This is a genomic window from Blastococcus saxobsidens, assembly GCF_010682065.1.
In the GTDB taxonomy this organism is placed as follows: domain Bacteria; phylum Actinomycetota; class Actinomycetes; order Mycobacteriales; family Geodermatophilaceae; genus Blastococcus; species Blastococcus saxobsidens_B.
Genome location: NZ_JAAGWG010000024.1, coordinates 1 through 92,805, shown reverse-complemented (window position 1 = coordinate 92,805; position 92,805 = coordinate 1). Strand labels below are relative to the sequence as shown.

At 73.4% G+C, this 92,805-nt stretch carries 99 protein-coding genes and 2 tRNA genes; 44 read left to right on the top strand and 57 right to left on the bottom strand.

All coding sequences use genetic code 11. The features are described from left to right. Positions 1–67: 67 nt before the first annotated feature. The 4 genes from GCU60_RS15180 to GCU60_RS15165 all read right to left on the bottom strand — a co-directional run bounded on the left by GCU60_RS15180 (position 68) and on the right by GCU60_RS15165 (position 5,357). Positions 68–622 (bottom strand): TetR family transcriptional regulator, encoded by a 555-nt coding sequence (locus tag GCU60_RS15180; protein ID WP_163206682.1) that lies wholly within the window; start codon positions 620–622, stop codon positions 68–70. 80 nt (positions 623–702) lie between these two features. Next, on the bottom strand, positions 703–2,880 hold the full coding sequence (locus tag GCU60_RS15175) for a 3-hydroxyacyl-CoA dehydrogenase NAD-binding domain-containing protein (protein ID WP_163206679.1): 2,178 nt from the start codon (positions 2,878–2,880) through the stop codon (positions 703–705). 11 nt (positions 2,881–2,891) lie between these two features. Beyond that, a complete protein-coding gene (locus tag GCU60_RS15170) occupies positions 2,892–4,106 on the bottom strand; it encodes an acetyl-CoA C-acetyltransferase (RefSeq protein WP_163206677.1) in 1,215 nt (404 codons plus the stop codon). 108 nt (positions 4,107–4,214) lie between these two features. Continuing rightward, entirely contained in the window at positions 4,215–5,357 is a 1,143-nt protein-coding gene (locus GCU60_RS15165) for an acyl-CoA dehydrogenase family protein (RefSeq protein ID WP_163206675.1), read from the bottom strand. Between the two features lie 124 nt (positions 5,358–5,481). On the opposite strand from GCU60_RS15165, the gene GCU60_RS15160 reads away from it, so the two are divergent. The 3 genes from GCU60_RS15160 to GCU60_RS15155 all read left to right on the top strand — a co-directional run bounded on the left by GCU60_RS15160 (position 5,482) and on the right by GCU60_RS15155 (position 7,668). Beyond that, a complete protein-coding gene (locus GCU60_RS15160; RefSeq protein ID WP_345770623.1) occupies positions 5,482–6,792 on the top strand; it encodes an AMP-dependent synthetase/ligase in 1,311 nt (436 codons plus the stop codon). 42 nt (positions 6,793–6,834) lie between these two features. Then, complete coding sequence (locus GCU60_RS20455) at positions 6,835–7,272, top strand: hypothetical protein (protein ID WP_239521240.1); 438 nt, start codon at positions 6,835–6,837, stop codon at positions 7,270–7,272. A 153-nt stretch (positions 7,273–7,425) separates the two neighbouring features. Beyond that, positions 7,426–7,668, top strand: a complete 243-nt coding sequence (locus tag GCU60_RS15155; protein WP_163206673.1) for a hypothetical protein — start codon at positions 7,426–7,428, stop codon at positions 7,666–7,668. A gap of 7 nt (positions 7,669–7,675) precedes the next feature. On the opposite strand, the gene GCU60_RS15150 is transcribed toward GCU60_RS15155, so the two are convergent. From GCU60_RS15150 to GCU60_RS15135, 4 genes are read right to left on the bottom strand one after another with little or no spacing between them, the layout of a single operon-like run. Beyond that, positions 7,676–7,957 carry a ubiquitin-like small modifier protein 1 gene (locus GCU60_RS15150; RefSeq protein ID WP_163206671.1) on the bottom strand — a complete coding sequence of 94 codons (282 nt, stop codon included), beginning with the start codon at positions 7,955–7,957 and terminating at the stop codon, positions 7,676–7,678. Then, the gene (locus GCU60_RS15145; protein ID WP_163206669.1) at positions 7,954–9,033 is read right to left on the bottom strand and encodes a sialidase family protein; all 1,080 of its coding nucleotides are present in this window, start codon (positions 9,031–9,033) and stop codon (positions 7,954–7,956) included. Before GCU60_RS15145 ends, GCU60_RS15150 begins: the two co-directional genes overlap by 4 nt. Positions 9,034–9,088: 55 nt before the next feature. Then, the gene (locus GCU60_RS15140) at positions 9,089–9,499 is read right to left on the bottom strand and encodes a hypothetical protein (RefSeq protein WP_163206667.1); all 411 of its coding nucleotides are present in this window, start codon (positions 9,497–9,499) and stop codon (positions 9,089–9,091) included. A 51-nt stretch (positions 9,500–9,550) separates the two neighbouring features. Continuing rightward, positions 9,551–10,735 carry an Ig-like domain-containing protein gene (locus GCU60_RS15135; RefSeq protein ID WP_345770622.1) on the bottom strand — a complete coding sequence of 395 codons (1,185 nt, stop codon included), beginning with the start codon at positions 10,733–10,735 and terminating at the stop codon, positions 9,551–9,553. 168 nt (positions 10,736–10,903) lie between these two features. Between GCU60_RS15135 and GCU60_RS15130 the strand changes: the two genes are divergently transcribed. Further along, a tRNA-Lys gene (locus tag GCU60_RS15130) sits at positions 10,904–10,979 on the top strand. A 320-nt stretch (positions 10,980–11,299) separates the two neighbouring features. On the opposite strand, the gene GCU60_RS15125 is transcribed toward GCU60_RS15130, so the two are convergent. Both GCU60_RS15125 and GCU60_RS15120 read right to left on the bottom strand, forming a co-directional pair. Next, positions 11,300–11,749: a DUF4396 domain-containing protein gene (locus GCU60_RS15125; RefSeq protein ID WP_163206701.1), complete on the bottom strand. Its 450-nt coding sequence runs from the start codon at positions 11,747–11,749 to the stop codon at positions 11,300–11,302. A gap of 37 nt (positions 11,750–11,786) precedes the next feature. Beyond that, positions 11,787–13,097 carry an ATP-grasp domain-containing protein gene (locus GCU60_RS15120; RefSeq protein ID WP_163206665.1) on the bottom strand — a complete coding sequence of 437 codons (1,311 nt, stop codon included), beginning with the start codon at positions 13,095–13,097 and terminating at the stop codon, positions 11,787–11,789. 185 nt (positions 13,098–13,282) lie between these two features. Between GCU60_RS15120 and GCU60_RS15115 the strand changes: the two genes are divergently transcribed. The 4 genes from GCU60_RS15115 to GCU60_RS15100 all read left to right on the top strand — a co-directional run bounded on the left by GCU60_RS15115 (position 13,283) and on the right by GCU60_RS15100 (position 16,725). Beyond that, a complete protein-coding gene (locus tag GCU60_RS15115) occupies positions 13,283–14,389 on the top strand; it encodes an NAD(P)-binding domain-containing protein (protein WP_163206663.1) in 1,107 nt (368 codons plus the stop codon). A gap of 108 nt (positions 14,390–14,497) precedes the next feature. Further along, a complete protein-coding gene (locus tag GCU60_RS15110; RefSeq protein ID WP_163206661.1) occupies positions 14,498–15,424 on the top strand; it encodes an ABC transporter ATP-binding protein in 927 nt (308 codons plus the stop codon). Next, positions 15,421–16,239, top strand: a complete 819-nt coding sequence (locus tag GCU60_RS15105) for an ABC transporter permease (RefSeq protein WP_163206659.1) — start codon at positions 15,421–15,423, stop codon at positions 16,237–16,239. Before GCU60_RS15110 ends, GCU60_RS15105 begins: the two co-directional genes overlap by 4 nt. A gap of 141 nt (positions 16,240–16,380) precedes the next feature. After that, the gene (locus GCU60_RS15100; RefSeq protein WP_163206657.1) at positions 16,381–16,725 is read left to right on the top strand and encodes a hypothetical protein; all 345 of its coding nucleotides are present in this window, start codon (positions 16,381–16,383) and stop codon (positions 16,723–16,725) included. Positions 16,726–16,747: 22 nt separating this feature from the next. Here GCU60_RS15100 and GCU60_RS15095 read toward each other — a convergent pair whose 3' ends face one another. Next, complete coding sequence (locus GCU60_RS15095) at positions 16,748–17,920, bottom strand: MFS transporter (RefSeq protein WP_163206655.1); 1,173 nt, start codon at positions 17,918–17,920, stop codon at positions 16,748–16,750. Between the two features lie 110 nt (positions 17,921–18,030). Here GCU60_RS15095 and GCU60_RS15090 point away from each other — a divergent pair, with 110 nt between their 5' ends. Together GCU60_RS15090 and GCU60_RS15085 are read left to right on the top strand one after the other, a co-directional pair. Beyond that, the gene (locus GCU60_RS15090) at positions 18,031–18,543 is read left to right on the top strand and encodes a DUF488 family protein (protein ID WP_345770621.1); all 513 of its coding nucleotides are present in this window, start codon (positions 18,031–18,033) and stop codon (positions 18,541–18,543) included. Between the two features lie 13 nt (positions 18,544–18,556). After that, on the top strand, positions 18,557–19,096 hold the full coding sequence (locus tag GCU60_RS15085; protein WP_163206651.1) for a gluconokinase: 540 nt from the start codon (positions 18,557–18,559) through the stop codon (positions 19,094–19,096). Between the two features lie 11 nt (positions 19,097–19,107). Here GCU60_RS15085 and pruA read toward each other — a convergent pair whose 3' ends face one another. Next, positions 19,108–20,733: an L-glutamate gamma-semialdehyde dehydrogenase gene (gene pruA / locus GCU60_RS15080; protein ID WP_163206648.1), complete on the bottom strand. Its 1,626-nt coding sequence runs from the start codon at positions 20,731–20,733 to the stop codon at positions 19,108–19,110. Positions 20,734–20,791: 58 nt separating this feature from the next. Beyond that, on the bottom strand, positions 20,792–21,724 hold the full coding sequence (locus GCU60_RS15075; RefSeq protein WP_345770620.1) for a proline dehydrogenase family protein: 933 nt from the start codon (positions 21,722–21,724) through the stop codon (positions 20,792–20,794). A 200-nt stretch (positions 21,725–21,924) separates the two neighbouring features. Here GCU60_RS15075 and GCU60_RS15070 point away from each other — a divergent pair, with 200 nt between their 5' ends. From GCU60_RS15070 to GCU60_RS15060, 3 genes are read left to right on the top strand one after another with little or no spacing between them, the layout of a single operon-like run. Next, positions 21,925–23,058, top strand: coding sequence for a PucR family transcriptional regulator (locus GCU60_RS15070; RefSeq protein WP_345770619.1), 1,134 nt, complete (start codon positions 21,925–21,927; stop codon positions 23,056–23,058). Positions 23,059–23,086: 28 nt separating this feature from the next. Then, entirely contained in the window at positions 23,087–23,722 is a 636-nt protein-coding gene (locus tag GCU60_RS15065) for a biliverdin-producing heme oxygenase (protein ID WP_163206643.1), read from the top strand. Next, positions 23,719–26,094, top strand: a complete 2,376-nt coding sequence (locus GCU60_RS15060; RefSeq protein ID WP_163206640.1) for a SpoIIE family protein phosphatase — start codon at positions 23,719–23,721, stop codon at positions 26,092–26,094. The genes GCU60_RS15065 and GCU60_RS15060 overlap by 4 nt, the downstream gene beginning before the upstream one ends. A 3-nt stretch (positions 26,095–26,097) precedes the next feature. Here the strand turns inward: GCU60_RS15060 and GCU60_RS15055 are convergent, their stop codons facing one another. The 3 genes from GCU60_RS15055 to GCU60_RS15045 form a co-directional block, all read right to left on the bottom strand. Further along, on the bottom strand, positions 26,098–26,373 hold the full coding sequence (locus GCU60_RS15055) for a hypothetical protein (protein WP_163206638.1): 276 nt from the start codon (positions 26,371–26,373) through the stop codon (positions 26,098–26,100). Positions 26,374–26,394: 21 nt separating this feature from the next. After that, positions 26,395–27,168, bottom strand: coding sequence for an SDR family NAD(P)-dependent oxidoreductase (locus GCU60_RS15050; protein WP_163206636.1), 774 nt, complete (start codon positions 27,166–27,168; stop codon positions 26,395–26,397). Between the two features lie 85 nt (positions 27,169–27,253). Beyond that, positions 27,254–28,096 carry a polysaccharide deacetylase family protein gene (locus GCU60_RS15045; RefSeq protein WP_163206634.1) on the bottom strand — a complete coding sequence of 281 codons (843 nt, stop codon included), beginning with the start codon at positions 28,094–28,096 and terminating at the stop codon, positions 27,254–27,256. Positions 28,097–28,359: 263 nt separating this feature from the next. On the opposite strand from GCU60_RS15045, the gene GCU60_RS15040 reads away from it, so the two are divergent. Both GCU60_RS15040 and GCU60_RS15035 read left to right on the top strand, forming a co-directional pair. Beyond that, on the top strand, positions 28,360–30,342 hold the full coding sequence (locus tag GCU60_RS15040; protein WP_163206632.1) for a S8 family serine peptidase: 1,983 nt from the start codon (positions 28,360–28,362) through the stop codon (positions 30,340–30,342). A gap of 13 nt (positions 30,343–30,355) precedes the next feature. Further along, complete coding sequence (locus tag GCU60_RS15035; RefSeq protein WP_163206630.1) at positions 30,356–32,977, top strand: putative bifunctional diguanylate cyclase/phosphodiesterase; 2,622 nt, start codon at positions 30,356–30,358, stop codon at positions 32,975–32,977. Positions 32,978–32,980: 3 nt separating this feature from the next. Here the strand turns inward: GCU60_RS15035 and idi are convergent, their stop codons facing one another. Beyond that, positions 32,981–33,505, bottom strand: coding sequence for an isopentenyl-diphosphate Delta-isomerase (gene idi / locus GCU60_RS15030; protein WP_163206627.1), 525 nt, complete (start codon positions 33,503–33,505; stop codon positions 32,981–32,983). A gap of 213 nt (positions 33,506–33,718) precedes the next feature. On the opposite strand from idi, the gene GCU60_RS15025 reads away from it, so the two are divergent. From GCU60_RS15025 to GCU60_RS15015, 3 genes are all read left to right on the top strand, one after another. Further along, positions 33,719–34,546: an alpha/beta fold hydrolase gene (locus GCU60_RS15025; protein WP_163206625.1), complete on the top strand. Its 828-nt coding sequence runs from the start codon at positions 33,719–33,721 to the stop codon at positions 34,544–34,546. 26 nt (positions 34,547–34,572) lie between these two features. Further along, entirely contained in the window at positions 34,573–35,937 is a 1,365-nt protein-coding gene (locus GCU60_RS15020) for an MFS transporter (protein WP_163206623.1), read from the top strand. Positions 35,938–36,031: 94 nt separating this feature from the next. Then, a complete protein-coding gene (locus tag GCU60_RS15015) occupies positions 36,032–37,150 on the top strand; it encodes an NAD-dependent epimerase/dehydratase family protein (RefSeq protein ID WP_163206621.1) in 1,119 nt (372 codons plus the stop codon). Between the two features lie 62 nt (positions 37,151–37,212). Here the strand turns inward: GCU60_RS15015 and GCU60_RS15010 are convergent, their stop codons facing one another. Continuing rightward, positions 37,213–37,560, bottom strand: a complete 348-nt coding sequence (locus GCU60_RS15010) for a DUF3024 domain-containing protein (RefSeq protein WP_163206619.1) — start codon at positions 37,558–37,560, stop codon at positions 37,213–37,215. 95 nt (positions 37,561–37,655) lie between these two features. Here GCU60_RS15010 and GCU60_RS15005 point away from each other — a divergent pair, with 95 nt between their 5' ends. Beyond that, positions 37,656–38,306, top strand: a complete 651-nt coding sequence (locus GCU60_RS15005; protein WP_239521256.1) for a JAB domain-containing protein — start codon at positions 37,656–37,658, stop codon at positions 38,304–38,306. Positions 38,307–38,312: 6 nt separating this feature from the next. Here GCU60_RS15005 and GCU60_RS15000 read toward each other — a convergent pair whose 3' ends face one another. The 8 genes from GCU60_RS15000 to GCU60_RS14965 form a co-directional block, all read right to left on the bottom strand. Continuing rightward, positions 38,313–38,873 carry a hypothetical protein gene (locus tag GCU60_RS15000; RefSeq protein ID WP_345770618.1) on the bottom strand — a complete coding sequence of 187 codons (561 nt, stop codon included), beginning with the start codon at positions 38,871–38,873 and terminating at the stop codon, positions 38,313–38,315. Positions 38,874–38,890: 17 nt separating this feature from the next. After that, a complete protein-coding gene (locus GCU60_RS14995; RefSeq protein WP_163206613.1) occupies positions 38,891–40,375 on the bottom strand; it encodes an HsdM family class I SAM-dependent methyltransferase in 1,485 nt (494 codons plus the stop codon). Between the two features lie 39 nt (positions 40,376–40,414). Next, positions 40,415–41,263 carry a nucleotidyl transferase AbiEii/AbiGii toxin family protein gene (locus tag GCU60_RS14990; protein ID WP_163206611.1) on the bottom strand — a complete coding sequence of 283 codons (849 nt, stop codon included), beginning with the start codon at positions 41,261–41,263 and terminating at the stop codon, positions 40,415–40,417. After that, entirely contained in the window at positions 41,260–41,856 is a 597-nt protein-coding gene (locus GCU60_RS14985; RefSeq protein ID WP_163206609.1) for a type IV toxin-antitoxin system AbiEi family antitoxin domain-containing protein, read from the bottom strand. The genes GCU60_RS14990 and GCU60_RS14985 overlap by 4 nt, the downstream gene beginning before the upstream one ends. Positions 41,857–41,941: 85 nt before the next feature. Further along, entirely contained in the window at positions 41,942–44,416 is a 2,475-nt protein-coding gene (gene hsdR, locus GCU60_RS21675) for an EcoAI/FtnUII family type I restriction enzme subunit R (protein WP_163206607.1), read from the bottom strand. Positions 44,417–44,442: 26 nt separating this feature from the next. Further along, positions 44,443–45,138 carry a hotdog domain-containing protein gene (locus GCU60_RS21670; RefSeq protein WP_163206605.1) on the bottom strand — a complete coding sequence of 232 codons (696 nt, stop codon included), beginning with the start codon at positions 45,136–45,138 and terminating at the stop codon, positions 44,443–44,445. Then, entirely contained in the window at positions 45,131–46,285 is a 1,155-nt protein-coding gene (locus tag GCU60_RS14970) for an acyl-CoA dehydrogenase family protein (RefSeq protein ID WP_163206603.1), read from the bottom strand. The genes GCU60_RS21670 and GCU60_RS14970 overlap by 8 nt, the downstream gene beginning before the upstream one ends. Before the next feature lie 105 nt (positions 46,286–46,390). Continuing rightward, entirely contained in the window at positions 46,391–47,245 is an 855-nt protein-coding gene (locus GCU60_RS14965; RefSeq protein WP_163206602.1) for an aldo/keto reductase, read from the bottom strand. Positions 47,246–47,303: 58 nt separating this feature from the next. Here GCU60_RS14965 and GCU60_RS14960 point away from each other — a divergent pair, with 58 nt between their 5' ends. Continuing rightward, positions 47,304–47,885, top strand: a complete 582-nt coding sequence (locus GCU60_RS14960; RefSeq protein ID WP_163206600.1) for a histidine phosphatase family protein — start codon at positions 47,304–47,306, stop codon at positions 47,883–47,885. Between the two features lie 6 nt (positions 47,886–47,891). On the opposite strand, the gene GCU60_RS20445 is transcribed toward GCU60_RS14960, so the two are convergent. Then, complete coding sequence (locus tag GCU60_RS20445) at positions 47,892–49,001, bottom strand: EAL domain-containing protein (protein WP_163206598.1); 1,110 nt, start codon at positions 48,999–49,001, stop codon at positions 47,892–47,894. Between the two features lie 125 nt (positions 49,002–49,126). Here GCU60_RS20445 and GCU60_RS14950 point away from each other — a divergent pair, with 125 nt between their 5' ends. Then, positions 49,127–49,741 (top strand): TetR/AcrR family transcriptional regulator, encoded by a 615-nt coding sequence (locus GCU60_RS14950; protein WP_163206596.1) that lies wholly within the window; start codon positions 49,127–49,129, stop codon positions 49,739–49,741. A 72-nt stretch (positions 49,742–49,813) separates the two neighbouring features. Here the strand turns inward: GCU60_RS14950 and GCU60_RS21665 are convergent, their stop codons facing one another. Then, positions 49,814–50,044, bottom strand: a complete 231-nt coding sequence (locus GCU60_RS21665) for a DUF3618 domain-containing protein (protein WP_163206594.1) — start codon at positions 50,042–50,044, stop codon at positions 49,814–49,816. 123 nt (positions 50,045–50,167) lie between these two features. On the opposite strand from GCU60_RS21665, the gene GCU60_RS14940 reads away from it, so the two are divergent. Next, a tRNA-Leu gene (locus GCU60_RS14940) sits at positions 50,168–50,248 on the top strand. A 108-nt stretch (positions 50,249–50,356) separates the two neighbouring features. Here GCU60_RS14940 and GCU60_RS14935 read toward each other — a convergent pair. The 5 genes from GCU60_RS14935 to GCU60_RS14915 form a co-directional block, all read right to left on the bottom strand. Next, the gene (locus tag GCU60_RS14935) at positions 50,357–50,854 is read right to left on the bottom strand and encodes a DUF427 domain-containing protein (RefSeq protein ID WP_163206592.1); all 498 of its coding nucleotides are present in this window, start codon (positions 50,852–50,854) and stop codon (positions 50,357–50,359) included. Positions 50,855–50,895: 41 nt separating this feature from the next. Next, complete coding sequence (locus GCU60_RS14930; protein ID WP_163206590.1) at positions 50,896–51,540, bottom strand: dihydrofolate reductase family protein; 645 nt, start codon at positions 51,538–51,540, stop codon at positions 50,896–50,898. Positions 51,541–51,689: 149 nt separating this feature from the next. After that, a complete protein-coding gene (locus tag GCU60_RS14925; protein ID WP_345770617.1) occupies positions 51,690–52,598 on the bottom strand; it encodes a DUF6910 family protein in 909 nt (302 codons plus the stop codon). A 54-nt stretch (positions 52,599–52,652) separates the two neighbouring features. Then, the gene (locus GCU60_RS14920) at positions 52,653–53,168 is read right to left on the bottom strand and encodes a DUF664 domain-containing protein (RefSeq protein WP_163206586.1); all 516 of its coding nucleotides are present in this window, start codon (positions 53,166–53,168) and stop codon (positions 52,653–52,655) included. 43 nt (positions 53,169–53,211) lie between these two features. After that, on the bottom strand, positions 53,212–53,586 hold the full coding sequence (locus tag GCU60_RS14915) for a hypothetical protein (protein WP_163206584.1): 375 nt from the start codon (positions 53,584–53,586) through the stop codon (positions 53,212–53,214). A gap of 125 nt (positions 53,587–53,711) precedes the next feature. On the opposite strand from GCU60_RS14915, the gene GCU60_RS14910 reads away from it, so the two are divergent. Beyond that, complete coding sequence (locus GCU60_RS14910; protein ID WP_163206582.1) at positions 53,712–53,930, top strand: hypothetical protein; 219 nt, start codon at positions 53,712–53,714, stop codon at positions 53,928–53,930. 9 nt (positions 53,931–53,939) lie between these two features. Here the strand turns inward: GCU60_RS14910 and rdgB are convergent, their stop codons facing one another. After that, entirely contained in the window at positions 53,940–54,551 is a 612-nt protein-coding gene (gene rdgB, locus GCU60_RS14905) for an RdgB/HAM1 family non-canonical purine NTP pyrophosphatase (RefSeq protein WP_163206580.1), read from the bottom strand. After that, positions 54,548–55,285, bottom strand: coding sequence for a ribonuclease PH (rph, locus tag GCU60_RS14900; RefSeq protein ID WP_163206577.1), 738 nt, complete (start codon positions 55,283–55,285; stop codon positions 54,548–54,550). The genes rdgB and rph overlap by 4 nt, the downstream gene beginning before the upstream one ends. A gap of 72 nt (positions 55,286–55,357) precedes the next feature. Here rph and GCU60_RS14895 point away from each other — a divergent pair, with 72 nt between their 5' ends. From GCU60_RS14895 to bcp, 3 genes are all read left to right on the top strand, one after another. Continuing rightward, positions 55,358–56,125 carry a potassium channel family protein gene (locus GCU60_RS14895; protein ID WP_163206575.1) on the top strand — a complete coding sequence of 256 codons (768 nt, stop codon included), beginning with the start codon at positions 55,358–55,360 and terminating at the stop codon, positions 56,123–56,125. 70 nt (positions 56,126–56,195) lie between these two features. Further along, positions 56,196–56,600, top strand: a complete 405-nt coding sequence (locus GCU60_RS14890; protein ID WP_163206573.1) for a YjbQ family protein — start codon at positions 56,196–56,198, stop codon at positions 56,598–56,600. Positions 56,601–56,683: 83 nt separating this feature from the next. Then, positions 56,684–57,172, top strand: a complete 489-nt coding sequence (gene bcp, locus GCU60_RS14885) for a thioredoxin-dependent thiol peroxidase (protein WP_163206571.1) — start codon at positions 56,684–56,686, stop codon at positions 57,170–57,172. A 2-nt stretch (positions 57,173–57,174) separates the two neighbouring features. On the opposite strand, the gene GCU60_RS14880 is transcribed toward bcp, so the two are convergent. The 7 genes from GCU60_RS14880 to GCU60_RS14850 all read right to left on the bottom strand — a co-directional run bounded on the left by GCU60_RS14880 (position 57,175) and on the right by GCU60_RS14850 (position 62,458). After that, entirely contained in the window at positions 57,175–57,657 is a 483-nt protein-coding gene (locus GCU60_RS14880; RefSeq protein WP_163206569.1) for a DUF4262 domain-containing protein, read from the bottom strand. Between the two features lie 156 nt (positions 57,658–57,813). After that, positions 57,814–58,767: a DNA polymerase domain-containing protein gene (locus GCU60_RS14875; protein WP_345770616.1), complete on the bottom strand. Its 954-nt coding sequence runs from the start codon at positions 58,765–58,767 to the stop codon at positions 57,814–57,816. Positions 58,768–58,838: 71 nt separating this feature from the next. After that, positions 58,839–59,582 carry an MBL fold metallo-hydrolase gene (locus tag GCU60_RS14870; protein WP_163206566.1) on the bottom strand — a complete coding sequence of 248 codons (744 nt, stop codon included), beginning with the start codon at positions 59,580–59,582 and terminating at the stop codon, positions 58,839–58,841. Further along, positions 59,579–60,412 (bottom strand): glutamate racemase, encoded by an 834-nt coding sequence (gene murI, locus GCU60_RS14865; RefSeq protein WP_163206564.1) that lies wholly within the window; start codon positions 60,410–60,412, stop codon positions 59,579–59,581. Before murI ends, GCU60_RS14870 begins: the two co-directional genes overlap by 4 nt. 114 nt (positions 60,413–60,526) lie before the next feature. After that, complete coding sequence (locus GCU60_RS14860; protein WP_163206562.1) at positions 60,527–61,477, bottom strand: PLP-dependent cysteine synthase family protein; 951 nt, start codon at positions 61,475–61,477, stop codon at positions 60,527–60,529. A 49-nt stretch (positions 61,478–61,526) separates the two neighbouring features. Further along, entirely contained in the window at positions 61,527–61,805 is a 279-nt protein-coding gene (locus tag GCU60_RS14855; RefSeq protein ID WP_104528681.1) for a MoaD/ThiS family protein, read from the bottom strand. Positions 61,806–61,972: 167 nt separating this feature from the next. After that, positions 61,973–62,458, bottom strand: a complete 486-nt coding sequence (locus GCU60_RS14850; RefSeq protein WP_163206560.1) for a Mov34/MPN/PAD-1 family protein — start codon at positions 62,456–62,458, stop codon at positions 61,973–61,975. A 105-nt stretch (positions 62,459–62,563) separates the two neighbouring features. Between GCU60_RS14850 and GCU60_RS14845 the strand changes: the two genes are divergently transcribed. After that, positions 62,564–62,917 (top strand): hypothetical protein, encoded by a 354-nt coding sequence (locus GCU60_RS14845; protein ID WP_163206558.1) that lies wholly within the window; start codon positions 62,564–62,566, stop codon positions 62,915–62,917. Here the strand turns inward: GCU60_RS14845 and GCU60_RS14840 are convergent. Together GCU60_RS14840 and clpS are read right to left on the bottom strand one after the other, a co-directional pair. Next, entirely contained in the window at positions 62,856–63,353 is a 498-nt protein-coding gene (locus tag GCU60_RS14840; RefSeq protein ID WP_163206556.1) for a DUF2017 family protein, read from the bottom strand. The genes GCU60_RS14845 and GCU60_RS14840 overlap by 62 nt on opposite strands. Positions 63,354–63,414: 61 nt before the next feature. After that, on the bottom strand, positions 63,415–63,711 hold the full coding sequence (gene clpS, locus GCU60_RS14835; protein WP_163206554.1) for an ATP-dependent Clp protease adapter ClpS: 297 nt from the start codon (positions 63,709–63,711) through the stop codon (positions 63,415–63,417). Positions 63,712–63,770: 59 nt separating this feature from the next. On the opposite strand from clpS, the gene GCU60_RS14830 reads away from it, so the two are divergent. Together GCU60_RS14830 and GCU60_RS14825 are read left to right on the top strand one after the other, a co-directional pair. Continuing rightward, complete coding sequence (locus GCU60_RS14830) at positions 63,771–65,054, top strand: nicotinate phosphoribosyltransferase (RefSeq protein WP_163206552.1); 1,284 nt, start codon at positions 63,771–63,773, stop codon at positions 65,052–65,054. 14 nt (positions 65,055–65,068) lie between these two features. Next, positions 65,069–65,641: an isochorismatase family protein gene (locus GCU60_RS14825; RefSeq protein ID WP_163206550.1), complete on the top strand. Its 573-nt coding sequence runs from the start codon at positions 65,069–65,071 to the stop codon at positions 65,639–65,641. A 113-nt stretch (positions 65,642–65,754) separates the two neighbouring features. Here GCU60_RS14825 and serB read toward each other — a convergent pair whose 3' ends face one another. The 4 genes from serB to GCU60_RS14805 all read right to left on the bottom strand — a co-directional run bounded on the left by serB (position 65,755) and on the right by GCU60_RS14805 (position 70,306). After that, positions 65,755–67,020: a phosphoserine phosphatase SerB gene (serB, locus tag GCU60_RS14820; RefSeq protein WP_163206548.1), complete on the bottom strand. Its 1,266-nt coding sequence runs from the start codon at positions 67,018–67,020 to the stop codon at positions 65,755–65,757. Between the two features lie 94 nt (positions 67,021–67,114). After that, the gene (gene ctaD / locus GCU60_RS14815) at positions 67,115–68,872 is read right to left on the bottom strand and encodes an aa3-type cytochrome oxidase subunit I (protein ID WP_163206546.1); all 1,758 of its coding nucleotides are present in this window, start codon (positions 68,870–68,872) and stop codon (positions 67,115–67,117) included. Positions 68,873–68,936: 64 nt separating this feature from the next. Next, entirely contained in the window at positions 68,937–69,800 is an 864-nt protein-coding gene (locus tag GCU60_RS14810) for a methyltransferase domain-containing protein (RefSeq protein WP_345770615.1), read from the bottom strand. After that, positions 69,797–70,306, bottom strand: coding sequence for a metallophosphoesterase family protein (locus GCU60_RS14805; RefSeq protein WP_345770614.1), 510 nt, complete (start codon positions 70,304–70,306; stop codon positions 69,797–69,799). Before GCU60_RS14805 ends, GCU60_RS14810 begins: the two co-directional genes overlap by 4 nt. Positions 70,307–70,384: 78 nt before the next feature. Between GCU60_RS14805 and GCU60_RS14800 the strand changes: the two genes are divergently transcribed. Beyond that, on the top strand, positions 70,385–71,971 hold the full coding sequence (locus GCU60_RS14800) for an MFS transporter (protein ID WP_345770613.1): 1,587 nt from the start codon (positions 70,385–70,387) through the stop codon (positions 71,969–71,971). 61 nt (positions 71,972–72,032) lie between these two features. On the opposite strand, the gene GCU60_RS14795 is transcribed toward GCU60_RS14800, so the two are convergent. From GCU60_RS14795 to GCU60_RS21130, 3 genes are all read right to left on the bottom strand, one after another. Continuing rightward, positions 72,033–72,992 (bottom strand): cytochrome c oxidase assembly protein, encoded by a 960-nt coding sequence (locus GCU60_RS14795; RefSeq protein WP_345770612.1) that lies wholly within the window; start codon positions 72,990–72,992, stop codon positions 72,033–72,035. Positions 72,993–73,116: 124 nt separating this feature from the next. Beyond that, positions 73,117–74,034, bottom strand: coding sequence for a cation diffusion facilitator family transporter (locus GCU60_RS14790; RefSeq protein ID WP_163206543.1), 918 nt, complete (start codon positions 74,032–74,034; stop codon positions 73,117–73,119). Positions 74,035–74,141: 107 nt separating this feature from the next. Further along, the gene (locus GCU60_RS21130; RefSeq protein WP_345770611.1) at positions 74,142–75,143 is read right to left on the bottom strand and encodes a M23 family metallopeptidase; all 1,002 of its coding nucleotides are present in this window, start codon (positions 75,141–75,143) and stop codon (positions 74,142–74,144) included. A 70-nt stretch (positions 75,144–75,213) separates the two neighbouring features. On the opposite strand from GCU60_RS21130, the gene GCU60_RS14780 reads away from it, so the two are divergent. The 4 genes from GCU60_RS14780 (at position 75,214) to GCU60_RS14765 (ending at position 78,414) form a co-directional block, all read left to right on the top strand. Then, entirely contained in the window at positions 75,214–75,756 is a 543-nt protein-coding gene (locus GCU60_RS14780) for a hypothetical protein (RefSeq protein WP_163206541.1), read from the top strand. Positions 75,757–75,759: 3 nt separating this feature from the next. After that, a complete protein-coding gene (locus GCU60_RS14775; RefSeq protein WP_163206539.1) occupies positions 75,760–75,936 on the top strand; it encodes a hypothetical protein in 177 nt (58 codons plus the stop codon). A 329-nt stretch (positions 75,937–76,265) separates the two neighbouring features. After that, positions 76,266–77,447, top strand: coding sequence for an alcohol dehydrogenase catalytic domain-containing protein (locus tag GCU60_RS14770; protein WP_163206536.1), 1,182 nt, complete (start codon positions 76,266–76,268; stop codon positions 77,445–77,447). A gap of 73 nt (positions 77,448–77,520) precedes the next feature. Continuing rightward, complete coding sequence (locus GCU60_RS14765) at positions 77,521–78,414, top strand: oxidoreductase (RefSeq protein WP_163206534.1); 894 nt, start codon at positions 77,521–77,523, stop codon at positions 78,412–78,414. A gap of 21 nt (positions 78,415–78,435) precedes the next feature. Here GCU60_RS14765 and GCU60_RS14760 read toward each other — a convergent pair whose 3' ends face one another. Further along, on the bottom strand, positions 78,436–79,764 hold the full coding sequence (locus GCU60_RS14760; protein WP_345770610.1) for a D-arabinono-1,4-lactone oxidase: 1,329 nt from the start codon (positions 79,762–79,764) through the stop codon (positions 78,436–78,438). A 105-nt stretch (positions 79,765–79,869) separates the two neighbouring features. Between GCU60_RS14760 and GCU60_RS14755 the strand changes: the two genes are divergently transcribed. Continuing rightward, positions 79,870–81,090 (top strand): amino acid deaminase/aldolase, encoded by a 1,221-nt coding sequence (locus GCU60_RS14755; RefSeq protein ID WP_163206532.1) that lies wholly within the window; start codon positions 79,870–79,872, stop codon positions 81,088–81,090. Here the strand turns inward: GCU60_RS14755 and GCU60_RS14750 are convergent. The 4 genes from GCU60_RS14750 to GCU60_RS21125 form a co-directional block, all read right to left on the bottom strand. Beyond that, positions 81,060–81,389, bottom strand: coding sequence for a PASTA domain-containing protein (locus GCU60_RS14750; protein WP_204262087.1), 330 nt, complete (start codon positions 81,387–81,389; stop codon positions 81,060–81,062). The genes GCU60_RS14755 and GCU60_RS14750 overlap by 31 nt on opposite strands. A gap of 40 nt (positions 81,390–81,429) precedes the next feature. Continuing rightward, complete coding sequence (locus GCU60_RS14745; protein WP_163206530.1) at positions 81,430–83,049, bottom strand: ATP-binding cassette domain-containing protein; 1,620 nt, start codon at positions 83,047–83,049, stop codon at positions 81,430–81,432. A gap of 37 nt (positions 83,050–83,086) precedes the next feature. After that, positions 83,087–83,374, bottom strand: coding sequence for a hypothetical protein (locus GCU60_RS14740; RefSeq protein WP_163206528.1), 288 nt, complete (start codon positions 83,372–83,374; stop codon positions 83,087–83,089). Between the two features lie 114 nt (positions 83,375–83,488). Next, positions 83,489–83,614, bottom strand: a complete 126-nt coding sequence (locus GCU60_RS21125; protein ID WP_275585559.1) for a hypothetical protein — start codon at positions 83,612–83,614, stop codon at positions 83,489–83,491. A 106-nt stretch (positions 83,615–83,720) separates the two neighbouring features. Here GCU60_RS21125 and GCU60_RS14735 point away from each other — a divergent pair, with 106 nt between their 5' ends. Both GCU60_RS14735 and GCU60_RS14730 read left to right on the top strand, forming a co-directional pair. Beyond that, complete coding sequence (locus GCU60_RS14735; RefSeq protein ID WP_163206526.1) at positions 83,721–84,485, top strand: TrkA C-terminal domain-containing protein; 765 nt, start codon at positions 83,721–83,723, stop codon at positions 84,483–84,485. A gap of 43 nt (positions 84,486–84,528) precedes the next feature. Beyond that, positions 84,529–85,590, top strand: a complete 1,062-nt coding sequence (locus GCU60_RS14730; RefSeq protein ID WP_163206524.1) for a DNA glycosylase AlkZ-like family protein — start codon at positions 84,529–84,531, stop codon at positions 85,588–85,590. A gap of 9 nt (positions 85,591–85,599) precedes the next feature. On the opposite strand, the gene GCU60_RS14725 is transcribed toward GCU60_RS14730, so the two are convergent. Beyond that, positions 85,600–86,046: a nitroreductase family deazaflavin-dependent oxidoreductase gene (locus GCU60_RS14725; protein ID WP_163206522.1), complete on the bottom strand. Its 447-nt coding sequence runs from the start codon at positions 86,044–86,046 to the stop codon at positions 85,600–85,602. Between the two features lie 109 nt (positions 86,047–86,155). Here GCU60_RS14725 and ypfJ point away from each other — a divergent pair, with 109 nt between their 5' ends. The 7 genes from ypfJ to GCU60_RS14690 all read left to right on the top strand — a co-directional run bounded on the left by ypfJ (position 86,156) and on the right by GCU60_RS14690 (position 92,539). Next, positions 86,156–87,082 carry a KPN_02809 family neutral zinc metallopeptidase gene (gene ypfJ / locus GCU60_RS14720; protein ID WP_163206520.1) on the top strand — a complete coding sequence of 309 codons (927 nt, stop codon included), beginning with the start codon at positions 86,156–86,158 and terminating at the stop codon, positions 87,080–87,082. Further along, positions 87,082–87,861: an enoyl-CoA hydratase/isomerase family protein gene (locus GCU60_RS14715; RefSeq protein ID WP_163206518.1), complete on the top strand. Its 780-nt coding sequence runs from the start codon at positions 87,082–87,084 to the stop codon at positions 87,859–87,861. Before ypfJ ends, GCU60_RS14715 begins: the two co-directional genes overlap by 1 nt. A 301-nt stretch (positions 87,862–88,162) precedes the next feature. Continuing rightward, a complete protein-coding gene (locus GCU60_RS14710) occupies positions 88,163–88,939 on the top strand; it encodes a hypothetical protein (RefSeq protein ID WP_163206516.1) in 777 nt (258 codons plus the stop codon). A gap of 1 nt (position 88,940) precedes the next feature. Further along, positions 88,941–89,462 carry a phage holin family protein gene (locus tag GCU60_RS14705; protein ID WP_345770609.1) on the top strand — a complete coding sequence of 174 codons (522 nt, stop codon included), beginning with the start codon at positions 88,941–88,943 and terminating at the stop codon, positions 89,460–89,462. Positions 89,463–89,487: 25 nt separating this feature from the next. Beyond that, positions 89,488–90,153 (top strand): DUF3618 domain-containing protein, encoded by a 666-nt coding sequence (locus tag GCU60_RS14700; RefSeq protein WP_163206514.1) that lies wholly within the window; start codon positions 89,488–89,490, stop codon positions 90,151–90,153. Positions 90,154–90,362: 209 nt separating this feature from the next. Beyond that, the gene (locus GCU60_RS14695; RefSeq protein ID WP_345770608.1) at positions 90,363–90,767 is read left to right on the top strand and encodes a response regulator transcription factor; all 405 of its coding nucleotides are present in this window, start codon (positions 90,363–90,365) and stop codon (positions 90,765–90,767) included. Continuing rightward, positions 90,764–92,539 (top strand): sensor histidine kinase, encoded by a 1,776-nt coding sequence (locus GCU60_RS14690; protein WP_163206512.1) that lies wholly within the window; start codon positions 90,764–90,766, stop codon positions 92,537–92,539. Before GCU60_RS14695 ends, GCU60_RS14690 begins: the two co-directional genes overlap by 4 nt. Positions 92,540–92,805: the final 266 nt, after the last annotated feature.

Genomic DNA, 92,805 nt, shown 5'->3' with positions numbered 1-92,805 from the left:
AAGACCCGAGGTCAGTCAGTCGCTGAGTCAGGAACGACCGCTGCGGGGCTCGCCTACATCCTCACTGTCAGTCGGCGGCGCGGGTGAAGGCCTCGACGATGGTCATCCAGTGCTGCACGTGCGCGCCGGTGCGCGGGGCGTCGGGCTGGAGCGCGTAGGTGAGCGCCTGACCCCGCATCGAGGTGAGCAGCACCTGGTAGACCGCCTCGGCGCTCGGGTGCAGGGCCACCCGCTCGCCGAAGACCTCCATCGCCAGCCCCCGGAGCTGCACACCCAGCCGGCGCTCGTGCGGCAGCAGCGCCGCACGCAGCTCCTCGTCCCGGCGCGCGGCACCCCACAGCTCCATGGCCGCCACGAACAGCGGCCCGTGGAACCTCTCCCACACCAGCTCGACCCCGAGCCGGATGCGCGCCCCGGACTCGGCGGGCAGGTCGGCCGCCGCCTGCCGCACGCTGGCGCTGAACTCCTCGTACAGGTGGTCCACCGCGGCGAGCAGCAGCTCGGCCTTCGACGTGAAGTGGTGGGTGAGGGCGCCGCGGGAGACCCCGGCCCGCCGCTGCACCTCCTGGGTGGTGGTGTGCGCGTGGCCGAGCTCGACCAGCGACTCGACCGTGGCGCGCACCAGCGCGTCGCGGGTCGCCGCCCGCCGCTCCGCCTGGGTTCGGCGCAGCGGCGGGCGGGACTCGCGTTCCCGGACCTCGGTCAGCTCGACGCCCGACCGGCCAGTGAGGCGCGCAGGCTGCCGGCGGGCACGGCCCGCTCCAGCAGGATCGCCGGCGGGCGGAACCGCTCGCCGTAGGCGTCGGCCAGCTGGTCGGCTCGCGCCACGAAGCCCGCGACGCCGCCCTCGTACTGGTCGACGTACTGCAGGACGCCGCCGTAGAGGGGCGGGAAGCCGATGCCCATGATCGAGCCGATGTTGGCGTCCTCGACCGAGTTGAGCACCTTCTCCTCCACGCAGCGCGCCGTCTCCACCGCCATCACGAACAGCAGGCGTTCCTGCGCGTCGGCGAACGGCACGGCGGCGCCGTCCCCGGTGTCACGAGTCGGGAAGAGCTCGGTCAGCCCGCTCCACACCCGCTTCTCCGGCTGCCAGTCGAAGAAGCCCTTCCCGGCGGACTTGCCGGTGCGGCCCTGCTCGACCAGCGTTCGCAGCACGCCGATGCCCGGGTGGTCGTCGGTGGCGCCGGCCTTCGCCGCCTCGTCGCGGATCTTCAGCGGCAGGGTCAGCGTCACCTCGTCGAGCAGGGTGAGCGGCCCGGCGGGGAAGCCGGCCTGCAGCGCGGCCCGCTCGATGCTCATCGGCGCCAGCCCCTCGGCCAGCAGCGCGGCCCCCTCGAGGACGAGCGTCCCGAACACCCGGCTGGTGAAGAAGCCGCGGCTGTCCTGCACCACGATCGGCGTCTTGCCGATCTGCCGGACGACGTCGTAGGCGCGGGCGAGCGCGGTGTCGGACGTCTGCTCCCCCACGATCAACTCGACCAGCGGCATCTTGTCCACCGGCGAGAAGAAGTGCATGCCCACGACGTCGGCCGGTCGCGAGACGCCCTCGGCCAGCCCGGTGATCGGCAGCGTCGAGGTGTTGGACGCCAGCAGGGCGTCCGGCACCGCGTGGGCCTCGGCCTCGCTGAGCACGCGGTGCTTGAGCGAGGTGTCCTCGAACACGGCCTCCACGATCACGTCGCAGCCGGCGAGGTCGGCGGCGTCGCCGGTCGGGGTGATCCGGGCCAGGAAGGCGTCGGCCGACTCCTGCGTCATCCGGCCGCGGGACACCTGCTTGCCCACCAGGCCCTCGACGTGTGCCTTGCCCTTCTGCGCCGCCTCGGTGCTCACGTCCTTGAGCACGACGTCGACACCGACCTTGGCGAAGGCGTGCGCGATGCCCGCGCCCATCATCCCGGCGCCGAGCACGCCCACCTTGCTCGCCGCGTACTTCTCGGGGCCGGCGGGACGCGAGGCCCCGCCGTTGATGGCGTTCAGGTCGAACCACAGCGCCTGGATCATGTTGGTCGAGATCTGGCCCACGACCAGGTCGACGAAGTACCGGCCCTCGACGGTGAACGCGGTGTCGATGTCGACCTGCAGGCTCTCCACCGCGGCGGAGAGGATCGCGTAGGGCGCCGGGTAAGGGGCGCCCTTGAGCTGCTTGGTCAGGTTGGCCGGGAAGGCCGGCAGGGTCGCCGCGAGCGACGGGGTGGACGGCGTGCCGCCGGGCACCTTGTAGCCCTTGGTGTCCCACGGCTGCGCGGCGTCGGGGTTGGCCAGCACCCAGGCGCGGGCCTTGGCGACCAGCTCGTCGGGGTCGGCGGCGAGCTCGTGCACGAGGCCCAGCTTCAGCGCCTTCTCCGGCCGCAGCTGCTGGCCCTGCAGGAGCAGCTCGAGCAGCGCCGTCGTCAGGCCGAGCAGCCGGACTGTGCGGACGACGCCGCCACCACCGGGCAGCAGGCCCAGCGTCACCTCGGGCAGGCCGAGCTTGACCTTCGAGTCGTCGAGGACGACGCGGTGGTGGCAGGCCAGGGCGATCTCCAGGCCACCGCCGAGCGCTGCGCCGTTGATCGCCGCGGCGACCGGGATCCCGAGGGTCTCCAGCCGGCGCAGCTGGCTCTTCACCAGGGTGACCTGGGCGAGCACGGCGTCCTTGGTCCCGGGGCCGGCCTGGATCAGGCTGCCGAGGTTGCCGCCGGCGAAGAAGGTCTTCTTCGCACTGGTGACGACGACGCCGCGGACCGAGTCCTTCTCGGCCTCGAGCCGGTCGATCGTCTCGGCCATCGAGCGCACGTAGGCGTCGTTCATGGTGTTGGCCGACGACGACGGGTCGTCGAGGGTGAGGACGACGACGCCGTCGGCGTCGGACTCCCAGCGGATGGTGCTCTCACTCATGGGGACGCTCCTCAGACTCGCTCGACGACGGTGGCGATGCCCATGCCGCCGCCGACGCACAGGGTGGCCAGGCCGCGGTGCAGGTCGCGACGCTCGAGCTCGTCGACGAGCGAGCCCAGGATCATCGCGCCGGTGGCGCCCAGCGGGTGCCCCATGGAGATGGCCCCGCCGTTGACGTTGACCTGGTCGTGGTCGAAGCCGGTGTCGGCCATGAAGCGGAGCACGACGGCGGCGAACGCCTCGTTCATCTCCACCAGGTCGATGTCGTCGACGGTGAGCCCGGCCTTGGCCAGCGCCTTGTGCGTGGCCGGCGCGGGGCCGGTCAGCATGATGATCGGGTCGGCGCCGGAGACCGCGGTGCTCACGATGCGGGCCCGCGGGGTCAGCCCGTTGCGCCGTCCCGCCTCCTCGCTGCCGATGACCACGAGCGAGGCGCCGTCGACGATGCCCGAGGAGTTGCCGGCGGTGTGCACGTGGTCGATCCGCTCGACCCAGTGGTAGGTGTTCAGCGCGACGGCGTCGAAGCCGCCCATGTCACCGATGCCGGCGAACGCCGAGGGCAGCGCGGCCAGCGACTCGACGGTGGTGCCGGGGCGCACCAGCTCGTCGGTCTCGGCGACCACGGTGCCGTTCCGGTCGACGACGGGGACGACCGAGCGGTCGAAGTAGCCGTTGGACCAGGCCTTGGCGGCGCGGGCGTGCGACTCGGCGGCGTAGGCGTCGACGTCCTCGCGCGACCACCCGGCCAGGGTGGCGATCAGGTCGGCGCCGATGCCCTGGGGCACGAAGCCGGTGGCCGCCGCGGTCTCGGGGTCCATCGGCCACGCACCGCCGTCGGACCCCATGGGCACGCGCGACATCGACTCGACGCCACCGGCGAGCACCAGGTCCTCGAAGCCGGAGCGCACCTTCTGCGCGGCGAGGTTGACCGCCTCCAGGCCCGAGGCGCAGAACCGGTTGATCTGCACGCCGGCCACCGTGTCGGGCAGCCCGGCGGCCAGCGCCGCGGTGCGCGCGATGACGGCGCCCTGCTCCCCCACCGGGGAGACGACGCCGAGCACGACGTCGTCGACCAGCGCCGGATCCAGCTGCGGGTTGCGCTGCCGGACTGCGTCGATGAGCCCGGTGGTCAGGCTGATCGGCTTGACCGAGTGCATCGCACCGGTCTTCTTGCCCTTGCCGCGCGGGGTGCGCACGGCGTCGTAGATGAACGCCTCTGCGCTCATGCTCGTGCCTCGGTGGTCATGCGGGTCCTCTCGTGTGGTCGCAGAGCAGCGTGCGTTTCCGCGGAAAAGCGACGGTGCTTTTCCGCGGGAAAGCAGGGGTCGGGGTGGTCAGACGCCGAGCGAGCGGCCGACGATCTCCTTCATGATCTCGGTCGTGCCGCCGTAGATCGTCTGGATGCGGGAGTCGATGAAGGCCTTGGCGACCGGGTACTCGAGCATGTAGCCGTAGCCGCCGTGCAGCTGGAGGCAGCGGTCGATGACGCGCTTCTGCAGCTCCGTCGTCCACCACTTCGCCATCGCGGCGTCCTCGGCGGTGAACCGGCCGGCGTTGTGCTCGACGATCGCCTTCTCCAGGTAGGTCTCGGCGATCGAGACCTCGGTGTGCATCTCGGCCAGCTCGAACCGGGTGTTCTGGAACTTCCCGATCGGCTTGCCGAACGCGGTGCGCTCCTTGCAGTACTCGACCGTCAGGTCGAGCACGATGCGGGCGGAGGAGACGGCCCCCGCGGCGATGGAGAGGCGCTCCTGCGGCAGGTTCTCCATGAGGTGGAAGAAGCCGTGCCCCTCGGTGCCGAGCAGGTTGGCCGCCGGCACCCGCACGTCCTCGAAGAACAGCTCGGCGGTGTCCTGAGCCTTGAGCCCGACCTTGTCCAGGTTCCGGCCGCGCTCGAAGCCGGCCATGCCGCGCTCCACGACGAGCAGGGAGAAGCCCCGGGCACCGGCATCGGGGTCGGTGCGGGCCACGACGATGACCAGGTCGGCGTTGATGCCGTTGGTGATGAACGTCTTGCTGCCGGTGAGCACCCAGTCGTCGCCGTCGCGCCGGGCCGTCGTCCGCAGGCCCTGGAGGTCGGAGCCCGCGCCGGGCTCGGTCATGGCGATCGCGGTGATGATCTCGCCGCTGACGACGCCGGGCAGCCAGCGCCGCTTCTGCTCCTCGGTGGTCAGCGCGGTCAGGTAGGGGGCGACGACGTCGTTCTGCAGGGTGAAGCCCAGACCGCTGGCGCCCACCCGGCTGACCTCGGCGGAGAGGATCGCGTTGTAGCGGAAGTCCTTGATCCCCCCGCCGCCGTACTCCTCCGGCACGTCCATGCCCAGCAGGCCCTGCTCCCCGGCCTTGAGCCAGACCGACCGGTCGACGACGCCGGCCTCCTCCCACGCGGCGTGGTGCGGGACGACCTCCTTGGCGAGGAAGTCGCGCAGCATCGCGCGGAACGCCTCGTGGTCGGCCTCGTAGAGAGCGGACTGCATGGGGCCCCTCCGGGAGCTTGATCGTTCGGTCGGATGACGGTGCGCAGATCCGAACATACAGACCGCTCGTTCTGTTAGTTTGCGGCGAACGTCACATCGTCGTGCCACGTCGAGGAGCCCGCCCGTGCAGGAGTACTCCAGCCCCGCCACGTTCCAGATCCCGCCGACCGCGGCGCTCCCGGATGCGGTCACCGAGCACGCCCGGACCAGCCCGGACACGGTTCGCTTCAGCCGGAAGATCGGCGGCAGCTGGCAGTCGGTGACCAGCCGGCAGTTCGCCGAGCAGGTCGAGGCACTGGCCCGGGGCATGGTCGCCTCCGGCGTCCAGGTCGGCGACCGGGTCGGCATCCTGAGCAAGACCCGCTACGAGTGGACCCTCGCCGACTACGCGATCTGGACCGCGGGCGGCGTGGCCGTCCCCATCTACGAGACCTCCTCGGCCGAGCAGGCGCAGTGGATCCTGTCCGACTCCGGCGCCGTCGCCGTGGTCGTCGAGACCGCCGCCCACCAGGCGCTGGTGGAGTCGGTGCGCGACCGCGTGCCGGACCTGCGCGACGTCTGGCAGATCGAGTCCGGCGGCCTGGACGCCCTCGCCGCCCGTGGTGCGGACGTGCCCGCCGACGAGCTGACCACCCGCCGGGCGGGCCTGTCCGCCGACAGCCTGGCGACGGTCATCTACACCTCCGGCACCACCGGACGCCCCAAGGGCTGCGAGCTCACGCACGGCAACTTCCTCTACGTCGCCGAGCTGGCACAGCAGCTGCTGCCCGACATGCGCTCCGCCGACGGCAGCAACCTGCTCTTCCTCCCCCTCGCCCACGTGTTCGCCAGGATCATCGAGGTGGCCTGCGTGCAGGCCGGCGTCCGCCTCGGGCACACCGGCGACCTCGCCGAGCTGCTCGGCGACCTGGGCACCTTCCAGCCGACGTCGCTGGTGGCCGTGCCCCGGGTGTTCGAGAAGGTCTACAACGGCGCGCGGCAGAAGGCGCACGCCGGCGGCAAGGGCGCGATCTTCGACCGGGCCGAGCGGGTGGCCGTCGCCTGGTCCCGCGCGCAGGACACCGGCGGCCCGGGCCTCGGCCTCAACCTGCAGCACGCGCTGTTCGACAAGCTGGTCTACGGCAAGCTGCGGGCGGCCATGGGCGGCAACGTCTCGACCGCGCTGTCGGGCGGCGCGGCGCTGGGTGAACGGCTCGGCCACTTCTTCCGCGGCATCGGTGTCACCATCCTCGAGGGCTACGGCCTCACCGAGACGACCGGCCCGGCGACGGTCAGCGGCCCGGACAGCCTGAAGATCGGCACCGTCGGCCGTCCCGCCCCCGACTCCGCCGTCCGGATCGCCGACCTCGGCGAGATCCAGGTCAGGGGCCCGCAGGTGTTCCGCGGCTACTGGAAGAACCCCGACGCCACCGCCGAGGTCATGCGCGACGGCTGATTCGCCACCGGCGACGTCGGCACGATCGACGACGAGGGCTACGTGACGATCACCGGGCGGATCAAGGAGCTCATCGTCACCTCCGGCGGGAAGAACGTCGCCCCGATCGTGCTCGAGGACCGGCTGCGCGCCCACCCGCTGGTCAGCCAGTGCATGGTCGTCGGCGACTCGCGCCCGTACGTGGGCTGCCTGGTCACCCTCGACGTGGAGGCCCTCCCGGCGTGGCTGGAGAGCAAGGGCCGCCCGGCCGGCACCCCGATCGCCGACCTGGTCGACGACCCGGACATCCGCGCCGAGATCCAGGCCGGGGTCGACGCGGCCAACGCGCAGGTCTCCAAGGCCGAGTCGATCCGCTCCTTCGCCATCCTGCCGGTGGAGTGGACCGTCGAGGGAGGCCAGCTGACGCCGTCGCTGAAGATGAAGCGGTCGGTGCTGATGAAGGAGTTCGCCGGCGAGGTGGAGAAGATCTACGCCGACTGACGGCCGCACGAGCAGGCGAGGAAGGGCGTCTCCCGTCGCGGGAGGCGTCCTTTCTCGCGCCACGGGCACACGGCTGGGGCTGGTGTGACGCCTGCGCCGGACACGCGCCCGGCGGTGCTGGCCCCGGACGGCACCGCCTCGGACTCTGGTGGCATGACCAGCGTCTACGCGTACGGCACAGCACACGCGGTCGTGATGGTCGGCTCCTTCGGCGCGGAGGGCCTCAAGCCCCGCCAGATCGGCCCCGCGCACGCCACGATCGGCCGGGTCAACGGGCAGAGCCGCAAGGCACTGTGCGGCGCCTACGTCTCCATCGACGAGCAGCTGCCCTGGCCGCCCGAGGGCTACGACGGCGAGCAGCTGTGCCCCAGCTGCGCGGAGCTCGCCTCCCTCTGAACCCGTCTCAGCCGCCGGCCACCGACGGCAGGACGTGCACCTCCGCGCCGCTGCGCACCGGGGTCGCCAGCCCGCCCCCGAAGCGGACGTCGTCGCCGTCGACGTAGACGTTCACGAAGCGCCGCACCTGACCGGTCTCGTCCCGGATCCGCCGCGTGAGCATCGGGTGCTCCGCCGCCAGGGCGTCGAGGACGTCGGCCAGCGTCCCGCCGCGGGGGTCGACATGCAGGTGCCGGGCGCCGCCGGCCAGCGGGGCGAGCGCCCCCGGCAGCAGGACCTGGACGCTCATGGCAACCGCGCGGCGCGCACGACCAGCACGTCGGGCAGGTGCTCGGCGACCACGCCGAAGCTGTCGCCCTCGTCGGCGCTGGCGTAGACGCAGCCGTCCCGGGTGCCGAGGTGGAGGCCCGCCGGGTCGACGTCGTCGGTGCAGAACGCGTCGCGGAGCACCGCCGTCCAGACACCGTCGGGCAGCCCGGCCCCGACCTCGGTCCAGGTGTCGCCGGCGTCCCGGGTGCGGTGCACGCGCAGCCGCCCGTCCGGTGGCATCCGCTGCACGTCGGCGACCAGCGGCACCACCCACGCCGTCCCCGGTACGGACGGCGAGGCGGCGATCGGGAAGCCGAAGTCGGCCGGCAGCCCGTCGGCGATCGAGATCCACGAGGCGCCGCCGTCGTCGGTCCGGAAGACGCCGAAGTGGTTCTGCGCGTACATCCGGCGCGGATCGCCGGCGTCGGCGGCGACCTTGTGCACGCACTGGCCGTACTCCGGCGGCTCCGGCAGGAACACCGCGCTGATCCCGCGGTTGTGCGGTCGCCACCCGGTCGCGCCGTCGTCGCTGACGTAGACCCCGCCGGTGCTCATGGCCACGGTGACCCGCCGGGTGTCCGGGTCGGGGAGCACGGTGTGCACCGCGCCCCCGCCGGCGCCGGGCTCCCAGGTGGGCCGGTGCGGGTGGTCCCACAGCCCGCGCACGAGCGAGAAGCTGCAGCCACCGTCGGTGCTGCGCCACAGCGAGTGCGGCTCGCACCCGGCCCAGACGACGTCCGGCCGGGCCGCGGTGTCGGGCCGCAGCTGCCAGACCCGACCCAGCGCGGCGCCGGTGTCCGCCGGGAAGCGGATCGCGCCGGAGTCGGTCTCGTGCCAGGTCCCGCCCAGGTCGTCGGACCAGGTGACCGTCGGGCCCCAGTGCCCGTACTGGACGCCGGCCAGCACCCGCGGCGCCGGGCGCCGGGTGTCGATGGAGACGGCGGCAACCTCCTGACCGACCAGGTGCGGCCCGTCCAGCGCCCAGGTGCGGCGCCCGTCATCGCTGCGGGCCAGCCACAGCCCCTTGCGCGTCCCGATGGCCAGCAGATCGGTCATGACACCCCTCCGAGTCGACGTCCTCGGGGGGTAGGACCGGCGCGGGTGCGGAAACTCAGCGGCGGGTGGCACCGCCCTCGGGATGACCGTGCGGGGAGGGGTGCCCCTCGGGATCCAGGTCCGGGGCCAGGCGCTGGGCCTCCGCCCGGAGGTGCTCGGCCGCCGTCCGGTCCTCACCGGCGCGGGCGGCCCGCTCGCGGGCCTCCCGCTCGGCCACTGCGGCGCGCTCCTGCACCTCGGCCATCTCGCGGCGGGCCCGGGCGGCCTGCTCCTCGGCGAGGGCCTGCTCCTTGTCCGCGCGCGCGGCCCGGATCTGGGCCTCCTGCAGGTTCTCCCGCGCCTGCTCCCGGTGCTGCGCCTCCCGGCGCGCACGACCCGCACGGGAGCGCTTCATCAGCGCCAGCGCCGCGAGTGCCAGCAGCACCAGCACGACGACGACGATCAGCACGATCACCCAGGTGTCCACGGCGCGTGGTTGCCCTGGGTTACGAGCCGGGAAACGCCGGGGCGCGGCGGGTCAGGAGAGGGCGCTGCCGGCCTTCCACTCCTCCCACGGGATCGCCCAGTCGTAGATGTCGCCGTCGGCGGCCGACAGCGTGGGCCCGATCGAGCCCTTGATCTCCACGACGTCGCCGGGCTGGGAGAAGTCGAAGAACCACTTGGCGCGGTCGGTGGAGAGGTTGATGCAGCCGTGGGACACGTTCTCCCGGCCCTGCTGGGCCACCGACCAGGGCGCCGCGTGCACGAACTCGCCGTTGTTGGACAGCCGGACGGCGTACTCCACCGGGGTGCGGTAGCCGTTGGGGCTGTCGACCGGGGTGCCGTAGGTGCTGGAGTCCATGATCCGGTCGCGGTTGAGCTCGGTGACCACGTGCGGCCCGTTCCGGCTGGGGAACTCCGGCCCACCGGCGCTCATCGGGAAGGTCTGCACCAGCTGGTCGCCGTCGTAGACCTCCATGGTGTGCGTGCTGGCGTCGGCGACCGAGACGTGCCGCTCACCGATGGAGAAGCTGACCGTGCGGTCCTTCTCCCCCCACACGCCCTCGCCGAAGTCCACGCCGTAGAGGTCGGCGTCCAGGGTCACCTCGATGTTCTCCGGCCAGTACTCCGAGGGGCGGAAGTGCACCTCCGTGTCGCTGAACCAGTTCCACACACCGTCGGTGGGCGTCGTGCTGGTGACCTGCAGGTGGCTCTCGACGGCGGCCTTGTCGGCCACGGGCTCCTCGAAGTAGACGCGGATCGGCATGCCGACCCCGACGGTCTGACCGTCGAGCGGGCCGATGCCGGGGGTGGTGAGCGTCTCCGGGTCAACGGTCGTGAACGTCGACGTCTGCGTCGTCGCCTCGTCGTCGGCGTTCGTGGCGGTCGCCGTCAGCGTGTAGCTCGCGCCGTACGCCAGGGGCGTCTCGGGACTCCAGACCTGGGCGGCGTCCTCGGCCTCCCCGGCCGCGTCGGCAAGCGCGCCCGGGACGGGCGCTCCGGTGCCGTCGGTGACGGTCACCTCGGTGAGCTCGCCGCCGTCGACGTCGACCTCGAGGGGGACCACCGGGGAGACGTCGACCGACCCGTCGGCCACGGCCAGCTCGACCGTCGCCGGCTCGGCGGCGGGCGCATCCCGACCGGCCGGCGTCGCATCGTCCCCGCTGCACCCCGCCAGGAGCACCATCGCCCCCGTGGCGACCATCGCGGCTGTCCGTCGCACCTGCACCGAGCTCCTCTTCCCCGCCTCGCCCTCCCCTGGGCACGGCAACCTCTCCAGTGTCCACGGCGGGACGACATCGTGTGGCGAAGCACGCACGGGGTGCTCGGCGCCGAGCGCGCCGGCGCTGGTATCGTTCTCCCTCGTTGCCCGGCCCGGCCGGACGGCACCGCGCCATTAGCTCAATTGGCAGAGCAGCTGACTCTTAATCAGCGGGTTCGGGGTTCGAGTCCCTGATGGCGCACCAGATCCGACGAAGCGGCCTCCTCCTCCGGGACGGGGCCGCTTCGTCGTTCCCGACACCCGGTCCGGTGACCGGACGGCCGCGCGCTTGCGCGCTCCGCCGTCCGTCGGAAAGGTCACACCGGACCGCGCCGCAGCCCCTCGCGGTCGAGCGGAGCCCTGGGCGACGGAGGTCACGACCGATGGAGGCGCTGCTCGCCGTCGGGGTGGGGCTCCTCGTCCTCGTGCTGATCGTCGTCAGGTACGGCCTGATCGCGAAGGCGGCCGAGCGCCGGGACCGCCGGCGCCGCTGACCGCGGGGCCGGCCCCGGCCGGTCGCGCGCCTCAGGAGTGCGCGTGCGCGTGCACGACCGCGTGCCCCTTGCCCCGGCTCATCAGCCGGCGGTTGATCGGCAGGGTGACCACGAAGGCCAGCGCGAGCGCACCGGCGAGCAACAGCCAGAAGACCGGGCTGCTGATGCCGGCCTCCATCGCGCCGGGGATCGCGAGCATGGCGGCGTTGTCGACGGTCTCCATCACGGTGATCGAGAGGGTGTCGGCCGCCAGTGCCACGCCCAGCGCCACCGTGGCGAGGTCGTGCAGCCCCAGCGAGGTCCCGATGACCATGCCGAGGATCTCGCCGATGGCGCAGCCGGTGAGGCAGTGCAGCGTCGCCTGAGCCGCCGACGCCCAGGTGACCGGGCGGCCGAGTCGTGCTGCCCGCCGGACCCGTGGGGGCCCGCCGTCGAGGTGGTGCTGTGCATGTCCATGGGAGCCCCTTCCTTCCGCGGCCAGTAATGCCCCTAAGGGGTACCGGACGCAACGGCTCCCGTCAGACCGTCTGCAACTCCTCCACGTCCACGCGGATCCCGTCGAGGGCGTACGCCGCCCGCCGTCGCGCCTGCTCCGGCGTGCAGCCGACGGTGACCACGTGCCCGAGGTCCTCGCCCGTCGGCGCACCCGTCTCACCCCCGACGTCGGTGAAGACCTCGGCCACGACCAGGCCGGGGATGGAGGCCACCTCGCGGAGGCCGCCGACCGCGCGCACCCTGCCGGCCGCGTGCGCCATCACGCACATGCGGGTGCTCGCCGCGGCGGGGGCCGGGCAGGCATCCGGCGCCGCCTCGCCGAGCAGCAGCGCCACGGCCAGGTCCGCCGTGTCCACCCCGCTCACCAGGTCCACGCACTGCTGCGCACCGGCGCCGGCCGGTCGCGGGTGCAGCGCGGTGAGCAACGGACCGGTCGGCCCGAGCACGAACTCCAGGTGGAAGGGGCCGAAGTCGTACCCCGCGGCCGCCAGCACCGCCTCGACGAACGCCGTCGCGCTCCCGGCGGGCGGCTGCCGAGTGGCCGTGAGCGCCATCTCGGTGAAGTCGGGCGGCAGGCTCATCAGCTGGTCCGACCACGCCAGGATCACCGGCTCCCCCGCGGCGACGACGCCGTCGGCGCAGTACCGCGGCCCCTCGACGTACTGCTCGACGAGGAGCCGGCGCCGCGGCCGGACCCCGCGGCCGTACGCAGCCCGCGCCGCGTGCCGGGCGGCCAGGGCCCGCAGCTCCCGGCCGTCGGCGACCAGGCCGACGTCGCGGGTGCGGCCGGCGTCGACCGGCGCGACGACGCAGGGGTAGCCGACGGCCGATTCCAGGCCCGGGTCGTCGGCCGCGACCGAGACCCAGGGGGCGAGGGCGATGCCGGCGGCTGCCAGGGCGGCCCGCAGGACGCCCTCGTCGTGGGCGAGCGCCGGCGAACCCGGCGTCGGGCCCCGGAGGCCCAGCGCCCGGGCGGCGACCGCTGCCGGCCCGACGAAGTCGTCCACCGCGCTGGTCAGTGCGGCGACCGGGCCGTCCAGCTCGCCGACCGCCGCCACGATCGACTCGGGGTGCAGCGTGTCGCACTCGATCCACCGGTCGGCCACCCAGTCCACGTCCTCGCCGTAGGACCCGCGGTCACGCGTCAGGACGGCGGTGCGCAGCCCTCGCCACCGGGCCCGCTCCAGCTGCGCGGCGCCAGGGGCGTCGAGCCGCTCCCCGGCCCCCAGCTCCGGGCACGCGGCCCGGGCGCGGACCGGGAGCTCCACGGCGACGAACCACGGCTCCCCACCGGCCGGCTCCTCGCCCTGGTCCCCGCCGGCTGTGCTCGCCATCGCCATGGGCGTGCTCCCCCATCCGCTCCCTGAGTGGGACCGGACCATACCGGTCGGTTGGTTTCACAGGGAAGACCCTTCGTCGCCCTCCGTGAACGAACCGTCGGCTTCCGCCCGATCGGGCGACCGCCGGCTCCGAGCGGTGGCCCGGGAAGCGCACGGGCGCACCCGGGGTTGATCCGGACGTGACCTCCTCCCCCCCGTCCCGCGACGTCGACGTCGTGGTGATCGGGGCCGGGCAGGCCGGCCTGGCCACCGGCTGGGCGCTCGCCCGGCAGGGCTTCGAGCGGGGCAGCGGCTTCGTGGTCCTCGACGGGGAGACCGCCGCGGGGGGCGCCTGGCAGCACAGGTGGCCCTCGCTCACCCTCGGCACCACCCACCGGGTGCACGACCTCCCCGGGCTGCCGTTCCGGCCGGCGGACGACAGCGCACCCGCCGTCGAGTCCGTGCCCGCGTACTTCGCCGACTACGAGCGCCGTTTCGACCTGCCGGTCCTCCGCCCGGTCCGCGTCACCGCGGTCCGGCGCACCGAGCACGGCGGCTTCACGGTCGAGACCGACCGCGGCGCCTGGCAGGCCCGCGCGGTCGTCAACGCCACCGGCACCTGGACCCGCCCCTTCGTCCCGCGCTACCCGGGCCAGGAGCTGTTCCGCGGCCGTCAGCTGCACACGGTCGACTACCGCGCCGCCGAGGAGTTCCGCGGGCAGCGCGTCGTCGTGGTCGGTGGTGGCGCGTCGGCGACGCAGCTGCTCGCGGAGATCTCCCGCGTCGCCTCGACGACGTGGGTGACCCGCCGCCCGCCGGTGTGGCGGGACGGCCCCTTCGACGAGGACGTGGGCCGCGAGGTGGTCGCCAAGGTCGAGGAGGCGGTGCGCGAGGGGCGCCGCCCCGGCAGCGTCGTCGGGGTCACCGGTCTGCTCACCTCGACGCCGTACGTCCGTGACGGCCTGGACCGCGGCGTGCTGCAGCGGCTGCCGATGTTCGACCGGATCACGCCCGACGGCGTGGCCTGGGACGGCGGCGACGGCGAACCGGCCCGCACCATTCCGGCCGACGTCATCCTGTGGGCCACCGGCTTCCGTGCCGCGGTGGGCCACCTCGCTCCGCTGCGGCTGCGCGACCCCGGCCGGGGCTTCCGGATGGAAGGCACCCAGGTGGCCGGCGAACCGCGCCTGCACCTGGTCGGCTACGGACCCTCGGCGAGCACCATCGGCGCCAACCGCGCCGGGCAGGCCGCCGCACGAGCCCTGCGCCGGGAGCTGCGGCCCGGCGCTCTCCCGCGCACCGCCTGACACCCAGGGATCTTTCAGGGTCCGATCAGGGCGCTCCCCGATGGTCGGTGGATCGCCGGCCGGACAGGCTTCGCCCATGACTTCTCGACCGCTCCCCGGAGCCCCGCGATGATCGAGGCGCGGGGGCTCACCAAGAGGTACGGCGACCGCACCGCCGTCGACGGCATCTCCTTCACCGTGCAGCCCGGCCGGGTGACCGGCTTCCTCGGCCCCAACGGCGCCGGCAAGTCCACGACGATGCGGATGCTCCTCGGGCTGGACCGCCCGACCGCCGGCACGGTGACCGTGAACGGTCGCAGCTACGCCGACTTCCCCGCCCCGCTGCGGCAGGTGGGGGCGCTCCTGGAGGCCCGCGCCCTGCATCCGGGCCGCTCCGCCCGCGACCACCTGCGCTGGATGGCCGCGAGCAACGGGCTGCCCGTCCGTCGCGTCGACGAGGTGCTCGACATGGTGGGCCTGACCGACGTCGCCGGCCAGCGGGTGGGCCGCTTCTCCCTCGGCATGGGCCAGCGCCTCGGCATCGCCGTCGCGCTGCTGGGCGACCCGCCGGTCGTCGTCCTGGACGAGCCCGTCAACGGCCTGGACCCGGAGGGCATCCGCTGGGTGCGCACCCTCACCCGGCAGCTGGCCACCGAGGGCCGGACCGTGTTCCTCTCCAGCCACCTGATGAGCGAGATGGCACTCACCGCCGACCACCTGGTGGTCATCGGGCGGGGCCGGATCCTGGCCGACTGCTCCATGTCGCAGTTCATCGCCGACCACGCCGCCTCCTACGTCCGGGTTGCCAGCCCCCAGCGCGGAGAGGTCGCCGACCTCCTGCGGGCGCAGGGGCTGGACGTCGCGGTGCACGGCGAGGAGCTGCACGTGCAGGGGCTCGACGCGGCCGCCGTCGGCGAGCTCGTCGGCCGCAACGGCCTGCTGCTGCACGAGCTGACGCTGGTCCGGTCCTCCCTGGAGGACGCGTTCATGACCCTCACCGCCGCCAGCGTGGAGTACTCCGCGCGCGAGCAGACCCCCGCCGGAGCGCTCCGATGACCGACACCGTCACCCTCGACCCCCACCGGAACGTGCCGGGGGTGCGCCGGCCCGGCTTCGCGCAGACCCTGCGCGCGGAGTGGATCAAGTTCTGGTCGGTGCGCTCCACCGTCTGGTCGATCGTCGCCCTGGTGGTGCTCGGCGCCGGGCTCACCGTCCTGGTGTGCGCGACGAGCGCGGACGACCTGGCCGACGGCTCCGCCGGCGAGGCGGCCGGTTCGTTCATCACCTGGGGCATGACCATCGCCCAGATCACCGCGATCGTGCTCGGCTCGCTGGTGGTCACCAGCGAGTACGGCACGGGGATGATCCGGGCCACCCTCACCGCGACCCCGCACCACGGGCGGGTGCTCGCGGCGAAGGCCCTGGTGCTCACCGGCACGCTGTTCGTCGTCGGCACGGTCACCGCCGTCCTCGGCTACCTGGGCGGCAACTGGTTCCTCGAGCGGGAGGGCATCGGTCTGGCCCTGGGCGACGAGGGCGTGCTCCGCTCGCTCCTCGGCAGCGGGCTCTACATGGCCGGGATCGGGCTGTTCGCCGCCGCCGTCGGCCTGCTCGTGCGGCACACCGCCGCCGCCCTGGCCATCGTGCTCGCGCTGATCCTGGTGATCGGCAACATGGTGGTCCTGCTCCCCGGGGCCTGGGGCGAGTGGGCCACCAAGCTGATGCCCGGCAACGCCGGCGGGGTCGTGGCGACGCCGGTGTCGTTCAACCCCGACCTGCTCGACCCCTGGGTGGGCTTCGGGGTGTTCTGCGCCGAGGTCGCCGCGGTCCTGCTGGTCGGCTACGTCGTGTTCCGGCGCCGCGACGCCTGACGACAGCCCCGGGAGCATCGCAGCGAGCGCCAGCGAGCGAGGAGCGGACCGGGGCGCGGAGCCAGGCAGTGGGCAGAGCCTGAGGAAGGACCCCGGTCCCCCACTGCGCCCCGGCCGCTCCGGCCGGGGCACAGTGGTGGGGTGACCACGCTGGATCCTGAGGCCGAGGGCCGCCGCCGCGCCGACCACCTGCTGACCTTCCTCTCCGAGGGAGAGGACGACGCCGCCGACGAGTTCCTCGCCGGCCTGACCGACATCCGTGACCTCGTGTTCGTCGGCGCCGCGCTGACCGCGATCGCCCGCGCGGAAGGGCGGGTGCTGCCCACCGCCCAGCGGGCCCAGGCGAGCACCCGGCAGCTGAAGCTCGGTCAGCTGCGCGACTCCCACCGGCGCGACCCCGAGGGGCTGCGCACGTGGCTGCGCCGCTCCGGCGAGGAGATCCTCTTCATCCGCTCGCTGCAGGCCACCATCGCCCGGCTGCCCTGACCGGCGTCCCCGATCGGCGCGGTCAGGCCCGCACCGGGACGGGACGTGCGGCGACCCGGGCCAGCGGCAGCGTGGCGGCCAGCGATGCCGCCACCAGCACGAAGGTCCAGGGCAGCCCCACGGCACCGAACGCCAGGCCCAGCAGCAGGGCGCCGCACGCCGTCCCGGCATCGAAGGAGGCGTTCCAGGTGGCGCTGGCCGCCGTCGTGCCACCCTCGCCGGCCCGGGCGAAGGCCCGGAGCAGCGTGAGGTTCTGCGCCGCGCCGTAGCCGGCCCCGAAGAGCGCCGCGCCCAGCAGCACCCAGCCCGACCCGGTCCACAGCCCGACACCGGTCAGCGCCAGCCCGACCGCCGACACCGCCAGCGCCACCGGCAGCAGCAGCGCGCTGCCCAGCCGGTCGGCGAGCACGCCGGCCCGCCAGCGGGTCACGGCCCCGAACAGCCCCCACAGCAGCAGGGCGACGGTCGCGAGCCGGCCGTCGGGCCGCTCGATCGGCAGGAAGGTGACCAGCCCGCCGCCGGCGGTGGTCACCACGAACAGCACCACCGACGGCGCCGCGGCCGCGCGCACGGCGGCACCCGCACGACCGGGCGTACCGGACTCCTCCCCGCCGCGCAGCGAGCGCATCAGCATCGGGAGGAAGAGCAGCCCAAGCAGGGGCGAGGCGGCCAGCCACGACAGCCACCCGACGTGGCCGGCGAGCACCAGCGCGACGCCGGCCGGCACCGCCAGCATGTTCGGGATCGCGATGGCCAGCCCGTAGACGCCGAGCGACTCGCCCCGCCGCTCCGGGGGCGCGACCCGGGTCGCCAGCGTCGCGCCGAGCACGGTGAGGATGCCAAACCCGGCACCGCGCACGACCGACAGCGCGCAGATCCAGCCGATGCCGTCGTCCAGGGCGTAGAAGGGGGCCGGCAGGCCGAGGGCGAGCAGGCCGACGGCGAGGACCGGGCCGGCGCCGAAGCGCGTCGTCAGCGCCGGCACCGCCGTCTGCACGACCATGGTCACGACGAGCAGGACCGCCGTGACCACACCGGCCGTGCTCTCCGACGCTCCGCCCGTGACCGCGTAGGTGGGCAGCGACGCCAGCGTCAGGCAGTAGCTGGCGAATCCCAGCGCCGTCACGCCCACGAGGGCGAGCACCCCGCGCGACCGCCACAGCGAGGTCCGCGCCTGCGCCGCTCCCCCGCTCACGGCACGAAGCTAGTGGCATGCCTGACGACGACTCCGGGACGGCCACCCCGCCCGCCCCCGCGCCCCCCGTGCGAGGTGCAACAGGGCGAGCTCTCCCTCCGCTGCTGACCGTGGGCCACGGGCCGGAGGACCGCTCGGCGCTCGGCGCCCGCCTGTCCGGCGCCGGCGTGCAGCTCCTGGTCGACGTCCGCCGCTTCCCCGGCAGCCGGAACAACCCCGACGTGCAGCGGGAGGCACTGGCCGGGTGGCTGCCGGACGCCGGGATCGACTACCGGTGGGAGGAGCGCCTCGGCGGGCGCCGAACGCTGCCGGCCGGGGAGCCCGCCGCCGACGGCTGGTGGACCGTCACCCAGTTCGCCGCCTACGCCGCGCACACCCGGACCCCCGAGTTCACCGCGGCGCTGGACCAGGTGCTGGCCGACGCAGCCGAGCGGACCGTGGCGGTGATGTGCAGCGAGAGCGTCTGGTGGCGCTGCCACCGGCGGTTGATCGCCGACGTCGTCGTCCTCGGCCGGGGCCTGGCGGTACGGCACCTGATGCCCGACGGCCGGCTCTCCCCCCACCAGCCCGCCGCGGGGGCGGTCCGCGGTGAACGTGGCCAGGTGCGTTGGCCCGCGCAGTGACTACGGTCGGCCCATGAGCTCTGGTCCCACCACCGTCGTCGTCATGGGCGTCTCCGGCGCCGGCAAGACCACCGTCGCGGTGGCGCTGGCCCAGCGACTCGGCTGGGAGTTCGCCGAGGGCGACGACTTCCATCCCGAGGCCAACGTCGAGAAGATGCGCGCCGGCTTCCCGCTCGACGACGACGACCGCCGTCCGTGGCTGCAGGACGTGGCCCGGTGGATCGGCGAGCGGGAGCGGGCCGGTCAGTCCTCCGTGGTGACGTGCTCGGCGCTCAAGCGCAGCTACCGCGACCTGCTGCGCGAGGGCAACGACTCGGTGTGGTTCGCCCACGTCGCGGTGCCGCAGACCGTGCTGATGGACCGGCTGACCACCCGGAAGGGCCACTACATGCCGGCCAGCCTGCTGGTCAGCCAGCTCTCCACCCTCGAGCCGCTCGGCGAGGACGAGGCCGGCGTCACCGTTCCCGGCATCGGGGACATCGACGAGGTGCTCGCCCACATCTTGGACGGGCTGGCCCAGGACCGCGGGACCGCCCTGCCGTCCCCGGGCTGACCGGCGGGACCTCACCCCATGTGCGGGTAGCGGTGGTCGGTCGCGGCCGCGAACGTCTCCTTGATCGACCGGCTGCTGGTCCAGCGCATCAGGTTCTGCGGCGCCCCGGCCTTGTCGTTGGTGCCCGACGCCCGCCCGCCGCCGAACGGCTGCTGGCCGACGACGGCGCCGGTCGGCTTGTCGTTGACGTAGAAGTTGCCGGCTGCGTGGCGGAGGAACTTCTGGGCGTGCGCGATCGCCACCCGGTCCTGGGCGATGACCGCGCCGGTGAGGGCGTAGGGCGCCGCGGACTCCATCTGGGTCAGCACCGCGTCGTAGTCGGCGTCGTCGTAGACGTGCACGGCGAGCACCGGGCCGAAGTACTCGGTGGTGAAGACCTCGTGGCCGGGGTCGGTGCCCTCGATGATCGTGGGCCGCACGAAGAAGCCCTCGCTGTCGTCGGCGGTGCCGCCGGCGACGATCGACAGCGCCGGGTCGCCGTCCACCCGGTCCAGGACGCCGGACAGCTTCGAGAAGGACTTCCGGTCGATCACCGCGCCCATGAAGTTCGAGAAGTCGGTGACGTCGCCCATCTCCAGCGACTCCGTCGTCGCCACCAGGTCGTCCTTCAGGCGAGCCCACACCGACCGCGGCACGTAGGCGCGGGAGGCCGCCGAGCACTTCTGGCCCTGGTACTCGAACGCGCCGCGGACCAGCGCGGTGCGCAGCACGTCGACGTCGGCCGACGGGTGGGCCACGACGAAGTCCTTGCCACCGGTCTCGCCGACGATCCGCGGGTAGCCGCGGTAGCCGGCGATGTTCTCCCCGACGGTGCGCCACAGGTGCTGGAACACCGGGGTCGACCCGGTGAAGTGGATGCCGGCCAGGTCGCGGTCGGCCAGCGCGACGTCGGAGACGGCGATCCCGTCGCCGGGAACCATGTTGACGACGCCCGGCGGCAGCCCGGCCTCCTCGAGCAGCCGCATGAGCAGGTGCGCCGCGAACTGCTGGGTGGGGGCGGGCTTCCACACCACGGTGTTGCCCATGAGCGCCGGCGCCGTCGGCAGGTTGCCGGCGATCGCGGTGAAGTTGAACGGCGTCACCGCGTAGACGAACCCCTCGAGGGGGCGGTGGTCGGTGCGGTTCCAGACGCCGGCCGAGGACTGCGGCTGCTGGGCGAGGATCTGGCGGGCGAAGTGCACGTTGAAGCGCCAGAAGTCGACGAGCTCGCAGGCGCTGTCGATCTCGGCCTGGACGGCGGTCTTGCTCTGGCCGAGCATCGTGGCGGCGTTGAGCGTCTGCCGCCACGGGCCGGCCAGCAGGTCGGCGGCGCGCAGGAACACCGCGGCGCGGTCGTCGAAGGAGAGCTCCTGCCAGGCCGGGGCGGCCTCCTTCGCGCAGCGGACGGCGTCCTGGGCGTCGGCATGCGTGGCGTTCGCCGACGTGCCGAGGACGGCGCTGTGCCGGTGCGGCTGCACGACGTCGAAGCGCTCGCCGGCCGCCATGCGCTGCCGGCCGCCGATCGTGCTGGTGAGCTCCAGCGGTTCAGCGGCCAGCTCGGCGAGGCGCTGCTGCAGCTCGGTCCGCTCGGGCGAGCCGGGGGCGTATCCGAGGACCGGCTCGTTGTGCGGCGCGGGTACGCGGGTGACGGCGTCCATGTGCGGGACCTTTCCGTGGTCGGAGAGGGCCAAAATGGCCATTTTGGCCCTGCGGATCTCAGGAGCGGGTGACGAGCGAGCGCAGGAAGAAGGCGACGTTGGCCGGGCGCTCGGCCAGCCGGCGCACGAAGTAGCCGTACCAGTCGGCGCCGTAGGGCACGTAGGCCCGAACGGTGGTGCCGGCAGCGGCGAGGCGGCGCTGCTCGTCGGGGCGGATGCCGTAGAGCATCTGCACCTCCCACGAGTCGGCCGAGCGGGAGTGCTGGGCGGCCAGCTCGTGGGCGCGGCCGATGATCGCCGGGTCGTGCGAGCCGACCATCGGGTAACCGGGGCCGGCCATGAGCAGCTCGAGGCAGCGGAGGTAGGCGGCGTCGACGTCCTTCTTCCGCCGGTGGGCGACGGTGTCGGGCTCGTCGTAGGCGCCCTTGACCAGCCGGACCCGCGAACCGGCGACGGCGAGAGCCCTCGCGTCCTCCTCGGTGCGGTGCAGCATCGCCTGGAGCACGGCGCCGGTCCCGGGGTGCTCCTTGCGCAGGTCGGCCAGGACGGCGAGCGTCGAGTCGACGGTGCGGGAGTCCTCCATGTCGAGGGTGACGGTGGTGCCGCCCGCCGTCGCCGCCTCGGCGACCGGGCGGACCAGCTCCAGCGCCACGTCGTGCCCGCCGCCGGGCAGCGCCTGGCCGAACGCCGAGAGCTTGACCGACACCTCGGCGGCCGGGCCGAGCCGGAGCGGGGCGAGCGCCTCGAGGAGGGCGAGGTAGGCGTCGCGGCTGCGGAGGGCCTGCGCGCGGTCGGTGACGTCCTCGCCGAGGTGGTCCAGCGTCACCGCGATCCCCTGGGCGGAGAGCGACCGGACGGCGGCCACGGCGTCGTCGAGCGACTCCCCCGGCACGAAGCGGTCGACCACCGCACGGGTGGCGGGCGTGCGGACGACGGCCGCGCGCAGGGCGGGGCGCCGGGCAGCGGCGAGGAGGACCTTGGAGAGCAGCACGGGATCTCCCGGGAGGCGTCGGATCGACACCCCGAACGCTAGGCACCCCCACCCCTCGGGGCCAGGGACAGATGTCGGGACTTCGCGGCTCTGCTCTCATACAGCTGTACGAGGGCAGAAAGTGCACCAACCGCCGGGCAGAAAGTGCACTTACCGCCGGGCAGAAAGTGCACTGAATGCCGGGGAGAAGGGGGGCGGCGGTGCGGGACGACCTGCAGGAACTGGTCGACGAGGTGTCGCGGGTGCTCGCCGCGCCGGCCACGCTCGAGGACGCCGCCTTCACGCTGCTCGCCTTCTGCGCCCACGACGACAGCGGCGCCGACCCGATGGACGCCGTCCGCACCCGCTCGATCCTGACCCGCGGCTCGGCGCTGGCGACCCGCCGGTGGTTCGAGGAGTTCGGCATCGCCTCGGCGACCCGGCCGCTGCGCACCCCGGCCGATCCAGCCGCCGGGATCCTCACCCGGCTGGTGCTGCCGGTCCGCCACGACGAGCGCAGCCACGGCTACCTGTGGCTGCTCGACGACGGCCGGATCGACCCCGACGACGACGGCGATCCCGCCCTCGCCCGGGCGATGGAGCTCGCTGCCCAGGCCGGCCGGCTGCTCGCGGACCGCCCCCCGGCCGATCTGGGGCGGACGCTGGCCGACGCGCTCACCGGGCGTCCCGGCGCGCGGGCGCAGGCCGTGCGCCGGCTGGCCGAGGAGCTGCCCGGGAACACCGCCCAGGTGCTGGTCGCCCTCGCTCCCGCCGACGGGCAGCCGCCACCGGACCGGGTGCTGCCGGCCGCCGGCGCCGTCGCCACGGTGGTCGACGGCGGCCCCGTCGCCGTCCTGCTCCCGTTGCCGACGGCGGCCGACCTGCGCCCGGCCGGCGCCCTCACCGCCGCCTCGCTGCGGTCCCTGCCCGACGGCAGCACCGCGGGCGTCTCGGCGGTCCGCCACGGAACCGGCGAGCTGCCCGACCAGTGGCGCGAGGCCTGCGCCGCGGCCCGGGTGGCCGCCGCGGTGCCGCGCTTCTCCCCCGTCGCGCACTGGGCCGAGCTCGGCGCCTGGCGGATGGCCACCGAGCTGTCGGCACCCGACCCCGCGCTGCACCCCCTCCTCGCCGACCCGGTGCTCACCGAGACGGCCGAGGTGTTCCTCGACTGCGCCGGAAGCGCGGTGCGGGCGGCTGAGACATTGCGCATACACCGGCAGACGCTGTACTACCGGCTCGGCCGGATCGCCGCGCTGACCTGCCTGGACATGGCCGACGGCGACGCCCGCCTGCTGCTGCACGCGGGACTGCGCGCGGCCCGGCTCGCCGGCGTACCCCGGCTGCCCCGCGCCTGACCCGCCGAGGTCGCCTACGCTCGCGGGGATGCCTGCGGGAGATGGATCAGCGCACGGGGACGACCGCAGCGCCGACGACGTGATGCGCCTGCTGCGCACCGGCACCGCGCCGGAGCACCAGGCGGTCGAGGACACCCTCGACCTGCTCGACCCGCGGCTCGACCGCGAGCGGCTCGCCTCCGTGCTCACCCTGATGCACGGCTTCTGGACGGCGGCCGAGGACGGGCTCGACGAGTGGGCGGCCCGGCTGCCCGCCGACGCCGCGGCCCTGGACTGGGCCGGCCGCCGCCGCAGCGGCCTGTTCGCCGGCGACCTGGCCGCGCTCGGCGCCGCGCCACCGAGCAGCACGCCCCGCCTCCCGCCGGTCCCCGGTACCGACGAGGCGGTGGGCCGGCTCTACGTGCTGGAGGGCTCCACCCTCGGCGGCACGTTCATCGACCGGCACCTCGCGGAGCTGCCGGGCCTGGCCGATGTCCGGATCCGGGCCTTCTCCCCGTACGGCGAGCGGACCGGGTCGATGTGGGCCGCCTTCCGCCGCGGGGCCCGCGCCCACGTGGCCGCCGGCGGGGACGTCGACCGGGTCCTCGGCTCCGCCCGGGACACGTTCCGCGCGCTGGCCGAGTGGTGCCGTCCCGCGGCCCAGCACCGGGAGGTCTCCGCGTGACCGACGTCGATCGCGACATCTCGTTCCTCATACCGGGGGCGCCGGTCGACCTCACCAACTGCGAACGCGAACCGATCCACATCCCCGGCTCCGTCCAGCCCCGCGGTGTCATGATCGCCGTCAGCGACCCGGACTGGATCGTCCAGCAGGTCTCGGCCAACCTCGCCGATCTCACCGGGGTGCCCTGGCAGCGCGCCATCGGCCGCCCCCTGGCCGAGGTGCTCGGCGTCGCCGCGGCCGGCGCCGTCGTCCGCTCGGCCAGCGCCTTCGGCGACCTGCGGGAGCGCAACCCGGTGGAGATCACGCTGGACGTCGACGGCGACCCGGTGCCCGTCGACGCCCTGCTGCACCGGGCGCTCATCGAACCCGGCCACCCGGTGGCCGACGGGCACGGCGAGCCCGTGGCCGACGCGAGCACGGTGCCGCCGCAGTCCAGCCTGGTCGTGGAGCTGGAGCCGGCCCGCGGGCCACGCCCGTTCTCCTTCCCGAACACCTACCAGGCGGTGCGCAGCACGATCGGCGACCTCAACCGGGCGTCCTCGCTGCAGGAGCTGTACGACATCACCGCCGAGGCCGTGCGCCGGCTCACCGGCTTCGACCGCGTGATGGTCTACCGCTACGACGCCGACTACAACGGCGAGGTCGTGGCCGAGGCCAAGCAGGAGGACCTCAACTCCTTCCTGGGGCTGCACTACCCGGCCTCGGACATCCCCGCCCAGGCGCGGGCGCTGTACGAGAAGAACTGGATCCGGCTGATCTCCGACGTCGACTACACGCCGGTGCCGCTGCACCCGGTCGACCACCCGGTCAGCGGCCGGCCGCTGGACCTCACCTACTCCGCGCTGCGCAGCGTCTCCCCGATCCACGTCGAGTACCTGCACAACATGGGCGTGCGCGCCTCGATGTCGATCTCGCTGCTGCGCGAGGACAAGCTCTGGGGCCTCATCGCCTGCCACCACTACAGCGGTCCGCACGCGCCGCCGTACGCCACCCGCGCGGCCGCCGAGTTCCTCGGCTCGACCCTGTCGGTCCGGCTCATCGACCGCGCCTCGGACGACGAGCACGCCCGCGCGCTGGAGTCGCGCTCGACGCTCGCCTGGCTGACCGCCGCGGCCCTGGACGAGGACCGGCCGCTCACCGATACCCTGCTCGGAACGCCGAACCTGCTCGGTCTGCTGCCCGCCGACGGCGTGGTGGTGCACCTGCAGGGCCACCGCGGCGCGCTCGGCGCCGCCCTGCCGCCGGGCCTGACCGAGCGCATCACCGACTGGGCCGCCCGCCGGAGCGAGGACGTCGTCGCCTCGGACGCGCTGCCGGTGGCCGAACCTGAGCTGGGTGTCCCGGTGGAGCCGGCCTGCGGGGTGCTCGTCCTGCCCCTCCCCGAGGGGCAGTTCGTGCTGTGGTTCCGCGGCGAGGCGGTGCGGCACGTCGACTGGGGCGGCGACCCGAGCAACAAGGCGATCGCCGAGCAGGAGGGCGACGACGTCCGGCTGAGCCCCCGGAAGTCCTTCGAGCGGTGGCGGGAGACCGTGCGCGGCCGTTCCGAGCCCTGGACGGCGTCGGACGTCGAGGCGGCCACGGAGCTGCGGGTGCACCTGCTGGAGGCCCTGTACGCGCGCTCGCGCAGCATCGTGCGGGCCGCCGAGACGCTGCAGCGCAGCCTCCTGTCCGACCCGCCGGAGCCCCCTCACCTGGAGGTGGCGGTGCGCTACGTGCCCGCCGCCCGCGAGGCCCAGGTCGGTGGCGACTGGTACGACGTCTTCGAGCAGCCCGACGGCTCCACCATGCTGATCATCGGGGACGTGGTCGGACACGACACCGAGGCGGCGGCGACCATGGGGCAGCTGCGCGGCCTGCTGCGGGGGATCGCCTTCGACAACGCCGCCGGCCCTGCCGAGGTGCTCACCCGGCTGGACACGGCGATCGAGGGGCTGCACCTCACGACCATGGCCACCGTGCTGGTGGGGCGCCTGGAGCAGTCCCCGGCCGACTGCGACGCCGGGATCATGCGGCTGCGCTGGGCCAGCGCCGGCCACCTGCCCCCGCTGGTGGCCGCTCCCGACGGGACGCAACGGCTGCTCGAGGCGAACCGGCCGGGTCTCCTGCTCGGCGTGGATGCGGCACTGCCGCGCACCGAGCAGGAGACCGTGATCGAGGACGGCTCGACCCTGCTCCTCTACACCGACGGCCTCGTGGAGCGGCGCGACCAGGTCTTCGACGACGGGGTGGAGGAGCTCGCCGAGGCGCTGGCCGACCTGCGCCGACTGCCGGTGGGCCCGCTCTGCGACCGGCTGCTCGAGCGGCTGCTCCCCGACGGCGCGGAGGACGACGTCGCGCTCGTCGCCGTCCGCATCCGTCCGCAGGAGTGCTGAGGGTCAGTCCCCTCCGGGAGCGGTGAACCGCGGCACCAGGCCGTCGTCCGGCACCCTGCCCCGCGCCGGGGGCCGCCCGACACCGGCGGCACCCCGGACGAACGCCTCGGCGTCCGCCGCCGGGACGGCGGGAGCGCCGCCGGTGTCGCGTTCCAGCGCGGCGAGCAGGCGCTCCTCGTCCGGCGCGAGGTCACCGGGGCCCAGGCGCGGGCCCGGCTCGCCCACGTCGGAACCGGCCGCCATCGCCGTGTCAGGCGTCGGGTCGTCGGGAGCGCTCACTCGGCTGTTCCTCACGTGCCGTCACCGCGGGAAGTTGGGCTCGAGCCGCGGCACGATCTGCATCTCCGGGATGAACGCCGTCGGGTGCAGCGTGATCAGCGTCCGGATGGCGTCGGCGACGGCCGACGGCGGCATCATCAGGTGCCCGGGGATGCCCCACTGCTCCATCATCGGGGTGTCCATGGCCGCGGGGATGACGCTCTGCACCCGGCACGGGAAGGGACGCTCGCTGCCGTCGTCGGCGCGGATCGCCTTCTCCCGGAGCTCGCGCTGGATGCACTTGGTGGCGTTGAGGAAGCCGGCCTTGGAACCGTTGTAGGCGATGGCCCCGCTGCCGGAGGTGATCGCGGACAGCGAGACCACGTGCACGACGTCGGCGGTCCGGCCCTCGGGCAGCTCCTGGACCCGCTTCATGAACTCGCTGGTGAGGAAGATCGGGCCCTCGCAGTTGACCGCCATGACCTGCTGGTAGTCCGCGAGGTCGATGTCGGTGATGTAGCCGGGGCGGTCGATGCCGGCCACGTTCACCAGGATGTCGAAGGCTTCCCCGTGCTGGTCGAACAGCCGCGCCACGACGTCGCGGCGGCTGCCGTCGTCGGTGACGTCGAGGGCAACGACGTCGCCGGCGCCGCCGGCCGCCGTCACCCGGGACAGCGTCTCCTCGGCGCCCGGGGCGTTGATGTCGCCGATCGCCACGTGCGCCCCGGCCTCGGCGAGCGCGAGCGCCGTGGCCCGGCCAAGCCCGCTGGCACCCCCCGTCACCAGTGCGACCCGGCCCTTCAGCGGCGCGTCCATCGATCTCCTCCGTCGTGCGTGCGTCCTCGGTCCACGACAGCCTCGCCGAGGATCGACCGGCGCGCAGGTCGGAGGTGCCGACCGGTCAGGGGACGGTCAGCCGCCCGAGGGCGGTGGCGCCGCGCAGCCGCTGGCCCGGGGTCGCCCAGACGTCGGCGAGGGTCACCGTCCGCAGCTCCCGCTCGGCGATCAGCTCGAGCAGCTGCCCGTAGACGGTGGTCACCGCGGGGTGGTTCGCGTGGCCGACGACGATCGTCTGCGGGTTGAACCAGCGCCGGGCGGCGGCCATCAGCTCCTCGGCGGTCAGCACCCGGAAGTCCTCCAGGGTGCCGTTCCACATCGCGATGGTCGGGTGCCCCAGGTCCGCCGCGATCCGGTCGGTGCGCTCGTCGCGCGCCCCGAACGGTGGCCGGAAGAAGGGGCTGTCGTGGACGCCGAAGGTGGTGCGCAGGAAGTCGCGGTTGCGCCGGATCTCCTCGGCCACCTCCTGGTCGCCGAGGGTGGTCAGGTCGGGGTGGGACCAGGTGTGGTTGCCCATGGCGACCTGGCCGGACTCGATCAGCGGGCGGAGCACCGGCGCGTTGTCCTCCCAGGAGCGGTAGCGGCCGTTGGGGAAGAAGGTCATGCGCACGCCGCTGTCGGCGGCGAAGCGCGCGAACGCCGCCACCACCTCGGTGCTGGTGCCGTCGTCGATGCTGAGCGCCAGGGCGGTGCCCTCGCCGGGCAGCGCGTCGACGACTCCCACCGGTGGGAGCTGCGGCACGGTGCCGGGCACCGCGGCCGCGGCGGTCGCGCCGGGAGGCCGCGCCGGCGGGGTGGGCGCGTCGGCCACGGGTGCCAGGGCGTCGCCGAGCCCGTCCGCCCCGCGGATCACCGCCGTGCCTGCCAGTCCGGCCGCGAGCGCGAGCAGGAACCGTCGTCGGTCCATGTCGCGGAAGGTATTTCCGTTCGCCCACGTGTCGGCGGAGCCGGTGGCCGACGCGCCGATCCACTTCGCTCCGAGACGGGTCGTCTGCAGAGGGTGACCAGACCCCCCCCCATGACCCCCGTCGGACGGCGTCACGCGAAGGAGGTCACCCGCCTGGGTGGATCCACTACACCGAGCTGCTCATCCGATCCAGCACCGGTCGGCCCGTGCCGAAGGGATCCCGCAACACATGGAGTGCGGATCAACCAAGGAGGTGTACGGAAATGAGCAGCAACCCGCAGGGATCACCCCCACGCGCGCCGAGCATCGGCGTCACCTGGGGCGGAATTCCTCGGCACGCCGGACGCGCGATGACCGTCGCGGTGGCCACGCTCGTGGCAGCAGGCCTGACCGGGCCCGCTACCGCGGCAGCCGCCACGCTGTCGTCGTCGGCCGACCAGGTGTCGGTCATCGTCCGCGAGAAGGCCGGTTCGGGGCAGGGCCCCGAGCGGGCGGTGTCCGCGTTCGGGGGCTCGGTCACGCGCCAGCTGGGGATCATCGGCGGTTTCACCGCCCAGGTCCCGGTCGACCGGATCGACGCCCTGCGCGCCGCCGCCGGCGTCCACTCGGTCACCGAGAACGCCGGGCTGGCGCTGCAGAGCACCGACGTCGAGAGCCAGGCGGCGCAGGCCGGTTCGCTCTACACGATCGCCAACGAGGTCACCGGCGCCGCGGCGATGTGGGAGGCCGGCTACACCGGCGAGGGCGTCGACGTCGCCGTCATCGACTCGGGCGCCGTCCCGGTCGACGGCTTCACCGCGCCGGGCAAGCTCGTCTTCGGTCCGGACCTCTCCTTCGAGGTCGGGACTCCGCTGGAGAACCTGGACACCAACGGTCACGGCACCCACATGGCCGGCATCATCGCCGGCCGGGACGACGCCGCGACCGGGGCGTACCCGGGGAACTCCAGCGACTTCGTCGGCATGGCGCCGGACGCCCGGATCGTCAGCATCAAGGTGGCTGACGCCCTCGGGTACACCGACGTCTCGCAGGCGATCGCGGCCATCGACTGGGTCACCGAGCAGGGGGACCAGAACGGCCTGAACATCCGCGTGGTGAACATGTCGTTCGGTACCGACGGCGTGCAGAGCTACCAGCTCGACCCGCTCGCCTACGCGGCCGAGCAGGCCTGGCACAAGGGCATCGTGGTCGTCGTCGCGGTCGGCAACGACGGGTTCGGCACCGGGAAGGTCAACAACCCGGCCACCGACCCCTACGTCATCGCCGTCGGCAGTGCCGCCACGTTCGGCACGGCGGACACCGCCGACGACGTCGTCTCCTCGTTCTCGAACGACGGCGACGGCACGCGCAACCCCGACGTGGTCGCCCCCGGCGAGCGCGTGGTCAGCCTCCGCAGCCCGAACTCCTACCTGGACCAGACGGCTCCGGGTGCGCGCATCGGGGAGAAGCTGTTCCGGGGCAACGGCACCTCGCAGGCGGCAGCCGTCGTCTCGGGCGCCGCGGCGCTGCTGATCGACCAGCGTCCGGAGATCACGCCGGACGAGGTCAAGGCCCTGCTCATGGGGACGGCGAAGGCCATCCCCGACGCCACGGAGCGGCAGCAGGGGGCAGGTCTGATCGACCTGGCCACCGCGATGACCACCCCCACGCCGGAGAACGCGGTGCAGACCCACCGGGTCTCCACCGGGTCGGGTTCGCTCGACGAGGCGCGCGGATCGGTCATCGTCGAGGTCGACGGCGAGGCCGTGACCGGCGAGGTGGACGTGACCGGCCAGGCCATCGGCTCCTCGGACGCCGCCTCGCTCGCCGAGGGCGTCACCGAGATCGTCGCGGAGTCCACCCAGGAGACGGTCGAGGCCATCACCGAGCTGCCTGCCGTCGAGCAGGTCGAGGTGATCGCCGCGCTGCCGGTCGCGCAGCAGGCCGCGGTGCTCGAGGAGCTGCCCGACGAGCAGCAGGCCGAGGTCGCCGAGCAGGCCGAGCTGTCCGGCGTCAGCTGGTCCGGTGTCAGCTGGAGCGGCGTGTCCTGGTCCGGCGTCAGCTGGTCCGGGGTCTCCTGGTCCGGCGTGAGCTGGTCCGGCGTGAGCTGGAGCGGCGTCTCCTGGTCCGGCGTCAGCTGGTCCGGCGTCAGCTGGTCCGGCGTCAGCTGGTCCGGCGTCAGCTGGTCCGGCGTCAGCTGGTCCGGCGTCAGCTGGTCCGGCGTCAGCTGGTCCGGCGTCAGCTGGTCCGGCGCGGACTGGTCCTGAGGAGGTGACGACGATGACGAACGGTGTCTCCGGGAACCGGTCCGGTGTGCACCGGCTGAGCGTTCCCCAGCGGATCATGCTGCTGACGGGCGTGCTGGCCGCGACTGCGGTGGCGCTGTTCGTCATCGTCGTCCGCCCGCTCCCCGTGGCACCCACGGCCATGGCCCTGCCGTGGGTGCTCTGGGCGGCGGCCTTCGCCGTCAGCGAGATCTTTCCCGTGCACGTCCAGGTCAACAGGGATGCGCACACCTTCTCCGTGAGCGACCTCTTCATGGCCGCCGGCCTGGTGCTCGTCTCCCCCGGGGCCCTGGTGCTGGCCCAGGTGGTCGGGGTGGCGGCCGCGCTGGTCCTGCACCGCCGCCAGCGGGGGCTGAAGCTCGCCTTCAACACCGCCCTGTTCGCCCTCACCGGCTCCGTGGCGGTCACGGTCCACTCGTTGCTGTCCGCACCCATCCCGGCCACCTGGTCATGGCTGGCGGCCCTCGTCGCCGTCGTCGTGGCCACCCTGGTCGGCAACGCCTGCATCTTCGCGGTCATGAGCATCTCCGAGGGTCGGTCCGACACCCAGGCCTTCGTGGCGATGTGCGCCCTGACCGTCCCCGCGGCGGTCGCGGCTGCCGCCGTGGGGCTGCTCGTCGCCCGCACCGCCGTCCACGACCCCGCCGCGGTGGCCCTGCTGGCCCTCCCGACCATCGGCATCGTCGTGGCCTACCGCGCCTACACCGGAGCCCGGGAGCAGCAGGACAACCTGCGGCTGCTCCACGAGGTCACCTCGCTCCTGCACGCCGGCGACACGCAGGCCGCACTCGGCGACTTCCTCGACTCGGTGCGCTCGGCGTTCCGGGCCGAGATGGCCGAGCTCGTGCTGGTCGGCCCCGAGGGCGCCGACGGCGCCACCGTCAGCCGCAGCCGCGAGGGCGCCGAGGCCGTGGTCATGGTCCCCCTCGACGACGCCGACGAGCACGACCGGCTGCTCCGCCTGGCCACCGCCTCCGGCGCGCTCATCACCCGGTCCGGCAACGGACGCGGTGCCCCCCTGGACACCTACGCCGCCGGCCGCGGGCTCAAGGACGCCGTCGCCGCCGCCCTGCGCACCGAGGACCGCGTGCACGGGCTGCTGCTCGTCGGCGGCCGCATCGGCGACGTCACCACCTTCACCTCCCGTGACCTGGCCCTGCTGGACACCTTCGCCCGGCACGTCGCGACGTCGCTGGAGCGTGGCCGCCTCGAGGAGAACCTCCGGCAGGTGACCGACCTCAAGGAGCAGCTGCGGCACCAGGCGCTGCACGACCCGCTGACGGGGCTGCCCAACCGCACGCTGTTCCTGGACCGCGTGCGGCACGCCGTCGCCGGGGCCGGCCGCACCCAGGTCTTCCCCGCGGTCCTCTACCTCGACCTCGACGGCTTCAAGCCGGTCAACGACACCTACGGCCACGAGGCCGGGGACATCCTGTTGCGCACCGTCGCCGACCGGCTGCGCGGCTGCCTCCGGCCGTCCGACACCGCCGCACGCATGGGCGGTGACGAGTTCGTCGTCCTGCTGGACGGGCCGATCGACCGGTTCGGCGTGAGCCGGGTCATCGACCGGATCCGCGCGCAGTTCGACGTCCCCGTGCTGCTCGGCGACGACGCCGTCGCCACCGTGGGAGCCAGCATCGGCGTCGCCCTCGGCGATGCGGACTGCGACGCCGACACCCTCGTCCGGCACGCCGACGTCGCCATGTATACGGCCAAGCGCTCCGGCGGCCACGACTTCCTGGTCTACGACCCCGCGCTGGGCGACAGCACGTCCTCCCGGGCGGACTCGACGGCCGACCTGGCCCGCGCCATCCGGGCCGGCGAGCTGCGCACGGTCTACCAGCCGCTGATCGACCTGCGCACGGGCCGCCCGATCGGTGCCGAGGCGCTGGTCCGGTGGGAGCACCCGGTGGACGGGCTGCGCTCGCCCGACCAGTTCATCGGGCTGGCTGAGGACAGCGGACTGATCACGCAGATCGGCGAGCTCGTGCTGCGCGACGCCTGCACGCAGGCCGCCCGCTGGGTGGCGGAGAGCCCGGAGGGGGCCGACTTCCTCGTCACGGTGAACCTGTCGGCCCGGCAGGTCGCCGACGACCGGATCGTGGACCAGGTCTGCGCCGCACTGGCCACGTCGGGGCTCGAGCCCCACCGGCTCGTCCTCGAGATCACCGAGACGGTGCTGATGCACGACCGCGAGGCGGCCGCGGCCAGGCTGTGGGCGCTCAAGGGCGTCGGGGTGCGGATCGCCATCGACGACTTCGGTACCGGCTACTCCTCCCTGGCCTACCTGCGCCGCTTCCCGCTCGACATGCTCAAGGTGGCCCGCGAGTTCATCGACGGCCTGGGCCGCGACGCCCACGACGACGTGATCACCCGCGCCATCGTGGAGCTGGCCGGCACCCTCGGCCTGCTCACCGTCGCCGAGGGCATCGAGACGGCCCAGCAGTCGGAGATGGTGGCCGCGCTCGGCTGCGACATCGCGCAGGGCTACCTGTTCAGCGAGCCGATCGAGGCGGACGCGGTCCGCGCCGTCATGGCGGCGTCAGCGGTGCGGCGCAGCACCCAGGCGCTGGCGGCCCACCGGAGCGGCCCGGCCGACGAGCTGGCCCCGGCCTGAGCGTCACACGGAGTGCAGCCCGGCGTCCTCGATCAGCCGCGCCTGCTCCCGGCACCAGGGCGACCAGGCGTCACCCTCGGTCTCCTGGCGACGGCGGAAGGCGGCCCAGTCGAGCAGCTCCCACTCGCCCACCTCGCTGGGGTCGGGCGCCGGGCTGCCGGTGAACCGGCCGATGTACACCGGGCAGATCTCGTTCTCGACCACGCCGAGGAACTCCGCCCGGTAGCGGTAGCCGGGCACCGCGGGGCGCAGGTCGGCCACGCCCAGGCCCAGCTCGAAGCCGGCCCGGCGGGCGATCGCCGCGTCGTCGCCCTCGCCCGGACCGGGATGGCCGCACACGGTGTTGGTCCACATGCCGGGGAAGGTCTGCTTGTCCGCCGCGCGCCGGGTGACCAGCAGCCGGCCCGCCTCGTCGAACAGATAGGCGGAGAAGGCCCGGTGCAGCGGCGTCTCGCCGTGGTGCACCTCGGGCTTGGGCATCGTGCCGATCTCCCGCCCGTCGTCGTCGACCAGCACGATCAGCTCCATGGGAGGGATTGTCCATTACTTCGTCGTCCTCCGGACGACACCGCGGCCACCTACCGTTCCCCGGCTGCGTGGAGCCCTTTCCGGTCCTCGTCGGGGACCCTCCGGGCCCCGCTCCTCGTACCGCCTCGCGGGGCGGCTCCTGTCGCTCCTCAGCGGACCCTCCGGGCCCCCTTCGTCGCGACATCGCGCTCCGCGCGAGGCAGCATCAGCTTCGTGGACAGCTACCGCCGGGACGGCCTCACCTTCGACGTCCGCGACGCCGGGCCCGACGACGGCGAACCCGTCGTCCTGCTGCACGGCTTCCCGCAGGACTCCTCCGCCTGGGACCGGATGGCACCGGCGCTGCACCAGCACGGGCTGCGCACGCTCGCGCCCGACCAGCGCGGCTACTCCCCCATGGCCCGTCCGCGCGGACGCGGCGCCTACCGGCTGCGCGAGACGGCGCAGGACGTGCTGGCGCTGCTCGACGCCGCCGGCCTCGACTCCGCACACGTCGTCGGCCACGACTGGGGCGGCATCGTCGGCTGGGCGCTGGGTGCCTGGTACCCCGAGCGCGTGCGGACGCTGACGGCCCTGTCGGTGCCCCACCCCGGCGCGATGGCCCGGGCCGTGGTGACCAGCGACCAGGGGCTGCGCTCCTACTACATGGGGCTCTTCCAGCTGCCGGTCGTGCCCGAGCGGCTGCTGCTCGCCGGGGACGGCGCGGCGATGCGCCGGATGCTCGAGCACGGCGGGCTGCCCGGGGCCGACGTCGACCGGTACGTGCGGCGGATGCAGGAGCCGGGCGCGCTGACGGCGGCGATCAACTGGTACCGCGCGCTGCCGTGGAGCGGGCGCGACCCGGTCGGCACGGTGCACGTGCCGACCCTGCACGTCTGGAGCACCGGCGACGCCTTCCTGGGCCGCGCCGCCACCGAGGACACCGCCCGCTTCGTCGACGCCTTCTACCGGCTGGAGGTCCTCGACGACGTGACGCACTGGATCCCCGAGCTGGCCGCCGAGCGCACCGCCGAGCTGGTCACCGCCCACGTGCGCGCCTGACCACACCGGTTGGGAGACTTCCCCGCATGAAGGACACGACGTCCCGGCTCACCCGCGCCGAGCGCCTCGACCGCCTGCCCTTCACCCGCGAGCACGGCCGGCTGGTCGTCGGCTCCGGGATGGGCTGGGCCCTGGACGCCATGGACGTCGGCCTCATCTCGTTCGTGATGACGGCGCTCGTCGCGCAGTGGGGGCTCTCCAACGGCGAGGTGTCGCTGATCGGGTCCATCGGCTTCGTGGGGATGGCGCTCGGCGCCACCCTGGGCGGGCTGCTGGCCGACCGGTACGGCCGCCGCCAGGTGTTCGCCCTCACCCTGCTGGTCTTCGGGGTGGCCACCGGCGCCGCCGCCCTGTCCTGGTCGGTCGGTGCGCTGCTGGTCTTCCGCTTCCTCATCGGCCTCGGCCTGGGCGCCGAGCTGCCCGTGGCCTCCACGCTGGTGAGCGAGTTCGCCCCGGCCCGGGTCCGCGGGCGGGTGGTCGTGCTGCTCGAGGCGTTCTGGGCGGTGGGCTGGACGCTCGCCGCGCTGATCGGCTACTTCGTCGTCCCGAGCAGCGACGACGGGTGGCGGTGGGCGCTGGCGATCGGCGCGGTGCCGGCGCTGTACGCCGTCGTCGTCCGGCGCGGGCTGCCGGAGTCGGTGCGCTTCCTCGAGCTGCGCGGCCGCACCGAGGAGGCCGAGGCCACGGTCCGCCGCTTCGAGCGGTCGGCCGACGTGGAACCGGTGCCGTCGCCGCCGCCGGCACCCCCGGCCAGGCCGGCGCGGGTGGGTGCGCTGTGGGCGGCCGGGACCGGCTCCCGCACGGCGGCGCTCTGGGTGGTGTGGTTCAGCATCAACTTCGCGTACTACGGCGCCTTCATCTGGCTCCCGACGCTGCTGTTCAACGACGGCTTCTCGCTGGTGAAGTCCTTCCAGTACACGCTGATCATCACGCTGGCCCAGCTGCCCGGGTACGCGGTCGCGGCCTACCTGATCGAGAAGTGGGGCCGGCGTCCCACGCTGGCCACCTTCCTCGTCGGGTCCGCGGTCGGCGCCGGGATGTTCGCCGCCGCCGAGGCCGACACCGCGATCCTGGTGACCGGCATGGTGCTGTCGTTCTTCAACCTCGGCGCCTGGGGCGCCCTGTACGCGGTGACGCCGGAGATCTACCCGACCGCCCTCCGCGCGACCGGCGCGGGCGCCGCTGCGGGCTTCGGCCGGATCGCCTCGATCATCGCCCCGCTGTGCGTGCCGCTGCTGGTGGACACCGGCGGCACCGGCCTGGTGTTCGGCGTCTTCGCCGCCTTCTTCCTGCTGGCCGCGGTCGCCGCCCTCGGCCTGCCCGAACTGCGCGGGCAGGCCCTGGACCAGGGCGTCGCCCACGGACCGACATCCGCCCCGCGCGCCCGCTGAGGACCGCGCGGACGGGGGCCACCGGCCGGCGGCGTCCGGCGATCCGGGCCACCTGACCTCGGTTGCCCGGAGGAGAGCCGGGTAGCGGCAGGTCATGCCGAACTTCTCCCCCGGTCACCTCGCCGGCAAGACGGTCGCCGTCACCGGCGCCAGCGGCAACGTCGGTACCGCGCTGCTGCGCCGGCTGACCGACCCGAAGGCCGGCGTGGCGGAGGTCCGCGGACTGGCCCGCCGTCGCCCGCCGGCGGTCGCGCCCTACGAGGGAGTGCGCTGGCACCTCGCCGACCTCGGCGAGGCGGCCAGCGAACGGGAGGTGGCCGAGTTCGTCGACGGCGCCGACGCCGTCGTCCACCTGGCCTGGGCACTCCAGCCGGGCCGGCACCCCGAGGCGCTGCACGAGGTCAACGTCGAGGGCACCCGCCGGGTCGCCCGGGCGGCTGCCGCGGCCGGGGTCGACCAGTTCGTGCACATGAGCTCGATCGGCGCCTACGCCGGTGGAGCCCGCGGGCACCGGGTGACCGAGGACTGGCCCACCACCGGCATCCCCAGCGCCCAGTACAGCCGGGACAAGTCCGCCGCCGAGCAGGTCGTGCGCGGGGTGTTCGGCCGCCACCGCGACACCGCGCTGACCGTCGTCCGGCCCACGCTGGTGCTGCAGCCGGAGGCCAGCAGCGAGATCGGCCGCTACTTCCTCGGCCCGCTGCTCTTCGGGGCGGCACGGATGCTTCCCGGTCCGGTGGCCAGGATGCTGCCCCTCCCGCTGCCGGCGCTGGCGATCTCCTTCGTGCACGCCGACGACGTCGCCGACGCGATCGAGCGGATGATCGACCGGCGGGCTCCCGGCCCGTTCAACCTCGCCGCCGAACCGCTGATGGACGCCGACGCGCTGGCCCGCGCGCTCGGGACCTTCCGGGTGCCCACCCCCGCGCTGCTGCTGCGGGCCGGCCTGGCCGCCGCGCACGCCGCGCACGTCGTGCCCACCGAGCCGGGGTGGCTGGACATCGGCACCCAGGTGCCGGCGCTGGACACCACCCGTGCCCGCAAGCTGCTGGACTGGGCGCCGTTCCACCGTGGCGACGAGGTGCTCCGCCAGTTCGTCGCCGCCCTGGGCGACGGCGTGGGCGCGCCGGGACCGCTGCTCCGCCCGGCGGGCGGGCCGACGCTGGACCCGGCCGGCGACGTCGCGAACGCCCCGGGCCCGCGCGCCAACTAGGGACCTGTCCGGCGCGCTGCCGAGCAGGGCGGGTCATGGCGTTCGGCTGTCCAGCAGAGTTGTCAGCCCCAGAAGAGCGCATCCTGGTCGCGTTCGAGCTCCTCCAGGAGTTGATCCACCGACGCGGCATACGGCAGCGAGGGGCACTCACGCCAGCGTCCGTCTCTGCCGCGCCAGTAGAGCCGCCAGATGCTCCGCGACTTCAGATGGCGGAGCCGAGCCACCGGGGTGCTCATCCACTCCCCCCGGGACTGACCGTTCCACGGTGGCCGTCGCTCGACGATGGTGTTGTCACGGCCGGAGATCTCGCACTCGATGCGGAGCGCGTCCCGGACGGCAGCGGGCACCTGCTCCCGGCACCACCGCTCGACACGGGCGACTTCGAGTTCCGGCGGCGGTCCTGTCCCCATGCAGCACATCCTCTCCTCCAGCTGTCCACAGATCCGACCGAGGGGCATCGACCAGTCAGGCGTCTCACTAGCCTCGGCTGGTGCCCCGCCGACCGATGCGCATCACCGATCTGCCGGTGGAGCAGCGCCCGCGGGAACGCCTCCGGAGGCTCGGCCCGGACGCGCTGACGGACGCCGAGGTGGTGGCCATCCTCATCGGCGCCGGGAATCGCGAGCACAACGCGATCGATCTCGCGCACCGGCTCATCGCGTCGACGGGCGGAGTCGCCGGGCTGGCCACCACGACCGTGCAGGAGATCGAGCGCATCCGGGGGCTCGGCCCGGCGGCATCGGCCCGCATCGCGGCTGCGACAGAGCTGCGCCGCCGGGCCGCCCTCACCGAGCCCGCGTCGGGGGTGTCCGGCTCGGCGGGTGTGGCGGCGGCGGTGCTGCCGCACCTGCAGGACCGGCAGCGCGAACGGATGATGGTTGCCGTGCTGGACAGGCGCCTGCGCGTGGTGGACGTAGTTCCGATTGCCGAAGGGACGACGGCGCACGCCGCCGCCCCGGTCGGTGACGTGCTGCGGGCAGTGCTCACCCGAGGCGGCCAGGCGTTCGCCCTGGCGCACAACCATCCCGGTGGATCGCTGGAACCGAGCCCTGCCGACCGCACGGCGACGGCTCAGGTACGCGCCGCCGCCGAGGCGTGCGGGCTGCGCTTCCTCGACCACCTCATCGTCGCCGGCGACCACTGGCGTGCGATCTGAGCCGCGTCAGACAAGCTTCGAAAAGATCTCGTTCCGTGCCGCCTGAGGTAGCGCCACAGCGACCGCGCGTTGGCGCTCGATCAACGTGGCGATGTCCGCCAGTTGATCCAATCGGCCAACCATCACGCTTTGGGCAGTGACATCTGGCAAAGGAACCACAAGGTCCTCGAACGCCTTCATGCCCAAGGTGCGGTTACGGGTAACCGTGCCAGGCGACGCCTTGCGAATGAGCACCATCCCGGGATCACTCAAGAAGAAGTGCAGCAGGTAGCGAGCCTCGACTTCACCTTCACGGATCGGCACGTACGGAAGAAATCTCTGTGAGGCTATGAACTCCTCCGCCTGACGCTCGGTCGATACGGCGATCGCCGCCTCCCATGCCTGGATGTTGCTCAGGATCAAAGCGTTGGGCGGGAAACGGTAGTAGGTGACCTTGCTCAGCTCCGCACCGGGGATCGCCTCGTTCTCAATGATTCCCTTGCCCCACGAGTAGACACCGATCTGGCGATACGCCGCCGCCGGGTCAGGAGTGATCTTCGTCCGCTCCAGCCGGAGCACGTCCCCCACGCGAACGTGCCGGACGGTCACTGCCGGCCCGCCATCTCAGCTTGCATCCGCTCCAGCAGACCGAGGATCTGCGTCTCCGTGTCGATCAGCTCGGCGATCAACTCGACAGGTGGTCGATGGGCAAGATCGTCTGGTCGGTTCGGACTGTGTAGGTCAAGGTCGAAGTTGTTGAGGTCTGTCACGGGGACGTTCCAAGCGTTCGACGTCTCGACACGGTGAACTCGGCCGTCACTACCCCACCACGCCTCACAATCCGCCAACTCCTCGTAGCGCAGCGGCTTGGTCTTGGTGTAGCTCCTACGCCGTTGCGGCAGCGGATGCTCGTAGAACCAGATGCTCCTCGTCGGACCGCCCCGCTCGAAGAAGAGGATATTGGTCGAAATGAGGGTGTAGGGGGAAAACGTACCAATAGGGAGACGCACGATGGTGTGCAGATTGAATTCCTCCAACAACCTCGCCTTGATCCGGGCCCCGATTCCCTCGTCGAAAAGTACGGCATTGGGTACGACAATCGCGGCCCGTCCGGTCTTCGACTTGGCGATGCGCTCCATCACCGACAGAAGGAACAGCCACGACGTCTCCGCCGTCCGGTAGTCGGTCTTGAAGTAATCCTTGACCCCGACCTCTTCCTCGCCGCCGAACGGCGGGTTGGTCAGCACGACGTCGACGCCGTCGCGGCGCTGATCGGCCGCCGAGAAGGTGAGCGCATTGCCCCGAGTGATGCGGGGCGAGTCGACCTCGTGCAGCAGCAGGTTCATCTGCCCGAGCAGGTACGGCATGGGCTTCTTCTCGAACCCGCGCAGGGTTCCGCGTAGCGCCGCACGCTGCTGAGCCGGCGTCTCCGACGCATCGGCTGCCCGAACCATGTGGTCCCAGGCCTCCACCAGGAAGCCGCCGGTTCCTGCGGCCGGGTCCATCACCACCTCGCCCGGACGCGGGTCCAGCATGTTGACCATGAACCGGATGACCGGCCGCGGGGTGTAGAACTCGCCCGCGTCACCGGCGGCGTCGCGCATCTCCCGGAGCATCGACTCGTAGAGGTGCGCCATGGTGTGCACGTCGTCGGCCGACACGAAGCTGACCTTGTTCACCTCGTCGACGAGGTCGGCCAGCAGGTAGCCCGACAGCATCCGGTTCCGCGTGTCCCGGAAGATCGCGGCCACCGTCTCGCGGGTGTCGCCCGCTGCGCCACTGCCGGTCAGCCCCGCCAGGTGAGGCAGCAGGTTCTGGTTGACGAACGTGAGCAGTGCGTCACCGCTGCGGCGGGTGGTGGAGTCCGCTGCCCAGTCCCGCCACCGGTAGGGCGACGCGAGCGCCGGCCGGTACTCAGGGTCGGTCACCTCGCGGGACTCGTCGAGATCGTCGAGGGCCTTCAGGAAGAGCAGCCAGGCGAACTGTGGAATGCGGTCGGCGTCCCCGTTGAGCCCGGCGTCCTTGCGCATGACGTCACGGGCCCGCTTGATGACGGCGGACAGGCTGGCGGTGGGCTTCGCTGCGGGCATGCGCTGCTTTCTTGGTGGAGGACGAGCAGTGGCGAGGAGTCAGGCGAGGGCCTGCTGGTACACCGCGGTGGCGACCGACATGGCCGCCGGCAGGGTTCCGGTAGCGGCGCCGACGTCGGTGACGAGCGCTTCGTAGTCGCGTGCCCAGGACGCCGGCGGCTCCGGCAGGTCCAGTGGCGGTTCCTGCCCGTCCCGTGCCGCGAAGACCATCCGCAGGCGCTCGGGCAGCCGAGGATCGGGTAGGAGCCCGGCCTCGACGAGCAGCACCACGTCGACCAGGTCCTTGACCCGGGTGCTGGGTCGGTTCCCCGCGTAGGTGCGGCAGATCGCGTGGAACTTCTCCGCCGCGTGCTGGGCGACATCGACGGCCAACACCTGCGCCGGCCCGAGGTCGACGCCGTCCACAGGTGCCGGCAGGTCGATCAGCTCCGTGGAACCGGAGGTCTCGGCGACGCGAGCGACGACGTCGACCCGCACGCGGTCGAAGACCCTCCCCGCGATCCGGACCTCCACGCTGAACCGCCACCCGCCCTGCCCGGCGTCATCAGGTCGGAGCGCCGCCGCACCGGTGATGGAGAACCGGAAGAAGTCGCCCTCCGGGTCCTGATCGAGGGCGGTCGCCAAGGCATCGCGGAGCGGCTCCACTCCTGCAGCCAGAGCGCTCGCCAGATCGAGGTCCCGGGTCGTCCGGGCGCGGTGCTCCAGGCGCGCCTCCAGGAGGTAGCCACCCTTGAGAACCCAGCGGTCGTCACCCGACAGCCGCCGCACGATCCGCTGGAAGACCAGCCGCCGCCGAAGACGGCCCGCCTCGATGCCGAGGCTCGCGGCCTGGTTCACCAGGCGCGCCTCCAGCGCCGCGCGCATGGCGGCCGGTGTCGCGGGGGTCATGCGTGGGCCTCGGGCGGCGCGGTCAGCGCGCGTTCGAGCCGGAGGGCTGCGGCGGGGCCGAAGGCATCCATCCGGCGCTGCAGGGTGCCGCGGCTCGCCGAGCCCGCCGACAGGGCATCGCCGACGGCAGAGCTGAGCTGCTCCTGGCTGACGCTGGTGGTCGCCAGATCGAGCAGCGTGCGCGTCACGGTCGTCACGCGGAAGGAGCCACGGTCGTCGATGTCGCCGTCGTCCAGCTCAGCGACGTGCAGGACCACTCCTGGGGTCGCCGGCCGAGGCGCCGGAACGGTCAGGTGCACATCCCCGAGATCGAACTCCCCGAGGTCGTGCACATCCGCAGCTGACTGGAAGGAGACGACACCCAGCCCCTCGGACCACACCGCCCACCGGGCGTAGCCGTCGTTGGCAGCAGCCGGCCACCCGGCGAGCCGGAACAGGGCACGGTCGACCTTCACCCAGTTTCCGCGGTCGACGTGGTACTTCTGGGCCTGGTAGCTGTACCCGACCCCGAGCGCCTGCGCGGCCGAGACGTAGCCGGCCTGCCGAAACGCGACCTCGTGGAGCCTGCGGCGCAGGTCGAGGCGAGCGGACATGCCAAGACCCTACAGGACTGCTGAACTCAATAGGAACTTTAGTTTGACTGGACCACGCTCGACCGAAACTACAGTTTCGTCCGGTTCAAGCCGTGTACAGCCACTCCTGGACGGCGGCTCGCGCCTGGTGCCAGGCCTCTGCACCGCCGAACCGGCTCGCGATCTGTGCCGGAGAGCCGACTGCGGACAGCGGCGGAACCTGCACGACCGAGGGCGCGGCGATCTCGTCGATCCCCGCGACGGCATACCGGTCCAGGAGCAAGGTCAGGACGTCGCGGGCCTGCTCCGGGTAGGCGTCGATTTCTGCCCGGTGGCCGGAAAGGGCCCGCCTCGCCCGCTCGGCTCGCGTCATGGTGGGCAACCCCCATGCGAGGTGCAGGAGTTGGTCAACGGTGTCGACCTGCCCGTCCCCGCCTCGGCTCAACTCCTCGGCCAACCGCACCGGGTCGATGTGGTTGGTGCCGAGGAAGGTCACCACCTCCGACCGGGAGCGCGGATCGGCCCACGCCCGGAGCAGTGCCTCGGGCTCCTCGAAGCGCTCCAGGACCCGCTCGCCGGCCCAGTCCACGTAACTCACCAGTCGCGGCCGCCCGGTGGTCACGTCGTGCACCCAGAAGCCCTCGCTGGTCAGCGTCACCGGCACGCCGCGCAGCTCGAACTTCTCCCGTGGGGCTGCCTCGCCGGACTCGGGCTCGTCGCCCTCCGAGGAGCCGCCGCCGCGGTACTCCGGCTCGGGCTCGGCGACGGTGACCGACGGCTCCAGCGGTTCCCCCTCGGAACCGACGTCCGAGGATGCGACGGCACGCTCCTCGACCTCGCCTTCCGGGCTGACCGTCTCGGTAGCAGTCGCACGGAGCGGCGGCCCGTCGAACGTCGGGTCGCGGAAGAGCTCAGTGGCGCCGACGAAGTCGATGATCTCGAACTCCGTCTTGCCCTTCTCGGGATAGAGCCGGGTGCCGCGACCGATGATCTGCTTGAACTCGGCCATCGAGCCGATCGACCGGGCGAGGACCACGTACTTGAGGTCCTCGATGTCCACGCCGGTGGAGAGCAGGCTCGACGTCACGGCGATCTGGGGCACGTCCCGCTCCGGGTCCGTGAACTGCTCCAGCAGCCGGTCCTTCTCCCGCTCGGCCGACATGATCCGAGCCACCCATTCCGGGTCCCGACGGGTCCGCTCGGGCCGGAGATTGCGCAGCTCCGCGCACATGGTGAGGGCGTGCGCGGCGTCGACGCAGAAGACGACGGCGCGGTCCTCGGTGTCGCCGATGACGTCGACGATCCGCCGCGCCATGGCCGCCGTCCGGTCCGGCAACCGGAGGCGCCGCTCGTAGTCGCGGGTGCCGTACGTCCCCGCCGGGATGAGCTGGCCATGGCTGTCCCGCTGGCCATCCACGACGTCGAGCCCTTCGGCGTCGACGTCGAAGACGACGCGGCGGATCGTGTAGGGGGCGAGGAAGCCGTCCTCGATCCCCTTCTTGAGGCTGTAGGAGAAGACCGGGTTGCCGAAGTACTCGTAAGTGTCGACACCACCGTGGTCGACCGGGGTCGCGGTCAGCCCCAGCTGCACCGCCGCATCGAAGTGCTCGAGGATGCCGCGCCACTCCGAGTTCGCCCGGGCGCTGCCGCGATGGCACTCGTCGACGATCACCAGGTCGAAGAAGTCCGGCGGATAGTTCCGCAGGAGCTCACGCGCCTCGGACGCGTCAGGAGGGACGTCGGGGTCCTGGTGGGCCGTGGTCAATCCCTGGTAGGTCGCGAAGTAGATGTCCGGCGAGTGCCGGGCGTCCTTGGTGCTGACCCTGACGACAGCGTCACCGAAGACCCGCTGGAAGTTCTTGCGCATCGGATCGCTGACCAGGACGTCACGGTCGGCCAGGTACAGGACCCGGAAGTTGCGCTCCCCGGTGGTCTGCTGCGTGCGCCGTCGGTGGTTCCAGAGCTTCCACACCAGCTGGAGAGCGGTGAACGTCTTGCCCGATCCGGTGGCCATGACCAGGAGCAGGCGGCGCCGACCGCCGGCCATCGCGCACAGGACCTCGTGGATGGCCCGCCGCTGGTAGTAGCGGAGTTCCTTCACGCTGCCATCGGCGTTGAGGTGCTCACGGTTGAACGGCGACCGCAGGTACTCCTGGGCCTGCTCGCCGAGCTGACGTGAGGACACCAACAGATCCCACGCCTCGACCGGCGTTGGCACGCCGTCTACCTCCGACTGCAGGCCGGTGACGGCGTTGTACGACACCCATCCCCGGCCGTTGGTGGAGAGAGCCAGTGGTGCACCGAGCCTGTCCGCGTACCGGACCGCCTGCTGGATCCCGTCACCCGGGCGCGCCCACAGCCGCTTGGCCTCGATCACCACGAGGGGCACGCCGGGATCGATCTCCAGGACGTAGTCCGCACGCCGCTTGCGCTGGTCGGCAGGCGGCAGCCGTCCGCCGGGCAGGTCAGCCTGCACGCGGAACTGCTCGTGGACCTGGTCGTCGGCCCATCCCGCACGGGCCACGGCCGGCCGCACGTGGTCCCGACAGGTATCGGCCTCGTCGGGTCCGCCAGTGGTCACCCAGGGATCCTATTCAGTTACGAGACTCAGTCCTCACCCGTTCGGGTCGTCCAGGCGCCGACGACCCGGCCGGTCCGGGCGAAGACCTCGCTGGCGCGCTCGGCCCGGAGCGCGATCAGCAGCGCCTCGCCCTCGGCCAGCGTGGTCTCCGGGTCGTCCTCGGCGACGAGCCGGGCGGTCGCGGTGGCCCGCCGCCCCTCGACGGAGACCAGCTCGCCGGTGACCACCAGCGGCACGCCGAGGTGCACCGGCCGCCGGTAGGTGACGGTCAGGGAGGCGGTGAGCCCGCCGTGCCCGGCGCCGCGCGCGGAGCGGGCGAGCACGTGGTCCAGCAACGTGGCGACGACCCCACCGTGCACCAGCCCGGGCGGTCCCTCGAGCTTCTTGCCCACGGTCACGCGGCCGACGCACCGACCCTCGTCCGGGAAGTCCTCGACGACCATCGGCGGGGCCACCGGGCTGCCCGGCCCGTAGACCGGGCTGTACCAGCGCTGCCCGCTGTCGGGGTCGTCGACCGAGGCGATCTCGTGCACCTCGCGCAGGTCGGCCGAGAGCAGCGCCGTGAGTTCGCGGGCCGCGACGGTGGCCTCGGTCAGCCGGTCCAGCGGCACCTCGGTGCGGACGGCGGCGTCGACCAGCGCGCGCAGCGCCTCCCCCAGCTCCCCGACGGCGTCGCGACGGAGGGCCCGCTCCTCCCCGGTCAGGTCGGGGCGGTCAGCCACGGGCCATGCCGGCCTCGCGCAGCAGCGAGCTCCCGATGATCACGCGCTGCACCTCGCTGGTGCCCTCGTACAGGCGGAACAGCCGGGCGTCGCGGTAGAAGCGCTCGACCGGCGTCGTCCGCAGGTATCCCATCCCGCCGTGCACCTGCACGGCCGTGTCCACGGCCCGGCCGACCATCTCGGTGCAGAACAGCTTGGCCGACGACGGGCCGACCGAGGTGTCCTCGCCGGAGTCGTAGCGGGCGGCGACGTCGCGCACCATGCTCCGGCCGGCGAGCAGCTCGGCGTGCATGTCGGCCAGCATCGCCTGGACCAGCTGGAAGCGGCCGATGGGCGCCCCGCCCTGCTTGGCGGAGGCGGCGTAGGCGACGGACTCGTCGAGCACCCGCTGCGCCATGCCGACGCACAGCGCCGCGATGTGCAGCCGGCCGCGGGAGAGCACGGTGAGCGCCTTGGCGTAGCCGCGGCCCTCCTCGCCGATGAGGGCGTCGGCGGGCACCCGGACGTCGTCGAAGAACACCTCGCTGGTCCAGGCGCCGGCCTGACCCATCTTCTTGTCCCGGGGACCCACGGTGACGCCCGGCGTCGTGGTCTCGACGACGAAGCTGGAGATGCCGCGCCCGCCCTTCTCGGCCGGGTCGGTCCGCGCGAAGACCACGAAGAGGTCGGCCATCGGCGCGTTGGTGATGTAGCGCTTGCTGCCGTTGATCACCCAGGAGTCGCCGTCGCGGCGGGCGCTGGTGCGCAGGGCCGAGGGGTCCGAGCCGGCCTCGGCCTCGGTGAGGGCGAAGGAGCCGATCAGCTCACCGGCGGAGAGCCCCGGCAGGTACTTCTTCTTCTGGGCCTCGTCGCCGAAGCGCGCGATCACCTGGCCCGAGATGCCGTTGTTGGTGCCGAACAGCGAGCGGAAGGCCGGCGTCGTGTAGCCGAACTCCATGGCGAGCTCGACGTCCTCGCTCATGGTCACGCCCAGACCGCCGTACTCCTCGGGCAGCGCGTAACCGAACAGCCCCATCTCCGCGGCCTGCGCGCGGAGGTCGTCGGGGATGCGGTCCTCCTCCTCGATCTGCTCCTCACGGGGCAGGACCGATCCACGGATCAGCTGACGAACGGCGTCCTTGACCTGACGGAAGTCCTCGGCGTCCACGGGGCCATCGTGGCGCATGCCGCGAGACGACGGCGGCCGGGTCCCCGTCAGGAAACCCGGCCGCGCGGCGCGCAGGGGCCGAAGTGGCCACTTCGGCCCTGCGGATCAGGCGAGGGCGTCCAGGCGGGCCATGTCCTCGTCGGAGAGGCTGAGGCGCGCGGCGCCCAGGTTCTCGGTCAGGTGATCCACCGACTTGGTGCCCGGGATGGGCAGGATGACCGGGGACTTCTGGAGGAGCCAGGCCAGTGCGACCTGCGACGGCGTGGCGTCGAGCTCGCGGGCGATGTCGGCCACGGGGCTCTCCGGCGAGGCCAGGTCACCGGTCGCGATCGGGAACCACGGGATGAAGGCGATGTTCTCGGCCGTCGCGTAGTCCAGTACGTCCTGGCTCTGCCGGGTGGTGAGGTTGTAGAGGTTCTGCACGCTGACGATCTCGGTGATCTCGCGGGCAGCCTTCAGCTCCTCGACCGAGACCTCGGAGACGCCGATGTGGCGGACCTTGCCCTCGTCCTTGAGCTCGGCGAAGGCGCCCAGCTGATCGGCCAAGGGCACCTCGGCGTCGATCCGGTGCAGCTGGATGAGGTCGATGCGGTCGACCTTGAGGTGGCGCAGGGAGAGCTCGACCTGCTGCTTGAGGTAGGCCGGCCGGCCCACCGGCGTCCAGATGCCGGGGCCCTGCCGGGTCAGCCCGGCCTTGGTCGCGATGACCAGGTTCTCGGGGTAGGGGTGCAGCGCCTCCGCGATGATCTGCTCGCTGACCTCGGGGCCGTAGGAGTCGGCGGTGTCGATGAAGTCGACGCCCTGCTCGATCGCGGCCTTCACCACGCGGACGGCGGCGGCGCGGTCGGCCGGCTCGCCCCAGACGCCGGGCCCGGGGAGCTGCATGGCGCCGTAGCCGAGCCGGTGGACGGGGAGGTCTCCGCCGATGCTGAACGTGTCGCTGATCTGTGCGGTGGTCATGTGAAGGGCCAGCGCACGATCCCGCGCGTGTGTTCCCCGGTGCGTGTTCGATGTCGGGATGGGCGAGATCATCGTGCTGCGGCACGGGCAGACCGAGTGGAGCCGGACCGGGCAGCACACCGGGGCGACCGACCTGCCGCTGCTGCCCGAGGGCGAGGAGCAGGCCCGCTCGCTGCGCGCGGCGATGGCCGGGCGGGAGTTCGTCGAGGTGCGCGTCAGCCCGCTGCAGCGGGCCCGCAGGACGGCGGAGCTCGCCGGCCTGACCGCGACCGACGTCGATCGCGACCTCGTGGAGCTGGACTACGGCGGCTACGAGGGCCGGACGACGGCCGAGATCAGCGAGGAGCTGGGCCGGATGTGGTCGATCTGGCGGGACGGAACGGTCGACGCCGACGAGCCGGGTGAGTCGCTGGCCGACGTCGGTGTCCGCGTGGACCGGGTGCTGGACCGGGCCCGCGCCAGGCTCTCCGACGGCGACGTCGCCCTCGTCGCGCACGGCCACGTGCTCCGGGTGCTGACCGCCCGCTGGCTGGGCCTGCCGCCCGAGGCCGGGGCGATGTTCGCGCTCCCCGCCGGGCGGTACGGGATCCTCGGCCACGAGCACGGCCGGCCGGTGCTCAGCGGATGGGCGCTGGGCTGAGGCGGTTCAGCGGGCGCGTTCCACCGGCTGCCAGCGGCCCTCGGGCTCCTCGACCGGCGGCTCGGGCCGCACCGGGCGGCCGAACAGCCAGCCCTGACCCATGTCCGCCCCGAGCGCGGTGACCTCCTCGGCCAGCTGCTCGGTCTCGATCCCCTCGGCGACGACGACGGCGCCGAGCTGGTGGGCCAGGTCGGTGACGGCCTTGAGCACCGTGCGGGCGCCGTCGTCCGGCAGCTCCTGGACCAGCCCCTTGTCGAGCTTCACGACGTCCGGGCGGACGGCGGCCAGCAGCGACAGGCTCGACCAGCCCGCCCCGACGTCGTCCAGCGCGACCCGCCAGCCCAGCGAGCGGTAGTGCTCGAGGATCGACACGAGGTGCCCGCGGTCGGCGATGGCGTGCGACTCGACGACCTCGAACACGAGCTGCTCGGGCTCGATGCCGACCTCGTGGGCGACGCGTTCGGTGCTGGCGAGGCAGACCTGCGGCCGGAAGATCGACGTCGGGTTGAAGTTCACGAACAGGTCGTCGCCGCCCAGCCACGGCATGGCGCCGGAGATGGCCGACTCGCGACCGATGCGGTCCAGCCGGTGCAGCCAGCCGGCGGACTCGGCGACGAAGAAGAGGTCACCGCCGCCCACCTCGCGGCCGTCGACCAGCCCGCGCAGCAGCGCCTCGTGCGCGACCACGGAACGGTCGGCCAGCGACACGATCGGCTGGTAGACCGACCAGAACTCCGCCTCGGCCAGCACCCCGACCTCGACGGTGACTCCGCGCCGGGCGAGCTCGACGGCCAGCGTGGGTGCCGTGAGCAGGCGCGCGGTGAGGGCGGCGCCGTCGTCCGGCGGGTCGGTGGCCACGCGGACGGCCTCGGTCTCGGCGGCCGTGAGCTCGCGGGCCAGCCGCTGGAACAGCCTCTCCAGACCGTGCCCGCCCCGGTCGTCGACGACGTCGACCAGCTGCGGGGCGGAGTAGACGGTGAGGCCGAGCGCCTTGGCGGTCCGGGCGACGTGCGGCAGGACGTGCCCGATCGAGGTGGCGAGCAGCGCCCGCGTGGCGCGGCCCGGCACCTCCCAGTGCTGGCGGCAGCCGCAGGCCCCGCCACAGATCGTTCCCACAGGCAGAGGGTGACTCACCGGAGCGGACACGCGGGACAGGCGCGCGGCGGTATCGGAACCCACTTCCGAGGGTACGGACAGGGGATCTTCAGCCACTCCACAACTTGAATGTCTAAGGTTTGCCCATGGCCGCACTCCCCACTGTCGAAGAAGCCCGACCCAGTCGCGGCGGCCGGCCGCGCGACCCCAGCCGGGACGGCGTCATCCGCGCCGCCATCCTGCAGCTGCTCGCCGACGTGGGGTACGGCGCGCTGACCATGGACGCCGTCGCTGCGGAGGCGGGCGTGGGCAAGGCGACCATCTACCGCCGGTGGCGCACGAAGCAGGACCTCGTGGTCGACACGATCTCCGACCTGAACGCCGCCGAGGCGAACAACCCCGACACCGGCTCGCTCGAGGGCGACCTGCGGGAGATGCTGCACGCGCTCGTGGGCGTCGTGAACGGCCCGACCGGGGCGGCGACGCTGTCGCTGCTGTCCACGGTGCCGCGACACCCGGCGCTGGCCGAGGCGTTCCGCAACGGCCCGCTGTCGGTCTGGCAGCAGTCCTTCGGCACGATCTGGGAGCACGCCGAGGCGCGCGGAGAGATCGGTCCCGGCTTCCGCACCTCGGTGGCCGCCGAGACCATCAGCGCCCTGCTGGTGCAGCGCTGGCTGCTCACCGGCCGCCCCGTCGACGAGGCCTACGCCGACCAGGTGCTCGACACCGTGATCATGCCGCTGGTGCGGGCGTCCGTCTGACCAGCTGATCGAACGACGGAGGCCGGTCCACCCCGCGGGGTGGACCGGCCTCCGTCGTTCGGAGCGGGGGGATCAGCGCTTGCGGTGCCGGACCTTCTGGACGACGACGAACGTGACCAGGAGGCCGACGGCGCCGACGGTCGCCTGACCGGCCGGCGTCTGGAGGAACCGCTGCACGGCGCTCTTGCCCTGCGCCTTGAGGCGCGTCGGGCTGGTCCGGTAGGCGATCTGGTCCAGCGTGGCGGCCAGCGACTCCCGGGCCGAGTCGATCTCCAGCTGAATCTGTCGTGGGTCGCGAGGCACGGCGTCAGCCTGCCAGACGCCGCGCCGATCAGCGCGGGGACGGTCCACCGGAGCACCCGGCCGGGCTACTCCCGGATGCGGCGACGACGCCCGAGGGGTGCGGCTCCTAGACTCGGCGACCGCGCGGGAGTGGTGTAACGGCAGCCACGCCAGACTTAGGATCTGGTGCCTTCGGGCGTGGGGGTTCGAGTCCCCCCTCCCGCACGTACGGCCGACCCCGGGCCTCGTCCAGCGTCTGGCGACAGCGGCGTGCACGTGGAGCGCCTCGCTCGTGACGGGCCGCTCGGGTCCCCCGTGGGGCCGGCACACCGGTCACCAGCCGCGGGTGCCCGGCTCCCCCTTGAACGGGCCGACGACGTCGGAGGTGATCCAGCCGCCGTAGAAGTCACCGGCCTGGGCGCGCACCGGCTCCCCGTCGACCGTCGCCGACTCCAGCCGGCTGGGGTAGAAGGCGACCGCCCCGCTCAGGTGCTCGTAGCCCGCGGTCGGCTGCTCGTACGACCAGGCCACCGAGGGATGCCGCACCCCGTCGACGACGGCGTCCCAGTAGGTCGCCGCCCCCTTCCACTCGCACCACGAACCGCCCTGACCGCGCTCCAGGACACCGGGGACGACGTCGGCGACCGGCACGTAGTAGACCGGCGGGTGGCTGGTCTCGCAGACCCGGACGGCGCGGTCGGTGCTGGCGACGACCCGGCCGCCGAGCACGGCCTCCACCCGGCGGCTGGTGATCTCGGCCGACGGCGGCCGGGGGTAGTCCCACACGGACTCCTGGCCGGGGCCCACCGGGTCGGGACGGGGTGCACGCATCCACCGAGTGTGCGCCACACCGAGCAGCGGGTCCGTCCGGGTCAGCCGTCGTGCCGGACACCGCGGTCGGGTGCGCTCATGTCCCCCGTCGCAGGCGTGCCCCCGGCGAGCCCGTAGCGCAGGTACACGGTGCCCTTCGGGCTCGCGACCGGCGGTTCGAGGAGCGTGATGTTCGTCGGCACCGCGCCACCGTCGAACGCCTTCTTCCCGACGCCGAGCACGACGGGGTGCACCCACAGGTCGAGGCGGTCGAACAACCTCTCGCGCAGGAGCGTCTGCACCAGGTCCAGGCTGCCCACGACCTTGACGTGCTCGTGCCGGACCCGGACCTCGCGCACCGCGCCGGCCAGATCCGCGCCGAGCTGAGTGGACCCGGCCCACGACAGGTCGGGCCGGCCGCGGGAGGCCACGTACTTCGGCACGCTGTTGAACAGCGCGGCGATCCCGCCGTCCTCGCCACCCTCCTGGTGCGGCCAGTAGGCGGCGAAGATGTCGTACGTCCGCCGTCCGAGCAGCAGTGCGTCGGTGCCCTCGTACGCGGCACCGACCTGCGCCCCTGCGACCTCGTCGAACAGGGGCGCCTGCCAGCCGCCGAAGGGGAACCCCTCCGGGTCCTCGTCGGGGCCTCCCGGTGCCTGGCCGACGAGGTCGAGGGTCGCGAACATCTCGAGGTGGATGAGTCCCATGCCTGGCTCCTGAGGGGATCGGTCGTTCTGCCAGGGGGTGGACCAGTGCACGCCCGCGGACTCATCGCCCGGACGCGCGAGCACCTGGTGCTCCCGCCGGCGGCGCCGAGGCACGACAGCGGGCGCGGGCGCCCGGCTGCCGGAGGCGGTCAGCCCAGCTCGACGCGCAGCTCCAGCTCGGCCGCCGGCGTCGCCGGGTCGTCGTCGTCCACCACGGCGAGCAGGTGCACCTCGTCCCTCTCGACGCGGCGCAGCGCCAGCCCCTCCACCTTGTGCACGTGGCCGTCCACCTCCGGGATGGGCGCGACCGCCAGCACCGTCTCGCCGTCCAGCAGCGCGATCGCGGTGGCGACCACCGGCCCGTCGTCGACCGCGTTCGGGGTGTCCTCCGCGGCGGCGCTCAGCAGCGTCCGCCCGTCGGGCAGCGCGATCGCGTCGGTCACGGCCAGCCCGACGCCGTCGGCCTCGCCGAGCTCGTACTCCCGCGGCTGCTCCACCCGGGCCTCGGCGGCCTCCGCCCGGCCGAGGACGGCGGCTACCAGGTCCTCCAACGGCACGTCCACGCTGCCGGACCGGACGCCGGCGTTGAGGTTGCCCCGGTTGAACCACCGGACGACGTCCCCGTGGCGGCTGGCCCCTTCCAGGTTCAGGTGGTCCATGGGCAGGCCGAGGCGGGCGGCCACCACCTCGTACAGCGGGCCCAGCTCGGCGGCCCGCACGACCGGCTCGCCGCCCTCCAACCGCACCAGCACCCCACGCATGCGCCGCGGCGAGGAGCCCGAACCGAGGAGCAGGGCCGCCGGCTCGCCGTCGACCTCGGCGGGGCAGGCCACCTCGAGGTCGGGCTTGAGGTGCTTGGTGCCCGCGGCCTCGCTGAACGTGTCGTGGCCCTCGACCGCCGGCAGCACGCGGACCGGCCGCACGCCGTCGTCGCGGCGCCAGGCGGCGATCACGGAGTCGTCCTGCACGATCAGCCACCCCTCCCCCAGGGGCGCGACCCCCGAGGCTGCGGTGACCGGCGACCCGTCGTCGAACCGGAGCGTCCTGGCACTGTCCACGAAGACCCGCATCCGCGGGCAGTGCCCTCGCGGCGCCCCGCTCACGCGCAGGGCTCAGTAGTAGCCCTTCCGGCCGTCCAGCATCTCGCGCAGGAGGTCGAGGTGACCGACGTGTCGGGCGACCTCCTCCACCATGTGCCCGAGGATCCAGCGCAGCGTGAGCGTGTCGGCCCGGTGCTCGCGATTGCGCCCGCGGTCGTCGAGAGCGGCAGCCGCGACCACCGCCTCGGACGCCGCGCACTCCCGGGCGTACTCCTCCAGCAGCTGGGCCAGCGGCACCCCGTCCACCTGGAAGTCGGCGTCCGCCACGTCATCGAACTGCGGGTTGGCCGCCATGTCCCGGTCGAGGAAGAGCACCTGGAACCAGCAGTGCTCCACCCACCGCAGGTGCGACACCAGCCCGGCCACCGTCATCAGCGGGGACGTCGGCACCAACGGCTGGTGGGCGGCGGCGTCGTCCAGCCCCTCGCACTTGAGATGCACCAGCGACCGCTGCAGGTTCAGCCAGCCCAGCAGCTGGGTCCGCTCGTCGCCGTCGCCGGCCGGTCGCACGCGTGCGGGGATGGTCACGCCGCCGGACGCTAGCGCCGGCGGCGGACGTTGTCAGCGGTGATCAGGTCCAGAGGACGGCGATGAAGACGTTCAGGATGGCCAGCGCACCGGTGGTGTGGAAGAACGGCAGCGGCGACTTCGGGTCGGCCTGCCCGGCGGCTGCGGCCCGCTGCTTGCGCGCGGCCAGGAACACGGTGACGACGGCGAGCACGGTGACCACGAGCTTGACGCCGATCTTGGCGTGGTCGACGGGCAGGTCGCCGGCCTCCCGGACGCCGACCAGCGCCAGTCCCGAGGCCAGCTGCACGAGCGCGCCGATCTGCATCAGCCGGGGCTCGAAGTCCGCCTTGCGGCTCACCTGGAACAGGAACGGCCCGATGATCAGCGACAGACCGAAGATGTGGACGACGACGAGGAGAAGGCGCACGAGCTCCATGCCGGCAGGCTACTGAGCGCGCCGGTGTGCGCTGAGCCACCCTTCGACCACGCAGCGTTCACCCAGTCGGGTGGGCTCGACCGCGCGATGCTCGGGATCACCGGCCCCTGGACCGATCAGGACGCATGACCTCCAGCGCCTCCCCCAACGCCACCTGGCTGTCCGCCGCGATGGTCCGTGCCGCCGTCGTGCACCCGACCGCCGCAGCACCGGCCCGTGGACGGCACCGCGCGCCGGAGTTCGAGACCCAGGTCGCGACCCAGGAGCAGCTCGTCCGGCCGGGCCGGCACGCCGAGCCCGAGGAGGAGGACTCGCTGGACTGGCTGGGCTTCCGCTTCCGCTGACCTGCCGGGTCAGCGGGCGGTCAGCACCTCGGCCAGGACCGGCACCAGCGCGGCGAACGCCTGGCCCCGGTGGCTGCGCGCGTCCTTCTCGGCCGACGTCAGCTCCGCGGAGGTGAGCTCGAGCCCTTCCGGGACGAAGACGGGGTCGTAGCCGAAGCCGTTGCCGCCCCGCTTCTCCCGGATCACCGCGCCGCGCCACTGCCGTTCCAGCACCCGCTCGGTGCCGTCCGGGGTGACCAGTGCCGCCGCGCAGACGAAGGCCGCCCCGCGACGCCCGTCCGGGACGTCGGCCAGCTGGCCCAGCAGCAGGGCGGTGTTGGCGTCGTCGTCGCCGTGCCGACCCGACCAGCGGGCCGACAGCACGCCCGGCATCCCGTTCAGGGCGTCCACGGTGATCCCCGAGTCGTCCGCCACGGCGGGCAGCCCGGTGTACCGGACGGCCTCGCGGGCCTTGAGCAGCGCGTTCTCCGCGAAGGTCGCCCCGGTCTCGGGCGCCTCGGGGTAGTCCTCGACGTCGCGCAGCCCCACCACCTCGACGCCGGGCACCGCGCTCTCCAGCAGCCGCTGGAGCTCGGCGAGCTTGCCGGCGTTCCGGGTCGCCAGCAGCAGCCGGGTGGTCACCGATGCGCCGCGGCTGAGGACAGTGCCTTGACCTGGAGCCGGGTGAGGTCGGCGCACCCGGCGACCGCCAGGTCCAGCAGCGCGTCCAGGGTGGGCCGGTCGAAGATCGCCCCTTCCGCGGTGCCCTGCACCTCGACGAAGCCGCCGTCCCCGGTGCAGACGACGTTCATGTCGGTGCCCGCGCGCACGTCCTCCTCGTAGGCCAGGTCCAGCCGCGGCTCGCCGTCGATGACACCGACGCTGACGGCCGCGACCGACTGCACGAGCGGCTCCTTCTTGGCCAGCTTCCCGCGCTCCCCCAGCCAGGAGACGGCGTCGGCCAGCGCCACGTAGGCACCGGTGATGGCCGCGGTGCGCGTGCCGCCGTCGGCCTGCAGGACGTCGCAGTCGATGGCGATGCTGTTCTCCCCCAGGGCGCCCAGGTCGATCGAGGCGCGCAGCGAGCGGCCGATGAGCCGGCTGATCTCGTGCGTCCGGCCACCGATCTTGCCGCGCACCGACTCGCGGTCGCTGCGGGTGTGGGTGGCGCGCGGCAGCATCGAGTACTCGGCAGTGACCCAGCCCAGGCCCGAGCCCTTCCGCCAGCGCGGCACCCCCTCGGTGACGCTGGCGGCGCACAGCACCCGCGTGCGCCCGAACTCCACCAGCACCGATCCCTCGGCGTGGTCGAGCCAGTTGCGGGTGATGGTCACCGGGCGGAGCTGGTCGGCCGTGCGGCCGTCGGGGCGAGTCACGGCTCCCGAGGGTAGTGCGCGGGCCTCCGGCCTCCCGCGGGGCTGCCGCCGGGTCCGTTAGCGTCGCTCGCCATGTCCGCCACGACTCCGGAGAATCCGCGTCTGCACCGGTGGGAGAGCGTGACCGGCGGGTTCCTCACCGCCGCGGCGCTCCTGTTCCTGGCCGCTTACGCGTGGCCGATCATCGACCCCGACCTCGCCTCCCCGTGGCCCACCGTCTGCCGCTGGGTCACCTGGCTGGCCTGGGCGTGGTTCGCCGTCGACTACCTCGTGCGCCTGGGCCTGGCCCGGCACCGCCGGGCGTTCGTGCGCACCAACCTGGTCGACCTGGCGGTCATCGTCCTGCCGCTGCTCCGACCGCTGCGACTGCTTCGGCTGGTGACCCTGCTGCACGCGCTGAACCGGCACGCCGGCCAGTCGCTGCGCGGCCGCGTGGTGGTGTTCGTCGTGGGCGCCACCGGCCTGCTCATGTTCGTCGCCGCGCTCGCCGTCCTCGACGCCGAGCGCGGGCACCCCGACGGGAACATCGACGGGTTCGGGGATGCGATCTGGTGGGCCTTCGCGACCGTCACGACGGTCGGCTACGGCGACCGCTTCCCGGTCACCGTCGAGGGACGGGCGGTCGCCGCCGGCCTGATGCTCACCGGCATCGCCCTGCTCGGCGTCATCACGGCGACCTTCGCCTCCTGGCTGGTCGAGCGGGTGCAGCAGATCGGCGAGGAGACCGAGTCGGTCACCCGCAGCGACCTGCGGGCGCTCACCGAGGAGGTCGCGCGGCTGCGCGCGCTCGTGGCCGAGCGCACGGACGCGGAACGGGCCGGCGCGGACCGGACCGGCTGAGGGCCGGACCGGCTGAGGTCGTGCACCCGCCGGCGTGCCGTCGTCCCGCCCCCGAGGGCAGGATCGGGGCATGAGATCGGAGCTGCGCGCCGTCCGGACCGGTGCCGTCCCCGTCGTCGTCGACCTCACCGAGGAGTGCGCCGACTTCGTGCGGCAGGAGGGTGACGGGCTGCTGCACGTGTTCGTGCCGCACGCCACCGCCGGGCTGGCCATCCTGGAGACGGGCTCCGGCAGCGACGACGACCTGCTCGCCCAGCTCGACGAGCTCCTCCCCCGCGACGACCGCTGGCGCCACCGGCACGGCAGCCCTGGCCACGGCCGCGACCACGTGCTGCCGGCGTTCGTGCCGCCGCACGCCAGCGTGCCGGTCCTGGAGGGGCGGCTGATGCTGGGCACCTGGCAGCGGATCTGCCTGGTCGACACCAACACCGACAACCACCAGCGCCAGGTGCGCTTCTCCTTCCTCGCCGGTTGACCGTTCCTCGCCGGTCGACCGCCGCGCCCGATCATCGCCGCCCCCTTGCGGGCTCCCACCGGGGACACGGCAGGATTCAGCCCATGACCGAGACCGACGCCGCACCCGTCCGCCTCACCGCCGGCGACCCCGCGCCGGACTTCACGCTGCCCGACGCCCAGGGCAACCAGGTCTCGCTCTCCGACTACCGCGGCCGCCGGGTGATCGTCTACTGCTACCCGGCAGCGATGACGCCGGGCTGCACCACCCAGGCGGTCGACTTCACCGCGGCAGCCGGCGAGCTGGCCCAGGCCGGGCTGGACATCATCGGCATCTCCCCCGACCCGGTGGACAAGCTGCTCCGCTTCCTGGACAAGGAGAAGCTCGCCATCACCCTGGTGTCCGACCCGGACAAGCAGGTGATGCGGGCCTACGGCGCGTACGGCACCAAGAAGCTGTACGGCAAGGAGGTCGTCGGTGTCATCCGGTCGACCTTCGTCATCGACGCCGAGAGCCGCATCGAGCGCGCCTCCTACAACGTGAAGGCAACGGGGCACGTGGCCAAGCTGCGGCGCGACCTCGGCCTGGACTGAGGTCACGCCCGCCAGGTCCCCGGCCGGGGCTGCACGTCCGGCTCGATCTCCTGCCCCTCCCACGGGAAGTCGTGGCCCGGGACGGCCCAGGTGAGCTGGTGGGCCGGCACGGAGTACTCCACGGGCCGCCGGTAGAACCGGTTGGCCACGAGCACCACGTCACCCGGGTTCGGCAGCACCTCGACGGTGAGCCGGAGCTCCGGCCAGTCGGGCCAGCGGACGAGCTCCCCGGGCACCAGGTCGCGACCGTCGCGGACCTCACCGGCCAGGCGGCCCAGGATGTCGTGCGCCGCGCCCGCCTCCAGTCCGACGACCACGAGTTCGGGGTGGCCGAGGCCGTACAGCCCGACTGTGTAGCCGAACGGCGGCTCGCCGGGGTCCTCGCCGGCCCCGACGTACTGCACCGCCCACTGGTGGGCACGGATGGTCCTGGTGAGGTGGGCGTCCTCCTGGTCCAGCCAGGCGATCGTCCGTGGATCGGTCATGCCCGAGAGCGTGCTCCCGGGTACCGACGACCGGCGAGCCACCGGCGCGACCTGTGGACGGGCACCTCCGTTGGGGACGGGGGCCGCTCGGACCCGTCCGACGCACGAGACGCCCACCGCAGTCGTGCGGACCTCGCTCGCGTCGGATCGGCCTGGTCAGACCTCCTCGGCGGCCTCTCGAGCACGCTTTCGCCGCTTGCCCTCGTGCATCGCCTGCACGCGGGCGACCGGGATGGTGTGCCCCTGGTTCACCAGTTCCTCGGGCAGCCGCTGCGGGGACGGCAGCGCCTCGGCCCACGGGTCCCGGTCCCCCAGCAGCCCCGCAGCCGTCGCCACCGTGAAGTCGCCGGGCCGGACGTCGTCCAGGTCGTCCCAGGCCACCGGGAAGGAGACCGGCAGACCCGGGCGGATGCGCGGGCTGTAGGCGGCGACGATGGTGCCCTGCCCCGACCGGGTGGAGTCGACGAACACACGGCCACCGCGGTCCTCGAGCAGGTAGGCGGTGGTCGCCAGCTCGGGGGCGAGGGCGGCGGTGCGCACGGCCAGCGCCCGGGTGGCTGCCGCGACGTCCTCCGGTGGCGAACCGTGCACCGGGACGGCGACGTGCAGCCCCTTGGACCCGCTGGTCTTCACCGCTCCGCCCAGCCCGGCCTCCTCCAGTGCGCGGCGCACCAACCGCGCCGCGGCGACGACCACGGGGAAGTCCGCGCCCTCCGGCGGGTCGAGGTCCAGCACCAGTCCGGTGGGCTCGGCGGACCCGGCGACGTGGAACGGGACGTGCAGCTCGACGGCGCGCTGGTTGCCCAGCCAGAGCAGGGTGCGACGGTCGTCGCACAGCACCTGGTGGATCTCCCGGTGCGACCCCTCCGACCAGACCGGCACGGTGCGGACCCACTCGGGCGCGCCCTTGCTGACGTTGCGCTGCATAAACGGCGGCTGGCCGGGCCGGACCCGCTTCACCGACAGCGGCCGGCCCGCCAGCAGCGGGACCAACCGGTCGGCGACGGCGTCGAAGTGGTCGACGAGCGCGCGCTTGGGCACGTCCAGCCCGTCGCCCAGGGCTGCGTCCAGGCTGCTCAGCGCGACGCCGTCGCGTTCCTCATCGCTCACCAGGTGCACGCTGCCGCCCGGACCGACGCATGGCAAGCGGCCCTCCTGCAGGGGGGCAGGAAGGTCCTCCTTCAGATCTCGTAGACCCCGCCCGGCTGCACCAGTTCGGTCTCGGAGAAGACGGAGCTGGCGGCGAAGAGCTGGCCGATGTGGTCGACCCAGGCCGGCACGTGCGTCAGCAGCAGCCGCCCGACGCCCGCCGCGGCCGCGTGCTGGGCGGCCTGCCGCCCGGTCAGGTGCAGCCCCGGCGGCTGTTCGGGCGCGTTGTCGGGGTGCGCGGCCTCGGCCAGCAGGACGTCGGCGCCGTGCGCCAGCTCCACCACCCGGTCGCTGGGGCCGGTGTCGCCGGTGTAGACGAGGGACCGCCCGCCGGCGGTGAGCCGGATGGCGTAGCACTCGACGGGGTGCGCCGTGCGCGCCAGCTCGACCTCGAAGGGGCCGATCCGCAGGGCTCCGGGGCCCACCGGGACGAAGTCGAAGACGTCGGTCAGCCCGTCGCCGTCCATGTCGTAGGCCAGCGCCAGGCGTCGCTCGGCGCCGACCGGTGCGTACAGCGGCACCAGCGACCGGCGGGAGCGACCCGAGTAGCGGTGCCAGACGACGAGCGGCGCCACGTCCAGGCAGTGGTCGGCGTGCAGGTGGGAGAGGAAGACAGCGTCCAGCGATCCGGGGTCGACGACCCCCTGCAGCGCCCCGAAGGCGCCGTTGCCCAGGTCCAGCAGCAGCCGGAAGCCCTTGTGCTCCACCAGGTAGCAGGACGCCGGGGAGTCGGGGCCCGGGCCGCTGCCGCAGCAGCCGATGACGGTCAGCTTCACGCGGCACCCACCGTTCCCGCCTGCAGCACCGAGCCGATCTCGGGCCCGAGGAACCGCCGACCGAGCCGGGCGAACGGCTCGGGGTCCCCGGTGGCCAGGAACGCGTGCACCGGCGGCGGGGCGGTCTCTTCGCGCAGCAGGTCCGCGGTGGTGAGCACCCGGTACACGTCCTTGGCCGTCTCCTCGGCGCTCGACACGAGCGTGACGTCGTCGCCCATCACCAGCGAGATCACGCCGGTGAGCAGGGGGTAGTGCGTGCAGCCCAGGACGACGGTGTCGACACCGGCGGCGAGCAGCGGGTCGAGGTAGGACTGCGCCAGGCCGACGAGCTGGCGCCCGCTGGTGACGCCCCGCTCCACGAAGTCGACGAAGCTCGGGCAGGCCGCGGAGGTGACGGCGACCTGCGGAGCGGCGGCGAACGCGTCGTCGTAGGCGCCGCTGGTGACGGTGGCCTGCGTGCCGATGACGCCGATGCGGCCGCTGCGGGAGGCCGCGATCGCCCGGCGGACGGCGGGGAGCACCACCTCGACCATCGGCACGTCGTAGCGCTCCCGCGCGTCGCGCAGCGAGGCCGCGCTCGCCGAGTTGCACGCGACGACGAGCATCTTCACGCCGCTGTCGACCAGCTCGTCCATGACCGCCAGCGAGTGCCGGCGCACCTCGGCGATGGGCAGCGGACCGTAGGGGCCGTTCGCGGTGTCGCCGATGTAGCGGACCGCCTCGTTCGGCAACTGGTCCAGCACGGCGCGGGCGACGGTGAGCCCACCGACGCCCGAGTCGAAGATGCCGATCGGCGCGTCTGCTCCGCGCCCGGCTGCCGTCGTCCCCATGTCGCCGGTCAGGCTAGCCGTCGCCTCCGACGGCCGCGTGGTGGCGGGAACGAACGGCCCCCTCGGAGGGATCCGGCGCGAAGATGCGGCCGGTGGCGGCGAGGGGGTCCTCCCTCAGGCCCAGAGCTGGCCCTCGAGCGCGGAGGTGGCCTCCTCCAGGGTGCCCGCATAGGCGCCGGTGGAGAGGTACTTCCAGCCGCCGTCGCAGACGATGAAGACGATGTCGGCCTTGCGGCCGGCCGCCACCTCCTTGTCGGCGATGCCGAGGGCGGCGTGCAGGATCGCACCGGTGGAGATACCGGCGAAGATGCCTTCGCGCTCCACCAGCTGGCGGGTGCGGTGGATGGCGTCGTCGGGGCCCACGGAGAACCGGGAGTCCAGCAGCGAGGCGTCGTAGAGCTCGGGGATGAAGCCCTCGTCGATGTTGCGCAGCCCGTAGACCAGCTCGCCGTAGCGCGGCTCCGCGGCGATCACCTGCACGCCCGGCTTGTGCTCGCGAAGGTACCGGGAGACGCCCATGAGCGTGCCGGTCGTGCCGAGACCGGCCACGAAGTGGGTGATCGACGGCAGGTCGGCCACGATCTCCGGCCCCGTGCCCTCGTAGTGCGCCTGGGCGTTCGCCGGGTTGCCGTACTGGTAGAGCATCACCCAGTCGTCGTGCTCGGCGGCGAGCTCCTTGGCCATCGCGACGGCCTGGTTCGAACCGCCGGCCGCGGGCGAGGGAATGATCTTCGCCCCGTACATCTCCAGCAGCTGCCGGCGCTCCACCGAGGTGTTCTCCGGCATCACGCAGATCAGCCGGTAACCGCGCTGGCGGGCCACCATGGCCAGCGAGATCCCGGTGTTGCCGCTGGTCGGCTCCAGGATGGTTGACCCGGGGTGGAGCAGGCCCTCCTTCTCGGCCGCCTCGATCATCTTGATCGCGGCGCGGTCCTTGATCGACCCGGTCGGGTTGTGGTCCTCGAGCTTGGCCCACAGGCGCACGTCGGAGGTCGGCGACAGGTTCGGCAGCCCCACGAGGGGGGTGCCGCCGAGCGAGTCGACGAGGGAGGCGAAGCGGGCCATGAGAACTCTTCCGGGACGAGGAGGACGGGGTCGGTGCGAGCGGGACCGCTCAGCAGCCGCCCGCGACCGCCGGGAGGATCGTCACCGAGTCGCCGTCCTTGACCTGCGTGTCCAGCGCGCCGGTGAAGCGCACGTCCTCGTCGTTGACGTAGACGTTGACGAAGCGGTGCAGCTTGCCCTCCTCGGTGACGAGGCGGTTCTTCAGACCCGAGTGCTTGCTGTCCAGGTCGTCGATCAGCGCGGCCAGGGTGTCCCCGCTGCCCTCGACGGTCTTGTTGCCGCCGGTGTGGGTGCGCAGGATGGTCGGGATCCGGACCTCGATGGCCATGGCGTGCTTCTCCTCGGGACGTGGGATGGAGGGGGCGCTGCGGAAGGCAGCGGTGGTGCGTCTGACCGGGCAACGCCCGCGCATGACGGGTCATTCCGCGGGTGGCCCCGTCCAGGGCACCGCCCCGAGCGTGCGAGGGGCGGGGAGGACGGGGTCCTTCTGCTTCTTCAGTCGTAGACGACTGTCGTCGGCGAGTGCCCGAACAGGTGGGTCTCGACGATCTCGACCTCCTCCTCCGACACCTCCCCGTCGACGATGCGGTAGCTGCGGAACTCGACGTCGTCGCCGGCCAGACCGGTCTCCGGCCCGTGGTGGCGCGTCGACACCAGGACGTAGTGGGTGCGCGGGTCCGCGGCCGGGCCGGAGGCGTAACCGACGTCGGTCCGCGACGGGTAGGCCTCGGTGGCGGTGTGCGAGTGGTAGACGACCACGGCCCACTCATCCCGGTCGTCCAGGTCGCGGTAGAGGGCCAGCAGGTCGCCGCTGTCGAACTCGTAGAACGTCGGCGAGCGCGCCGCGTTCAGCATCGGGACGATGCGCTCGGGGCGATCGGTTCCCTCGGGACCGGCGACGACGCCACAGGCCTCGTCCGGGTGGTCCTTCCGGGCGTGGGCCACGATGGCGTCGTAGGTCGCGCGGTCGATGCGCAGCACGCCGCCAGTCTAGTAGAAGGACCCTGCTGCCCCCCGACCCCTCGCAAGCTCGCGGCCGGGTCCCTGCATCAGGGCCGAGCGGCGACGAGCGATACGGTCGCCGTCGTGTGGGTCCCCTCGTTGCTGATCGCCGGCGTCGTGCTGCTGGCGCTGCCCGCCCTCGTCCTCGGGGGCAAGGGGCTCTTCCGGCACCGCGGGTACAACGCCGCGGAACCGGGCGACCGCGCCTCGGTCGTCACGATCGTGCTGCTGCGCTCGCTGCTCCTGCTGCTGCTGCTGGTCGTCTCGGCCGTGGTGCTGCTGTCGACGATCGGCGCCCTGGTCGTGGGCGTCGAGCTGCACGGCATGGTCTACGTGCTGTTCGTCCTCGACCTGCTGATGGCCGCGCTGGCCCTGCTCACCTTCGGCCGGCTCGAGCGGCGACCAGTGCGTCGACGAGCGAGCCCTGCACGGCGGTGAGCCAGTAGTAGACCGCCAGCTGGTGGTCGGCCTCGTCGACGATCTCCTCCGGCGGTTCGGTGTCCTCGCCGATGTCCAGCCGCGTGCCCAGCGCCAGCCGCAGGTCGTTGCTGGTGCGCAGCCAGGCGCCGGCCTGGTCGGTGTCCAGCCGCACCTCTCCCCCGTCGGCCGGCAGCGTGGCCCGCACCATGGCCAGGTCGTCGGCCTTGCCGCTGCGCAACGACTCCTCGGTCAGGCCCCGGTAGTCCTCGGCGATGTCGCGGTCGGAGCGGTGCCCGGCCGGGAACAGCCGCCCCAGCACGGGGTCGTCGGCGACATCGGTGGCGTCGGCGGCCAGCAGCTGCTCCAGCTGGTCCAGCAGCAGCCCGACGATGCCCGCCTCGGCGCGGTCCAGACGGGCGACCAGCCGGCCCCCGCGGGCACGGAACGGCTTCATGACCCTCCTCCGCCGGCAACCGCCGTCTCGGCTCCCCACCGCACCCCGCTCGGCTGCCGCGTCATGAGTCCATCTGGTACGTGGCCCACAGCCCGTAGGCGTGCAGCCGGCTGGTGTCGTGCTCCATCCGCTCGCGCGGCCCGGAGCTGACGATGGCGCGGCCTTCGTGGTGCACCTCGAGCATGAGCGCGGTCGCCGTCGGCTCGTCGTAGCCGAACAGCTCCTGCAGCACGAAGGTCACGTAGGTCATGAGGTTCACCGGGTCGTCCCAGACGATCGTCACCCACGGACGGTCGAGGTCGCTGCGCTCCTCGACGGTGCTCTCGGGCGTCCATGTCGGCGCCATGGGTCCGGCCACGGGTCCAGCTTAAGGTGCGGCGCTGCCCGCGCACGGCGGCCCGCCTACGCTCCGGTTCCATGCCGACGGCTACCGCGCTGCTCACCGACCGCTACGAGCTGACGATGCTGGCAGCCGCGCTCGCCGACGGCACCGCGGCCCGGGACTGCGTGTTCGAGGTCTTCGCCCGCCGGCTCCCCCACGGCCGCCGCTACGGCGTGCTGGCCGGCACCGGGCGGCTCCTGGAGGCGCTACCCGGCTTCCGCTTCGGCGACGGGGAGCTCACCGCGCTGCGCGCGCAGGGTCTGACCGACGAGCGGCTCCTGGGCTGGCTGGCCGACTTCCGGTTCTCCGGCGACATCGACGGCTACGCCGAGGGCGAGCTCTTCTTCCCCGGCTCCCCCGTGCTCACGGTGCGGGCCTCCTTCGCGGAGGGGGTGCTGCTGGAGACCCTGGCGCTGTCGATCCTCAACCACGACTCGGCGATCGCGTCGGCGGCGGCGCGCATGGTGGCCGCCGCGTGCGAGCGGCCGTGCATCGAGATGGGCTCCCGCCGCACGCACGAGGAGGCCGCGGTGGCCGCGGCGCGCGCCGCCCACCTGGTCGGCTTCGGCGCCAGCTCCAACCTGGAGGCCGGTCGCCGGTACGGCGTCCCCACCACCGGCACCAGCGCGCACGCGTTCACCCTGCTGCACGACGACGAGCGGGCCGCGTTCCGCGCCCAGATCGACACCCTCGGCGTGGGCACCACCCTGCTCGTCGACACCTACGACGTGGAGCAGGGGATCCGCACCGCCGTCGAGGTGGCCGGCCCGGAGCTCGGTGGCATCCGGCTGGACTCCGGTGACCTGCCGACCCTGGCCGCCCGCGCCCGGGAGCTGCTGGACTCCCTGGGCGCGAGGAGGACCCGGGTCATCGTGACCAGCGACCTGGACGAGTACGCCATCGCCGGGCTCATGGCCGCGCCGGTCGACGGCTACGGCGTGGGCACCTCCCTGGTGACCGGTTCGGGGGCGCCGACGGCCGGGATGGTCTACAAGCTCGTCGAACGGGACGGCGTGCCGGTGGCCAAGCGGTCGGAGGGCAAGAACTCCGTCGGCGGGCGGAAGTCCGCGGTCCGCCGGCACGCCGCCGACGGCACCGCGACCGCGGAGGTGGTGAGCAGCGCGCCGATCGAGCCGCGCAGCGGTGACCGTGACCTCGTGGTCCCGCTGGTGCGCGCCGGCGAGCTGTGCGCGCCCGCCTCCCCCGCCGATGCGCTGCGCACCGCCAGGGAGCACCACGCCCGGGTGCGCCACGCCCTTCCCGCAGAGGCGTGGGCGCTGTCCCGCGGCGAGCCCGCCCTCGAGACCCTGACCACCTGAGCCGGAGGACCGCCATGTCACGCGCGCTGATCGTCGTCGACGTCCAGAACGACTTTTGCGAGGGCGGGAGCCTCGCGGTGGCCGGAGGCACGGCCGTCGCAGCCGCCGTCACCGAGCACGTGCGCACGGCCGGCTACGACCACGTCGTGGCCACCCGCGACCACCACATCGACCCGGGCCGGCACTTCGCGCAGGCACCGGATTTCGTCGAGACGTGGCCGGCGCACTGCGTCGTCGGCACCGACGGGGTGGAGCTGCACCCGGCGCTGGACCGCGGCCCGATCGAGGCGGTGTTCGACAAGGGCGAGTACGCCGCCGCCTACTCCGGGTTCGAGGGCACGTCGGACGGCACGTCGCTCGCCGACTGGCTGCGGGCCCGCGAGGTGGACGCCGTGGACGTCGTCGGCATCGCCACCGACCACTGCGTGCGGGCCACCGCGCTGGACGCCGTCGCCCACGGCTTCGCCACCCGGGTGCTGCTGCCGCTCACCGCCGGCGTCGCCGAGGCCACGGTCGAGGCCGCCCTGGACCAGCTGCGGACGGCCGGCGTCGAGATGCAAGGCACGGTGCACGGCACTCGAGGCTAGGGATCACGCCGAGTGGGGCCCGAAGGGCCCCGCGCAGGCGTGACGAAGCGGCTCATCGGTCGGGGGACGGCACCTGGCCGCGGTGTCGTCCGGAGGACGACGGATCACACAGATCACACCGCGTCGATGACCTCGTCGCGGGTGAAGCCCAGGACCTGCAGGACGGCGTCCAGGTAGGGCTGGTTGAGCGCGGTGTGCGCCTGCTCGCGCACGAACGGCTTGGCGTTGAAGGCGATGCCCAGGCCCGCGGTGTTGAGCATGTCCAGGTCGTTCGCGCCGTCGCCGACGGCCACCGTCTGGTCCAGCGGGATGCCGTACTGCTCGGCGAACCGGGCCAGCGCCCGCGCCTTCCCCGGCCGGTCGACGATCTCTCCCACCAGGCCACCGGTGAGCCGCCCGTCGACGACCTCCAGCGTGTTGGCCGCCGCGAAGTCCAGGCCCAGGCTCTCGGCCAGCGGGTCGGTGATCTGGGTGAAGCCGCCGCTGACGATGCCGCACCGGAAGCCGAGCCGTTGGAGCGTCCGGATCAGGGTGCGCGCCCCCGGGGTCAGCACCAGGTGCTCGCGCACCTCGTCCAGGACCTCCTCGGGCAGGCCGGCCAGCACCGCGACCCGGGCGCGGAGCGACTCGGCGAAGTCCAGCTCACCGTTCATCGCCGCGGCGGTGATGCGGGCGACCTCCGCCGCCCGCCCCGCACGGGCCGCCAGCTCGTCGATGACCTCGCCCCGCACCAGGGTCGAGTCGACGTCCAGCACGATCAGCCGCTTGCTGCGCCGGGCCACCCCCACCTGCTCGACGGCGATGTCGGCCCCGGTCGAGGCGGCCACGGACCCCAGTGCGGTGCGCAGGGCGGTCGACTCGGCCCCGGAGACGGTGAGCTCGAAGCTGGTGACCGGGTAGTCCGACAGCCGACGGATCGCGTCGATGTTGCCGCCGATGCCGGCGACGGCGCGGGCCGCACCGGCCACGGCCTCGGGCGGGACCGGCCGGCCCAGCACGATCACATGGTGCGGCCGCCCCACCGGGACCGGTGCGGGTGCGGCTCCACCGGCCGACTCCACCGTCACCTGGACCCCCACCGCGGACTCCACCTCACCGGCCACGCGTGCCAGGTGGCCCAGCAGGGCCGCTTCTCCCACCGGCGGGCGACCGTCGGCGGCCAGCGCCCCCACGACCACGCCGAGGACCAGGTGCCCGTGCACGACCACCTGCTCGACGTCGAGGACCTCCACCACGGGGCTGTCGTCGGTGACCGCGGACAGCGCGCCGAACAGCTGCGCGGTCACCCCGGGACGGTCGGCGCCGGTGACGGTGAGCACGGCGCGCGCCGTCCCGGCTCCGAGGGCCGACGGCTGGCGGGGCGTGGGGTCGGGCGACACGGCGCCATCGTGCCTGACCGCTCCTCGCACGACGGGAGAGGCCCAGAACCGGAACGGTTCTGGGCCTCTGCCGATCAGCGCCGGAACTCGGCGATCAGGTCGGGTCGGGGTCGTTCGGACCCTGCCGGCGACCGGCGGTCCCACCGAGCTCGCTGACACCGGCGTAGGGCGCGTGCCGCTTGCCGGCGTGCGCCTCGTCCTGCAGCCGCTCGATGAGGTGCGGGTAGTGCGCCTCGAACGCCGGACGTTCCGACCGGATCTTCGGGATCTCCACGAAATTGTGCCGCGGCGGCGGGGACGACGTCGCCCACTCCAGAGAGTTGCCGTGGCCCCACGGATCGTCACGGAGTGCGAGCTTCCCGTACTTCCAGGACTTCACCACGTTGTAGATGAACGGGATGACCGAGGCGCCGAGGACGAACGAGAAGATCGTCGAAATCATGTTCAGGGTCGTGAAGTTGTCGGTCGCGAGGTAGTCCACGTACCTGCGCGGCATGCCCTGGGACCCGACCCAGTGCTGCACGAGGAACGTGCCGTGGAAGCCGATGAAGGTCAGCCAGAACTGCAGCTTGCCCAGTCGCTCGTCCATCATCCGGCCGCACATCTTCGGGAACCAGAAGTAGATGCCGGCGTAGGCGGCGAAGACGACGGTGCCGAAGACCACGTAGTGGAAGTGCGCGACGACGAAGTAGCTGTCGTTGAGCTGCCAGTCCAGCGGCGGGCTGGCCAGCAGCACGCCGGTGAGACCGCCGAGGAGGAAGGTGACCAGGAACCCGACGGCGAACAGCATGGGCGTCTCGAAGGTGAGCTGCCCGCGCCACATGGTGCCGATCCAGTTGAAGAACTTGATGCCGGTGGGCACGGCGATCAGGTACGTCAGGAAGGCGAAGAACGGCAGCAGCACCGCGCCGGTGGCGTACATGTGGTGCGCCCACACGGCGACGGAGAGCGCAGCGATGGAGCAGGTCGCGAAGACCATGCCCTTGTAGCCGAACAGTGGCTTGCGGGAGAAGACCGGGATGATCTCGGTGATGATGCCGAAGAACGGCAGCGCGATGATGTAGACCTCGGGGTGCCCGAAGAACCAGAACAGGTGCTGCCACAGCATGGGCCCGCCATTCTCATCCGAGAAGATGAGGGCGCCGAGGTGACGGTCGGCCAGCATGCCGAAGATCGCGGCGGTCAGGATCGGGAACGCGAAGAGGACGAGCACGCTGGTGATCAGCGTGTTCCAGACGAAGATCGGCATCCGGAACAGCGTCATGCCCGGCGCCCGGAGGCAGACGATCGTGGCGATGAAGTTGACCGCTCCGAGGATCGTGCCCAGACCGCTGACGGCCAGGCCGGCGAACCACAGGCTCGCCCCAGGGCCGGGCGAGTGCACGCCGTTGGACAGCGGTGCGTAGGCGTACCAGCCGAAATCGGCGGCGCCACCCGGCGTCAGGAAGCCTGACACCGCGATCAGGCTGCCGAAGAAGAACAGCCAGAACGAGAACGCGTTCAGCCGCGGGAAGGCGACGTCGGGCGCACCGATCTGCAGCGGCATGATCAGGTTCGCGAACGCGAAGAACAGCGGCGTCGCGAACATCAGCAACATGACCGTGCCGTGCATGGTGACCAGCTGGTTGTACTGCTCGGGCGAGAGGAACTGCAGGCCCGGACGGCCCAGCTCCCCGCGCATGAGCATGGCCATAAGCCCGCCCAGGATGAAGTACACGAACGACGTCGTCATGTACATCAGACCGATGGTCTTGTGGTCGGTGGTCCGCAGCAGATTCGACAGCCGCGACCCCTTCTCGACCACATGAGCCGGGCTCGGCCGACTCACGATGGGCGCCGGTGCAATCGTCACGGGTCGCAGCTTAGACCGTGCCGGCCGTCGGCTCAGGACGGGCGTGGCGGGCGTGGCGGAACGATCACCGGGCCCGCGCGTAGGTGGCCACGTCGACCGAGATCGTGAGCCGCGTCGACGCAGGTAGACGAGCCAGCGCGGCCGCCAGACCGGCCGTCGTCAGGTGGCGGGCGTGCGGTCCCATCCCGACCAGGGTGGCGATGTCGGCACGCTCCAGCGCCACCGTCCACCGGTGCGCGGAGGCGGTTCCGCGGGTCAGGTGCGGCTCCAGCGTGGCGGCCAGCCGCTCGGCCTTGTCGGGGTCCACCCGCAGCAGCCCGAGGGGGCCGACGATCTCGGCGAGGTGGTCGGGCGCCGGCGTCACCACCACCAGCCGCCCCCCGGGGCGGAGCACGCGGGCGATCTCGGGTCCGTTCCGCGGGGCGAAGACCACGAGCACCCGGTCGGCGACGCCGTCGAGCACCGGCAGCCGCGCCCAGGCGTCCGCGACCACGGCGAGAGCGCGCGGATGGGCGCGAGCGGCCCGGCGGGCGGCATAGGGAGACGCGTCGAGCACCACCCCCACGGCCTCGGGCAGGTCGTCCAGCAGCCGGGCCAGGTGGTGGCCGGTACCGCCGCCCAGGTCGAGCAGCGCGGCCGGCGGGGCGGCGTCGGGCGGGGCGACGGCTGCGCGCAGCGCCGAGCTCAGCCCGTCGTAGTGGCCGGCCGAGAGGAAGGCCACCCGGTCGGCGACCATCTCCGCCGAGTCGCCGGCCGGCGGGCGGCGGCCCGGGGGCAGCAGGGAGAGGTGACCCTGACGCGCGCGGTCCACCCGATGCCCGGCGGCGCACCGCACCCCCGCCCCGTCGCCCTCCGGCGAGAAGGACGCCCCGCACACCTGGCAGGCCAGCAGCCCGACTGCCCGCGGGTCCAGCGGCGGGGCGCTCACCGACGCGGCGGGACGGCGTGGAAAGTCAGGTCGCGCAGCCGTCCGTCGTCGGCGACGGCGGTGACGTAGGTGCCGTGCGGCTGACGACGCCGGTCGGTCGGCGAACCGGGGTTCAGCAGCCGCAGCCCGGAGCCGGCGGTGGTGTCCCAGGGGATGTGGCTGTGCCCGAACACCAGGACGTCGGCGTCCGGGAAGCGGGCAGCGCACCGCGCCTCGCGCCCCTTGGCGTCCCCGGTCTCGTGCACCACGGCGAAGCGCAGTCCCTCGACCTCGAACCGGGCGATCTCCGGGAGCCGCTCCCGCAGTGCCCCGTGGTCGTTGTTGCCGTACACCGCCTCGAGCCGCCGGGCGCGCCGCTCCAGCTGGTCCAGCAGCGCGACGTCCACCCAGTCCCCGGCGTGCACGACGAGGTCCGCGACCTCGATCTCACCCCACAGGGCATGAGGTAGGTCACGCGCCCGCTTCGGTACGTGCGTGTCGGAGGTGAACACCATCGAAACAGGCACGACGACATGGTCGCAGGCCACTACGTTCCTGGATCGGCCGACGACTCGGCCCGCTCCGCACGACCCGAGGAATGCCCCGTGACGGAACCCCGGACCTCCCCTGCCGCGCCCGACGGCGCGAGCACCGACGAACCGTACGAGAAGCGCTGGCTGGCGCTGGGCGTCATCGCCATGACCGTCCTGCTGGTCATCCTCGACGCCACCATCGTGAACATCGCCCTGCCCGCCGTCACCACCGACCTCGGCATCAGCGCGGCCTCCCAGCAGTGGATCGTCACCGCCTACACCCTGACCTTCGGCGGCTTCCTGCTCCTCGGTGGGCGGATCGCCGACTTCTGGGGCCGCAAGCGCACCTACCTGGTCGGCGCGGCCGGCTTCGCCGTCGCCTCGGCGCTGGGCGGCATCGCGCAGAACGAGGCGATGCTGTTCGGCGCCCGCGCTCTGCAGGGCGTCTTCGGTGCCCTGCTGGCCCCGGCATCGCTCGCGCTCCTGACCGTCCTCTTCACCGACCCGAAGGAGCGCGCCAAGGCCTTCGGCGTCTACGGGGCCATCGCCGGCGGCGGCTCCGCCGTCGGGCTCCTGCTCGGCGGCGTGCTGACCGAGTACGCCGACTGGCGCTGGTGCTTCTGGGTGAACCTGCCGGTCGCGCTGCTCGCCATCGTGCTGGCCATCCCGATCGTCCCGGAGAGCAAGGCCCCGGGTGACACCAGCTACGACATCCCCGGCGCCGTCCTGGTGACCCTCGGCCTGGGCTCGATCGTCTACGGCTTCACCCGGGTCGCCGAGGCCGCGCAGACCAACGCGGCGGAGGCCGGGGCCGCGAACGCCGCGGTGGCCGCCCAGGGCGGCCCCTTCGTGACGCCGGAGAGCGGCTGGGCCGACGGCCTCGCCTGGCTGTTCATCGTCGCCGGCCTGGTCCTGGTGGCGCTCTTCGTCGCCCTCGAACTGCGCACCCGCAACCCGCTGCTGCCCATGCGGATCGTCCTGGACCGCAACCGCGGCGGTGCCTACCTGACCTCGACGCTGGTGGGCGCCGGCCTCATCGGGGCGTTCTTCTTCCTGAGCCTGTACTTCCAACAGGTGCTGGGCTACGAGCCGGTGGTGGCGGGGCTGGCCTCGCTGCCCACCACCCTCGGTGTCTTCATCTCGGCCGGTGCGGCCAGCGTCCTGGTCCCGCGGATCGGGCCGAAGCCGCTCATGGTCGCCGGCGGCCTGCTCGCCGCGGCCGGGCTGTTCACGCTGTCCTTCGTCGGGCTGGACACCGGGTTCTGGCAGCTCCCCTTCCCGGGGCAGCTCCTGCTGGGCCTCGGCCTCGGCTTCACGTTCGTGCCGCTGTCCAACCTCGCCCTGGTCGGGGCCGGACCGAACGACGCCGGTGCGGCCAGCGCGATGCTCAACGCCACCCAGCAGGTCGGCGCGTCCATCGGCACCGCCGTTCTCGCGTCCCTCTCGGTGTCCGCCATCAGCGCGTACACCGCCGACGCGCTGGCCTCGGGCTCGGACCCGCAGGCCGCCGGCCTCGCCGCCCAGGTCGAGGGCTACACGACCGCCTTCACGTGGGCCTCCGTCCTGCTGGTGGCCGGCGCCCTGGTCTCCGCCTTCCTGATCAAGGCGACAAAGGAGGACCTCCCCGCCGAGGGCGACGCCGTCGTCCACGTGGGCTGAGCCCCGGACGCACGCGCGGCCCGCGCCCCTCCGGGGGCACGGGCCGCTCGCGTCTCCGGGCTCAGGCCTGGCGGTCGGCCAGCGCGCGCAGCCGTGCGTTGTAGGCGGCGAGCTCGGCGTCGCCGGTGCGGTCCGCCGTGCGGTCCAGGGTGCGTGCCTGACGCTCGTCCGAGCCCACCCAGGAGAAGAAGACGACGGCGAGGACGAGCACCGTGGGCAGCTCGCCGAAGGCCCAGACGATGGCCCCGGCGACGCCCTGGTCGGCGAGCGGGTCGACGTCCCAGCCGGCCGGGGGCTCGGCGAAGGTGTCGACGACGAGCGAGCCGGCCATCATGATCGCCACGCCGAAGAACGCGTGGAACGGCACCGGCAGGAAGAGCTCGACCATCCGTCCCGGGTGGCTCATGGTCCGCGGCCACGGGTCCTGCGCCACGATGGGGCCGAAGAACAGCAGCCCGGTGACGACGAAGTGGGCGAGCATGAACTGGTGCCCGACCGGGCTGGCCATGAGGGTGTCGAACAGCGACGTGAAGTAGACGCCGTAGAGGCTGGCGATGAACAGCGGGACGCTGAACAGCGGGTGGGCGACGAACCGGGCGAACCGGCTGTGCAGCAGGTCCAGCAGCAGGGCGCGTGGCGCCCCCGAGGCCCCCTGCCCGCGCGGGAGGGTGCGCAGCGCCAGGGTGATCGGCGCGGCGAGCAGCAGCAGCAGCGGGGTGATGAGCGACAGCACCATGTGCTGCGCCATGTGGATGCTGAAGATCACCATGCTGTAGCCGTTGAACCAGGTGCCGGTGACGGCGAACAGCGACACGCACCCGCCGATCCAGGCGACGCTCCGCCACCACGGCCAGGAGACCCCGGAGCGGCGCAGCCGGATCACCGCGGCGAGGTAGACGACCACGCCGACCAGGCTCAGCACGGCGAGGACGGACCAGCCGTCGAGGTGCGGCAGGAACAGCCGGCCCGCCGTCGGCGGGTCCTCGGGGACCCACATGCCCGAGTGGTGCCCGTGCTCCACCGCGATCTCCTCCTGCCGGCCGCTCTGCCTCCCCCACTGTCCCACCGCCGCAACCCGACACGGCGGCCCCCCTGCAGGGTCCCGCCGCGAGCTCGCGAGCGGTGGGGGGCAGGGGGTTCCTCATTCAGTCGTGGACGGGGGCCTCGTGGCCGGCGTGCGCCTCCGCCTCGATCTGGAACGTGCAGTGCTCCACGTCGAAGTGGTCCCCCAGGCAGGAGCAGAGCGCGTCGAGCACCCGTCCCCCGTGCCCGCCGGCCAGCGCCTCGTCGGACACGACCACGTGCGCGGAGAGCACCGGCAGCCCGGAGGTGATCGTCCAGGCGTGCAGGTCGTGGACCCCGAGCACGCCGTCGACGCCGAGGATGTGCGACCGCACCCGGTCCAGGTCCACCCCGCGCGGCGCCGCCTCCAGCAGCACGTCCAGCGCCTCGCGGAGGAGGTGCCAGGCGCGGGGCAGCACCAGGCAGCCGATGGCCAGCGACGCGACGGTGTCCGCCGGCGTCCAGCCGGTCGTCGCGATGACGACGGCGGCGACGATCACCGCGACCGACCCCAGGGCGTCGGCGAGCACCTCGAGGTAGGCGCCGCGCACGGCGAGGGACCGCCCCTGGCCCTGCCGCAGCACCAGCAGCCCGGCCAGGTTCACGCCGAGGCCGACCAGCGCGATGACCAGCATCGGACCGGAGTCGACCTGCACCGGGTCCCCGATCCGGCGGACCGCCTGGACCAGCACGTAACCGGCCACGGCCAGCAGGAGCAGCCCGTTGGCGACGGCGGCCAGTATCTCGGCACGCTGCCAGCCGAAGGTCCGGCGGCCGGCGGCCGGCCGCTGCGCGAGCGTGACCGCCCCCAGCGCCAGGGCGATGCCGGCGGCGTCGGTGGCCATGTGCCCCGCGTCGGCCAGCAGCGCCAGCGAGCCGGAGACCAGGGACCCCACGACCTCGGCGGCGAGCACGGCGAGGGTGAGCACCAGGACGACGGCGAGCCGTCGCCGCTGCGGACCCGCGGCCGTTCCCGGCCCGTGCGCGTGGCCGTGACCCATCGATCGCTCCTCGGCCTCTGCAGACGGTCCCTCCAGTCTCCCCCATGCACGATGCCCCCTGCCGGAACCGTCGGCAGGGGGCATCGCAGGGGTCGTACGGCGGGCGATCAGATGTCGACGCCGCGCTCCCGGAGCCAGGGCAGCGGGTCGACCTTGGTGCCGTCGAGCCCGCCGACGTGCACCTCGAAGTGCAGGTGCGGGCCGGTGGACTGACCGCGGTTGCCGAGCAGGGCGATCATGTCGCCGGCCCGGACGATCTGGCCGGCCTCGACGAGGATCTCGTCCATGTGGCCGTAGACGGTCACGTCGCCGTTGCCGTGCTGGATGTAGACCGCAAGACCGAACCCGCTGGCGGGGCCCGCCTCGAGGACGACGCCGTCCATGACTGCGTACTCCGGCGTGCGCATCGGCGCGGCCAGGTCGATACCGGCGTGCAGCGTGCCCCACCGGGCACCGAAGCCACTCGTCAGCCGCGCGCCCTCCACGGGGTGCACCACCTTGGGCCGCGCCGCCTCCGCGGCCGCCTCGGCGGCGACACGGTCGGCCTCGGCCTGGGCGTCGGCGGCGGCGGTCCGGTCGGCGTCGCGCTGGTTGCGGCTGGCCACCAGCTCGCTCAGCCGGTCGGTGGCGTCGGCGGCGACGATCTCGGGAGCCGGCTCGTCGGCCCGCAGCCCGAGCTGCTCGGCCACGCTGACCGAGTGGCTGACCGTCGTGGTCGCGACCTCGGTCGGCGCGCCGGTGGATGCCCCGCTGATGCTCATCGCACCCAGGAGCGCGGCGGCGAGGTAGAGCGCGGGCCTGCGGCGCGGCGCCGGACGACGGGCGAGCAGTCCCCGGCGACCGCCGGCGAGCGCGGCGACGACCTCGGCCGGGTCGGCTGCGGACGCGTCGGTCGAGGGCGCCGGCTCGACGGGTGCCGCCACGGTGGCCGGCCGGGCCGGGGCCTCCTTGACGACGACGACCTCGTCCGGCGCCGGCACCGTGGTCTCGATGAGGGCCGCGACGTCGGTGAGCGGCACCGTCGTGACGCCTCGCTTGTACGGCGTGGGGCGGCGGATGGCCGGCGCGGCCGGCTGGGCGACGGCGCTCCGCGCGGCGGCGATCCGCACCGACCGCGGCGTCTCGGCGCGGTGCCGTCCCCCGCTACGCGCCCGAGCGGTGGCGGGCGTGGTCGCCGTCGTGCCGGCGGTGGTCGCCGCCTTCGCAGTGGTCGCCTTCGCAGCCGCAGGCTTCGCCGCCGAGGCCTTCGCAGCCGCAGGCTTCGCCGCAGTGGCCTTCGCAGCCGCAGGCTTCGCCGCAGTGGCCTTCGCGACCGTGGCCTTGGCTGTCGTGGCCTTCGCAGCCGCAGGCTTCGCGGCGGCGGGCTTCGCGGTCGCCGGCACGCCGGCCACTGGCTTCGCCGCGGTGGCCTTCGCGGCGGCGGCCTTCGCGGTGGCGGGCTTCGCGACGGTCGCCTCTGCCGCCGCGGTGCTCGCCTCCGCCTTCGCCGTCGCGCGCTTGGCGGCCGCGGCCGCTCGGGCCGCGGTGGCGGCCTTGCGGGTCGCGGCGACCGTCGCGGTCGCCGCCTTGGCCGAGGCAGCCTTCGCGGTCGCCGCGGTGACGGTCACGGCCTTGGAGTTCGCCGCCTTCGCAGTGACGGTGCGGGCCGCCTTCGCCTTCGCGACGATGCTCCCCGCCGCGCCGGCCGTGGCGCGGCCGCCGGTGGTGCGGACCGAGGGCTGACCGGTGCCGGCGCCCCGGGTCGCCGTCGTCCGGGTGGTCGAGTCGGAGGTCCTGCCGACCCCGCCCTGCTGCGCCTTCCCCTGGCGCTGCGGCGGAACCGTGGACTCGGCCTTCTCCTCGCGGATCCCGCTGGACGAGGTGCTCGTCCGGCGGGAAGGAGCGGGCGCCGTGGCGGCCTGACCGGCCGGCGCCGCACCCTCTGCGAGGAGGCGGTCGTGGTGGAGCTGACTCATGCACCTGACTTCCGTCGGCGGACATTGCACAGGGCTCCCGGGGAGAGGAGCGGGGCCCATGTAAACACGACGTGATGGTTTCGTGATCTGCGGAACGGGTTACGGACCTCTGGTTCTGTGAACCCGATCACCTGATTACCACCGGTCTGCTACGCGCTCCGTACACGCTGTTGGACAGAGCGTCACTGACGCGCCGTGGATGGTTGAGAGTTGCGCGATCCGGGTCACGAACGAGGGCGAGGCCCACATCCACGGTCCGATCGAGGGAGATTTCGCATGCGCGCAGTGACTTGGCACGGCCGGGCCGACGTCCGGGTGGACACGGTTCCGGACCCGGTCATCCAGGACCCCACGGACGTCATCGTGGAGATCACCTCCAGCGGGATCTGCGGCTCGGACCTGCACCTCATCGAGGTCATGGCGCCGTTCATGTCGGTCGGCGACGTGATGGGGCACGAGCCCATGGGGATCGTCCGCGAGGTGGGCCGCGAGGTCACTGCCGTCAAGGCCGGCGACCGCGTCGTCGTCCCGTTCAACATCTCCTGCAACACCTGCTGGATGTGCTCGCAGGGGCTGCAGTCGCAGTGCGAGACCACGCAGAACCGCGAGCAGGGCTTCGGCGCCTCACTGTTCGGCTACACCAAGCTCTACGGCCAGGTCCCCGGCGGCCAGGCGGAGTACCTGCGCGTGCCCTTCGGCAACACGCTGCCGATCAAGGTGCCCGACGCCCCGCTGGACGACCGGTTCGTCTACCTCTCCGACGTGCTGCCCACCGCCTGGCAGGCGGTCCAGTACGCCGGCATCCCCGAGGGCGGCAGCGTCCTGGTGCTCGGGCTCGGCCCGATCGGCGACATGTGCACCCGCATCGCCAAGCACCTCGGCGCCGGCCAGGTCATCGCCTCCGACGTCGTCCCCGAGCGGCTCGCCCGCGCCCGGCGCAACGGCATCACGGTCATCGACTCCACCGACCAGGCCGAGGTCGTGGCCCGGGTGCGCGACCTGACCGACGGCCGCGGCCCGGACGCCGTCATCGACGCGGTGGGCATGGAGGCGCACGGCTCACCCGTCGCCGCCGCCCTGCAGAAGGCGACGGCGATCGTCCCCGACGCCGTGATGGAGAAGGTCATGCAGGTGGTCGGCGTCGACCGGCTCGCCGCGCTCAACACCGCGATCGAGGCCGTCCGCCGCGGTGGCACGATCTCGCTGTCGGGCGTCTACGGCGGGGCGACCGACCCGATGCCGCTCATGCGGATGTTCGACAAGCAGATCCAGCTGCGCATGGGCCAGGCGAACGTGTGGCGCTGGGTGCCCGACATCCTGCCGCTGCTCCTCGACGGCGACCCGCTGGGCGTGGACGACTTCGCCACCCACCGCGTCCCGTTGGAGCAGGCGCCGGAGGCCTACGCCAACTTCCGCGAGAAGAAGGAAGGCGCCGTCAAGGTGCTCCTGCAGCCCTGACCGGACAGGCGGGGCCGGCGGATCCCGCCGGCCCCGCCGCACATGTCCACCCGAGGACGGGTACGGGCCCACCATGACGACCACCACCGCGGAGAAGTCCGGCAGCTACCGCCTCGGCGACCGGGAGGTGCGCCGGCTCGGCTACGGCGCCATGCAGCTCGCCGGCCCGCACGTCATGGGGCCGCCCGCCGACCGTGACGCCGCCATCGCCGTGCTGCGGCGCGCCGTCGAGCTCGGCGTGGACCACATCGACACCAGCGACTACTACGGCCCGACCGTGGTCAACGAGCTGATCCGCGAGGCCCTCCACCCCTATCCGGAGGACCTCGTCCTGGTCACCAAGGTCGGCGCCCGCCGGACCGAGGACGGCGGCTGGCCCGAGGCCCTCGAGCCCGACGACCTGCGCCGCGCGGTGCAGGAGAACATCGACCACCTGGGCGTCGACGCGCTCGACGTCGTGAACCTGCGCATGCCCGGGTTCGCCGAGCCGGTCGAGCGTTCACTGGCCGAGCCGTTCGAGGCGCTGGCGGCGATGCAGCAGGAGGGCCTGATCCGCCACCTGGGCGTCAGCAACGTGACGCCGCAGATGTACGCCGAGGCCTCCGCCATCGCGCCGGTGGCCTGCGTGCAGAACCACTACAACCTCGTCCACCGCGCCGACGACCCGCTGATCGACGCGCTCGCCCGGGACGGCGTCGCCTACACGCCCTTCTTCCCGCTGGGCGGCTTCACGCCGCTGCAGTCCGCGGCCCTGGACGCGGTCGCCCGGCGGCTGGAGACGACGCCGCTGCAGGTGGCCCTCGCGTGGCTGCTGGCCCGCTCCCCCAACCTGCTGCTCATCCCCGGCACGTCGTCGGTCGCGCACCTGGAGGAGAACCTGCAGGCAGCGGCCCGCGTCCTGGGCCCCGCGGAGCTGGCCGAGCTGGACCGCATCGGCGGCACCGGCGAGCCCGACGTCGACCTCTGAGACGCCCGGTCGGGCCGGAGTTCAGCTCCGCCCGACCGGTCCCAGCACGCGGTCGAGGTGGTCGTTGGTCAGCACGCCCGTCGGGTCCAGCCGCCTGCGCAGCCCGGTGAACTCCTCGAACCGGGGGTACCGCTGGGCGAGCGCGTCGGCGTCCAGGCCGTGCAGCTTGCCCCAGTGCGGCCGCCCGCCGACGGCTCCGGCGATCTGCTCCAGCGCGCCGAACCAGCAGCCGGGGTCGGTGCCGGCGGGGACGTGCGCGGCGATGTAGGCGGTCTCCCTGCCCGACGCGGTCGACAGCGGGATGTCGTCGGCCGCCGCCAGCCGCACCTCGACCGGGAAGGCCGACCGCCAGTCCGCCGCCTCGTGCACCCGGCGCAGCTCCGCCAGCACCGCGGGCGCCTCCGCGCGCGGGACGGCGTACTCCATCTCCAGGAACCGCACCCGCCGTCGGCTCACGAGCACCCGGTGGGCGTGATCGGTCCAGGTGCGGGCGCCGAGCGCCCGGGCGGAGACGCGGGCCAGCGGCGGCACCAGGGCGGGCATCCGTCGACCGGCGGCGACCACACCGGCGAACGCGGCGTTGGCCAGCAGCTCGTCGTCCCACACCGCCCGCCACCGCGGCAGCGGCGCCAGCCCCTCGGCCAGCGGGACCCGGGTGTTGCACTTGAGCAGCGTCGCGTCGGTGTGCGGGAACCAGTAGAACTCCACGTGGTCGGTCGAGGTCATCAACTCGTCGAAGCCCTCGAGCGCGGCGGTGAGGGTGCCGGGCCCCTCCACGGCCCGCAGCGCGAACGCGGGCTCTGCCTGGAGGGTCACCGCCGTCACGACGCCGAGCGCGCCCAGGCCGACCCGGGCCGCGGTGAAGACCTCGGCGTTGCGGGACGCGTCGCAGTCGAGCACCTCGCCCGAGGGCAGCACGAGCTGCAGCGCGCGCACCTGGGTGGCCAGCCCGCCGAAGGCCGCCCCCGTGCCGTGCGTGCCGGTCGCCAGCGCCCCGGCCACCGTCTGGCGGTCGATGTCGCCGAGGTTGGTCAGCGACCACCCGCGCCGCTGCAGCTCGAGGTTCAGCCGGTGCAGCGTCGTCCCCGCGCCGACGGTGACCAGTCCGTCGTCGGTGACCGAGCGGATGCCGGCCAGCCGGTCGCAGACCAGCTGCACGTCCTCGGGCCGGCCGATCCCGCTGAAGGAGTGGCCGCTGCCGATCGGCCGCACCCGGCGTCCGGCCGCCGCGGCACCGGCCAGCAGCGCGGCGACCTCGTCCACCGAGCCGGGACGGGCCACCGGGACGTCGGCACGCTGGTTGCCCGCCCAGTTGCGCCAGCGCGTGCGCTCGTCCGGCACCTCGGCCACCCCGGTCTCCCTCCGTCGAGCGCGCACTCTGCTGGCCGGGCCGCTCCCGGTCAACCCACGCCGGTGATCTTGCCGACGGCCCTCGGGACGGGCACGCTGCGGCGGATGACCGCCGACTCCCCGGCCGGACGGCAGCACGCGTTCCTGGAGCGCGCGACGGCCGATCTGGACCCGCCGTTCGCCGCGCTGGACCTCGACGCGCTCGACGCGAACGCCCGCGACCTCGTCGCGCGGGCCGCGGGCAAGCCGGTCCGCGTCGCCAGCAAGTCGGTGCGCTGCCGCGACGTCCTGCGCCGGGTGCTGGCCGGACCCGGGTTCGCCGGCGTGCTCGCCTACTCCCTCCCCGAGGCGCTCTGGCTCGCCGGCGGGGACGACCCCGTCAGCACCGACGTCGTCGTCGGCTACCCGTCGGTGGACCGGGCGGCGCTGCGCGCGCTCGCCGGGGACGAGCAGGCCGCGTCCCGGATCACGCTGATGGTCGACTCGGCCGACCACCTCGACCTGCTCGACGACGTCGTCCCGCCCGGCCGGCGACCGGAGCTGCGCGTCTGCCTCGACGTCGACGCCTCGCTGCGCTCCGCCGGTGGGCGCCTGCACGTGGGAGTCCGGCGGTCCCCGCTGCACACCCCCGACGACGCCGTCGCGCTGGCCCGGCTGGTCCTCGCCCGCCCCGGGGTGCGGCTCACCGGGCTGATGGCCTACGAGGCGCAGATCGCCGGGGTGCAGGACGCACCGGCCGGCCGGCCGCTGCGCGGCCTGGCGGTCCGCGGCCTGCAGGCGGTCTCCGCCCGGGAGCTCGCCGCACGCCGGGCCGCGGTGGTCGCCGCGGTCACCGCGGTGGCGCCGCTGGAGTTCGTCAACGGCGGGGGCACCGGCAGCCTCGAGCGCACCGCGGCCGAGGACGCCGTCACCGAGGTCGCGGCCGGGTCGGGCCTCTACTCCCCCGCCCTGTTCGACGGGTACCGGGCCTTCACCGGCCGGCCCGCCACCTTCTTCGCGGTACCCGTCACCCGGCTGCCCGCTCCGGGGGTGGTGACCGTGGCCGGCGGGGGCTGGATCGCCTCGGGCCCGCCGGGCGCGGACCGGCTGCCCCCACCGACGTACCCGGCCGGGCTCCGCTGGTTCCCCACCGAGGGGGTAGGCGAGGTGCAGACGCCCCTGCGCGGGCCGGGCACCGAGGGCCTGCGAGTGGGCGACCGGGTGTGGTTCCGGCACGCCAAGGCCGGGGAGGTGTGCGAGCACGTCGACGCCCTGCACACCGTCTCCGGCGGCGAGCTGGTCGGCTCCGTCCCCACCTACCGCGGCGAGGGGCGGGCCTTCGGCTGATCGGCAGCCGCCGCCACGGGATCAGGACGGGGACGGCCGGGCTCCCGGTCGCCGGCGGCGCCGTCGTCGAGCGGCACCGTCTCCACCACCAGGCTGTCCCAGCGGTGCAGCACCGCCCCGGGCGCCGGCCGCTGCCGGACGACCCGGTGCACCACCGGCCAGGTCAGCGCGCCCAACGGCGGCCCGTCGGGGTCGGGCTGCGCCAGCGCGAGTCCCGCACCCTGGGCGGTGCGGTTGGCCTGCCCGAGCTCCAGGCCCACCACGTCGGGCACGAGGACCAGGTCGGCGGCTCGCTCCATGACGCCATGGTTGCGCCGCCCGCCGGCGGTGGGCAAGACCTCAGCGGGCGCGGGCCACCCGGGTCTCGTCGAACACCGGCTCGGTCGACTCGTAGACCCGGCCGTCGGAGCCGAAGACGAGGAACCGGTCGAAGGAGCGGGCGAACCAGCGGTCGTGGGTCACCGCGAGCACCGTGCCGTCGAAGGCGGCCAGCGCCTCCTCCAGCGCCTCGGCGGACAGCACGTCCAAGTTGTCCGTGGGCTCGTCGAGCAGGAGCAGCGTGGCCCCGGACAGCTCCAGCAGCAGGATCTGGAACCGGGCCTGCTGCCCACCCGACAGGGTCCGGAACATCTGGTCGCCCGCCGCGGCCAGGCCGTAGCGGCGCAGGGCGGCCATGGCCCGCCCGCGGTCCACTCCCGGCCGGCCCGGCTCGCCGTGCCAGAGCAGGTCGACGGGGGTCCGGTCCTGCCACTCCGGATGGGCGTGCGTCTGGGCGAAGAACCCGGGGACGACGCGGGCGCCGAGCCGGCACTCGCCGGTGTGCGCGACGTCCTGCCCGGCCAGCAGCCGGAGGAAGTGCGACTTGCCGGCGCCGTTGGCGCCGAGGACACCCACGCGGTCGCCGTACCAGACCTCGAGGTCGAAGGGCTTCATCAGACCGGTCAGCTCCAGCTGCTCGGCCATGACGGCGCGCACCCCGGTGCGCCCGCCCCGCAGCCGCATCGCCACCTTCTGCTCCGGCGGGCGCTCCGGCGGCGGACCGGCCGCCTCGAACTTGGCCAGGCGGGTCTGCATGGCGTGGTAGCGGTTGGCCATGTCCGGCGAGTTGGCCGCCTGCTGCTGGAGCGTGCGCACCAGGTCCACGAGCCGCTGGTGCTCCTCGTCCCAACGGCGGCGGAGCTCGGCCAGCCGCTCGTGCCGCGCCGTCCGTGCGTCGTGGTAGCTGGCGAAGCCACCGCCGTGGACCCACGCCGTCCCGCCCTCGACGGTCACCACCCGGTCGGCGACCCGGGCCAGCAGCTCGCGGTCGTGGCTGACGAACAGCACGGTCTTGCGCGTCTCGAGCAGCCGTTCCTCGAGCCAGCGCTTGCCCGGGACGTCGAGGTAGTTGTCCGGTTCGTCGAGCAGCAGGACCTGGTCGGGGCCGCGGAGCAGCGCCTCGAGGGCCAGCCGCTTCTGCTCGCCGCCGGAGAGCGTGCTGAGCTCGCGGTACTTGCAGCGGTCGTAGGGCACGCCGAGAGCGGCGACGGTGACGGTGTCCCAGGTGACCTCGGCGTCGTAGCCGCCGGCGTCTCCCCACTGGGCCAGCGCGTCGGCGTAGGCCATCTGCGAGCGCTCGTCGTCGGTCTCCATCAGCGTCAGCTCGGTGGCCTCCAGGGCGTCCCAGGCCGCCCGGACGGCCGGCGGCGAGAGGTCGACGAGCATCCGCTGGACCGTGGTGTCGTCCCGGACCGAGCCGATGAACTGCCGCATGACCCCGAGCCCGCCGGTCCGCGCGATCGAGCCGGCCTCCGGGGTCAGGTCACCGGCGATGATCCGCAGCAGCGTCGTCTTGCCGGCGCCGTTCTCACCGACCAGCGCGGCGCGCGCTCCGTCGCCGACGCGGAAGTTCACGTCGTCCAGCAGCACCCGCCCGTCGGAGAGGGTGTGCCGGACCGCACTGACGTCGACGTAGCCCACGCCGACATCCTCCCGTGCCCGGCAACCGCATTCGCGGTCAGCCGATGTGCCGGTCCAGCCGGTAGCGGGCCAGCCGCTCGACCAGCTCGGGCATCGCCCCGACCGGGGACCCGCCCAGCTCCCGCCGGCAGTCGCGCACGACACGGACCAGCACGTGCGGCCCGACGCGTCCGGAGAACTCGGACCTGAGCCGGTCCACCGCCCCGACGACGGCGTCGTCAGCCGCCTCGTCCCGCCCGACGGCCGGCAGCAGCCCCTCGGCGTCGACGGGCGCCGCGGGATCCTCGGCGGCGGGTCCGGAGCTCGGCGGGACGACCAGTGTCATGCGGTGGTCCTCCTCCAGCGCGGGCCACGATCGCTGGTGTCCGTGGCGGTTCCACACGCTCCCGCGCCCGGGCGCCGCGCGCCAGGGACCAAAGGCCTGCCCGCCTCCCGGGCCCTAGCCCAGGGTGATCGCGACGACCGTGGCGCCCGCGGCCAGCAGCATCGCCAGGACGACGAGCGCGGCCACCAGCCGTCGTCGCCGGTCCGCGCGCGGACCGCCCGCCCCACCCATCCCCATCATGTCGGCAGGCTAGCCCGGCCACGGCCGTCGCGGAGCGGTGCGCGCGCCGGCCGGCTCCGCGCCCGGCCGGTTTCACCGCCACCCGGCCGGCGGTAAGGCTTCCGGCATGGCCGCTGTCATCTCGCTCGTCGTCATCGTCACGCTCGGCCTGCTCGTGACCCGCGTCGCGACCGTTGCGCTGACCATGACCGGCATGTCGCTGGCGCACGCCCGCTTCCAGGCCCGCTCGGCCTTCACCGGCACGGGGTTCACGACGTCGGAGGCGGAGGCGGTCGTCTCGCACCCGGCGCGCCGGCGCATCGTGATGGCGCTGATGCTGGTCAGCGGCGCCGGGGCGGTGTCGGTGCTGGGCACGCTGATCCTCAGCTTCGCCGGCGTGGACTCCACGGGCGGTGGCCTCCAGCGCGCCGCGGTCATCGTGGGCTCGCTGGCGGCCCTGCTCTGGCTGGCGCGCAACCAGTACGTCGACCGCGCCCTCCGCCGGGTCATCGAGCGGGTCCTGCGCCGGTTCACCGACCTCGACGTCCGGGACTACGCGGCCCTGCTGCACCTGCGGGGCCGTTGGCGGGTGGTGCAGATCCCGGTGGAGGACGACGACTGGATCGCCTCCCGGCCCCTCGGCCGGCTCCGGCTGCCCGAGGAGGGCGTCGCCGTGCTGGGGGTCGAACGGGACGACGGCACCTGGGTCGGCGCGCCGGGCGACGACCTCCGGCTGCGCAGCGGCGACGTGGTCGTGCTCTACGGCCGGCAGGCGATGCTCGACGACATCACCGACCGGCTGCACGGCGACGAGGGCGAGCAGGCCAGCGAGCGGTCGCGGGCGTGGCACGCCGCGACGCCGCCGGTCGAGGTCGTCGAGCGCCGCCGCTAGCCCGCCACCGGCGATCGTCGTACCCACCTGCCACCGTGGGGGCGTGACCACCGTGCACGACCTCGCCCTGATGCGGCTGGTGGCCCAGCACCTCGCGGGCCCGCCGGCGGAGGACCCGGCGGCCGCCGTCCACCGACTGGCCGCGGCTCAGGGGCAGGACTTCCCCGGCGCGGTCACCTCCGTGGCCCTGCGCACCGCGGGCCGTCGGCGCGAGGACGTGCTGAGCGCGCTGGACCGCGGCACGATCGTCCGGTCCTGGCCGATGCGGGGCACGCTGCACCTGCTGCTCGCCGAGGACCTGCCCTGGCTGCTGGAGCTGCTCGGCCCGCGGGCCCTCGCGGGGCTGGCGTCGCGGCGCGCGGCCCTGGAGCTCACCGAGGCCCAGGCCGAACGGGCCCGGGAGATCGCGGTCGCCGCCCTCTCCGGCGGCGGGCGGCTGTCCCGCGCCGCCCTGCTGGCGGCCATCGACGGCGGAGGCGTCGCGACCACCGGTCAGCGGGGGTACCACCTGCTGTGGTTCCTGGCCCAGACGGGGACGCTCTGCCTCGGGCCCACCGACGGCGGCGAGCAGCAGTTCGTGCTGCTCGACGAGTGGGTGCCCGCACCCCGGCGGCTGCAGCGCGAGGAGGCGCTGGCGGAACTGGCGCTGCGGTACTTCCGCGGGCACGGCCCGGCCACGGTCGCCGACCTCGTCCGCTGGGCCGGCAGCACGGTGCGCGACGTCCGCGCCGGGCTGGCGGTCGTCGGCGACCGGCTGGCCAGGCTCGAGATCGGGGGCACCGAGTACCTCCTCGACCCCGAGCTCCCCGACCGGCTTCGGGCGCACCGCGAGGAGGCCCGGGCCGTGCGGCTGCTGCCCGGCTTCGACGAGTACGTCCTGGGCTATGCCGACCGCGGCGCGGTCCTCGACCCGCGCTTCGCCGAGCTGATCGTGCCGGGCCGCAACGGCGTCTTCCGGCCGACCGTGGTCAGCGACGGACGGATCGTGGGCACCTGGCGGTGGACCGGGACCGGTCGCCGGCGGGCCGCCACGGCGGAGTTGTTCGGGCCCCGGGACGACGGCCTCTCCGCCGTCGTCCCCGGGCTCGCCGCGGCGCTGCCCTGAACCGAGGGGTCAGCCCCGCCGCTCGACGAGGAACACGGGGATCTGCCGGTCGGTCTTCTGCTGGTACTCGGCGTAGGGCGGGTAGGCCGCGACCGCGCGCTCCCACCACTGGGCCCGCTCCTCGCCGGAGATCTCCCGCGCCGCGCCGTCCCACGGCTCCGGCCCGTCCTGCACGGTGACCTGGTCGGGATGCGCGCGAAGGTTGCCCACCCAGGCCGGGTCCGTCGGCGCGCCACCCTGGGAGCCGACCATCGCGTAGACGCCCTCGTGCTCGACCCGCATCAGCGGCTGCTTGCGCACCTTCCCGCTCTTCGCGCCACGGGTGCTGAAGATGACCACCGGCAGCCCGGTGTCCAGCAGCGTGTTGGCCTCCCGGCCCCCCGTCGCCTCGTAGCGCTCCACCTGGTCGCGGACCCACTGTTGCGGACTCGGCTCGTACTCACCCTCCAGCGGCATGCCCCGAATCTAGGGCTGCGACGGCTCCCCGGCTCGGCGACCCGAGTCGCGGCCACCCCGGGTCCGGTGGCACGGTTCGTGCGGCTGATCGACAGGAGGAACACCGGGGATGCGGTACAGCGAAGGCGGCAGCCTGGACACGTCCGGCGTCCGGGACGCACGTGGCGGCGGCGGCGGGGGGTTCGGCGGCCGCCGCGGCGTGGCGGTCGGCGGTGGCGGGCTCGGTCTCGTCGGCCTCGTCGTCGTGGTGCTCATCCAGGTGCTGGGCGGCGGTGGTGGCGGCGGATCGGGCCCCGGCCTGAGCACCTTCAACGGTCTCGGCGACGGGCAGACCACCGACAACGGGCGGCTGGAGCAGAACTGCCGCACCGGCGCGGACGCCAACGAGTCGGTCGAGTGCGCCGTCGTCGCCGACATCGAGAGCGTCCAGGACTTCTGGACGCAGACGCTCGGCGAGCGCTACGTCCGCACCGAGACGGTGTTCTTCTCCGGCTCGGTGCAGACCAGCTGCGGTGGGGCGACCAGCGGGTCGGGGCCGTTCTACTGCCCGGCCGACCAGCTCGTGTACATCGACCTGAGCTTCTTCGACCAGCTGGAGCAGCAGTTCGGCGCGCAGGGCGGGTTGTTCGTCAACGCCTACATCGTCGCCCACGAGTACGCCCACCACGTGCAGAACCTGCTGGGCACCAACCGGCAGGTCACCCCGGGCGAGACCGGTCCGACGAGCGGGACGGTGCGCCTGGAGCTGCAGGCCGACTGCTACGCCGGGGCGTGGGCCAACCACGCCGAGACGGTGCCCGACGAGTCCGGCCAGCCGCTGATCGCCGAGATCACCGAGGACGACATCGACCGGGCCCTCGACGCCGCCGGCCGCATCGGCGACGACTTCATTCAGGAGAACCTGGGCGGTGGGACCGTCGACCAGGACGCCTTCACCCACGGCTCCTCCGAGCAGCGCCAGCTCTGGTTCCGCACGGGGTATGAGACCGGCGACCCGCGAGCGTGCGACACCTTCGCCACGGACGACCTCGGCTGATGACCGACCACCTGCGCGTCACCCGGGACGGGCACGTCGCGACGCTGACCATCGACCGGCCCGAGAAGCGCAACGCGATGACCCTCGGGATGTGGTCCGCGCTTCCCGGGGTGCTGGCGCCGTTGGCGGACGACCCGGCCGTCCGCGTCCTCGTCGTGACCGGCGAGGGACCGAGCTTCTGCGCCGGCGCGGACATCACCGACCTGCTGCGCGGGGAGGACCCGGCCGACCCGATGGCCGACGTCCGGCGGCACAACCTCGCCGCCCAGGCCGCGCTGCGCGACTTCCCGAAGCCGACTGTGGCGATGGTGCGGGGCCACTGCATCGGCGGTGGCGTGGAGCTGGCCACCTGCTGCGACCTGCGGTTCGCCGACCCGACCGCGGTCTTCGGCGTCACCCCGGCGAAGGTCGGCATCGTCTACACGCCCTCCTCGACGCGTGCGCTGCTGGACCTCGTCGGACCGGCGACCACGAAGTACCTCCTCTACAGCGGTGAGCTGCTGGACGCGCCGACGGCGCTGCGCACCGGGCTGGTCGACCAGCTGGTGGAGGCCGGCGACCTGGAGCCGGCGGTGCGCCGCTTCGCCGACGTGCTGGCCTCCCGGTCGGCCCTCACCCAGCGGGCGACCAAGGAGGTCGTCGCGGCGCTCACACTGGGTGACGACGGCGAGGCCGTCGCCGCGCCGCGGTACCTCGAGACGATCGCGACGGGCGAGCTGGCCGAGGGCGTGCGGGCCTTCGGCGAGCGCCGCGCGCCGCGGTTCCCGTGGCCGAACTGATCTTTCCCGTTTCGCACCACCCGGTAGCGGGGTACCGGACCCTCTGCGAGGAACGGCGCTCTAGCCGAGCGGCAGAAGGACGGCGCAGCGTGCATCGCTGCACTCCCCTGTCTCCCCCGATCCCGCCCCGGACCGCACGGATGCGCCGGGTGGACTTTCGTCAGCTCAGCCGCCCGAGTACAGCGGCGCTGACCCTCCGTCAGGATGGCCCTCCGGCCAGGTGAGCAAACCGGCCGGATGTGTGCCGCGATGTCGCTGGGGTAGCGCTTCCACCAACCACGATGCATGCCGAGGAGGACCGATGACTCACTCCATCGACACCCCGTTCCCCCCGCCGGCTCCCGCCGGTACGGGTGCCCATTCCCCCAGCTCGACGTCCGGCCAGTCGAAGGCCGACGTGGCCAAGGACGAGGCCCGCAACGTCGGGCAGACCGCCGCGCAGGCCGGTGGCCAGGTCGCGGCGACCGCGAGCGACCAGGCCAAGCAGGTGGTGGGCGAGACCCAGCGCCAGGCCAAGGACCTGCTGGACCAGGGCCGCTCCCAGCTCAAGGACCAGGCGATCAGCCAGCAGCAGAAGGCTGCCACCGGACTGACCGCGCTGGCCCAGGAGCTGCGCAGCCTCGCCGACGGCACCAGCGAGGGCGCCCCCGGCCCCGCCCGTGACCTGCTCCAGCAGGCCTCGGGCATGGTCGAGGGCTTCGCCGACAAGCTGCAGAACCGCGAGCCGGCCCAGCTGCTGGACGACGTGCGCAGCTTCGCCCGTCGCAAGCCCGGGATGTTCCTGCTCGGTGCCGCCGTCGCGGGCGTCGTCGCCGGTCGCCTGACCAGTGGCGTCAGGGCCGCGCACAGCGACTCGGGTCAGTCGGGCACCGGCACCTACCCGGGCACGACCAACTACGTCGACCCGACGCCGACCTACTCCGACTACTCCAGCGCCACCACCGGCACGGGGACGGGCACCGGTGCGCCGCTGCCCCCGCCCCCGTACGGCACGGTGCCGCCGAGCGGCAGCATGGTCCCCCCGACCACGCCCGCGGGCTGGGACGACCCGGCTCGCCGGCCCGGTGAGGTGAGCTGACGTGAGCTCCCCCTACACCGGGGCGACCTCGGCGGGAACGCCGCAGGACTACGCCCAGCCGGCCGCCCAGAACTACGCGGCCGACTACTCGCAGGGCCCGCACAGCGGCGCCATGGGGACCCCCACGACCGAGTCGGGACACCCGGACGTCGAAGGCGTCTCCGTCGGTGCCCTGATCGGCGAGGTCGCCAAGGACATGTCCACCCTGATGCGCCAGGAGCTCGAGCTGGCCAAGGTGGAGCTCAAGGCCGAGGCGAAGAAGGCGGGAACGGGTGCCGGGCTCTTCGGCGCCGCCGGTTTCTCCGCCTTCATGACGATCCTCTTCCTGTCGATCGCCCTCTGGTGGGCCCTGTCCCACCTGGTCGGCCACAGCTGGTCCGCCCTGATCGTCGCGATCCTGTGGGGCATCGCCGCCGCGGTGGCGGGCCTGATGGGCAAGAAGAAGTTCGAACAGGTCAATCCCAAGCCCGAGCGCACCGTCGAGACCCTGTCCCAGGTTCCCGGCGCCCTGAAGCCCAACTGACCCCCAGACCGCGAGGAGTCGCACAATGACCAGCAGTGACCCGGACGTCATCCGGCGGCAGATCGAGGACACGCGACGCGAGCTCAGCTACGACGTCGACGCCCTCAACGAGAAGGTCAACCCGAGCCGCGTCATGGACCGGCGAGTGACCGCGGCCAAGGGGCGCATCAGCGGCCTCAAGGACAAGGTGATGGGTTCGGCCCACGACACCAGCCACCAGGCGCAGGGGATGGCCTCGAACGCGGCCGGCTCCGTGCAGGGAGCCGCTTCCAACGCGGCCGACAGCGTGCAGTCCGCGGCGTCGTCCGCCGTGGGTGCCGTCCAGCAGGCGCCCGACCAGGTGATCCGCCAGACGCAGGGCAACCCCCTCGCGGCCGGGCTGATCGCCTTCGGGACCGGCTGGCTGATCTCCAGCCTGCTGCCCGCTTCGCAGAAGGAGCAGCAGCTGGCCCAGCAGGCCGAGACGGCCCTGCGGGAGAACAAGGACACGCTGCTCGAGCCGGCCAAGCAGGCCGCGCAGGAGATCGGTGACCAGCTCAAGCCGGCCGCCCAGCACGCGATGGAAGAGGTCAAGGCCACCGCCCAGGACGCGGCCGACACCGTGAAGCAGGAGGGCCAGTCCGCGGCCCAGGACGTGCAGGGCCAGGCCCAGCAGTCCAAGGAGAGCGTGCAGAGCAAGGCCTCCAGCTGACACACCCGTGGGTTCTCCGACCCACCGCACCACCTGCGCCCCGCCGGTCGACCCGGCGGGGCGCAGTGCTGTCCGGAGGTCCTCACCCCGACGGGTGAGCCCTCCCGACGCCGGCTGCAGGGCCCCGTTCGGGGCGCCGTTCCTGCTGGGGACGACGCCATTCCGGCGCGCCCGCCCCGCGGTCGTGCCACGACCGACGGGAGCCCCTCGTGGACTCGCCCCTGCACTCCCCCGGCGCCTTCCGCGTCCTGGTGGCCGACGACGAGGACGACATCCGCGACCTCGTCTGCCTGGCCGTGCGCAAGGCGGGCTGCGACGTCGTCGTCTCCGTGCCCGACGGCTCCCTCGCCCTGACGGCGGCCCGCAGCGAGCTGCCCGACCTGGCGGTGCTGGACGTGTCCATGCCCGGGGCGACCGGGCTGGAGATCTGCGCCGCGCTGCGAGCCGAGCCCGAGACCGCCGGCATCCGGATCCTGCTGCTGTCCGCCGGCGCATCCCTCGACGAGGTCGCGCGCGGGCTGTCCGCCGGCGCCGACGCGTACCTGGCGAAGCCGTTCACCGTCGCCGGTCTGGTGCAGCAGGTGAAGACCCTGACCGCGGGGGTGCCGGCATGAGCCTGGCCGTTCTCGACCGTCCCGGCGCCGAGCCGGTCCCCCGGCGGCTCCCCGACGCCCGCAGAAGGCAGATCGCCGTCGACGGGCCGGTGCCCAGCGCGCTCGGCTTCGCGGCCGGCGCCGCGCTGCTCCTGCTCGGCCTCGTCCCGGTCGTCGACGGGACGCTGACCTACGCCGGACTGGCCGTGGCCCTCGTCGCCACCGGCGCACCCTGGCTCGCGCGCCGCTCGACGTCGGCGGTCGCCGCCCTCGGCCTGCCGGCCGTCCAGCTCGGCGGGGTCGCCGCACTCCACGCCGGCACCGCCTCGGCGTCGATGCTGTTCCTCCTGGCCGGCCCGTTGTGGGCGCTGGCAACGTACCGGGGCCGGGCAGGCGTGGCCGTCGCGGTCGCCGGCACCGAAGCGGTGCTGCTGATGCCGTTCCTCGCCGGCGGCGCCGTCGCCCCGGCGCCCGGGACGCTGGTCCTGGGCCCCCTGGTGGTCGCGGTCGGCAGCCTCGCGGTCTCCGAGACCCAGCGCCGCCTGCGTGCCCAGCGCGCGGACATCGTCCGGCTGCACGGCGAGCAGGCCGCTCTCCTGGAGCAGGTGCGCAGCCGGGCCGACGAGCTCGACACCGCCTCGCGCATCCTGGCCGCACGCGCCCAGACCATGACCAGCGTCATCGACGCGGTCACCCAGCAGTCCATCATCGGCACCGACCGGGACGGCACGATCCGCGTCTGGAACCCCGGCGCCGAGCGGATGCTGGGGCTGCTGCGCCCCGACGTGGTGCGCAAGCGCTCCATCCTCGACTTCCACCAGCCCGAGGAGCTCGCGGCCGCCGCGGAGGCCACCGGGGCCCCGACGCCCCTCGCGGCCCTCGTGCACGTGGCGCGCGAAGCCGGCAGCGACGTCCGGGACTGGACGTACGTGGCCGCCGACGGCACCGAGCGGACGGTGTCGGTGGCCGTCACCCCCCGCTCCGACGACCGGGGCGTGCACGCCGGCTGGAACTTCGTGGGCACCGACATGACCGAGACCCGGGCCACCGAACGGATGAAGGACCAGTTCGTCAGCCTGATCAGCCACGAGCTGCGCACGCCGCTGAGCTCGATCCTCGGCTACCTCGAGCTGGTCATGGACGACGAGGACCAGCCGCTGACCGACGAGCAGCGGCAGTACCTGTCCACCGTGGAACGCAACGCGCAGCGGCTGCTCCGGCTGGTCGGCGACCTGCTGTTCACCGCCCAGGTGGAGAGCGGCCGGTTCACCCTGCAGCCGGCCGACGTCGACCTCGCCGCCGTCGTGCGGGCCGCGGAGGAGACGGCACGGGTCTCGGCGTCCACCGCCGGCGTGGAGATCGTCGTGGACGTGCCGGCCGACGGCCTGGTCGTCTCCGGCGACGCCGTCCGGCTCGGCCAGGCGTGCGACAACCTCGTCTCCAACGCCGTCAAGTTCACCCCCGGCGGCGGGCAGGTGCGGCTCACGCTGCGCCAGGCCTGGCAGGCCGAGGACGGCATGGTCGTCGACGACGAGCGCCCCGGCACCGCCCCCGTCGCCCTGCTGTCGGTGGCCGACACCGGTATGGGCATCCCGGCCGGCGAGCAGGGCGAGCTGTTCACGCGCTTCTTCCGGTCCTCCACCGCCCGGCGCAACGCCGTGCCGGGCGTGGGCCTCGGGCTGACGATCACCAAGGCGATCACCACCGCCCACGGTGGCTCGCTGGACCTGGTCAGCGCGGAGGGTGAGGGCACCACCTTCACCATGACCCTGCCCCTGACCCCGGCCGCCTGAGTCCGCCGCGATGCCCGAGCCCAGCGTGCCCCCGCCTCCCACCCGGGAGCGGGGTCGCGCTGCGTCCGGAACGGAGTCCGCGGCGGAGCAGGCCCCGGAGGCGCGGAGCTGCGCCGAGCAGGCCGATTCCTTGCGTAATCCTTGCGGAACCGTGGCGGGTGGCCTGCGGTTGGCCCTCCAGAGTCCTAGGTGTCACCGGAAGCGCCGGTGCCACCCACGGACACAGGAGACACAGGACATGAGCACCACCGCCACCGCTTCCAGCT

What these genes read in the sequence shown, in the direction of transcription:
- GCU60_RS15175 (WP_163206679.1), bottom strand. Translation starts at nt 2,880, where the DNA reads ATGAGTGAGAGCACCATCCGCTGGGAGTCCGACGCCGACGGCGTCGTC.
- GCU60_RS15170 (WP_163206677.1), bottom strand. Translation starts at nt 4,106, where the DNA reads ATGAGCGCAGAGGCGTTCATCTACGACGCCGTGCGCACCCCGCGCGGC.
- GCU60_RS15165 (WP_163206675.1), bottom strand. Translation starts at nt 5,357, where the DNA reads ATGCAGTCCGCTCTCTACGAGGCCGACCACGAGGCGTTCCGCGCGATG.
- GCU60_RS15155 (WP_163206673.1), top strand. Translation starts at nt 7,426, where the DNA reads ATGACCAGCGTCTACGCGTACGGCACAGCACACGCGGTCGTGATGGTC.
- GCU60_RS15150 (WP_163206671.1), bottom strand. Translation starts at nt 7,957, where the DNA reads ATGAGCGTCCAGGTCCTGCTGCCGGGGGCGCTCGCCCCGCTGGCCGGC.
- GCU60_RS15145 (WP_163206669.1), bottom strand. Translation starts at nt 9,033, where the DNA reads ATGACCGATCTGCTGGCCATCGGGACGCGCAAGGGGCTGTGGCTGGCC.
- GCU60_RS15120 (WP_163206665.1), bottom strand. Translation starts at nt 13,097, where the DNA reads ATGGCGAGCACAGCCGGCGGGGACCAGGGCGAGGAGCCGGCCGGTGGG.
- GCU60_RS15110 (WP_163206661.1), top strand. Translation starts at nt 14,498, where the DNA reads ATGATCGAGGCGCGGGGGCTCACCAAGAGGTACGGCGACCGCACCGCC.
- GCU60_RS15105 (WP_163206659.1), top strand. Translation starts at nt 15,421, where the DNA reads ATGACCGACACCGTCACCCTCGACCCCCACCGGAACGTGCCGGGGGTG.
- GCU60_RS15085 (WP_163206651.1), top strand. Translation starts at nt 18,557, where the DNA reads ATGAGCTCTGGTCCCACCACCGTCGTCGTCATGGGCGTCTCCGGCGCC.
- pruA (WP_163206648.1), bottom strand. Translation starts at nt 20,733, where the DNA reads ATGGACGCCGTCACCCGCGTACCCGCGCCGCACAACGAGCCGGTCCTC.
- GCU60_RS15065 (WP_163206643.1), top strand. Translation starts at nt 23,087, where the DNA reads ATGCCTGCGGGAGATGGATCAGCGCACGGGGACGACCGCAGCGCCGAC.
- GCU60_RS15050 (WP_163206636.1), bottom strand. Translation starts at nt 27,168, where the DNA reads ATGGACGCGCCGCTGAAGGGCCGGGTCGCACTGGTGACGGGGGGTGCC.
- GCU60_RS15045 (WP_163206634.1), bottom strand. Translation starts at nt 28,096, where the DNA reads ATGGACCGACGACGGTTCCTGCTCGCGCTCGCGGCCGGACTGGCAGGC.
- GCU60_RS15040 (WP_163206632.1), top strand. Translation starts at nt 28,360, where the DNA reads ATGAGCAGCAACCCGCAGGGATCACCCCCACGCGCGCCGAGCATCGGC.
- GCU60_RS15035 (WP_163206630.1), top strand. Translation starts at nt 30,356, where the DNA reads ATGACGAACGGTGTCTCCGGGAACCGGTCCGGTGTGCACCGGCTGAGC.
- idi (WP_163206627.1), bottom strand. Translation starts at nt 33,505, where the DNA reads ATGGAGCTGATCGTGCTGGTCGACGACGACGGGCGGGAGATCGGCACG.
- GCU60_RS15020 (WP_163206623.1), top strand. Translation starts at nt 34,573, where the DNA reads ATGAAGGACACGACGTCCCGGCTCACCCGCGCCGAGCGCCTCGACCGC.
- GCU60_RS15015 (WP_163206621.1), top strand. Translation starts at nt 36,032, where the DNA reads ATGCCGAACTTCTCCCCCGGTCACCTCGCCGGCAAGACGGTCGCCGTC.
- GCU60_RS15010 (WP_163206619.1), bottom strand. Translation starts at nt 37,560, where the DNA reads ATGGGGACAGGACCGCCGCCGGAACTCGAAGTCGCCCGTGTCGAGCGG.
- GCU60_RS15005 (WP_239521256.1), top strand. Translation starts at nt 37,656, where the DNA reads ATGCGCATCACCGATCTGCCGGTGGAGCAGCGCCCGCGGGAACGCCTC.
- GCU60_RS14995 (WP_163206613.1), bottom strand. Translation starts at nt 40,375, where the DNA reads ATGCCCGCAGCGAAGCCCACCGCCAGCCTGTCCGCCGTCATCAAGCGG.
- GCU60_RS14990 (WP_163206611.1), bottom strand. Translation starts at nt 41,263, where the DNA reads ATGACCCCCGCGACACCGGCCGCCATGCGCGCGGCGCTGGAGGCGCGC.
- GCU60_RS14985 (WP_163206609.1), bottom strand. Translation starts at nt 41,856, where the DNA reads ATGTCCGCTCGCCTCGACCTGCGCCGCAGGCTCCACGAGGTCGCGTTT.
- GCU60_RS14965 (WP_163206602.1), bottom strand. Translation starts at nt 47,245, where the DNA reads ATGACCACCGCACAGATCAGCGACACGTTCAGCATCGGCGGAGACCTC.
- GCU60_RS14960 (WP_163206600.1), top strand. Translation starts at nt 47,304, where the DNA reads ATGGGCGAGATCATCGTGCTGCGGCACGGGCAGACCGAGTGGAGCCGG.
- GCU60_RS14950 (WP_163206596.1), top strand. Translation starts at nt 49,127, where the DNA reads ATGGCCGCACTCCCCACTGTCGAAGAAGCCCGACCCAGTCGCGGCGGC.
- GCU60_RS14935 (WP_163206592.1), bottom strand. Translation starts at nt 50,854, where the DNA reads ATGCGTGCACCCCGTCCCGACCCGGTGGGCCCCGGCCAGGAGTCCGTG.
- GCU60_RS14930 (WP_163206590.1), bottom strand. Translation starts at nt 51,540, where the DNA reads ATGGGACTCATCCACCTCGAGATGTTCGCGACCCTCGACCTCGTCGGC.
- GCU60_RS14915 (WP_163206584.1), bottom strand. Translation starts at nt 53,586, where the DNA reads ATGGAGCTCGTGCGCCTTCTCCTCGTCGTCGTCCACATCTTCGGTCTG.
- GCU60_RS14910 (WP_163206582.1), top strand. Translation starts at nt 53,712, where the DNA reads ATGACCTCCAGCGCCTCCCCCAACGCCACCTGGCTGTCCGCCGCGATG.
- GCU60_RS14895 (WP_163206575.1), top strand. Translation starts at nt 55,358, where the DNA reads ATGTCCGCCACGACTCCGGAGAATCCGCGTCTGCACCGGTGGGAGAGC.
- GCU60_RS14890 (WP_163206573.1), top strand. Translation starts at nt 56,196, where the DNA reads ATGAGATCGGAGCTGCGCGCCGTCCGGACCGGTGCCGTCCCCGTCGTC.
- bcp (WP_163206571.1), top strand. Translation starts at nt 56,684, where the DNA reads ATGACCGAGACCGACGCCGCACCCGTCCGCCTCACCGCCGGCGACCCC.
- GCU60_RS14880 (WP_163206569.1), bottom strand. Translation starts at nt 57,657, where the DNA reads ATGACCGATCCACGGACGATCGCCTGGCTGGACCAGGAGGACGCCCAC.
- murI (WP_163206564.1), bottom strand. Translation starts at nt 60,412, where the DNA reads ATGGGGACGACGGCAGCCGGGCGCGGAGCAGACGCGCCGATCGGCATC.
- GCU60_RS14860 (WP_163206562.1), bottom strand. Translation starts at nt 61,477, where the DNA reads ATGGCCCGCTTCGCCTCCCTCGTCGACTCGCTCGGCGGCACCCCCCTC.
- GCU60_RS14855 (WP_104528681.1), bottom strand. Translation starts at nt 61,805, where the DNA reads ATGGCCATCGAGGTCCGGATCCCGACCATCCTGCGCACCCACACCGGC.
- GCU60_RS14840 (WP_163206556.1), bottom strand. Translation starts at nt 63,353, where the DNA reads ATGAAGCCGTTCCGTGCCCGCGGGGGCCGGCTGGTCGCCCGTCTGGAC.
- GCU60_RS14830 (WP_163206552.1), top strand. Translation starts at nt 63,771, where the DNA reads ATGCCGACGGCTACCGCGCTGCTCACCGACCGCTACGAGCTGACGATG.
- GCU60_RS14825 (WP_163206550.1), top strand. Translation starts at nt 65,069, where the DNA reads ATGTCACGCGCGCTGATCGTCGTCGACGTCCAGAACGACTTTTGCGAG.
- GCU60_RS14790 (WP_163206543.1), bottom strand. Translation starts at nt 74,034, where the DNA reads ATGGGTCACGGCCACGCGCACGGGCCGGGAACGGCCGCGGGTCCGCAG.
- GCU60_RS14770 (WP_163206536.1), top strand. Translation starts at nt 76,266, where the DNA reads ATGCGCGCAGTGACTTGGCACGGCCGGGCCGACGTCCGGGTGGACACG.
- GCU60_RS14765 (WP_163206534.1), top strand. Translation starts at nt 77,521, where the DNA reads ATGACGACCACCACCGCGGAGAAGTCCGGCAGCTACCGCCTCGGCGAC.
- GCU60_RS14755 (WP_163206532.1), top strand. Translation starts at nt 79,870, where the DNA reads ATGACCGCCGACTCCCCGGCCGGACGGCAGCACGCGTTCCTGGAGCGC.
- GCU60_RS14750 (WP_204262087.1), bottom strand. Translation starts at nt 81,389, where the DNA reads ATGGAGCGAGCCGCCGACCTGGTCCTCGTGCCCGACGTGGTGGGCCTG.
- GCU60_RS14740 (WP_163206528.1), bottom strand. Translation starts at nt 83,374, where the DNA reads ATGACACTGGTCGTCCCGCCGAGCTCCGGACCCGCCGCCGAGGATCCC.
- GCU60_RS21125 (WP_275585559.1), bottom strand. Translation starts at nt 83,614, where the DNA reads ATGATGGGGATGGGTGGGGCGGGCGGTCCGCGCGCGGACCGGCGACGA.
- GCU60_RS14735 (WP_163206526.1), top strand. Translation starts at nt 83,721, where the DNA reads ATGGCCGCTGTCATCTCGCTCGTCGTCATCGTCACGCTCGGCCTGCTC.
- GCU60_RS14725 (WP_163206522.1), bottom strand. Translation starts at nt 86,046, where the DNA reads ATGCCGCTGGAGGGTGAGTACGAGCCGAGTCCGCAACAGTGGGTCCGC.
- ypfJ (WP_163206520.1), top strand. Translation starts at nt 86,156, where the DNA reads ATGCGGTACAGCGAAGGCGGCAGCCTGGACACGTCCGGCGTCCGGGAC.
- GCU60_RS14715 (WP_163206518.1), top strand. Translation starts at nt 87,082, where the DNA reads ATGACCGACCACCTGCGCGTCACCCGGGACGGGCACGTCGCGACGCTG.
- GCU60_RS14710 (WP_163206516.1), top strand. Translation starts at nt 88,163, where the DNA reads ATGACTCACTCCATCGACACCCCGTTCCCCCCGCCGGCTCCCGCCGGT.
- GCU60_RS14700 (WP_163206514.1), top strand. Translation starts at nt 89,488, where the DNA reads ATGACCAGCAGTGACCCGGACGTCATCCGGCGGCAGATCGAGGACACG.
- GCU60_RS14690 (WP_163206512.1), top strand. Translation starts at nt 90,764, where the DNA reads ATGAGCCTGGCCGTTCTCGACCGTCCCGGCGCCGAGCCGGTCCCCCGG.